General features: G+C 41.3%; 93 protein-coding genes, 1 tRNA gene and 3 pseudogenes (2 of these 97 cut by a window edge). 51 read left to right on the top strand and 46 right to left on the bottom strand.

Annotated elements, in window-relative coordinates; translation table 11 throughout:
- The 3 genes from lpdA to HG267_RS21505 all read left to right on the top strand — a co-directional run.
- Positions 1 to 1,274, top strand: the 3' portion of a protein-coding gene (gene lpdA, locus HG267_RS21515) for a dihydrolipoyl dehydrogenase (RefSeq protein ID WP_045867918.1). Its footprint begins 154 nt before the window's first position; the window shows 1,274 of its 1,428 coding nt (coding positions 155-1,428); the start codon falls outside the window, past its left edge; the stop codon is at positions 1,272 to 1,274.
- Between the two features lie 146 nt (positions 1,275 to 1,420).
- Positions 1,421 to 2,308, top strand: coding sequence for an indole-3-glycerol phosphate synthase TrpC (gene trpC / locus HG267_RS21510; RefSeq protein WP_045867917.1), 888 nt, complete (start codon positions 1,421 to 1,423; stop codon positions 2,306 to 2,308).
- Positions 2,309 to 2,529: 221 nt separating this feature from the next.
- A complete protein-coding gene (locus tag HG267_RS21505) occupies positions 2,530 to 2,778 on the top strand; it encodes a DUF5340 domain-containing protein (protein ID WP_045867916.1) in 249 nt (82 codons plus the stop codon).
- Positions 2,779 to 3,460: 682 nt separating this feature from the next.
- On the opposite strand, the gene HG267_RS21500 is transcribed toward HG267_RS21505, so the two are convergent.
- From HG267_RS21500 to HG267_RS21475, 6 genes are all read right to left on the bottom strand, one after another.
- Entirely contained in the window at positions 3,461 to 3,688 is a 228-nt protein-coding gene (locus tag HG267_RS21500) for a DUF2949 domain-containing protein (RefSeq protein ID WP_045867915.1), read from the bottom strand.
- A gap of 488 nt (positions 3,689 to 4,176) precedes the next feature.
- Positions 4,177 to 4,707 carry a DUF192 domain-containing protein gene (locus HG267_RS21495; protein ID WP_045867914.1) on the bottom strand — a complete coding sequence of 177 codons (531 nt, stop codon included), beginning with the start codon at positions 4,705 to 4,707 and terminating at the stop codon, positions 4,177 to 4,179.
- Between the two features lie 707 nt (positions 4,708 to 5,414).
- Positions 5,415 to 6,101 (bottom strand): response regulator transcription factor NblR, encoded by a 687-nt coding sequence (gene nblR, locus HG267_RS21490; RefSeq protein ID WP_045867913.1) that lies wholly within the window; start codon positions 6,099 to 6,101, stop codon positions 5,415 to 5,417.
- A 410-nt stretch (positions 6,102 to 6,511) separates the two neighbouring features.
- Positions 6,512 to 7,429 (bottom strand): NAD(+) kinase, encoded by a 918-nt coding sequence (locus tag HG267_RS21485; protein WP_045867912.1) that lies wholly within the window; start codon positions 7,427 to 7,429, stop codon positions 6,512 to 6,514.
- Positions 7,430 to 7,568: 139 nt separating this feature from the next.
- Positions 7,569 to 8,567, bottom strand: a complete 999-nt coding sequence (locus HG267_RS21480; protein ID WP_045867911.1) for an SDR family oxidoreductase — start codon at positions 8,565 to 8,567, stop codon at positions 7,569 to 7,571.
- Positions 8,568 to 8,765: 198 nt separating this feature from the next.
- Positions 8,766 to 8,870 carry a PetM family cytochrome b6-f complex subunit 7 gene (locus HG267_RS21475; RefSeq protein ID WP_045867910.1) on the bottom strand — a complete coding sequence of 35 codons (105 nt, stop codon included), beginning with the start codon at positions 8,868 to 8,870 and terminating at the stop codon, positions 8,766 to 8,768.
- A gap of 393 nt (positions 8,871 to 9,263) precedes the next feature.
- On the opposite strand from HG267_RS21475, the gene pdxA reads away from it, so the two are divergent.
- On the top strand, positions 9,264 to 10,364 hold the full coding sequence (gene pdxA, locus HG267_RS21470; RefSeq protein WP_045867909.1) for a 4-hydroxythreonine-4-phosphate dehydrogenase PdxA: 1,101 nt from the start codon (positions 9,264 to 9,266) through the stop codon (positions 10,362 to 10,364).
- A gap of 182 nt (positions 10,365 to 10,546) precedes the next feature.
- On the opposite strand, the gene HG267_RS21465 is transcribed toward pdxA, so the two are convergent.
- Positions 10,547 to 13,975 (bottom strand): ATP-binding protein, encoded by a 3,429-nt coding sequence (locus HG267_RS21465; protein ID WP_045867908.1) that lies wholly within the window; start codon positions 13,973 to 13,975, stop codon positions 10,547 to 10,549.
- 670 nt (positions 13,976 to 14,645) lie between these two features.
- On the opposite strand from HG267_RS21465, the gene HG267_RS21460 reads away from it, so the two are divergent.
- The 8 genes from HG267_RS21460 (at position 14,646) to HG267_RS21425 (ending at position 22,563) form a co-directional block, all read left to right on the top strand.
- A complete protein-coding gene (locus HG267_RS21460; RefSeq protein ID WP_071989335.1) occupies positions 14,646 to 15,230 on the top strand; it encodes a KaiA family protein in 585 nt (194 codons plus the stop codon).
- A gap of 107 nt (positions 15,231 to 15,337) precedes the next feature.
- Positions 15,338 to 15,652 carry a circadian clock protein KaiB gene (gene kaiB, locus HG267_RS21455; RefSeq protein WP_045867907.1) on the top strand — a complete coding sequence of 105 codons (315 nt, stop codon included), beginning with the start codon at positions 15,338 to 15,340 and terminating at the stop codon, positions 15,650 to 15,652.
- A 284-nt stretch (positions 15,653 to 15,936) separates the two neighbouring features.
- The gene (gene kaiC, locus HG267_RS21450) at positions 15,937 to 17,499 is read left to right on the top strand and encodes a circadian clock protein KaiC (RefSeq protein ID WP_045867906.1); all 1,563 of its coding nucleotides are present in this window, start codon (positions 15,937 to 15,939) and stop codon (positions 17,497 to 17,499) included.
- Positions 17,500 to 17,602: 103 nt separating this feature from the next.
- Complete coding sequence (locus tag HG267_RS21445) at positions 17,603 to 19,870, top strand: TolC family protein (protein ID WP_045867905.1); 2,268 nt, start codon at positions 17,603 to 17,605, stop codon at positions 19,868 to 19,870.
- A gap of 253 nt (positions 19,871 to 20,123) precedes the next feature.
- Positions 20,124 to 20,501 (top strand): hypothetical protein, encoded by a 378-nt coding sequence (locus tag HG267_RS21440; protein ID WP_045867904.1) that lies wholly within the window; start codon positions 20,124 to 20,126, stop codon positions 20,499 to 20,501.
- Between the two features lie 159 nt (positions 20,502 to 20,660).
- Positions 20,661 to 21,170: a hypothetical protein gene (locus tag HG267_RS21435; RefSeq protein WP_045867903.1), complete on the top strand. Its 510-nt coding sequence runs from the start codon at positions 20,661 to 20,663 to the stop codon at positions 21,168 to 21,170.
- Positions 21,171 to 21,728 carry a GNAT family N-acetyltransferase gene (locus tag HG267_RS21430; RefSeq protein WP_045867902.1) on the top strand — a complete coding sequence of 186 codons (558 nt, stop codon included), beginning with the start codon at positions 21,171 to 21,173 and terminating at the stop codon, positions 21,726 to 21,728. It begins immediately after the preceding gene.
- Positions 21,729 to 21,783: 55 nt separating this feature from the next.
- Positions 21,784 to 22,563, top strand: a complete 780-nt coding sequence (locus HG267_RS21425) for a photosystem II S4 domain protein (RefSeq protein WP_045867901.1) — start codon at positions 21,784 to 21,786, stop codon at positions 22,561 to 22,563.
- A gap of 310 nt (positions 22,564 to 22,873) precedes the next feature.
- Here the strand turns inward: HG267_RS21425 and HG267_RS21420 are convergent, their stop codons facing one another.
- On the bottom strand, positions 22,874 to 23,584 hold the full coding sequence (locus HG267_RS21420) for a DUF4336 domain-containing protein (RefSeq protein ID WP_045867900.1): 711 nt from the start codon (positions 23,582 to 23,584) through the stop codon (positions 22,874 to 22,876).
- A 33-nt stretch (positions 23,585 to 23,617) separates the two neighbouring features.
- Positions 23,618 to 24,121, bottom strand: coding sequence for an MAPEG family protein (locus tag HG267_RS21415; RefSeq protein WP_045867899.1), 504 nt, complete (start codon positions 24,119 to 24,121; stop codon positions 23,618 to 23,620).
- A gap of 140 nt (positions 24,122 to 24,261) precedes the next feature.
- Here HG267_RS21415 and HG267_RS21410 point away from each other — a divergent pair, with 140 nt between their 5' ends.
- A complete protein-coding gene (locus HG267_RS21410) occupies positions 24,262 to 25,164 on the top strand; it encodes a helix-turn-helix domain-containing protein (protein WP_052335044.1) in 903 nt (300 codons plus the stop codon).
- A 44-nt stretch (positions 25,165 to 25,208) separates the two neighbouring features.
- Here the strand turns inward: HG267_RS21410 and HG267_RS21405 are convergent, their stop codons facing one another.
- The 3 genes from HG267_RS21405 to mnmA form a co-directional block, all read right to left on the bottom strand.
- Positions 25,209 to 25,988: an SDR family NAD(P)-dependent oxidoreductase gene (locus HG267_RS21405; RefSeq protein WP_045867898.1), complete on the bottom strand. Its 780-nt coding sequence runs from the start codon at positions 25,986 to 25,988 to the stop codon at positions 25,209 to 25,211.
- A gap of 285 nt (positions 25,989 to 26,273) precedes the next feature.
- Complete coding sequence (locus tag HG267_RS21400; RefSeq protein WP_045867897.1) at positions 26,274 to 27,680, bottom strand: hypothetical protein; 1,407 nt, start codon at positions 27,678 to 27,680, stop codon at positions 26,274 to 26,276.
- A gap of 325 nt (positions 27,681 to 28,005) precedes the next feature.
- The gene (gene mnmA / locus HG267_RS21395; protein WP_045867896.1) at positions 28,006 to 29,061 is read right to left on the bottom strand and encodes a tRNA 2-thiouridine(34) synthase MnmA; all 1,056 of its coding nucleotides are present in this window, start codon (positions 29,059 to 29,061) and stop codon (positions 28,006 to 28,008) included.
- Between the two features lie 424 nt (positions 29,062 to 29,485).
- Between mnmA and HG267_RS21390 the strand changes: the two genes are divergently transcribed.
- Entirely contained in the window at positions 29,486 to 30,319 is an 834-nt protein-coding gene (locus HG267_RS21390; RefSeq protein ID WP_045867895.1) for a hypothetical protein, read from the top strand.
- A gap of 204 nt (positions 30,320 to 30,523) precedes the next feature.
- Here the strand turns inward: HG267_RS21390 and HG267_RS21385 are convergent, their stop codons facing one another.
- Positions 30,524 to 31,405 carry a hypothetical protein gene (locus tag HG267_RS21385; RefSeq protein WP_045867894.1) on the bottom strand — a complete coding sequence of 294 codons (882 nt, stop codon included), beginning with the start codon at positions 31,403 to 31,405 and terminating at the stop codon, positions 30,524 to 30,526.
- Positions 31,406 to 31,847: 442 nt separating this feature from the next.
- Here HG267_RS21385 and HG267_RS21380 point away from each other — a divergent pair, with 442 nt between their 5' ends.
- The 4 genes from HG267_RS21380 (at position 31,848) to HG267_RS21365 (ending at position 35,678) form a co-directional block, all read left to right on the top strand.
- The gene (locus tag HG267_RS21380; protein ID WP_045867893.1) at positions 31,848 to 33,410 is read left to right on the top strand and encodes a bifunctional ADP-dependent NAD(P)H-hydrate dehydratase/NAD(P)H-hydrate epimerase; all 1,563 of its coding nucleotides are present in this window, start codon (positions 31,848 to 31,850) and stop codon (positions 33,408 to 33,410) included.
- A gap of 94 nt (positions 33,411 to 33,504) precedes the next feature.
- A complete protein-coding gene (locus HG267_RS21375) occupies positions 33,505 to 33,657 on the top strand; it encodes a hypothetical protein (RefSeq protein ID WP_155538952.1) in 153 nt (50 codons plus the stop codon).
- A 147-nt stretch (positions 33,658 to 33,804) separates the two neighbouring features.
- Entirely contained in the window at positions 33,805 to 34,035 is a 231-nt protein-coding gene (locus tag HG267_RS21370) for a hypothetical protein (RefSeq protein ID WP_045867892.1), read from the top strand.
- A 17-nt stretch (positions 34,036 to 34,052) separates the two neighbouring features.
- On the top strand, positions 34,053 to 35,678 hold the full coding sequence (locus HG267_RS21365) for a tetratricopeptide repeat protein (RefSeq protein WP_052335043.1): 1,626 nt from the start codon (positions 34,053 to 34,055) through the stop codon (positions 35,676 to 35,678).
- Here the strand turns inward: HG267_RS21365 and HG267_RS21360 are convergent.
- The 3 genes from HG267_RS21360 to rpiA form a co-directional block, all read right to left on the bottom strand.
- Positions 35,658 to 35,798: an alpha/beta hydrolase gene (locus HG267_RS21360; RefSeq protein ID WP_155538950.1), complete on the bottom strand. Its 141-nt coding sequence runs from the start codon at positions 35,796 to 35,798 to the stop codon at positions 35,658 to 35,660. The two genes, HG267_RS21365 and HG267_RS21360, sit on opposite strands and share 21 nt — an antisense overlap.
- Before the next feature lie 3 nt (positions 35,799 to 35,801).
- Entirely contained in the window at positions 35,802 to 36,587 is a 786-nt protein-coding gene (locus HG267_RS21355) for a DUF4058 family protein (protein ID WP_045867891.1), read from the bottom strand.
- Positions 36,588 to 36,706: 119 nt separating this feature from the next.
- Entirely contained in the window at positions 36,707 to 37,417 is a 711-nt protein-coding gene (gene rpiA, locus HG267_RS21350; RefSeq protein WP_045868830.1) for a ribose-5-phosphate isomerase RpiA, read from the bottom strand.
- A gap of 291 nt (positions 37,418 to 37,708) precedes the next feature.
- Here rpiA and HG267_RS21345 point away from each other — a divergent pair, with 291 nt between their 5' ends.
- Positions 37,709 to 38,389 carry an S-layer homology domain-containing protein gene (locus HG267_RS21345; protein WP_045867890.1) on the top strand — a complete coding sequence of 227 codons (681 nt, stop codon included), beginning with the start codon at positions 37,709 to 37,711 and terminating at the stop codon, positions 38,387 to 38,389.
- 788 nt (positions 38,390 to 39,177) lie between these two features.
- Here the strand turns inward: HG267_RS21345 and HG267_RS21340 are convergent.
- The 3 genes from HG267_RS21340 to HG267_RS21330 form a co-directional block, all read right to left on the bottom strand.
- Complete coding sequence (locus tag HG267_RS21340; RefSeq protein WP_045867889.1) at positions 39,178 to 40,674, bottom strand: hypothetical protein; 1,497 nt, start codon at positions 40,672 to 40,674, stop codon at positions 39,178 to 39,180.
- Positions 40,675 to 41,255: 581 nt separating this feature from the next.
- Positions 41,256 to 43,733 carry a phosphoenolpyruvate--protein phosphotransferase gene (gene ptsP, locus HG267_RS21335; RefSeq protein WP_045867888.1) on the bottom strand — a complete coding sequence of 826 codons (2,478 nt, stop codon included), beginning with the start codon at positions 43,731 to 43,733 and terminating at the stop codon, positions 41,256 to 41,258.
- Between the two features lie 344 nt (positions 43,734 to 44,077).
- Positions 44,078 to 44,917 carry an FAD-binding domain-containing protein gene (locus HG267_RS21330; RefSeq protein ID WP_045868829.1) on the bottom strand — a complete coding sequence of 280 codons (840 nt, stop codon included), beginning with the start codon at positions 44,915 to 44,917 and terminating at the stop codon, positions 44,078 to 44,080.
- 148 nt (positions 44,918 to 45,065) lie between these two features.
- Between HG267_RS21330 and HG267_RS21325 the strand changes: the two genes are divergently transcribed.
- The 3 genes from HG267_RS21325 to HG267_RS21315 all read left to right on the top strand — a co-directional run bounded on the left by HG267_RS21325 (position 45,066) and on the right by HG267_RS21315 (position 48,158).
- Entirely contained in the window at positions 45,066 to 46,916 is a 1,851-nt protein-coding gene (locus HG267_RS21325) for a right-handed parallel beta-helix repeat-containing protein (RefSeq protein ID WP_045867887.1), read from the top strand.
- Between the two features lie 71 nt (positions 46,917 to 46,987).
- A complete protein-coding gene (bcp, locus tag HG267_RS21320; RefSeq protein ID WP_045867886.1) occupies positions 46,988 to 47,482 on the top strand; it encodes a thioredoxin-dependent thiol peroxidase in 495 nt (164 codons plus the stop codon).
- 19 nt (positions 47,483 to 47,501) lie between these two features.
- Positions 47,502 to 48,158: a type I restriction endonuclease gene (locus HG267_RS21315; protein ID WP_045867885.1), complete on the top strand. Its 657-nt coding sequence runs from the start codon at positions 47,502 to 47,504 to the stop codon at positions 48,156 to 48,158.
- On the opposite strand, the gene HG267_RS21310 is transcribed toward HG267_RS21315, so the two are convergent.
- Positions 48,159 to 48,773: a hypothetical protein gene (locus HG267_RS21310; protein ID WP_045867884.1), complete on the bottom strand. Its 615-nt coding sequence runs from the start codon at positions 48,771 to 48,773 to the stop codon at positions 48,159 to 48,161. It lies immediately after the preceding gene.
- Between the two features lie 106 nt (positions 48,774 to 48,879).
- Here HG267_RS21310 and HG267_RS41970 point away from each other — a divergent pair, with 106 nt between their 5' ends.
- From HG267_RS41970 to HG267_RS21290, 5 genes and pseudogenes are all read left to right on the top strand, one after another.
- Positions 48,880 to 49,008, top strand: coding sequence for a hypothetical protein (locus HG267_RS41970; protein ID WP_369792165.1), 129 nt, complete (start codon positions 48,880 to 48,882; stop codon positions 49,006 to 49,008).
- An 80-nt stretch (positions 49,009 to 49,088) separates the two neighbouring features.
- Complete coding sequence (locus HG267_RS41965) at positions 49,089 to 49,277, top strand: hypothetical protein (RefSeq protein WP_052335042.1); 189 nt, start codon at positions 49,089 to 49,091, stop codon at positions 49,275 to 49,277.
- An 82-nt stretch (positions 49,278 to 49,359) separates the two neighbouring features.
- Positions 49,360 to 49,662 (top strand): annotated as a pseudogene (locus HG267_RS21300) (restriction endonuclease subunit R); the annotation flags it as partial.
- A 107-nt stretch (positions 49,663 to 49,769) separates the two neighbouring features.
- Entirely contained in the window at positions 49,770 to 50,936 is a 1,167-nt protein-coding gene (locus tag HG267_RS21295; RefSeq protein WP_045867883.1) for a cysteine desulfurase family protein, read from the top strand.
- A gap of 18 nt (positions 50,937 to 50,954) precedes the next feature.
- Positions 50,955 to 51,107 (top strand): histidine kinase, encoded by a 153-nt coding sequence (locus HG267_RS21290; RefSeq protein WP_155538948.1) that lies wholly within the window; start codon positions 50,955 to 50,957, stop codon positions 51,105 to 51,107.
- Here HG267_RS21290 and HG267_RS21285 read toward each other — a convergent pair.
- From HG267_RS21285 to lepA, 3 genes are all read right to left on the bottom strand, one after another.
- Positions 51,093 to 52,157, bottom strand: a complete 1,065-nt coding sequence (locus HG267_RS21285) for a cyanophycinase (RefSeq protein ID WP_045867882.1) — start codon at positions 52,155 to 52,157, stop codon at positions 51,093 to 51,095. The genes HG267_RS21290 and HG267_RS21285 overlap by 15 nt on opposite strands.
- Positions 52,158 to 52,306: 149 nt before the next feature.
- Entirely contained in the window at positions 52,307 to 53,497 is a 1,191-nt protein-coding gene (locus tag HG267_RS21280; RefSeq protein ID WP_045867881.1) for a glycosyltransferase family 4 protein, read from the bottom strand.
- Between the two features lie 558 nt (positions 53,498 to 54,055).
- A complete protein-coding gene (gene lepA, locus HG267_RS21275) occupies positions 54,056 to 55,867 on the bottom strand; it encodes a translation elongation factor 4 (protein ID WP_045867880.1) in 1,812 nt (603 codons plus the stop codon).
- Positions 55,868 to 56,442: 575 nt separating this feature from the next.
- Here lepA and HG267_RS21270 point away from each other — a divergent pair.
- The 3 genes from HG267_RS21270 to HG267_RS21260 all read left to right on the top strand — a co-directional run bounded on the left by HG267_RS21270 (position 56,443) and on the right by HG267_RS21260 (position 61,135).
- On the top strand, positions 56,443 to 56,679 hold the full coding sequence (locus tag HG267_RS21270) for a hypothetical protein (protein WP_045867879.1): 237 nt from the start codon (positions 56,443 to 56,445) through the stop codon (positions 56,677 to 56,679).
- A 173-nt stretch (positions 56,680 to 56,852) separates the two neighbouring features.
- Positions 56,853 to 58,604: a sensor histidine kinase gene (locus HG267_RS21265; RefSeq protein WP_045867878.1), complete on the top strand. Its 1,752-nt coding sequence runs from the start codon at positions 56,853 to 56,855 to the stop codon at positions 58,602 to 58,604.
- A gap of 455 nt (positions 58,605 to 59,059) precedes the next feature.
- Entirely contained in the window at positions 59,060 to 61,135 is a 2,076-nt protein-coding gene (locus HG267_RS21260; RefSeq protein ID WP_045867876.1) for an FHA domain-containing protein, read from the top strand.
- A gap of 244 nt (positions 61,136 to 61,379) precedes the next feature.
- Here HG267_RS21260 and HG267_RS21255 read toward each other — a convergent pair whose 3' ends face one another.
- The 3 genes from HG267_RS21255 to priA all read right to left on the bottom strand — a co-directional run bounded on the left by HG267_RS21255 (position 61,380) and on the right by priA (position 67,034).
- On the bottom strand, positions 61,380 to 62,246 hold the full coding sequence (locus HG267_RS21255; RefSeq protein ID WP_045867875.1) for a hypothetical protein: 867 nt from the start codon (positions 62,244 to 62,246) through the stop codon (positions 61,380 to 61,382).
- 531 nt (positions 62,247 to 62,777) lie between these two features.
- Positions 62,778 to 64,067, bottom strand: coding sequence for an FAD-dependent oxidoreductase (locus HG267_RS21250; protein ID WP_045867874.1), 1,290 nt, complete (start codon positions 64,065 to 64,067; stop codon positions 62,778 to 62,780).
- A gap of 432 nt (positions 64,068 to 64,499) precedes the next feature.
- A complete protein-coding gene (priA, locus tag HG267_RS21245) occupies positions 64,500 to 67,034 on the bottom strand; it encodes a primosomal protein N' (RefSeq protein ID WP_045867873.1) in 2,535 nt (844 codons plus the stop codon).
- Between the two features lie 793 nt (positions 67,035 to 67,827).
- Between priA and HG267_RS21240 the strand changes: the two are divergent.
- The 6 genes and pseudogenes from HG267_RS21240 to HG267_RS21215 all read left to right on the top strand — a co-directional run bounded on the left by HG267_RS21240 (position 67,828) and on the right by HG267_RS21215 (position 72,129).
- Positions 67,828 to 68,998: pseudogene (locus tag HG267_RS21240) on the top strand (RpoD/SigA family RNA polymerase sigma factor).
- Positions 68,999 to 69,204: 206 nt separating this feature from the next.
- Positions 69,205 to 69,708: a GNAT family N-acetyltransferase gene (locus HG267_RS21235; protein ID WP_194007969.1), complete on the top strand. Its 504-nt coding sequence runs from the start codon at positions 69,205 to 69,207 to the stop codon at positions 69,706 to 69,708.
- Positions 69,709 to 69,918: 210 nt separating this feature from the next.
- The gene (gene petJ, locus HG267_RS21230; RefSeq protein WP_045867870.1) at positions 69,919 to 70,254 is read left to right on the top strand and encodes a cytochrome c6 PetJ; all 336 of its coding nucleotides are present in this window, start codon (positions 69,919 to 69,921) and stop codon (positions 70,252 to 70,254) included.
- A 642-nt stretch (positions 70,255 to 70,896) separates the two neighbouring features.
- Positions 70,897 to 71,055: a hypothetical protein gene (locus HG267_RS21225; protein ID WP_168160915.1), complete on the top strand. Its 159-nt coding sequence runs from the start codon at positions 70,897 to 70,899 to the stop codon at positions 71,053 to 71,055.
- 49 nt (positions 71,056 to 71,104) lie between these two features.
- Entirely contained in the window at positions 71,105 to 71,899 is a 795-nt protein-coding gene (locus tag HG267_RS21220; RefSeq protein ID WP_309227800.1) for a tetratricopeptide repeat protein, read from the top strand.
- 92 nt (positions 71,900 to 71,991) lie between these two features.
- Complete coding sequence (locus tag HG267_RS21215; RefSeq protein WP_168160914.1) at positions 71,992 to 72,129, top strand: hypothetical protein; 138 nt, start codon at positions 71,992 to 71,994, stop codon at positions 72,127 to 72,129.
- Here the strand turns inward: HG267_RS21215 and HG267_RS21210 are convergent.
- The 4 genes from HG267_RS21210 to HG267_RS21195 all read right to left on the bottom strand — a co-directional run bounded on the left by HG267_RS21210 (position 72,101) and on the right by HG267_RS21195 (position 78,803).
- Entirely contained in the window at positions 72,101 to 73,279 is a 1,179-nt protein-coding gene (locus tag HG267_RS21210; RefSeq protein WP_045867868.1) for a phosphoserine transaminase, read from the bottom strand. The genes HG267_RS21215 and HG267_RS21210 overlap by 29 nt on opposite strands.
- Before the next feature lie 398 nt (positions 73,280 to 73,677).
- Positions 73,678 to 76,068 carry a PAS domain S-box protein gene (locus HG267_RS21205; RefSeq protein WP_045867867.1) on the bottom strand — a complete coding sequence of 797 codons (2,391 nt, stop codon included), beginning with the start codon at positions 76,066 to 76,068 and terminating at the stop codon, positions 73,678 to 73,680.
- 13 nt (positions 76,069 to 76,081) lie between these two features.
- Positions 76,082 to 76,531, bottom strand: a complete 450-nt coding sequence (locus tag HG267_RS21200) for a response regulator (protein WP_045867866.1) — start codon at positions 76,529 to 76,531, stop codon at positions 76,082 to 76,084.
- 4 nt (positions 76,532 to 76,535) lie between these two features.
- Entirely contained in the window at positions 76,536 to 78,803 is a 2,268-nt protein-coding gene (locus HG267_RS21195) for an ATP-binding protein (RefSeq protein WP_235623002.1), read from the bottom strand.
- 585 nt (positions 78,804 to 79,388) lie between these two features.
- On the opposite strand from HG267_RS21195, the gene HG267_RS21190 reads away from it, so the two are divergent.
- Both HG267_RS21190 and HG267_RS21185 read left to right on the top strand, forming a co-directional pair.
- Positions 79,389 to 81,506, top strand: coding sequence for a TonB-dependent receptor plug domain-containing protein (locus tag HG267_RS21190; RefSeq protein ID WP_045867865.1), 2,118 nt, complete (start codon positions 79,389 to 79,391; stop codon positions 81,504 to 81,506).
- A gap of 567 nt (positions 81,507 to 82,073) precedes the next feature.
- Positions 82,074 to 82,370, top strand: coding sequence for a hypothetical protein (locus HG267_RS21185; protein WP_045867864.1), 297 nt, complete (start codon positions 82,074 to 82,076; stop codon positions 82,368 to 82,370).
- A gap of 98 nt (positions 82,371 to 82,468) precedes the next feature.
- On the opposite strand, the gene HG267_RS21180 is transcribed toward HG267_RS21185, so the two are convergent.
- The 6 genes from HG267_RS21180 to HG267_RS21155 form a co-directional block, all read right to left on the bottom strand.
- Positions 82,469 to 84,034: a sensor histidine kinase gene (locus tag HG267_RS21180; RefSeq protein ID WP_309227764.1), complete on the bottom strand. Its 1,566-nt coding sequence runs from the start codon at positions 84,032 to 84,034 to the stop codon at positions 82,469 to 82,471.
- Positions 84,035 to 84,410: 376 nt separating this feature from the next.
- Positions 84,411 to 85,283, bottom strand: coding sequence for a tRNA pseudouridine(55) synthase TruB (gene truB, locus HG267_RS21175; RefSeq protein WP_045867863.1), 873 nt, complete (start codon positions 85,281 to 85,283; stop codon positions 84,411 to 84,413).
- 159 nt (positions 85,284 to 85,442) lie between these two features.
- A complete protein-coding gene (locus tag HG267_RS21170) occupies positions 85,443 to 87,227 on the bottom strand; it encodes an alpha/beta hydrolase (protein ID WP_045867862.1) in 1,785 nt (594 codons plus the stop codon).
- A 332-nt stretch (positions 87,228 to 87,559) separates the two neighbouring features.
- On the bottom strand, positions 87,560 to 88,477 hold the full coding sequence (locus HG267_RS21165; protein WP_045867861.1) for a DMT family transporter: 918 nt from the start codon (positions 88,475 to 88,477) through the stop codon (positions 87,560 to 87,562).
- 293 nt (positions 88,478 to 88,770) lie between these two features.
- Entirely contained in the window at positions 88,771 to 88,908 is a 138-nt protein-coding gene (locus HG267_RS21160; RefSeq protein WP_168160913.1) for a hypothetical protein, read from the bottom strand.
- Positions 88,886 to 89,032 carry a ribbon-helix-helix protein, CopG family gene (locus HG267_RS21155; protein WP_045868487.1) on the bottom strand — a complete coding sequence of 49 codons (147 nt, stop codon included), beginning with the start codon at positions 89,030 to 89,032 and terminating at the stop codon, positions 88,886 to 88,888. The genes HG267_RS21160 and HG267_RS21155 overlap by 23 nt, the downstream gene beginning before the upstream one ends.
- Positions 89,033 to 89,070: 38 nt before the next feature.
- Between HG267_RS21155 and HG267_RS21150 the strand changes: the two are divergent.
- The 3 genes and pseudogenes from HG267_RS21150 (at position 89,071) to HG267_RS21140 (ending at position 96,037) form a co-directional block, all read left to right on the top strand.
- Positions 89,071 to 90,193, top strand: a pseudogene (locus HG267_RS21150) (RNA-guided endonuclease InsQ/TnpB family protein).
- Positions 90,190 to 93,717 (top strand): filamentous hemagglutinin N-terminal domain-containing protein, encoded by a 3,528-nt coding sequence (locus HG267_RS21145; RefSeq protein WP_081584111.1) that lies wholly within the window; start codon positions 90,190 to 90,192, stop codon positions 93,715 to 93,717. Before HG267_RS21150 ends, HG267_RS21145 begins: the two are co-directional and overlap by 4 nt.
- A gap of 127 nt (positions 93,718 to 93,844) precedes the next feature.
- Positions 93,845 to 96,037, top strand: a complete 2,193-nt coding sequence (locus HG267_RS21140; protein WP_045873272.1) for a CHASE2 domain-containing serine/threonine-protein kinase — start codon at positions 93,845 to 93,847, stop codon at positions 96,035 to 96,037.
- On the opposite strand, the gene HG267_RS21135 is transcribed toward HG267_RS21140, so the two are convergent.
- The 6 genes from HG267_RS21135 to HG267_RS21110 form a co-directional block, all read right to left on the bottom strand.
- Positions 96,034 to 96,201, bottom strand: coding sequence for a hypothetical protein (locus tag HG267_RS21135; protein WP_168161027.1), 168 nt, complete (start codon positions 96,199 to 96,201; stop codon positions 96,034 to 96,036). The genes HG267_RS21140 and HG267_RS21135 overlap by 4 nt on opposite strands.
- A 41-nt stretch (positions 96,202 to 96,242) precedes the next feature.
- Positions 96,243 to 97,445, bottom strand: coding sequence for an aminotransferase class V-fold PLP-dependent enzyme (locus HG267_RS21130; RefSeq protein WP_045873273.1), 1,203 nt, complete (start codon positions 97,443 to 97,445; stop codon positions 96,243 to 96,245).
- Positions 97,446 to 97,468: 23 nt separating this feature from the next.
- Positions 97,469 to 97,540: transfer RNA gene (locus tag HG267_RS21125), tRNA-Asn, on the bottom strand.
- Between the two features lie 148 nt (positions 97,541 to 97,688).
- Complete coding sequence (locus tag HG267_RS21120) at positions 97,689 to 98,240, bottom strand: NYN domain-containing protein (RefSeq protein WP_045873274.1); 552 nt, start codon at positions 98,238 to 98,240, stop codon at positions 97,689 to 97,691.
- Positions 98,241 to 98,457: 217 nt separating this feature from the next.
- Complete coding sequence (locus HG267_RS21115) at positions 98,458 to 99,135, bottom strand: ABC transporter ATP-binding protein (RefSeq protein WP_045873275.1); 678 nt, start codon at positions 99,133 to 99,135, stop codon at positions 98,458 to 98,460.
- Between the two features lie 13 nt (positions 99,136 to 99,148).
- Positions 99,149 to 99,421 (bottom strand): hypothetical protein, encoded by a 273-nt coding sequence (locus HG267_RS21110; protein ID WP_045873276.1) that lies wholly within the window; start codon positions 99,419 to 99,421, stop codon positions 99,149 to 99,151.
- Between the two features lie 47 nt (positions 99,422 to 99,468).
- On the opposite strand from HG267_RS21110, the gene HG267_RS21105 reads away from it, so the two are divergent.
- The 8 genes from HG267_RS21105 (at position 99,469) to HG267_RS21070 (ending at position 107,829) form a co-directional block, all read left to right on the top strand.
- Positions 99,469 to 99,807 (top strand): hypothetical protein, encoded by a 339-nt coding sequence (locus HG267_RS21105; protein ID WP_263419961.1) that lies wholly within the window; start codon positions 99,469 to 99,471, stop codon positions 99,805 to 99,807.
- Positions 99,808 to 100,103: 296 nt separating this feature from the next.
- Positions 100,104 to 101,159 (top strand): photosystem II D2 protein (photosystem q(a) protein), encoded by a 1,056-nt coding sequence (gene psbD / locus HG267_RS21100; protein ID WP_045869084.1) that lies wholly within the window; start codon positions 100,104 to 100,106, stop codon positions 101,157 to 101,159.
- 723 nt (positions 101,160 to 101,882) lie between these two features.
- Positions 101,883 to 102,164, top strand: coding sequence for a 4a-hydroxytetrahydrobiopterin dehydratase (locus HG267_RS21095; protein WP_045873277.1), 282 nt, complete (start codon positions 101,883 to 101,885; stop codon positions 102,162 to 102,164).
- A gap of 404 nt (positions 102,165 to 102,568) precedes the next feature.
- A complete protein-coding gene (locus tag HG267_RS21090; protein ID WP_045873278.1) occupies positions 102,569 to 104,353 on the top strand; it encodes an iron uptake porin in 1,785 nt (594 codons plus the stop codon).
- Positions 104,354 to 104,546: 193 nt separating this feature from the next.
- Entirely contained in the window at positions 104,547 to 104,984 is a 438-nt protein-coding gene (locus tag HG267_RS21085; protein WP_045873279.1) for an RrF2 family transcriptional regulator, read from the top strand.
- Positions 104,985 to 105,076: 92 nt separating this feature from the next.
- Positions 105,077 to 106,039 (top strand): cysteine synthase A, encoded by a 963-nt coding sequence (cysK, locus tag HG267_RS21080; RefSeq protein ID WP_045873280.1) that lies wholly within the window; start codon positions 105,077 to 105,079, stop codon positions 106,037 to 106,039.
- A gap of 15 nt (positions 106,040 to 106,054) precedes the next feature.
- The gene (locus HG267_RS21075) at positions 106,055 to 106,750 is read left to right on the top strand and encodes a J domain-containing protein (RefSeq protein WP_045873281.1); all 696 of its coding nucleotides are present in this window, start codon (positions 106,055 to 106,057) and stop codon (positions 106,748 to 106,750) included.
- A gap of 206 nt (positions 106,751 to 106,956) precedes the next feature.
- Positions 106,957 to 107,829, top strand: coding sequence for a 6-carboxytetrahydropterin synthase (locus HG267_RS21070; RefSeq protein WP_045873282.1), 873 nt, complete (start codon positions 106,957 to 106,959; stop codon positions 107,827 to 107,829).
- Between the two features lie 61 nt (positions 107,830 to 107,890).
- Here HG267_RS21070 and HG267_RS21065 read toward each other — a convergent pair whose 3' ends face one another.
- Both HG267_RS21065 and HG267_RS21060 read right to left on the bottom strand, forming a co-directional pair.
- A complete protein-coding gene (locus HG267_RS21065; protein ID WP_045873283.1) occupies positions 107,891 to 108,841 on the bottom strand; it encodes a PrsW family glutamic-type intramembrane protease in 951 nt (316 codons plus the stop codon).
- The gene (locus tag HG267_RS21060) at positions 108,834 to 109,754 is read right to left on the bottom strand and encodes a class I SAM-dependent methyltransferase (RefSeq protein ID WP_045873284.1); all 921 of its coding nucleotides are present in this window, start codon (positions 109,752 to 109,754) and stop codon (positions 108,834 to 108,836) included. Before HG267_RS21060 ends, HG267_RS21065 begins: the two co-directional genes overlap by 8 nt.
- A gap of 243 nt (positions 109,755 to 109,997) precedes the next feature.
- Here HG267_RS21060 and mscL point away from each other — a divergent pair, with 243 nt between their 5' ends.
- Positions 109,998 to 110,429, top strand: a complete 432-nt coding sequence (gene mscL / locus HG267_RS21055; protein WP_045873285.1) for a large conductance mechanosensitive channel protein MscL — start codon at positions 109,998 to 110,000, stop codon at positions 110,427 to 110,429.
- A 238-nt stretch (positions 110,430 to 110,667) separates the two neighbouring features.
- On the opposite strand, the gene HG267_RS21050 is transcribed toward mscL, so the two are convergent.
- The gene (locus HG267_RS21050) at positions 110,668 to 111,327 is read right to left on the bottom strand and encodes a Uma2 family endonuclease (protein WP_045873286.1); all 660 of its coding nucleotides are present in this window, start codon (positions 111,325 to 111,327) and stop codon (positions 110,668 to 110,670) included.
- 207 nt (positions 111,328 to 111,534) lie between these two features.
- Positions 111,535 to 113,226, bottom strand: coding sequence for a DUF3352 domain-containing protein (locus HG267_RS21045; RefSeq protein ID WP_045873287.1), 1,692 nt, complete (start codon positions 113,224 to 113,226; stop codon positions 111,535 to 111,537).
- A 625-nt stretch (positions 113,227 to 113,851) separates the two neighbouring features.
- Here HG267_RS21045 and HG267_RS21040 point away from each other — a divergent pair.
- Positions 113,852 to 115,343 carry the 5' portion of a M1 family metallopeptidase gene (locus HG267_RS21040; RefSeq protein ID WP_045873288.1) on the top strand. Its footprint extends 1,106 nt past the window's final position, so only the first 1,492 of its 2,598 coding nucleotides appear in the window; the start codon lies at positions 113,852 to 113,854; the stop codon falls past the right edge of the window.

Raw genomic sequence — 115,343 nt, 5'->3', positions numbered from 1 at the left:
CAAAAGCGCTGCTGGCTGCATCCGGACGTGTGCGGGAGTTACGTAATACCCACCACCTCAAGTCTTTGGGCATTCAAATTGCTAGTGTGGAGTTTGATCGCCAAGCGATCGCTGACCATGCTACCAATCTTGTAGCGAAAATCCAAGGCGATTTAACCAACAGCCTCAAGCGTTTGGGTGTTGATATTATCCGAGGCTGGGGAAAAGTTGCTGGTACTCAGAAAATCACCGTGACTGGTGATGGTGGTGAAAAAACTATCACAGCGAAAGACATTATTCTTTCTCCCGGTTCTGTGCCTTTCGTACCTCCAGGGATTGAAGTTGACGGTAAAACTGTCTTTACCAGTGATCAAGGTGTGAAGTTAGAATCGCTACCAAATTGGGTAGCAATTATTGGTAGTGGTTATATCGGTTTGGAATTTTCCGATATTTACTCAGCATTAGGTGCTGAAATTACCATGATTGAAGCCCTCGATCAACTCATGCCAGGATTTGATCGGGATATTGCCAAACTTGCTGAACGGGTGCTGATTACCCCCCGCGATATAGAAACAAAAGTGGGAATATATGCTAAACGAGTCATCCCCGGTTCTCCGGTGGTGATTGAATTAGCTGATTTTAAAACAAAAGAAGATTTAGACGTGATCGAGGTGGATGCTTGTTTAGTTGCTACCGGACGCATCCCAGCTACCAAAAATCTCGGTTTGGAGTCTGTGGGTGTAGAACTCGACCGGAGGAATTTTATCCCAGTGAATGACAGCATGGCAGTGTTGTCAGCAGGTGAAGTAGTACCTCACCTCTGGGCAATTGGCGACGCTAACGGCAAAATGATGCTAGCTCATGCTGCTTCTGCTCAAGGTATCGTTGCAGTGGAAAATATTGTAGGTCGTCCCAGGGAAGTTGATTATCGCAGCATCCCCGCCGCCGCTTTTACCCACCCAGAAGTTAGCTATGTCGGCTTAACCGAAACCGCAGCCAAGGAATTAGGCCAAGCTGAAGGTTTTGAAATAGCTAATAGCAAAGGTTACTTCAAAGGTAACTCCAAAGCCTTAGCGGAAAATGAAGCCGACGGTATGGCGAAGGTAATTTATCGCAAAGATACCGGAGAAGTCTTAGGCGTTCACATCTTTGGACTACACGCCTCAGACCTCATCCACGAAGCCTCAGCCGCCGTTGCTAACCGCCAATCTGTACATACCCTCGCGCACTTAGTACACGCCCACCCAACACTTTCAGAAGTGTTAGACGAAGCTTACAAAAGAGCGATCGCATAAGCAAGGGGGATGGGGTAATGGGTAATTGGTAATTGGTAATTGGTGTTTGGGGTTTAATTATTTCTCCCCTGCTAAGAGCTCCCTGCCCCCTTGCCTCATCCCCCTCATCTCCTTCATCCCCAGTCCCCTTGTCCCCAGTCCCTAAAATGCAAATCCGTCGCCGTTCCCCTAGTTCAACTGTTGCTGTTTCCGTCATCCGTTATGAGGTTGCAATGCCAGGTGCAGAACCAAACAACATTTTGGAGAAAATTGTTTGGCAAAAAGAAATTGAAGTTGACCAAATGCGGGAAAGAGTACCTTTGCGGGAATTGCAAAAGCAAGCGTTAACTGCACCACCCACCCGCGATTTTGTAGGCGCACTACGACAAGGTAAGACAAAACCAGCGTTAATTGCCGAAGTCAAAAAAGCTTCACCCAGTAAAGGCATATTACGGGAAAATTTTGATCCAGAAGCGATCGCCCTCTCTTACCAAGCAGGCGGTGCTAGTTGTCTGTCTGTCCTTACCGATGAGAAATTTTTTCAAGGCAGCTTTGACAATTTAGCCAAAGTTCGTGCTGTCGTAAATTTACCGTTGCTGTGTAAGGATTTTATCATCTATCCTTATCAAATGTACTTAGCACGTTTGCGGGGGGCAGATGCAGTTTTATTGATTGCGGCGATACTCAGCGACCAAGATTTGCAGTACTTCATCAAAATTGCCAAATCTCTCAACATGGCAGCTTTAATTGAAGTCCATAGTTTAGCAGAACTGGATCGTGTGTTAGCCTTAGATGGCGTTACTTTGATAGGAATTAACAATCGCAATCTCGAAGATTTTTCAGTTGACTTGCAGACCACTTGTCAACTACTGAAAGATAGAGGTCAGCAATTACAGGAACGTAACATCTTGATTGTTAGTGAGTCAGGATTACATACACCAGATGACCTAAGTTTAGTAGCAACAGCAGGCGCATCCGCTGTACTCATTGGTGAATCTTTAGTTAAACAACCAGATCCAGCAGTTGCGATCGCTAATCTATTCCCAAGGTCGTAATCTCAAAATACCTCTCCCGTTCCTGTGGATGAAGTCAACTGTACTAGGTATGGTTGGATAATCAGTAGTGCTGAACCATCACTTGCTCTCTTTGTCAAATCTTTATAGCCCAGCCAATCTCAGGTATCAGCAAATACTGGTTGCCTATGTAACAATTAAGTTAGTAGCAAAACAACCTTAGCTTATCCAAAATCCCTTATTTGAAAAACCCAATCAACTTCATGGAGCAAATTCCACTGCCCTCACCTATCCATTACGAACTTATACTGCAACTTTTAGAAAGACAAACAATGTCAGCAGTAAGTAAAAATCCGGATTTGCGGCATCAGGTGAATCAGCTAATTATTACTTTACGTAAAGCAGCTGTTCAACAAAAGCACCTGGAAGAAATTTGCCAGTTTTCTTCTGTAGTGGTTGACCATCGTTGGTCAATCAATCATCATACTGAAAAAGCTGTTACCCCCGAATAAAAATCTTCATATCCTGCCCCACTGTATTCGTTTATCGGAATATAACAGGGGGATTATAAACATCACTGCCGAGAGTTACTATTTCTCCAAGCAGAATTATCAAAATCAGGACACTTCACTCAATTTGACATTACTGAATTGAGCGAAGTGTCCTTTGGCAATTTGTCAAAATATACTCATACTATTAAGCCTGAGCGTTTATTTAAAAATAAAATTGCGATCTTTGTAGAGTGTGTTAGGTGCTGATTTTCATACCCATTTAAAAAAAGAATGCGACAGATGGTAGGGGCATGGCACTGCCATGCCCTCTAGAATATATTGAAGTGCGCCACTTGCTACAACGCAGAGGCAGTCGCGTGGTGTTCGCGTAGCGTCTCCGTCAGGAGAGGCAATGCGGTTTTGGGGGTTTCCCAACTTGAGCAGACTACCGTGGGAACCCGCGCAACGCAGTGGCTCCCCTGCTTAAGATTTGGTTTTTAAATAATTTATTGTTTGTTATTTTTCTATGGCTTTGAATACAGTACTAAAGCAAAGGAGCGAGTTAAATATTTAACTCGCTCCTTTGCTCGATAGGATAATAAATTTAAGTCAAGGCAAATTTTTGATTCCCAATCTATTCGCCTGGGAAATAGGCATAGTTGATATAACATACCTCAATTCTCCTCAATGAGCTATTCATAACCTATGCCGTCTCTAACCAATCATAAATTTTCTCTAATTGATCGAGAGTAACCAAACCATACTGCCAAAGAATCATCGGTAAAGGGCCTGGATCTTGCTCCCGATGTCGCAACGCTACAGCTAAAGATGCTGTAGAAATTGCTAAATCTTCTTGCAAAAAATGAATCAATCGAGAATACTTTGATGGTGACATTTGTATCTCACCTCCTAGTGCAGAGTGTATTGTCATATATCAGTTCACCATTTCTCAGTAGCTAGTAGCCAGTATCTTATCTGTCACTATCGCATTAATACTTAAAAGCAAGAGCAAACTTTGTCTAAATTTACCTTAAAGAATTGCTCCGAATCGCGAATGGGAAAAACTTTGAACTCTAGAACTAGTTGTCTGCTCAATTCTCTAGTAGCTCTTTCCCTAAATCGCATTTGTGTCTTTTTTATGAAAAGCAGGTTTTATTCAATTACACATCTGGTAACAAATATTCCTTAGTTTATAGTCTCTTATGAGCGACCATTTACACGTATGTCAAAAGGAAGATATTTTGGTAATAAAATTTCAAATTTAAATTCTATCATCGGGATAGATAGAGCTTCCAAAAGTTGGCAATGTGATAAATAGCAGGTTTGTGAGTGAATATTATACCATTGGCAGTGAGATTTTTTTACCTTACATTATTTATTAAGGTTTGGCATGAGTTGAAAAGCGTACTTACAAAATTTTTATTTACGCAATGTTGCGGATGATAAAAACTTTATTTTTATACTATCGCCCAGCTTCAAGCCTAATTCAGTAGCCCGACCAGCCCTAAGTTCAATTACTGTATCAACTAGTGTATTTGTCCCGTAAGTAGGACAAGGGTCACTAGTACAGGGAGGTGCAGAAGTTTTGATATATTTAACGACTCCATTCTGCATAAAAATCATATCTAGAGGTATGAGTGTATTTTTCATCCAGAACCGAACTGGTTGTGCTGAAGGGAATTTAAACAGCATTCCCCGGTTATCTGGCAAAGATTTTCTATACATCAACCCCATTTCTTGCTGTTCCGGAGTCTGGGCTACTTCCAATTGAATCTTAGTATTATTAGGAACAGTAGCCTCAGCTGTAATCGGTAGTTGTTGACCAGCAGATACTCGTGCTTGAGTTTGAGAGCCAGATGTGGTGGACGGAGGTTTAGCCGTCGTGGGTGGAGAACAGCCCATCAACAAAACACTCAGCAATATTGAAATGAAACTTAGCAATTTGAGCATGATGATGAGTGATTTTATAATTTAGATTCTGATTTTACAAAATTTAAGAAAAAAAACCCATAACTTGTAGAAGTTTTTACTGGGATGAAGTAAAGAAATTGTGACATAAGATATTAGGGGATATCCTGGGGTAATTAATCAGGGGGTAACACCCCTCATCCATAATTTACCCAGATTTTAGCCCGTGTCAATGCATTTTAGCGATTAACTGATAATTTATTTATTACTGAATATTTTTATGTAGTTAAAAATACTTCGTACTCAAGATGAGTTTGTCGAGTCAGTATTCCCCTAGTGAATGTTTTCCAACTCAAGCGAGCATTGTATTTGAATGGAAAAACTGGAAAGCATACCTTATACCAATTCTCTAAAATATCGCTACACATAAGCAGCAGGGGGAGAATTATCTGTAGCCTGAATTTAAAGAAATGGTAAGTAGTCTGACAGAATTAATTACACAAAGTCATTGCGAATGGAGCGTTCGCGTAGCGTCCCGAAGGGAAGCGGAATGAAGCAATCGCAAGGGCTGGGATTGCTTCGCTTCGCTCGCAATGACTGTAAATATTTTTGTCCAAGTACTTATAAGTGCTAGAATTCCAGCCTTTTCAGGCGAGATGATTTCAATTTTGAATAATAATCCCACCTAGAAATCAGGTGGGATTGGGAAAAGAATATACTGTAGTTTCTGCGGCTCTGAGCATGAGCTTCTAAGATTCCCTTAAAACGTAGCCTACACCTCTTACTGTTTGAATCAGACGCTTTTGCCCTTCATCTTCGATTTTCAGGCGTAAGTAGCGAATATACACTTCAATTACATTTGATTCGCCCATAAAGTCGTAACCCCAAACATTTTCCAGAATTTGTTCTCGGGTTAATACTTCACGAGGATGTTCCATTAAGAACTTTAATAGTTCAAATTCTTTCATAGTGAGGTCAATTACTCGACCGTTATGTATAGCACGGCGAGTAGCGATATCTAAAACCAGTTCCCCAAAGCGTAACTGTTCTGTGGTATCGACATCAGGTTTTAGATACAAACGAATCAACTTTAAAAAGTCTTCTGAACGGTAAGGTTTCAGAATGTAATCGTCAGCTCCAGCTTCTAAACAAGCTACCCGATCATCAACTGTATCCCTTGCCATCAGGACTAGCACAGGAGAGCGCAAACCAGAGGTTCTGAGATTTTTGCACAATGAAAGTCCTGATTCACCTGCCAACATTCTGTCTAAGACAATTAAAGCAGGTTGGCGATCGCGACTATATTGTAAACCGCTATTGGCATCATGGGCCAAAATCGATTCATAGCCTGCCTCTTGCAAATCGAAAGACAGCTGATTTGCTAGGCTTTCATCGGTTTCAATCACTAAAACACAAGGACTATGAGCAGAGGTCATATTAATATTGCAATGTTAGGTATGGAATTTTGGATAGTACAAAAGTACATAAGCTAGAGATATAATTTCTCAATTTTTGATGGGGAATCCTAATTTAGTGGGCAAAACCCTTATAGGAAATTTAGCGCTCAGAATAAAGACAAATTATACAAATTATCTATTATTGAATATAACTTGCCCTGAGATAACGCCTGCGGATGTTTTAACACTTTCAGTTATTAACCATCAAATTCTGCTATGCAATTTTAAACACTAGTTCCAAATACCATAACTACATCAGCAATTCTGGAAGGAAATTGGGGATTGGGGATTGGGTAATTGGTGATAGGGAAAGTTAAGAGCCATAATTATTCACTTTTGAGTACAGACGCGATTAATCGCGTCTCTCTAACTCTTGACCTTTAACCCCTTTAAGGCAACTCTACCGAAGTTGGTTTGGCAATATGGGGTAGACCCCAGCCCAATTTTTCGCGCAAAATGCGGAAAAATTCTGGGGGTTGTAGGCGAATGAATTTGACAGTATATTGCGATCGCTCTAAATACACTCTATCTTCTGGCAAGACATAACACCCACCATTACCATCTACCACCATTACCAGGCGAGGAATATTTACTGGATAAATGTTAACTGGTTCCGTGTCCGGAAATACTAATGCTCTAGAAGCTAGGGAATGGGGACAAATAGGCACTAGTTGCAGGGCGGGTACGCCAGGGGTGACTACTGGGCCACCAGCACTTAAAGAATAAGCAGTTGAACCAGTTGGTGTGGACACAATTACACCATCTGCGGCTATATCAACCGGCGCATGACGACCTATGGCTATTTCAAAATGGCACATAGAGGTCAATGGTTCTCGATGCAACACCATTTCATTCAAGCATAGTGCTTCCCAAAGCACTGCTTCGCCCCGCAAGACTTGGACGGTGAGCATTGCTCGTTCTTCAATTTCATAGCCACCAGCCATTACCTGTTCTAGGGCTTGGGGAAGCTGATTAACATAAGCTTCCGTCAAAAATCCCATATGTCCAGTATTGATTGTTAGTATTGGAACCCCACAGGGAGCAACTTGACGAGAAGCGGCCAAAACAGTGCCGTCTCCCCCCAATACCACTGCAAACTCCATATCTGAGTCAAACCCAGGTGGCGTTAGCCCAGTAACTGGGGTGTGACATACAGGACTTTCGGGACTTGAGTAGCCCAGTATGCCACCGATACTCGATGTGATGCATACGTTCCAACCGGCTGCGGTTAGCTTGTCTTTTAGTTCGATAGCGATGCGAGCCGCTATCGGTTTAACGTCGTTGTAAATAATGCCTGCTTTCGGCACACTCAAATATCCAAGTTTAGGCGATGCTCTATATTATGCTAATCGTTACACATTTTTGACCATGTAGTCATGAGTTTTAAGTCAAAAGTCAAAAGTCCACAGTCAAAAGTGTAATATCTATCTCAAAGTTGATCGTTAACTACTGACCATTAACTTTAGAAGACTGCTTAAACGGGGTCTTTTTAGATTTCTGCTTTTTACTTTGTTTCTTCTCGTAATCTAATTCTTTAAGTTTTTTCATGATCCGACTAAAGTACTCTTGCAAGTAGCTTTCGAGGGTGGTAGTCTGTTGTGCATCTATCCCAAAGACTTGGTATACCTGTTCCATTGAGGCATTTAGAGGTTTACCACTAGCCAAAACTTCTGTAAATGCCAATCTATCCGCCACATTCCATCCCCACTGAAAGAACCGCAGGAAGTGTCTGACAGTACGCAGTAAATTTATTGGCATTCTTGTAACTCTCGCTTCTTTGCCAGATAAGCGTTCGCACACACTAATAATTTCCTGTGCGCTCCAAGCACGAGTACCTACAACTGGGAAGGTTTGTTTTTCTGTTTCTGGTAGACTCAAAGCTCGAATCGCAAACTTAGCAATATCCAGAGTATCCATATAGGCGACAGGAGAAGATTCACCTGTTACCCAAACCGGTTGGTTTTCCAAAATGGGAATTCCATATTGACCGATTAAGCCTTGCATAAATCCAGCTAGGCGTAAAATTGTATATTTCAAGCCTGATTCAACTAGGAAAAGCTCTGTACAACGCTTAATTTCCATTAAAGGTACTTCTGGGTACTTCTCAGATTCCAGAATCGAAAAGAAAATAAAGCGTTCTACACCCGCAGCCTTAGCAGCTTGGATTAATGATACCTTACCGTCCCAGTCAACCTGTTTAATGCTCAGTGAATCTGTAGGACGTGATGTAGCTGCATCAATCACTGCGGTAACCCCTTCCAATGCTCTGGGAAGGGTTTCGGGATAACATAAATCTCCGCCTACGAGTTCTGCACCCCACTCTTTAAGAAAAGCAGCTTTTTTGGTACTCCGGACAAGACAGCGTACCTTATACCCCTCATCGATAGCACGACGAGCCACTTGTCTTCCTAAGGTGCCAGTAGCACCAACGATTAATATAGTCATGAGGGTTGTAACAATTTTTTAAATTTATATGAAAAGAATTTTAACAGAATCGTTAAAGAAACAAAAGTTTACAATTTTTTCAGAAACACATAATAATACAGACAGGCTGCTAGAAAAAGCTTTGTCCGAAAACCGGACAAGCTATTTTCCGCCAGAGACAACAGCCTCTAGCTGCTGAAAATTGGTTCTCCAGAAGAATTATTCGTCTGCACCCTGAATTTTCAGTAATAAAGCACCTAAGGCCCAACCTACGAAGATTAAACCGAAGGACAACAGCGCTGCATTCAACATTTCACCGCTCATTAGTGCGATTCTCCTTAGCGAATGGTTTACTTAATATGTCTCGCCGTTAAAACCTGCTGACATAAGATTGCTAACAAGTTTAAGTCAACTAGGTCTACCAGAAGCTTGATCCCAGCCACTGTTGCATTAGACCAGTGTAAATAATTTTAAACCAGTTTGGGGGTTAAACCCTACTATTGGAGAGGGGATGAGGGAGATGAGGCAATACAGTTCGGTTAAGGGGGAAAGGGAAAAGGGGTAAGTATTGAATTTACCCTTACCCCTTTTCCTATTACCCTTTTCCCAAATCACGAGGAGATACAAAATACTTATCTGAAGCGTGTTGGGAGATGAGGGAGGCAAGATTGTTATACGCTTGGTATTTATCGAAAGAACTATAAATTAATTAAATATATGTATCAAATTAATCAAAATCTGGTGGGGAATTCATCTTTAGAAAATCGCCCACGCTTGGCGTTGACATTGGGAGATCCGGCGGGAATTGGGCCAGAGGTGATTTTGAAGGCTTTGGCTGATCAAGATATTCGCCAAAACTTTAATGTCACGATTGTAGGTAGCTTAGATTTATTAGTAAAGACTCACACAAAATTGTTGCGTTTAACTGATAATCTTGTTCCTTTAGCAAATCCTGCCGAATTATCGGTTATTGATGTGCCATTACCACAGGAAATTCAGGCTGAAATTCTCATTGGAAGAGGTAACCAGGCCAGTGGTGCGGCTAGTTTTGCCTATATGGAATATGCGATCGCCCAAACCCTAGCTGGTAAATTTGATGGTATCGTCACTGCTCCGATCGCTAAATCAGCTTGGAAGGCTGCGGGTTACAATTATCCAGGGCAAACAGAACTCTTAGCCGAAAAATCTGGGGTTGAGCGCTTTGGGATGTTATTTGTGGCGCGATCGCCTTATACTGGTTGGACAATCCGCACTTTGCTTGCTACCACACATATACCTTTACGTCAAGTAGCAGATACATTAACACCCCAGTTACTCAGCAAGAAATTAGATTTGCTGGTGGAGTGTTTAGAGAAAGATTTTGGTATAGAGAACGGGAAAATTGCGATCGCGGGTTTAAATCCCCACAGTGGTGAACAAGGACAATTAGGAACTGAAGAAATAGATTGGCTAATTCCTTGGTTAGAACAAGAACGCCAAAATCGCCCAAATTTGCAGTTAGAAGGGCCAATACCACCAGATACGATGTGGGTTAAACCTGGTCAGGCTTGGTATGGCAATAGTCAAAACCAAAATCCGGCTGATGGCTACTTGGCACTTTACCACGACCAAGGCTTAATTCCTGTCAAGCTAATGGCGTTTGACCGCGCAGTTAATACAACAATAGGTCTACCTTTTGTCAGAACATCACCCGATCATGGAACAGCCTTTGATATTGCTGGTAAGGGAATTGCTGATGCTACAAGTATGAAAGCAGCGATTGAGTTAGCAGCAGAGTTAGTTAGTCAAAGACTTGCGAAACAGTTTACTCACCCGTAAAAGAATCATAAAACCTCAATCAGCAACAGCATATACTTTGGGCAAGCAGGGGAAATCAGAGATGATTTATCAAGCTATCGCTAACGTACAATCTTTCTCTAAATAATTATTATTCTGTTGTCATTTTCAACTACTATTAATTACGAATTACGAATTACGAATTACGAATTAGTAATTAATTATTATCCTTTCCCATGATTACGACCAATAGCTAAAGATTGATTGACTTCATTTAATAATTCTTCCATTGATATTGAACGCGGCAAAATTTGGGCAGAAATTGTATTTCCTACAGTTTCTATAGTTTCTAATGCATTCTTTCTCAATTTTTCGCTGCCTGCCTGGACTTTAGTTCTGGACGAATTTAATTGCCGATCGAGTATTAAAATGGGGGGCAAATTAATTGGTAAATCTCCTAGTGCTTTTAATGCTTTCAGCATTTCTTTAGGTATAGCAGATTCTCCTAGGCAAATTAATAGTAAATCAACGCTTTGATGACGAATTTGTTGCAGCACTTCTGCCCAAGCACTACTCATTGCGGCTTTTAAGCCAGCTGTTTGCAAGTATTGAATTAAAGCTTGGAACCACTCATATCCCCGTTCAGCGTTTTCATTACTCAATGAAGAGTTATTTTCGGCACGATACCCTCTCACAGACTTACGTCTTCCTTGAGGTAAATCACGCAGCATTGTGGTATCCACCACTAAAATACTTGGTGGACAACATATCCCAGAAGCAATTTGCAGCACTGACAATAAAGCATCATTTTTACTACTGCTATTGCTGTTGTCTTTGCCCAATGGGGTTAAGCAAGGAAACACAGATAATCCAGGGATTTGGGAAGCGGCTAGGGTAGTCACGACATCGCAAGTCACCAATGGTAACGCCGCTAATCGTGGATGCTGGCTGAGTTGTTGGAGGTAGGCTTGTGCTACAGGAGTTTCTACATCTAGTAACACAACATCAAACTGCCAAACTCTAGCTAAAAGTTCTGCCTGATCTAAGTCATCTACTTCGATAACTCGGTGTTCTCGCAATGAAGGGTAGGGATTAATTGTTTCCAATTCTGGATTGACTAATCGTAAAATTCGCAGGGGGGTTTTGATGACAGACACATCATTGTTGTCCAACCCTGATTGCGAATTTGCTGGTGTCGCACAGAGAGTTTCTAACAGTGGTACCAACGCTTGATGCTGCACTGGTAAGCTTAAAAAACCATCGGCTCTGTTAGCGAATGCTTGGTCTTTTTCGGCTCCTGTTGCTGTCACAATCAAAGGAATGTGGCGAGTTACTGTATCAGATTTGAGCAAGGTGAGTACATCCCAACCTGATAAAAGTGGTAGCAACGGATTTAAGAATATAGCCTTTGGTTGCAGGCGACGGGCTTTTTCTACTGCTTCTGTTCCCGATCGCGCAATCACTACGCGGTAACCTAAACCTTTGAGCTGGTCTGTTAAATCTTCAATATATCGGGCTACTGCCTCAACTACTAATACCAGCCTTTTCGAGGATGCTGCTTGTGGTGTAGCTGTGTTGACTAGCTGATGTGCTGATGTGGTGCGGCCAATTGTCCTGGTATTGGCTGTATCAGTGTAATCTATATTTTCCTCCTCTTGTTCAGAAAAGCCTGTTTTGGGTGGACTAGGTGGTAAAAGCAGTGTAAATTGGCTGCCTTTACCTTCCCGCGACAGGAAGCTCACATCCCCACCATGCAGTCTGGCTAAGGCTCTAGTTAAGACTAATCCTAAACCGGTGCCTTCAAATTGCCTTGTGAGGGGATTTTCCAGTTGTTGGAATTTTTGAAAGATTAAATGTTGCTGGTGTTCGGGAATACCGATGCCTGTATCCCAGATTGTAAAGGCGATCCACCCTTCCCAACGACTCACCCGCAAGCCAATTTCTCCAGATTCTTCAGTAAATTTAAAGGCATTGGAAAGCAAGTGTACCAACATTTGCCGTAGGCGTAATTCATCTGCCACCATCTGTTCTAAACCTGGTTCAATGACTATGCTCAATTGATGTTCCCGGGAACGGTTAGCTGGTGATGGGGTAGTAGTTTTCGGTTTACTGCTTTGATTTTGGATGGCTTTGGCTTCGGATAGGGCGCGATCGCAAACTGACTGAATGTTAACTGGAGCTAGGGTCAGATCCATCTGCCCTGTTTCCATCCGGGTTAAATCTAAAATATCATTGACGACACTCATCAAATGTCGTCCGCTTTGATGAATTAGTCCCGCATAACGGGCTTGACGTTCGTTTAATTCTCCTAATTGCTGATCTACTAACAACCGTGATAACCCTAAAACAGCCGTTAGGGGTGTTTTTAATTCATGACTAATACAAGCTAAAAACTCATCTTTTAAGCGATTTAATTGAATGAGATCGGCATTTTTAGCTGCTAATTCTTTACTTAGCTGCTGTTGCTCGGTTACGTCAGTAGCTAATACTAACCACAAATCATCAGTGTTAATATTTAAATCTTGATTACTCAGCGTAATTTCTGTATCAGAATTTAAAACTTTTAACTCTGGAGTATCTAAAGGAATTTTGGCAAATTGCCATACTCGCTCTTGACCATTTTGCACCTCAACAATGCAGGTGCAAGTACCCATTTGGCTGTCCCAGAAGCATTGGCTGGATGATGCATCTGGAGAATTCTGTTGCTCGTGCAGGTTGTTTGTCGATAATGAGTTAGATGGTAAGTTGCCAGGCAAGCCTTCTCTCAAAAAGTGAGGAGTAGCAGCTTCAGATCCTAGTTTGCGCTTTGGTGTGATGGTTTCTCTTCTCAGAGATAAGCTATTGTCATCCACCTGCAATTGGATCGGTATGGCTTGCTCTTCTTGACTATAAGCACGATCCCCTGCACAAGGATAACGCTGATTGACTTGGGGGATGACATACTCTGGCTGTTTAACTCTGCTGGGGGTGAGTATCCTCTCCACCTGTCGCCTGACTGCTTCTGGATCTTTCAATATCCCTAATTGTTGCCACCACGCTGGATTTTGGGTTACTACTTCTCCCGTACCAGTTTGCAACATCAAAGGCCAAGGCAATCGTTCCAATAATTGCACTAGTGGCTGATAAACTGCTGTTTGCTGTTGATTTGGTAGCTGTAGAGGTGATTGTGTGACAATGGCAACCTCTTCTCTGGTGTCATCTTCTACATACTCAGAAATTGCCACTTGCTGACGCGCTAATAATGCCAATAGCCGCGAGCTATCTAGCAAACCTACAAATTTGCCATCAGGATCGACGAGCGCCCAATTAAAATTATTGTGATTAATTTGAGTTTGTTGATAGCGCAAAAACAAGGCAAATTGCTCTACGCGCTCAACAGCTGGTATGGTTTGTATTGGTTCAATTAATGATAAAGCGAAATTTGTAATTGGTTGTTGGACATTGAGGCGATCGCCTCCCACTGCTGCCAACAGTTTTTGAATACATCTGGCAGAGTGCAGCAATCCCACTGGGCATTGCTGCTGATTTACCACTACCACGCGATCGCACTGCTCTTTTTCAAAAATCTCCAGCACCATTGCCAGAGTACTTGTTTCTATGCAGATGGGTACGGTTGCTAGAAAGTCATAAAGCGGGTACTGTAGCATTGACATACGGCTTCGGTGGTTGTTCTTCCTGAGGAAGCCTCTGGTCTTACCATTAGCTTTGGGGCAGATGACGCTCAGACCTGAAGCAATATCTCTGAAAGAAGACTCTAATAAAGAATTCTGGTTGAAAATTTCAATGCCATTGAACTCTGGGCTTTGCCCTGACTGACACTTGTTTACGTATACTCATGTTCATGTCTGTGGCATTTCCCTTTTTTGCATTTCTCTGCGGACAAATATTCTAACCAGTATTATGACTGGTGTTAAAAATCCTCCTAGATCGCAATTAGCTAAAACAATTATGGCTCTAAAGATTCGCTTTAGAACCTTGAGGAATTATAATGATTTAGAATGCGACAATCCGTTAAGTTCGTTTAAGTATCTTATCAAGGAGCGAAACAAAAGATCCTTATTTGGATAGATATACATCACGATCGTCATCGACTAAACAAGGCCCTCTTTGAGAAACACAACATCAACAAGTTACTCAGTCTTACGGCTCAATAACTGCATTAGTCCTTTTAGTGCCCCGCTCTTGGGCTGACACAAATTCTCCTCAGGATGGGTACTAATCAGTTAAATTCAGACCTAAATTGAGCCTAGAACTATTTTCGAGGATGAATAATCTCGCTAAAATTGCTCAAGGCGCTTGAGGATACGTATAGACCAAACACAAATGTTATTACCAATAATAATTCTCCCACTGCATATTAAAAAAACTTTATATTATCTATCAACCTTAGTTATTACTCCAAGGTCAGCTGGATGGATATGGAACTTGCCTGATACGATCACAAATAACAAGTTTTTGATCTCACCTTTTACTTTAATTGATACTTTTAATATAAATTTTTTAATAAAGGGCTTGCTACCCAACAATAATGAAAATTTGCTTGCAAAATATTCCTATGGATTTGCATCTTATAAGGAAAAACACCAGAACTTGTTTCAACAGATGGATGCACACGAGCGAGAACAGTTGTTGCGAGAGATAAAATCTGATTACCGAGAAATACTTATATACTACTTTACCACAGAACAAACTCTAAAAGAAAAGATTGATAAATTCATCAATGCAGTATTTTGTGCTAATATTCCTGTGCCCCAAATCATAGAAATGCATATGGAGTTAATTGACGAATTCTCCAAACAGTTAAGATTAGAAGGAAGGAGTGATGAAACATTACTTGATTATCGACTGGCATTAATAGATATTCTGGCTCACTTGTGTGAAACTTATAGATGTTCGATATATAAATAAAGTAAATGTATTGAAGTTATGCTGGTCAAAAGCAGCTGCTATGACTGCCTATCAATGCGCGAACACATCTTCATCTTTTTAGCCTCAAGTTTAGCCTGTACCTCATTATGAATAAAGCACGAAAGACCTATGTTCTCAAGCTTTATGTAGCTGGAAACACACCTAACTCAGTACGGGCATTAAAAACACTAAAAGATATTTTAGAGCAAGAATTTCAAGGTGTTTATGCTTTGAAAGTCATTGATGTTTTAAAAAGCCCCCAACTAGCAGAAGAGGATAAAATATTAGCCACACCCACATTATCTAAAATTTTACCTCCACCTGTGCGGAAAATAATTGGTGACCTTTCAGACAGAGAAAGAGTATTGATTGGATTGGATTTACTATATGAAGAACTGAGTGAAGAAGGCTGGGAAGAATAAAAGGTAATTATGAACTATCAAGTATGAAATTATCTGTTTCCCCCAAACATCAGAGATTAATGACTAAAGAATCTGAAAAAATCAGATTTTATCGTCTCCCAGTCGTGAAGTATTATAGTCAGTTTTGACTTTATCTTGAAACTTCAGACCCTCTGTATTATTTGTCCTTTACACTTTCAGCTTCTTTAGTAAAATATTTAAGCTTCTCAGCGTAAAATTTTGATGTCATCTTCCAAACATTAGTAACATAAAACCTGGGTAGAATACCCCTTTTTTAACAAGCAATGATTGAAAAAGACCAGCCAGAGCAAAGCGTAACACCGTTAATTGGGGGTGTAGAAAAAATCCGCACAATGATAGAGGGCTTTGACGATATTAGTCATGGTGGTTTACCTATTGGAAGAACTACCTTAGTCAGTGGCACCTCTGGCACCGGTAAAACTTTATTATCTCTACAATTTCTCTATAACGGTATCACATTCTTTGATGATCCTGGGGTATTTGTCACCTTTGAAGAATCCCCTAGTGACATTATTAAAAATGCCCATATTTTTGGGTGGAATTTGCAACGTTTAATAGACGAGGGGAAATTATTTATTCTTGATGCTTCCCCTGATCCTGAAGGGCAAGATATTGTAGGCAACTTTGACCTTTCAGCCTTGATTGAGCGGTTGCAATATGCAATTCGCAAATACAAAGCCAAACGCGTATCAATTGACTCCATCACAGCTGTGTTTCAGCAGTATGAAGCAATGGGAGTAGTACGACGCGAGATATTTCGTCTAGTCGCCCGTCTCAAACAGCTGAGTGTCACGACTGTGATTACCACTGAACGCAGCGAAGAATATGGGCCAGTCGCTTCTTTTGGAGTGGAAGAGTTTGTTTCTGATAACGTTGTCATAGTTCGCAACGTTTTAGAAGGAGAACGCCGCCGCCGCACCATAGAAATTTTGAAATTGCGCGGTACAACTCATATGAAAGGTGAATATCCTTTTACCATTACCAATGAAGGAGTGAATATTTTCCCATTGGGAGCAATGCGCTTGACACAAAGGTCTTCTAATGTAAGGGTATCCTCTGGGGTGAAAACCTTGGATGAAATGTGTGGTGGTGGCTTCTTTAAAGATTCGATTATTTTAGCCACAGGAGCCACGGGTACTGGTAAAACATTATTAGTCAGCAAATTTATTCAAGATGGCTGTCTTAATGGGGAACAGGCGATATTGTTTGCTTACGAGGAATCGCGTGCCCAGCTTTCTCGGAATGCTTCCTCTTGGGGAATTGATTTTGAGGAATTAGAAAAACAAGGTTTACTCAAAATCATCTGTACATATCCCGAATCAACTGGCTTAGAAGACCATCTGCAAATTATTAAATCAGAAATTGCAGTTTTCAAGCCAGCGAGAATTGCCATTGACTCTCTTTCGGCTTTAGCTAGAGGAGTCAGCAATAATGCCTTTAGACAGTTTGTCATTGGTGTTACTGGTTACGCAAAACAAGAAGAAATTACAGGGTTTTTTACCAATACAACTGACCAATTTATGGGATCGCATTCGATTACAGATTCCCATATTTCCACGATTACTGACACAATTTTGATGTTACAGTATGTAGAAATTCGTGGAGAAATGTCCCGGGCAATTAATGTATTCAAAATGCGGGGATCTTGGCATGACAAAGGTATCCGCGAGTACAATATAACTGCTGCCGGCCCAGATATTAAAGATTCTTTCCGGAATTATGAAAGAATTGTTAGTGGTGCTCCTACCCGCGTTAGTATCGATGAAAAGGCGGAACTTTCTCGCATAGTCAAAAGTTTTGAAGGTAAACAGAGTTCCGATTCCTAAATTTGGTATCGTACTATATTCTCTTCTCAATTTAGTGACGTGCTATATTCTGTGGTGAAGAAAAGGTTTCTGCCGCTAGATTGATTTTGTGTGAGGGGATGCGGTGAAAGGACAGCAATTATTCCATACTTTTTTGCCTGGTGTAACAGCAGCAGTATTGACAAGTCAGCCTGCTTGGGCTGGTACTGTGAAAGTTGATCGGGTACAGCTGACATCTTCTCCTAATGTTGTGACTTCTACCTATAGTCAAACTTTAGTTGCAGATGCTACGAATTTCCAATTAAATGACCCGGTGGGGAATAAGTTTACCACCTTAGTACCTACTAATAATTGGAATTTACGGAATGTGAAACGTTTAAGCGATCGCACTTTACCCGCGATCGCTATAGGCAATAATAGTTCGTTTAAAGCACAAATACTTAGAGAAAATCAAAGTAGATTTTTCCATCTGACATCTACCTCATATATTTCCCAACAACCAGATTTAAAAAAATCTCCTGAAAGCAACCAAATACAAAATAACTTAGCCACCACTGGAGAAAAATTAGAGCGTAAAGTCGTTTCTAGTTCTAGAAGAAAACTGTCGCTGATTGAGCAAAGAAACTTACTGTTGTCTGCTTCACAACCAGTAATTACCCCAAAGAAAAATCCTCAAGCTCAATTGCAGGCAGCTTTATCACCTACAACTACAAATCTCGGCTCGGCAAAGTTGTTGGCAATACCCAATTGCTCAGAGGGGGGGAACAACTCAACCTCTTCAGGCTATTTACTTTTAAAATCTGGAAGCTGTCAAACCGCTACAACTGCTAAGGATCTGCTGGCTCAAACACCAGCAACAGTGAATCCTACACCTGGTAGTGCTGTACAAATTCCCACCGCACCAGCAACAGTGAATCCTACACCTGGTAGTGCTGTACAAATTCCCACCGTGCCAGCAACAGGAACTCCCACACCAGGGGTTACGGTACCTGTAACTGCGCCAGCAACTGGGACTCAGACACCCAGTGGTACCGTGCAGGTTCCAGAAAACTTAACTCCTAACCCCAACCCGTTGCAATTTCCTACTAAACCCGAAGAAGTCACCATTCAAGGAAATCAGCCGATTACTTTGGCGCAAGCATTGGAGTTAGCAAAGCGTAGCAATCGGCAGTTACAGGTGTCGCAGTTAGAACTGGAGCGTAGTCGAGCCGCGCTACGTGAAGCGCAAGCTGCTCTTTTTCCCACTGTAGGTGTGAGTGCTGATGTGACTCGTCAGCGGACTGTTTCCGAGACCTACAATGTCAAAGTCCAACAGCAGGGACAAGAAGGACTACCACCTGCATTCCGCGAACAAATTGACCCAGCACCCAGTACAACAAATTTTAATGGTCAAGCACAACTCAGTTATGACATCTATACTTCTGGTAGCCGCCAAGCTAATATTCGCGCGGCTGAAGAACAGGTACGTTTTAATGAGTTGGCTGTAGAGAATCAGGCTGAAGAAATTCGCTTGACTGTCTCTACAGATTATTACAATCTGCAACAACGTGACGAACAAGTACGTATTGCTCAGTCGGCGGTAGCAAATGCCCAAGCAAGTTTGCGGGATGCGGAAGCATTAGAGCGAGCTGGGGTTGGTACGAGATTCGATGTCCTGCGTTCTCAGGTAAATTTAGCGAACTCACAACAGGATTTAACTAATGCTATTTCCTTGCAGCAAATTGCCCGTCGTCAGTTAGCGGCTCGGTTGAGTTTGCCACAGTTGGTAAATATTACAGCCGCAGATCCTGTAAGATTAGCTGGCCTTTGGAACCAGACATTAGAACAAAGTATTATCCTCGCTTTGCAAAACCGCCCAGATTTACAACAACAATTGGCACAACGAAACATCAACGAACAACAAAGACGGCAAGCATTAGCAGCTTTAGGGCCACAGGTAAGTTTAATTGCTAGCTATCAGTTGTTCGATCAGTTTAACGATAATATCAGCGTTGCCGATGGTTATTCAGTCGGGGTCAGAGCGACACTCAACTTATTTGATGGTGGAGCAGCTAGAGCTAGAGCAGCACAAGCTAGAGCGAATATTGCGATCGCGGAAACAAATTTTGCGGAACAGCGCAATCAAATCCGCTTCCAAGTAGAACAAGCCTTTTCTACTCAGCAATCTAGTTTAGAAAACGTTCAAACTGCCAATACGGCTCTAGAACAGGCTAGAGAAGCTTTGCGTCTAGCACGTTTGCGTTTTCAAGCAGGTGTAGGTACTCAAACTGATGTGATTAACTCAGAAAACGATTTAACCAGAGCCGAGGGTAATCGGATCACAGCAATTTTGGACTACAACCGTGCTTTAGCTCAGTTACAACGCGCTGTCACTTTAAGAGCATTTCGGTAGGGGTGAAGGGTCAAGGGTCAAAGGTTGTAGAGACGCGATTAATCGCGTCTCTACTCAAAGGTCACCCTTGCTCCCAAGCCCCAGTCCCCAATCCCCATTACCCCTTATCCCCAGAGGGGGCCCCGAGTTCCCCAATCCCCAATCCCTAATCCCCAGTCCCCAATCCCCAGTCCCTCTAAGCCGAACGATGAATAATCAATCAAAATTGGAATAACATAGCTGAGTATTTAATTACTCGGCTGACTATACGCATATGACTACAGTTACATCACAAGAAATTGCACAGTTTCGCTCTCAATTAACAGATGATCCTAGGGCGATGGAAGTACTGGACTTGATTGAGGACTGTGAGGGGGATTTGGAAGATGCTGCTATGACCCTAGCCATTAAAGCAGGACAGGAACCAGAAAGGGCTAATTCTGAATGGTTAGATGCTTTGGCAAGAAAGTGGCGGGCTGTAATTTGTGAGCAAGAATATCGGGGTGAATTGTTGACTGGTTCAATTAAAGAGATGATGGCATATCTTTATACAATGCCGACATTTCCTAAAGTTTTGGCAGTACCAGTTTTAATATATGTAATCAAACAAGGTGTAAATAATTTTTGCGAACCGTTAGATTTGCTCAAATGATTGGTAGGGTGGCGCAATTAAATTTAACTGGCTAGGGCTACCATTGTTTATTGTTCATTGGCCAATCGAAAATCTAAAATCTAAAATCCAAAATTGTCTGACCTGCACTGGTACGCTGTTAATTAAGGCAAATTTTCCAAAGACAACCTTTTTGAAACAATGTATTACCTTGTTGCCGTATTAGCAGACCGTATCCAAGCTGAAGCTGCTTACTTAGCTTTAGAAAAAGAAGCCATCAAAAGTACTATCCTTGGTAGAGGGTACAAAAGTGCAGATGAGTTCGGCTTAATTGACCCTCAAGAACAAGCCAAAAAGCAAGCAAAGCTAATGTCATACTGGCTAGTACCATTTGGCTTTTTTGCTGGCTTCACCTTCAGCTACATCACTGGTTTAGATACCTTTGCGTGGGCTGGTGAAATTGGCAATCACATCGTCGGGGGACTACTAGGTGCAGCTAGTGGTGCTATGGGTAGTGTGTTTGTTGGTGGTGGAGTCGGTTTAATGACAGGTGGCGGAGATGCTTTACCCTACCGCAATCGCTTGGATGCAGGTCAATATCTTGTAGTAGTCCAAGGTTCTGAAATGCTTACCAAGCAAGCAACCCGGATTTTACGCCAGTTTGAGCCAGAAAATATGCAGGGCTACGCAGATACAACTAGCGGATATTGAATGCATCAGAGATTACAAATTACCACACCGCGCCTTGAGTTACTGCCTTGTTCTTTGGAGGTAGCAGAAGGCGCGATCGCAAAAAATACATCCGTAGTTGAGAAGCTCTTACAGGTAAAGCTCCCCGATGATTGGTATGCTTCTCATGTACTGGATTTCTTACCTACCTATGCTCAAATGCTGAGAGATGATCCATCTGTGTTAGGTTGGGGTGTGTGGCTGATGATTCACACTAGTGACTCTACCTTGATAGGCGATTTGGGATTTGCTGGTAAACCTGATGCACAAGGAACTGTGGAATTAGGTTATGAGGTGCTAGAAAAGTATCGTCGTCAGGGATATACCTTTGAAGCAGTAAAAGCATTAGTCAATTTTACCTTTACACAACCCGGAGTGAAGCGAATTAATGCCCATGCTCCACAAGATATTGTGGCATCTTGTCGAATTTTAGAAAAGCTGGGAATGGAGCATTTGGAAACATTTGATTCGCCTGATTATCCAACTGCACCGCTCTTGAAATGGCAGATGACGCTAGAATCAAACAGTAGTCAGGAGTAATGAGTCAAGATTGTTTGATTTTTGACTTTTAGCTCAAAACTCTTAATTTTTAAGAATGTTGCCCAGAGAAGAACTTTTAAAAAGTGTTGAAAATCGAGATAGTGTAGCGCGTGTAATCGATCAGGCGGAACAAGCAATTAAAACTTGGGAAGTTGTGCTGACAGATTTTTTGTCTCCCCCAGAATTAGCAGAAATTCAACGCGTATTTAGTCGGTTAACAGAGGTGCAGTTGGTGGCGTGGGGTGGATATCCCCAAGCCGAACGCCAAAGAGTTGCGATCGCCCGTGCAGAATTACCTTTAGATCCATCTCAAGTAGCCTTAACAGCATTAGAAATTGCTGGGAATTTTTTGTTTGATACTGCCACACATCGCGACTTTTTAGGCGCAATGCTAGGGACAGGCATTGTCAGAGAAAAGACAGGAGATATTATTGTTTTGGGCGAACGCGGCGCACAAGCAATTGTTGCACCGGAGTTAGCAGAATTTTTAGAGATGAATCTCAAGCAGGTGCGATCGGTTCCGGTAAAAACCCAACCTATTGAGATTAGCGAATTAAAGGTTAGAGAACCTAAGAAAAAAGAAATGACTACTGTCGAGGCATCTTTAAGATTAGATGCGATCGCCTCTGCTGGTTTTGGGATGTCGCGCAGCAAAATGGTAGATTTAATCGATTCCGGTGATGTGCGCGTTAACTGGAAGGAAGTATCTCAAGCTAGTTCTCAAGTCAAAACAGGGGATTTAATCGCCATTCGCGGTAAGGGACGGTTAGAAGTTGGGGAAGTTGCTATTACTAAAAAAGACCGTTACCGAGTTCAATTAACCAGGTATATGTAAACAGTTGTAGCCATAGATTGTTGTAAAAGGCGGGGAAACCCACTAGAACACCGATTCATTAATAAAACACGAGACTAAAAAACCTTGTAATGTCTTCTACAACCAAACATTCCTTATTTCAGATCTAAGAAACCGGGTTTTTGGTTAGATTCTGAATACGGAATCGATGTTCTAATGTCAATTTAACGTGAGATTGATGGTTAGAAACCGCTTCTACTAGAATTAATCAATTGGGCTGATCGCTTTGATGTCTAAGAAGCGATCGCTTGATTTTAAGTTGAGTTGCTCAAACACAGTTTTGGGTTGAATATTACAAGGTTATTTCTAAAAACCACTCATAACCTGCTTTCAACTGAGGTTTAGCATTTTGTTCAATTATGCTGCCATGCGCCATGATAATTCGTTGAAAATCCCAAGTGAGCAGCTGTTGAATTGAACGCTTGACTTTGATTTTATCTTGAGTTGCCAATTTCTCCAATAATGATGGACGAAGTTGTTTGTAATTGCCAAACATTTTAGCTATTAACTTTGTCCTTAGTGGAAATTGCTCATCAAAATGAAAAACTATATCAGTGACAATCAAAGTCTGGCTTCTGGCATGAAAAAAGACGCATTCATTGAGTGGTGAATATCCATTGATATCAACTGTGTTGAATCCTTCTACTAAGACATACTCAACTTCATCAATCACAGAAATGCTTTGATTGCTAATAATTTTGTCAATCTGCAGATCTGGTCGTTTGCTCCCCAGTCCAGATACTGCCAATAGTTTTGCATGGGGGTAGTAAAGCTGAAAGTCGGCAACAAATAGATGATGATATAAGTTAGGAACAACAATGTAAATTACTTCTCCCAATTGATTGAGATCATTGATAGTTGAGTGATCAATCTTAATTGGTGATATCACCATTAATTTATTGCTGCTCAGACGAATCACAGTCATCCTCGTTCCTACTTCCAAGCCAAAATATTTTAGGGATTGTTCCGCAACCCAAATGTCAGTATCAATTGCTTTTAGCATGATAATTTTTGAGTGAGGATTGTCGCTGGACTATCAAAATTTCTGCACACTGTAGTAAAGACAAGCCACACTACCGACTACATAAACAACCCAAGTGCCAAAGAAACCGATTGCTCTACCTGGTGATGGGCCATAAGTCTGTATTAATCCCCAAGCATGAGCAATCCGCGCAACTATTAACAGAGTACCTAGCATCCACAACAGTACCCTCTCCGCCTGCATTAACTCTAGGGCAATCAGGAATATCAGACTCAGGGGTACGTATTCTGTAAAGTTACCATAGGCTCGCATAGTACGCTGCAAAGCCCCATCATCCATATTTTTGGCGACAATAAACTGTTGTGTGATTTTTTCCACAAACCTTGCCCAAGCATTAGGACGATCTAAGTAATTGGGTTGTGATGCGATCTCACCTGGAGATGCACCATGCCAAATCCGAGTACGAGTGCGTTCCATTGCCACTAGATATGACAAAAATAAGGCAAGTAGCCCATGACAGCCAATAAAGAAGGTGGAAATAGGAATAAGAACCATCATTGACAATTACTTGTTGCAAAATCTTAATTTTGAAAATACTCGGCTGCAATTGTCAGTGTCTTTTCAATTCTTGCGGAATCTTGAAATCTGCTTTTGAGACAATAAGGGTTAAAACATTTAATACTTGCTTGTCTGTGCTGATGAATCTGCTCAAAGAGTTTTTGTTCAATCCCCCAGAACGCAAAATCCCTCTGGATCAACCCCCGTTAGAAACTCTACCTCAGTGGGGACACTGGCTAGAAACACCAGAGATGATGGTAGCAATTATTCCCCCAGGACATTTAGAAGTCAATATTCGTTCACCACTTAACCTTGTAGTCACAAGTTTTGGGGAAACGCAGGGAATTGCTGCCTTCAATAGCGATCGCCTACAACCTTACCAAGCACTACCAGGAGGTTTTGATATTGTGCCGAATGGTACTACTTATAGTTCGGTAGAAGATGCTGCTTGTTTTGTGGTGTTTGGATATTCCCAATCTTTTCTTGAGCGCATAGTCCAAGTTGAAGCCGAAGGACAGACAATTGAATTACAGCCAGGGCAAATTCCTAAAACTCATTGGGGTTTGAGTGTTGCGATCGCTATACAAGAGTTTTTTGATAATGGACAAACTGGTGGTGCATTTTACTTAGAATCAGTCGCCACGGCAGTTTTGGCACAGATCATTTACCGCCGTTCCAACTTTTCTGGACGGTTTAAACGTCCTCCAGAATTTTTGGAGCCAAACTCGTTCAAGGTTGTCTTAGAATACATTAGAGCGCATTTATCCCAAGAACTGAGCCTGAACCAAATTGCTGCCACAATAGGATTTAGTCCCTATCATTTTGCACGCGCATTTCAAGTTACAACTGGACTGTCTCCTTATCAATATATCCTCCGGTGTCGGTTGGAATTTGCCGAACAATTATTACGCACCCAAAAGCTGCCCCTAGCACAGGTAGCAGTAGCAGCAGGATTTGGCAACCAGAGTCATATGACATCTGTGTTTAAACGAATGCTACATACAACTCCCAAGCGTTATCAGCAAGATATAAGTGGTGTTTAGACCATACACCAAAATTTTCTCTATCCGCCAATGTCTAACCTTTGCTATGAAGATTTAAAACTTCTTGCCAACATATTTAGCAGAATTTTTCTTGGTACTACTCTAGCTAATGTAGTTCTAACTTGAGTTTTGACATCACCAATTACAACGCTTGGTTGCCAATTTTCCAAAGCTTTTAAAGAAGCTTGTACCACTTCTTCACTAGTAAACATTTGATTTGTATTTCCTGCTAAAGTTGGCGGAAAATTAGCTTCAGCAAAAAAGTTAGTTTCTATTGGCCCCGGACAAGTCACAAGAACTCGAATACCATAAGGGCGATTTTCTGCCCATAATGCTTGACTAAAACTGAGAATAAAAGCTTTGCTAGCAGCATAAACCGAAAGATAGGGCATTGGTTGAAATGCCGTAATTGAAGATACATTGATAATGCTGCCTGATTGACGTTGGCGCATCAAAGGTAGAAATTTATGAGTTAAATCTACTAAAGATAGAATATTTAATTGCACTATTTTGACTTGCTTTTCCCCATCGGAACTAGCAAAATCTCCATAATCACCGAACCCAGCATTATTAATTAATAAGTCAATAGATAATCCCTTTGCTTGTGTGGCTTCAAAAACTGCTTGAGCTGCATGAGGTTCTGTTAAGTCTTTAACTATAACTTCAACTTTAATTTGATAATTTTTTTGGATTTCTTCAGTAAGCTGATGTAGTTTATCTGCTGAACGTGCCACTAAAACAAGATTTGTATTACGTGCAGCTAGTTCTTGGGCAAAGGCTCTACCAATACCACTAGAGGCACCTGTAATTAAAGCAGTTGACATTCTAGATATTTTGCGGAAAATTCTATCAACTAATAGATATTAACAATAGTTATTGCACTTTTTAACCATCTGGAGTGATATACCAAAATGCCAAAGGTCATAAGTAGTTACACAAAATTAATTACACAATGTCATTGCGAATGTAGCGAAGCGAAATGAAGCAATCGCAAGGGCTGGGATTGCTTCGCTTCGCTCGCAATGACTGTAAATATTTTTGTTTAGGTACTTACTCAAAGGTAATGAATGTTTTGTAGCGGCACAGAACTGCTGTGCCCTCGGTAACTATTATCTACTTCTGCGAATAGCACCTTGCCAATTAATAGTTTGCTTCGCCGAACGTCCACCCAGCGAACGAGTAGCGACAACCTCAATATCAACATTGACACCGGAAGTCAACTCTACAGGACGCGACATCGGTAGCTTACCTAATGCTAAGGTAAAACGGTTATAGTCGCGGCTGACAAGTTCCCCAGGGATATCACCTTCGTATACAGTCAGGTAGTCAGACAAGCCTGAAGAACTATCCTTTGCCCGGAATTTTACCCGGAACTGAGTCTGAATTGCTTGAGATTTTGCTGCCAAATCGACAATTTTCAGATTAAGATCCTGTTCTGCACCAGCAAATTCTGCCACTGCTAACCTTGTCACATCTTGCTTGGAAATTGCATTCTTGACTGTAAAAGTGGTCAAATTAGTCGTAGTCTGGCTGCTACCATCAACCCACAAATCTTCTGGAAAAGTAATTTCTACTTCCTTACTATCATTTAACTTCAAGGTGGCTACAGGATTGCCAAAGCTGCTAATGGGTTGCTTTTCTTGCCAAAGTAGCTGAAAAGCCCCTTCTAAACGGCGATCAAATTCCCGATATTCATCTGCAATTACTGAACCAGATGCAAGTAAAGAAGCAGCCCCGTTGCGAATATTCCATTTATTCTTGGAAAGGTTAAATTGTTTACCAGTTAATTCTGCAACAGCAGCTTGCAAAGTTGGTAAATCCCCCGCTAAGGATTCTTTACCTTGAATAATACTTAAAGTTCCTAAGCTACCTTGCCTACCATCGCCACCATCGCTACCATAGCGCCCATCTCTGCCATCGTGACAGCGGTAAACCTTATCGGTACATTTATAATCGGGGCTTCCAGGGTTTCCCGTACAAGTTTTGACTTCCCAACTGCGTACACGACAATTGCAACCTCTACCACCATTACCACCGCGTCCACCGCGTCCACCTTCGCCCCCACTAGCGCGAATTAAAACTTGCCGCAAGTCTGCCAAATTGGTGTAATAAGCTGTGACAGAACCACCATTTCCGCCATCTCCGCCTCTACCACCGTCACCACCATTCCCACCACTGGGTGCATTAATATCACGGTTGACGTTCTCATGTTTGTAACCGCAGTCAGCCTTACTCCCACGTTGTCCATCTTCTCCATCCTCACCATTTTCTCCGGCGAGATTGAGATTCACAGGAGTACCATCTACAAAAATAGTCTGGTTTTGACCATCGCGCCCATTTCTTCCTGTTCGCCCATCACTTCCTGTATTACCATCTGTGCCATAATTCTTACCACCTTTCCCATATTCTCCATGAGCAAATGCTGGGCATAAAACTGAGCCAGAGGCAGGTAAAAAGCTAGTAAATAAACAAAAGGTCAACAGCAGTGGCAGCTTACTCGAAAAACCCTTGTACATCGGTGAACACTTAAATAGTTGCAACTATTTATGACGCTATATTTCAGTATTTTGCTCCCCTATGTCAAGTGGTATTGAATACTGAAAAATGCAGTGCTGGATTAATTGGTGAACTAATACCAATTTAAATAATGTTTGCGATCAATAAATTCTTTGTGGGGGCACGGCAGCAGTAAAATAATTTGATGTACCACAAGATTGTGGATGTTCCCTACGATCTGTCGCATTCTTTTTGCAAATTGGTATAAGAGAAGCGGGCAAGATGCCCGCTCTACAAGAGTTATATGATTAATGTTTGGACATTATCTGGTTGCAATCTCAGGCTTTAGGTAAACTGCTCAATAATTCCGCCGCCTAAAACTTTCTCGCCTTCGTACCACACCGCAGCTTGTCCGGGGGTGATGCTGAACTGGGGTTCATCAAACACTAGACGGACGCGGGAGTTTTCTAAGGGAATTACGGTGACAGGGGTGGGTTGAGAACGATAGCGAATTTGCACTTCGGCGTGAATAGGGGCAGAAGGTTCGGCAATGGAAACCCAATTTACCCGATTAACGGTGCATTCTGGTTGGGTGGCTTTAGTGCGATCGCCTACTACCACTCTATTATTAACTGCATCTAATTCAATCACATACAGTGGTTCGGCGGCAGCAATACCTAAGCCTTTACGCTGCCCAATTGTGTAATGATGGACACCATCATGCTGCCCCAAAACTTTACCGGCTGTATCGACAATATCGCCTGTTTTGGGAGCCAAATATTTATCTAAAAATGCCCGCATGGAACCGTTGCTTTCTACTAAGCATAAATCTTGGCTTTCTGGTTTGTCGGCGGTTGCGAGACTGTATTCAGCAGCAATCCGGCGGGTGTCAGCTTTTTGCATTTCACCTAGGGGAAATACGGTAGCTGCTAGTAAATCTTGAGACAAATCATATAGGAAGTAAGATTGGTCTTTATTGCGGTCGATAGCTCTTAAAAGCTGATAGCGTCCAGTAGCTTGATCATAGTTAATCCGGGCATAATGACCCGTAGCGATGCGATCGCATCCCAGTTGTTCGCGAGCGTACTGCACCATTGGGCCAAATTTCACAGTTTTATTACACTGCGAGCAAGGCAGAGGTGTGATCCCAGCGCTGTAACCAGAAACTAAGTAATCGACAATATTGGTCTGAAAGACATCGCGAATATCAACAACTTGATGGGGAATACCCAATTGTTCGCAGATATTAGCCGCGTCGATCATTCCTTCAGAGCAACATTGACCTTTGCCTTTCATTAGCCAAAGTGTCAAACCAATAACTTCATAGCCCTGATTGTGTATAATTGCAGCAGCGACGGAACTGTCAACGCCACCGGAAAGACCAACGACGACTTTTTTCATATCCTTTAAATATTTATGCGGCCAGATTATGAGGCTAGTGCCTGCTTATCAAACTAATGCTAAACATCAAATGCAGGTTTTGCGGTATTAAAATCCATACCATGCAGCTTGATTCTGTTAAATTGTAGCATATGTAACTTAAAAGCCTTGCTAGATAAGCGCTTCAGGATATATAAGTAATAATAACCAAATTTGAGATTGAGAATTTTTGGCTTTCCCTGCAATCTCAAGGATAAAAATCCACTTACTCTAGCCTAAGCGCCCCTATTTATTATTCAGCGTTAATCATAAATATTCCAGATTTTGTGGAAACCTATGCAATGCCACTCAGCCGGAAAAAAACTTTCTAAGTTAACACTGATGTAGGTGCTACGACAGACGGCTCTATTTCCCAAGGAAATTATTGAGAACACCTGTTACTACTATGTCCAAACAAATACCAGATCAACTGATTGCATTTCCGATTGTGCCTTTTTTCCTGGGAGGATGCTTGGCGTTACTCCCCGACTCGACAACTCCGGTACAAGCACAAACTCCCCAAGGCAGCTTTTTAATAGCAGAACGAACAGTGGTTAACACCTTACCACCACCACCTGCTTTCCAAACTATTCCTTATAATCAACCACAAGTCACAACACAACCAACTCCCTGGAATACATATAATCCAAAATTTCAGCCCTCATCTAAAGTGAGGGTTAATAAATATAATCAAACCTATCGTTCTTACCAAACAGTGCAAGCTACTTCCTATAGTTGGAGTGCCGAGCGCTACATAGTATATGTTGAAGGCAATGATTCCCAACAATTGCAACGTATACGTCAGCTAGAACGCAGTGCTTATATCCGCCATTTCAATGGACGTGCTGTGATTCAATCGGGAGCCTTTAGCAGACAAACTAATGCCCAACAACGAGTTAGAGAGCTGGAATTAAGCGGAATCAATGGAGCAAAAATTGTCAAATCTAATGGACAACAAGTTGCTGGTTTTTCTTCTGGCACTGGTAGAAGAGGGCCTTCTAGGCAAGAGCAAACCAATTATTACTATGTAACTATTCCTGCGAGAGCGCAAGATTTATCATCTATTGCCAGTCGCATTCGCCAAAATTCTGGACGTTATGACATTGTAGTGGAAAGGCAAGAGCCACTAGGGCCTCATGTTGCAGTAGGGCCTTTTGCTGAACGTTCGGATGCGGAACGATGGAATGATTATCTGCGAGAGTTGGGATTTGGTAACGCCAGAGTTTATTACGGTAGGTAAGAAAGAGTCGATTATTGAGCATAACCAAAGCAAAAAATTCTCCGGTTATGCTCAATAATTATAAATTACGCCTGATGTGAATTAAAAACGCCTGTTTCCCCATAAGGTTTTCAGGCCTTGTCAAAAATCCTGGTTTTGGAACTATCTAGAAATTACAAGGTTTTCGGTACTCATTTCACATTAGACGTAAATTTAAATTTGTAATTAAAAATTTTGAGTAAGCAATACCTCTCTAGTTTGTAAATATGCTTCACTCTCATTTAAAATGTATTGATATTTTTCTTGAATCTCTTTTTTATGTTCATCAAACAATGTTTCATTATTCAACAATTCAGATACTATAGAATTAAGATAGGATTCAGTGTTAGATAAATTAGTACTAATTAGAATTTCGCGGATAGTATTATTGATTTCTTGAATTAAATTTTCTCCTTTATTAATTTCTTTTCTAAGCAGTAATTTTACTTGTTCATATTGTTCAAGATATTTAGAATATATGCTTGATGTAGCTGCTATTTGACCAGCTTGTTCAATTTCCTCAATCTTTTTATGATATTCAGATTTTTTATGCTCTATATGAATCTGTTTTTTAACCAATTTTCCTATTTCTTCCCATTTTTCCGAGATATTATTATCTTTTGAAGTCTTTTCTGGTATATTCACTTCATTTATACTATATTTAAAATCAGTCCATATAAGATTGTTATTCTCTAAAGTAGCAGACTTAGTATATACTACCCATCCAATACTTGATTCGTATATTGTATTAATTGGCAAAACAATATTTCCTTCTACATTTAGAATGTAATTACTTTTTTTAATTGAAATTATCTTAGTTTTATAAAAATAGTTTGAGATAGTTAATAATAAGAATATTATGGAGAAAGATACAATAGCAATTATAAATAAAATAGGTTTAAATATTTCAATAAAATGAGTAAATGTGAACCATGAATTTTTAATAAAGGCGATTAGATATATAGATACATCAACAGTTTTATAGTATAAATTTTTTATTAACCAAATTCCTATCCATCCTATAATAACAAATAATAGAGAGATAAAAGTAAAAATTGAAGATAACATAGTAACTACCTAGATTATTTTGAATAAAATAGCATTGTGCTTACTGAATTAAGTGTATCTAATAATTATGATCGATAACATAGGAGAAATACTACTATTTTCAGGTAATAGCATAGAGCAAAATATCGTAATACTTCTGTCAGTAGAATTTACACGCTCAGTAAATTTGGGGTAATTCACTATTACTAATATCTTTATAACTTGACTGAATGTTTAATAATATATTTATTCAAATTTTATAAAAATAGCTTCATGATCTTTCTTAGGTTACTCTGTGTCTATGTAGTTAGCCTCTAAAAGTTAAGCTTTTAGTATGTTTGTTTATTTAGCCCATAAAAAAATAGTCTCATTGAGTAAAGAGTAGATCCAATTTTCCGTGTGAAGAATCAAAATTGAGAAGTCACCTCAAAATTTGCAATTCATCACTCTGGATATAAGACTCATGACTCATCTTCAGCAGAGGGAACAAGAAATTTCCCAATACGTAGTTACCGCAGCGCAGATGCGGGATATTGAAGAGAGGATATTTGCGGCGGGAATGCCTGTAGTAGCTTTAATGGAAAAGGTAGCGGGACTAATTTCCCGTCGCCTACTGGCGATGATTCCTCCAGGTAAATCTCGGGTGGGGGTTTTAGTCGGCCCGGGACATAATGGCGGCGATGCTTTGGTAGTAGCCAGAGAATTGCACTTTCAGGGATATGAGGTTTGGATTTACAACCCTTTTCCTAAAGTTAAGGAATTAACTTCACAGCATTTGCAATACGCCCAGAGTTTAGGGATACCCTGTTATCAAGCAATTGAACAGTTGCCAAATTGTGATTTATTAGTTGATGGCTTATTCGGCTTTGGTTTAGAAAGAAAGCTAACTGATGCTGTAGCATCTGCTATCGATCAGTTGAATACCTGGAAGCAGCCGATTTTTAGCATTGATTTACCTTCCGGCTTACACACCGATACTGGTGAGGTGTTGGGAACAGCAATTCGCGCTACGCATACATTTTGCTTGGGTTTATGGAAGCAAGCTTTTCTACAGGATCAGGCTTTAGATTATCTTGGTAAAGCTGAGTTAATTGATTTTGATATTCCCTTAGCTGATGTGCAAGCTGTACTCCAAGATGCACCCAAAATTACCCGCATCACCACAGCCAAAGCCATCTCAAATTTACCTATACCTCGTCCCCCAGTCACCCACAAATACAAAGAAGGGCATTTACTGTTAATTTGTGGTTCTCATCGTTACGCTGGTGGGGCAATTTTAACCGCTTTGGGTGCGCGTGCTAGTGGTGTGGGAATGCTCTCTATTGCTGTACCAGAGTATATTAAACCGATTCTGGTATCCCATTTACCAGAAGCTTTAGTTGTAGGCTGTCCAGAGACAGAGACAGGAGCGATCGCTCATTTACAATTACCAGAAAAGACCGATTTAAATTCCTTCGATGCGATCGCCTGTGGGCCTGGTTTAACTACAGATAGTGCTCCCATTGTGCAGCAGGTAATCGCAAGCGATCGCCCCTTGTTGCTTGATGCTGATGGTTTGAATATCTTGGCGCAAATGGGAACTATCCCCACCTTACAAAAACGCCAAGCTACAACCATACTTACACCCCACGAAGGTGAATTTAAGCGATTATTTCCCGATATTCCGAATATTCATCAAGATAGAGTCAAAGCCGTGCGATCAGCAGCCATGCAAAGTGGTGCAATAGTTTTGTTAAAAGGCGCAAGAACTGCGATCGCAAATTCTCAGGGTTCAGTGTGGCTAAATCCCGAAAGTACCCCAGCATTAGCCCGTGGTGGTAGCGGTGATGTGTTAACTGGGATACTTGGCGGACTATTGGCGCAAGCCGTAAAAAAACAAATCCCCCTAGAAGATATGGTTGCAACTGCTTCCTGGTGGCATTCCCAAGCCGGAATTTTAGCAGCCCAAGAACGTACAGAATTAGGTGTCGATGCGTTTACTTTGACACAGTATTTGATGAAAGCGGTTAGGGGGATTGGGGATTAGGGATTGGGGATTAGGGATTGGGGATTAGGGATTAGGGATTGGGGACTGGGGATTGGGGACTGGGAAAAGCAAGGAGGCAGGGAGCAGGGGAGAAATGATTAATGAAAAACCCCTAACACCAATTACCCATTACCAATTACCAATTACCAATTACCAATTACCCATTACCAATTACCAATGCCCCATGCCCAATGCCCAATGCCCTAATAAAAATTCAGAAATTGAGCATATTCACGATGAAGTCTAAATTCCCGGGCAAAATTAGACGGGAATTTACATAAATTTTCTAATTATCGGTGAAGAGTAGTTATTGGCAATAACACACTTTCCTGAAACACATATCTGTCAAAAGTATTTTTTATACTAAATCCATGAATGCCAATAGGAGTAATTTATGTCCAACAATACTACTAGTCAAGTTGCCACAAACCCTGCTGTTATAGGCAATACCAGTCAAAATTATGGAGTATTTGACATTGCTGTAGGAGTGTCAGTGATTGTTTTCCCAATTATTTTAGTTCTCAGTATTAATGCTTATAGAAAATACCGTATTGCTGCTCGACGGGAAAAAATCACCTATTTAGAGAAGGTTTGGCGTTTGAATAGCGCCAAGAAAAACGTTTGAGAAAGGGAATCTGGAAGATGAAATATTTATTTTTAATATGGGTGCTGATATTATCTTTATTTGCTCCAAGTAGTGCGATTGCTCTCACTCAAGAGTCATATACTTTAATATCTGGGCTGGGAACACATCACCATCCGGTATCTACCGAAAATACCCAAGCGCAACAGTTTTTTGATCAAGGTTTAAATTTAATTTACGCCTTCAACCATGATGAGGCGGCGCGTTCTTTTAAATATGCTGCCGAACTAGATCCACATTTAGTAATGGCGTATTGGGGAATGGCGCTGGCTTTGGGGCCTAATATTAACCTGGATGTAGATAGCGATCGCGAATTAGCAGCTTATGAAGCTATACAAAAAGCTGTGGCTTTGTCTGAATATGCATCACAACAGGAACAGGGTTATATTAATGCCCTAGCTAAACGCTACTCTAATAATCCCCATGCATATTTATATAAGCTGGCGGTAGATTACAAAAACGCGATGTCAGATTTAGTCAAGCGTTATCCCCAAGATTTGGATGCTAAAACACTATACGCTGAAAGCTTGATGGATTTGCACCCTTGGCAACACTGGACTAAAGATGGCAAACCGTTAGAAGATACCGAAGAGATTGTAGCGGTTTTAGAATCGGTACTGCAAAGTGACCCCAACCATCCAGGGGCGAATCACTACTATATCCATGCAGTTGAAGCGTCACTAACTCCCGAACGCGCCTTAGCAAGTGCTAACCGTTTACAAACCCTAGTACCTGCAGCCGGACACTTGGTACATATGCCATCCCACATTTATTTCCGTGTGGGAGAATATACCAAAGCCATGCAGTCAAATGCCCTAGCGATCGCTCAAGATGAAGCTTACATAGTCAAAAATCACATTGAGGGTGTTTATCCGGCAATGTACTATAGCCACAACGTGCATTTTTTGGCAGTAGCCGCAGCAATGGCTGGTAGATATCAGGATGCGGTGCAAGCCGCAAGTAAATTAGTCACAATGGCTACACCGTTTGCCGAGAAAGAACCAATGGTTGAGGGCTACCTAGGAACTAAACTATTGATTCAAACGCGCTTTAGTGATTGGGATAATATTTTAAAAACACCTGCTCCCGATGATAAATTGGTGACAACTAAAGCACTGTGGCATTTTGCTCGCGGGATGGCGAATGCCAGTACTGGTAAACTAGAGGATGCAGAGAGCGATCGCGCTGCTTTGTTAACTGCTCAAAAAACAATGCCCGCCACTGCAACTATTGGTATGAGTCCCGCCAGTACTATTTTAGACATCGCCAGCAACCAATTAGACGCGAAAATTGCCAAAGCCAAACAAAACTATGAATCTGCGATTAAATACTTAGAAACAGCCGTAGCCCAGGAAGATGCCCTTAACTACATGGAACCACCCGATTGGTACATTTCCACCAGAGAAGCATTAGGGGGTGCTTTATTAGCAAAGGGTGATTATGCAGCCGCCGAAAAAGTATTTGGTGCAGATTTGCAAAAATATCCTTTAAACGGGCGTTCATTATTTGGCTTACAAGCAAGTTTGCAAGCTCAAGGCCAAGAAAACGCCGCCAAACTAGTGCAAGCTCAATTTACCAAAGCTTGGCAAGATACCGATACTCAGCTATTGGTGGAGAATTTTTAATGGGGTATTGAGAATGGGGCATGGGGCATTGGGCATGGGGCATTGGGTAATGAGTAATGAGTAATGAGTAATGAGTAATGAGTAATGAGTAATGGGTAATAGTTTTTCCCCAGTCCCCAATGCCTAACCCCTAAGCCCTTGTTGACGTAAAAGAGTATCCGCCCATGCAGCATCTTCTGGTTTTAAGGATGGGACTGGTTCTTGATGATAATCAATTGCTAAATGATATCTGGCACGATTGTATATACCATGTAATAAAGATTGCAAATCTAAAGTTGGTTCTGTATCTTCTGACTGTAAGGGTAATGAGAATACAGGAATTCTTTCTCTGATGCTAAAGCCGTATAATTTAGCTTGGGGACGAGTTTCACTTCTACTAACGAGAATTTGATAATCTGTTACCGGAACTTTCCCTAAAATTGACATGGCTTTGCCACTTCTAAGCAAATCAATTTCTACTAAGTGAGAAAGGCTAGCTAAAACTTGTTTGCGTTTGGTTTCATAAGCTTTTCTACCTTCCCCTGTCCGTTTATTTTTAGGGGATAAAACTTCGATAGAAGTGACAACAAAACCTGTAGAAACTTCGCGAACTTCTAAATAACTTTCTCTACTATATTCAGGTACAGGTATCATTACCGTAATACCTTCTGCGGTCGCAGTTTGAGTAACTGTTGATGAGTATTGCTGCTGTGATGTTTGTTGAGAAAAAACAGAAACATCAGGTATGCCCACTAATACAGAATCAGAGTCATCACTCAAATAAGTACGTTGTTCAATTGCCACTCGATATTGTGGGGGAATATTCTCCTCAATAGTATCTGCTAGGGCTGTAATCAATCGATGATGTACCTCTGCCCAAAACACAGGATTTTCTAAATAAGGATTCATTCCAGGAAATGGAGAATTCATAAGGCAATTAGTCAAGAGTCAAGGGTCAAAAATCAAAGGGAACAGGGAACGGGGAACAGGCATTATCTTTAATTGTGAATTGTTTTACCCCAAAGTCCCCAGTCCCTAATCCCTAATCCCTAAAACTGCCTTACTAATGGCTGACCATCTTTAACTTCGCCAACTAAGACTAAATCGACGCAATTGACGAAAATACCATTTTCGAGAACACCAGGAATATTATTCAGTGTTTTTTCTAGGTTTACTGGGTCGTCAATGGAGTCAAAGCGTACATCTAAAACAAAGTTTCCTTGGTCGGTGATGACTGGGCCAGCTTTTTTCACGCCCATGCGGAGTTCTGGTTTACCGCCTAGTTTCTTGATGGCATCAGTTACAGGAGTAATCGCCATAGGAATTACTTCCACTGGAACCGCAAAGCTAGAACCCAAACGGTCTACTAACTTTCCACTATCAACTACGACAATAAACTGATTTGCCAAGTAATCTACAACTTTTTCACGGGTGTGGGCTGCGCCACCACCTTTAATTAAATTCTTCTGGGGGTCAACTTCATCCGCCCCATCAATGGCAATATCAATGTGGTCAATAGCGTCCAAAGTAGTGAGAGGAACGCCGTATTGCTTTGCTAGCACTTCTGACTGAAACGAAGTAGGAACGCCCACAATATCTTTGAGTTCACCAGACTGAAGGCGTTCTCCCAAAAACTGAATGGTGTACGCCGTAGTTGAACCCGTACCCAACCCGACAATCGAACCTGATTTGACTAAAGCGGCTGCGGCTTTGCCAACTTCTTGCTTCATCAACTTCACGGGGTCTGCTGCTGCGGTCATTCCCAAAAATGCTCCATATAACTTATCTAAAATGAACATAACCTAAAGTTACATACATTTTGCGTTGGAGTTTTGGGGATTGGTGACTGGTGACTGGTGACTGGGGACTGGGAACTAGGGATTGGGGATTGGGGACAAAGGAGATTAGGGGAGAAATAATTCACAATTCAAAAGTTAAGAAATATACTTTACTTTTGAACTTTCACTCTTGTACAGACGCGATTCATTGCGTCTCTCCGACTTTAACCAACACCAAACCCCAAATCCCAAACAACTAATAAAAATATAATTATGCGTCAATTTCTCAGTGCGGTTTCTTTAGTTTTTTTGCTACAAAACTTACCAGCATTTCAACTATTACAAGTAGCACAAGCAACTTCTAGTGACTCATCTGAGGCTATTCAACAAGTAGTTGCTGCTAAATGGATGAGTAACTCTTCTGATGGCAAGTTTTATCCAGAAAGGTTCGTGAGTCGCGCAGAATTAGCTGCGATTATGGTTAAGGTTTTTCGCTTGGATAAACGCCAAGTTGCTAGCAAAGAAAATGTTCCAACTACCGATGTACCATCCTCTCATTGGGCATTTAATGATATTCAAACAGTTTTAAAAACCGATATTATGAAAGGCTATCGGGGTAATTTGTTTTTCCCTAATCAAAGGGTGACAAAGGCAGAAGCCTTAGCAATTTTTGCCCAAGCTTATGGTGTATTTCAGTTCCCTGAAGATACTGTCAAAGACATTCTCTCTTCTCATCCAGATGCAGGTTCAATTCCAACTTGGGCTAGACAAGCGATCGCCACTGTAATTAGCGAAGGTTTTCTCACTACAGATGCTCAAGGTAATATTTTCCCATTGCGTCCGATGACACGGGGGGATATGGCGGATGTCTTAAGTAAATATTTACAACGACAACAGAAACAACCAGATACTCCAGTAGTTCCCACAAGTCCAGATAGCCCACAATTACCTTAGTCACTGAGATTGAATCAGAATCAGGTTTTCAGGCTTAAAAGCCTTCAATGGCTCATGGATAATGTTTTGCGATCGCTTAAACTTTAACCCTTAATGCTCAAGGTTTAACCCTTAATGCTCAAGGTTTAACCCTTAATGCTCAAGGTTTAAGGCTTAATGCTCAAGGTTTAAGGCTTAATGCTCAAGGTTTAAGGCTTAATGCTCAAGGTTTAAGGCTTAATGCTCAAGGTTTAAGGCTTAATGTTCAAGGTTTAAGGCTTAATGCTCAAGGTTTAAGGCTTAATGCTCAAGGTTTAAGGCTTAATGTTGTAAGAAAACTAAAGTAGACTCAAAATGTTGGGCATCTTTAGTCATCTTGAGATGATTTTTTCTATGAGACTAGGAATTCATTCCTAGTCGGGCTATGGGTTTCGCGTTAAGTTGACACAGTTTGGCAATACCCATTGGTGTCAACTTAAGCTAAAAGCGATATAGGGCGGGCGTTGTACAAATCCCTCGCGCCCTCATCCCCTAACCCCTTCTCCTGGGGGAGAAGGGGAATTAAATCTCTTGCTCCCCTCTCCCGGCGGGAGAGGGGTTGGGGGTGAGGGCTAAAACCTAGCTACAAAGCGGGTTTCGCGTTAAGTTGACACAGTTGGGCAATACCGTACCCCTACAATCTGTTGGATTATTTTTCCAAATTGGTAAATTATGCCGATTTTGTAGCCAGAAATTTTTAACAAAAAACTTCTGTTCTGAACCAACAAACTTCTACTAATTCACAAAAAATATAATACAAATGCTAGCCCTTACTGTTGCAACCTTTTCTGAGCAGATACTAGCAATTTTTGCGCTTCTGTGTAGGCTGTTGTTCCGGCTTGGATAGTTTTCAGGCGATTGATAATGCCTTGAATTTTACCTTTTAACTGCTGAGGATTAGCAGGAGGCGAAGCTATCAAACCTTGAATTTGCTCATTGGCTGCTTGCAGAGAGGCTTGTGCTTCACTTTCGGCTTTGCGTCGAGTTTCAATAATGCCTAAGTTAGTTTGATATTCTGCTAGAAGTTTTTGCGCGGCTACATAGCCAGGTTCTTCAACACGAATGTTTTCTAGCTGGTCGATTGATTTTTGCCACAATTTGGCAATTTGTTCCCACTTTACTACAGAGTGGGGCGGATTTTGCGATGCTTTGGCAGCTGCTAGGGCAAATTCCTTTGCTGCTTCGATATATGTACCGCTACGAGGATCGGCTACTGTTTTGAGTTTGACTTGATAACCAGCGAGTAACCTTTGCGCTTCTAAATAACGAGGATTTTCTGTGGGAATTTGGTTAAGACGCTGAGTTGCTTGTTCCCACAATTCTGTTGCGGCTTTGGGTTGTTTGGGTTGAATTTTTTCGGCTTCTAAATCAAATTCTTGCGCCGCAGCAATAAATGTACCGATGCGGGCGTTATCAAAATCGCGTTTGTAGGCTTTGAGTTTACTTTGTGCTGTTTCTCCCGCGAATGTGGCTTTGGGGATTTGATCTAATTGATCTATAGCGGCTTGCCAAGAAGCGATCGCATTTTCTTTATCCTTAATACTGGTAGCTTTTTCGTATTGCTGGCGTGCTAGCTTGAGTGCCATTTCTCCTTGTTCTAGGGGTGTAAAAGCATTCCTATCTTGAAACGCTATAGCTTCTATCCGCGCTACTCTCCCACGGGCTGCTTCAAATTCATCTACGGTAAACTTCCAAGTGCAACCAAAAAAATTACAATAAGCTTTGGGATAATATCCTAAAAACCAAACTGGTAAGTTATTCAGATTTGTTTGGGCTGCTGCAGCTTTTTGGGAACCTTGCTCAATATCAGCTGGACTTGTAGCTTGATTGATTAACTGGTCTGCTTGCTCTAAATTTTTAATTGCCTCACGATAGTGATAATCCATATTGATGTAGCTAGGCAACAAGAGGATGGGAGCAATTTTAGCAACAGGCCAGCGAATCATGGGGTAGGGCAAATTTACCACCCATAATATTCCTGTGGAACTACCCAAAAGTATAGTTACCCATTTTAATTTGGTAAAAAAACCTTTTGATTGATTAGCTTTTGCGGCTTGTTTGAGTATTTTCTCGCTAAATTGTGGATAGATATCAATCACGCTATCCCGCAATTCATCCAATTTAGCGCGATCGCCTTTTTCTTTACAAAGTTGTTCTAGTCGCTTAATTACTATTTCCTGCTCAATTTTGCCTACCTGATCTTTACCACTACATCTTTGAATTTCTGCTTGCAAAATTTGTAGAGCTTTTTTATTGAGACGATACATAGGAATTATATGTAATTTATAATCCTAGTATTCCCATGCTGCGCCTACTTATAAATCAAGATGCTTGGGTTAAGCTCATTAGCGTACTTATTCAAGAAGCCAGAAGAATTGGGGGATTCTCCCCCAAACCCCCGATTGGGGGACGGTTGCGTCCCCCAAACCCCCTCCAAAATGATTGTTCTGTTTTGTTGTTGAGTAACTAGTTTTTTAGTTTTGTTATCAACAGGACTTATACCAATTCAAAATTCAAAATTCGTCTTGTAAAGTTTGCTCAACGGGGGGAACCCCCGCACGCAACTTTCCGCAAAATTCAAAATGAAGAAAGTGAGACTCAGCATACTTTTTAGCGTTTGCATCTGTATCAAATTTTTTGTGAATTGGTATTACGTAAGCAAAATTTGTCATTGCGACTGGAACGTAGTGTAATAATGCTCGGTTAAGGATTTTCAACTGGGAATTTGGTTTGGGGAAAAGGTGTACCCCTGCGCTTAAGCAAGCTATGCGTAGCGTCTTTGCAGGAGAAAGGGGCAGGGTTAAAGGTTTTTTCTTGCCCCTTTTCCCCTTCCCTTTTGCCCTTAACCTTATGAAGTGAGTTGTCTAACGTGGGTGGCGGAATCTAGTTGTAATGCGGAAGCTGCGATCGCCTGACATTCACTGATAGTTAATTGGGCGATCGCTTGTTTTAAGATGGGGATGGCTTGGGGATTAACGCTTAATTCATCTAATCCCAAACCTAATAAAATCTCTGTGGCGGCAGGATCGGCGGCGAGTTCACCACATAATCCTACCCAAATTCCCGCAGCATGACCGGCTTGGACTGTTTGTTGTACCATTCGCAACACTGCTGGGTGGAGTGCGTCTGTTAAATTGGCGACACGGGGATTGTTGCGATCGCCTGCCATGACATACTGACTTAGGTCGTTAGTACCGATACTAAAAAAGTCTACCTCGGCTGCTAGCTGATCGGCGATGGCTACGGCTGCGGGTACTTCGATCATAATGCCGACTTTGACTTTGGAATCAAAGGCAATACTAGCTTGACTAAGTTCCCGTTGCACTTCATTTAATATTGCTTTAGCTGCCCGAACTTCGGTGATTGTGGCAATCATCGGCAGCATAATTTTAATATTGTGTCCGTGGCTGGCGCGCAAAATTGCTCGTAACTGAGTTCTAAATAAATCGGGATGATCTAAACATAAGCGAATTCCCCGCCAACCCAGGAAGGGATTTGTCTCTAATGGAACCTTAATGTAAGGCAGTGGTTTATCGCCACCGACATCTAATGTCCGAATAATTAATGGTTGTTGATCTAAAACTTGTGCGATCGCTTGGTATACTGCTAATTGCTCCTCTTCCGTGGGAGCACTTGTCCTACCTAGATACAGAAATTCTGTACGCAGTAGTCCTACTCCTTCAGCGCCGCTAGCTAAAGCAACTTGAACGTCAGCTATACTACCGATGTTGGCAAATACATTTACTTGCTGACCATCGCGAGTCATGGCGGGTTGGTGTGCTTTGGCTAGCGCTTCTTGTTGCGCGGTTCGCCATGCTTCGCGTTTAGCTTCTAATATACTCAAAATATCTGGTTCTGGCTCTACCCAAGCTTTGCCGCTTTCACCATCAAGAGCCATGATTGTGCCGTCTTCCAGATACAATATGCCTGCGTCTACACCTAATACTGCGGGGATTCCTAATGTGCGGGCAATAATTGCACTGTGAGATGTGGCACTACCGGAAGTCGTACAAATACCTAAAACTTTGCTGGGGTCTAGACCAATGGTGTCTGAGGGAGTCAAATCACTGGCTACTAAAATCGCTGGTTCACTGAGTTCCAAAGTTTGTGCTGATGTCCCGGCTAATAACCGCAACACTCGCTGTCCCACATCCACCACATCTTCAACTCGTTCTTGTAAGTATGCATCTTCTAATTGGTGGTAACTAGCAGCCACTTCATCAACCACAGCTTGCCAAGCGGCTTCGGCGTTGAGATGATGGTCAAAAATCCGCACTCGTACTGCTTCTAACAATACAGGATCTTCTAAAAACAGCAGATGGGCGACAAAAATTCCCGCTTCTGTGTCGCCAATTTGCATGGAAGCGTGGGAAAATAAGGCTTGAATTTGCTGTTGTGCAGTAGCAATGGCTGCTTCTAACCTTTGCCACTCGGCTTCTACATCTTCTACGTTATATTCTGTAGGTATAACAGCAGCCGCTTGATAATGTACCACAGGTGCGATCGCTACCCCTGGTGAAGCTGCAATTCCCGAAAGTTCGCCATGAGTTTTTGGGGTATGGTGTTCTACGGTGGGTGGTAATTCTAAAGCAGAATCATCTTCTCCAAAATTATTGGCGATTAATTCTGCTAAGGCTGCTAACGCCTGTTCTGCATCAGCACCTCTGGCTGTAATTTCTAACTCGTGTCCTTGACGCACCCCTAAAGTTGCGACTTGATTAATACTGTCACCCCGGACTGTATTTGTCCCTCTAGTAATATTCTTTACCCAAATCTGCGATTGAAACTTAGAGGCAGTAGTAACAAATTGTGCCGCCGGACGAGCGTGTAAACCCAAGCGGTTGTTGACTGTGAGGCGAATTTCCTTCGTTGCGGATTCTGTGCTAGCTGTGGAGACAACTGATAGAGGACTATTCACAACTCCTAACAAAGTTGCTTTTGCTACTAAAGCAGACCGTGCTTCCGCCATGACTTGCTGGATATGATGACCAAGTGAAGCTGCAACCACAGCTGCGATCGCACCTTCAACTAGCGGTGCTTCACATAAATGCACCTTTTCCCGTTGTGCTGGTGAAAGGAACTCCAGCGCCATTTCTGCACTCATCAAGGCGCTACCCAAATCCATTAACACCAGCACACCATCATCACTAAATACAGATGCGATCGCCTCATAAACCTGCATCGGATCTGTACCCAGGGGATTTTCCGGATCGTCAATCCCCGCTGCGATCGCTAAGGGAACTCGACCTTGAACCATTTGCGCTGCTAGTTGCTGTACGCCAAGCGCGAGTTGTTGACTGTGAGAAACAATAACAATTCCGACCACGGCAACACCATCAACTCTTTTGAGAGACTTTTGCTGAGTCAGTGAACACTAATGGTTAACTGTTGACTGTTGACTGTTAACTGTGAACCGTCAACGACTTTAAATAAAATAATTTATTTTTTGCAGTTTCCTTACATTCTTCCATTTTCTCGCAAGAAAATCAGCGTTGATTTTCAAATCGCAACTTTATATGACAAAGTCGAATTCTGTTTGCTATGTAACAGTTTTGGGCATTGGGAATGGTAAAAAGTTATATCTTCTCTGGAGACGCGATTAATCGCGTCTCTACAATTGTTGACAATCTTGGCGCGAAATACATCCAATACAGCTTTAAGTCTAAAAACTTATCTTTTCTTCTTCCCACGTTGCCAACTTTGGCTATTAGGTTGTTTATTAAATTCACCGTGGGGAAATAGTCGCTGTTCCAATTGTTCATAACTACCTTCAAAATCACAATGACCGTAAAGCGGACATTTTTGGCAATAAACTCCGTTGGTGTAGCGTTCTAAATTTTCGCGGTTGAAAAAATAGGGTTTTTGACTAAAAGTACTCGCCACCCATTGCCATGACATATTATTGCTAGCAGGATCGCCATCTAATAAATGTTGTAGAAACCATTTCGCCCCAGCTTGCCAACGAATCCGCCGCCAATGGACAATATAAGCTGCTAACCACATCCGAGCATGGTTATGTAGATAGCCTGTCTCTCTTAAATTTTGGCTAAAAGTATCAATACATACTAATCCTGTACTACCTGTTTGAATATCCTTTGGTAAATCAGGCGCGTAATTTTTAGCTGTGTAACCAGTTTTATATGCTTCTTGGTCTTGCCAAATGCTATTTCCTAGCTTCTCATATAATCTCTGCCAGTAATCGCGCCAGCCTAATTCATTAATTAATTTAGTCGCATCTTCAGGGTTTTGTATCTGCTCTTGTATATAATCCCTAATTTCTCGCAGACTGAGAACTCCATAGCGAATATAAGGTGAAAGCTTTGTGACTGCACCAGTTAAAAAGTTCCGTGTTTTTGCATAGGTAACAGGCTCAACTTTTGCTAATGCTTGTTCTGCAGCTTTCCGTCCCCCCACTATTTCGCTGATAGAATCATCCCGTTCTGTGGCTTTCGGGAATTCTTGGCGGAGATAGGCTATTAATTGATCACGATGAGAAAATTCACGTCGCATTTTTTGATTACTTGATAAGTTTGGCATTTGTCTTCCTCATTCCCCTTTTCCTCGAGAGAGAGGAGAATTGCGATCGCTAAAAACTCTTTACAGGAAAATCAAGGTGATAAAGGTAAACTAGCAGATAAAACTGTTACCTGCTGACGCAATGAGCTTCTGCATCAATCCTCAATGCACAAACCCACAAAATAGTAATGATGAACTATTTTGTCTTAGTTGCGGCTCAGAACTACTACTACAAGGACGTTATCGTGTCGTGCGTCAGTTAGGCGGTGGTGGCTTTGCAGTCACTTTTGAGGTGATGGAAGTCCGCACTGACACGCCAAAAGTGGTTAAAGTTCTCACAAATAATCATCAAAAAGCTATAGAACTATTTCAGCAAGAAGCAGAAGTTTTAAGTAAACTTAATCACCCTGGTATTCCCAAAGTTGAGCGCGATGCTTACTTTGTTTATTTTCCCAGAAACAGCCAAAACCCCAGCCATTGTTTTGTCATGGAAAAAATTGTGGGGATGGATTTGCAGAAATATATGGAAAATCGGGGAATGCGTCCGATTGACCAAAATTTAGCGCTGCAATGGTTACGGGAATTAGTGACAATTCTCGATCGCGTACACAAACAAAACTTTTTCCATAGAGATATTAAGCCACCTAATATTATGCTAAGGGCGAGTTCTGGGGAATTAGCATTAATTGATTTTGGTACAGCTAGGGAACTTACACAAACTTACTATTTCGCACAGGCTCAAGGTCAAGTAACAGGAATTATTTCCGCAGGTTACACACCACTAGAACAAATGAATGGTCAGGCTGTACTTCAGTCAGATTTTTTTGCTTTGGGACGCACGTTTGTTTATTTACTCACAGGTAAACAACCTACTGACCCAGCAATTTATAATTCTTACACCAATGAGATGGGCTGGCGGAGTTGCGCGCCTCACATTTCGCCCTTGTTGGCAGATTTAATCGACCAAATGATGGCCCATTTACCCGGTCACCGACCAGCAAACACTCAAGAAATTTTACAACGATTAGACCAAATTGACCAAAGTTTACAACCGCTACCGCCGCCATTACCACCACCGCCCGAATGGCCGAGACGGCGTGTATTGCAAATGCTGGGTTTTGGTACCATTGGGTTAGCTATCCCAGTTGGTTTATATACATTTTTTACTAAAAACAAAACGACTCTAACAGTTTCTAGTAATGGATTGGGTGACTATAAAACTATTAGTGAAGCAATTAAAAATGCTCAACCTGGTAACCAGATTTTGGTAAATCCAGGTTTTTATCAAGAAAGTTTAATTATTGACAAGCCACTCAAAATTATTGGTGATGGGCCTGTATCTAACATTGTGATTGAGAGTGCAAACTCAAATTGCATTGTCATGCAAACAGACAAAGCGGAAGTCCGAGGTTTAACTTTACGTGGTGTAGCAGGAAAAAAGAATAACAATTTCTTTGCTGTAGACATTCCTCAAGGTCAATTAATCTTAGCTGAATGCGATATTACTTCCGATTCCCTTTCTTGCGTCAGTGTGATTGGTGCAACAGCTAACCCCATTATCCAACAGTGCAAAATCCACGATAGCGTACAAGCGGGCATCTTTTTTCAAAAAAACAGTCGCGGTACAGTACAAGACTGCGATATCTTCGGTAATGGTCTATCTGGCATAGCAATTAAGGATCATAGCAGCGCTATGATCCAGAGGTGCAAATTTCATGATGGCAAACAAGGCGGAGTTCTTGTTTATGAGGATGGACAAGCCACAGTGGAAGATTGCGAAATCTTAGGTCATGATTTATCTGGGATAGAAATTAGAACCAATGGTAACGCTGTAATTCAACGCTGTAAAATCAATCAAAATAAAGGACGCGGCGTTTATGTCCACGATGGTGGTTTAGGTACAGTGGAAAACTGCGATTTAAGCGGTAATAATCTCGGCGCGTTTTATATTGATACTAGTTCTAAGGTGCAGCGTAGCGGGAACATCGAATAGACTGTTTTCCTTCAAGGGGTGGCAAATATCGGTAAAATTTGAAAGCGATCGCAATTCTTGAATCTTCCAATATGAGCAATATTCCCCAAGTTACACAACCAGCCCCTAATTTCTCTATTCCTGACCAAAATGGTAATTCTGTCAGTCTCGCTGATTTTAGTGGTCAATGGGTAATTCTTTATTTCTACCCGAAAGACAACACTCCTGGTTGCACGACAGAAGCAAAAGATTTTACCGAGTTAAATCAAAACTTCAGCGCCCTGGGTGCAAAAATATTAGGTGTAAGTCCCGATTCTAGCCAGTCTCATTGTAAGTTTATCGCTAAACATAACTTAACAATCACCCTGTTAAGCGACCCACAACATGAGTTAGCCGAAGCTTATGGAATTTGGCAATTAAAGAAGTTTATGGGTAAGGAATATATGGGCGTTGTGCGCTCAACTTTTCTCATCGCTCCTGATGGCAAAATTGCTTATACTTGGACAAATGTGAAAGTTAAAGCTCATGCTCAACAGGTTTTAACTAAATTACAGGAATTGACAGCTATATCAAGTGCATCATCTTAGAATATTGGCTGAATAACCTATGGTGCAAATTATCCAGGGACAAAACGTCACTCTCGCTTACCTCAAGGAAAACTTTGCTCTGCATCAAGCTGAAGATGAGCAATTTTTTACAGAGTGGTTTGACGATTTACCTGCGATCACAGAATTAGAAAAGCAATATTTAGATAGAGTTAAAACTAACTATCTCAGTTTACTGGAAAATGCTCCTCTTATAGAGGAGGCAATCAAATTAGTTGTATTGTCGCCCTTACTAGACTTAGCAGGTTTTTATCGTCCGCCTTTTTCCATCGCTACAGAAGAAAGTATAGAAATTAGTGAAGATGTAATTATCGGTAATGCAAATAAAGCCGAAGCAGATAAAGAAATTATCAAAGGTAAAATTGATGTACTAGTTATTCAAAATAAGTTGTGGTTACTAATAATTGAATCAAAAAGGTCTACTTTTTCTTTAACTAAAGCAATTCCGCAGGCACTTACTTATATGCTAGCTGCGCCGCATAGTGATGAGCCTGTATATGCATTCGTGCTAAATGGCGAAGATTTTCAATTTATCAAACTAAGCAGACAAAATCATCCTGTATATGCTCTATCTGATAGATTTAGCTTATATAGAAGTGAAAATGAACTATATATTGTTTTAAATATATTAAAGAGAATTGGACAAATTTTAATTTAATTAAATAACAGTCAAATAAACCTGAAAAGGTGTCGATAAAATACCTAATATTTGATTGATTTCGACAATATAATAGTCTCTTCTATCGATAGATAAATCTTTATCAGTCAGCTTTAAAAATTTCCAATCTGTACCAGTGGTTATTGCTCCATAAATAGTCGTAATGCTATTTCCTTGACGCTGATTGAATATTTGAGCAGCAACCATTTCAGCAATACATTGCCCTAAACCAGCTTTGATGTTTTCATTCTTAGCCTCTACCAAGGTTACTACAGGAGTGCGAATTTCATATATTTCCGCAGATGCAGTAAGTATATAATCACAATAACCATTCAGACCCGATGCGTTATCAACGTTAAACTCTGTCCCGGAAAAGAACCCAACTTTAAAGTTAAAATTTCTTCTTACCTCTAATAAAATAGGAGTAATAATTAGCTCTGAACGAGCTTTTTCTGTATTAATTGCTGTTGCTAAATTCAAGTTCTCTTTCAGAAACGTTTGTAAAATTTGACTGGGATCTATACCAGCAACTTCAGCAAACAAATTATCTGGTTCCTCTATAATTAAGCCAAATTTTTCTCTAACTTGAGCCAGAGTAAATTCACTGTATGCCATCTCTACTACCCACGCTCCATGAATAAGGAAATTTCGCTGATTAATTAAAAGGTTGTAACATTTTGTAAAGCTTTAAAATAGTAATATCAGTTTTGTTGTATCCATCATGATTCAAGTAATCCAAGCTCAAAATGTCGGTCTTGCTTATTTAGAAGAAAGATTTGGTTTGCGACAGTCTGAAAGCGAAGATTTTTTCCAGAATGGTACGATTCTCTGCCAGAAATCACAGATTTAGAAAAGCAATATCTAGATAGAGTTAAAACTAACTTTCTGAGACTAGTTAAACGTCCACCAATTTTAGAGAATGCGGTCAAAATGGTGGTATTATCTCCTTTACTAGATTTAGCAGGATTTTATCGCGAACCATTTTTACTGGCTACAGAAGAGTCAATAGAAATTGCGATTGAGGATAAAGACGAAATTGTTAGAGAAAGGATTGACGTTTTAGTTATAGGACTTACGCAAAAGTCACGTAATTACGTCATTACGAGCGCAGCGACGTAATCGCCTGAGATTCTGGGATTGCTTCCCTACACTTCGTTCCGGTCGCAATGACAAATTTTGCTTGCGTAAGTCCTGAGTTATTCAAGAACAACTATGGTTGTTAGTAATTGAATCTAAAAGAGCTAGTTTTTCCCTTTTAGAAGCTATACCTCAAGCAATCGCTTATATGCTAGCTAATCCTGATCCAGAGAAACCTATCTTTGGCTGTGTAACTAGTGGAGAAGATTTCCAGTTTATCAAGCTCATCCAGCAAGATAAATCGGAGTATGCTTTGTCTGATAAATTTACGTTATCCAAGCGAGAAAATGAATTAAGTAAGTCAGTGGAAATAAACCAAACTATGTTAACAAACATAAATAGGCTTGAAATCCTTACTAATGACTAATGACCAAGGACAAATGACAGCCTCAGCTAGTTATCTTTAATTTCGCAGACCTACTTATATCAAGTTCTCAGGATATTCAAAAAATTAAGTCAAATTTTGAGTTGATTATGTCGAATCGTCCCATCTACCTAGATTGCCATGCTACGACCCCCGTTGATGAACGAGTATTAGCAGCAATGCTGCCTTATTTCACAGAAAAGTTTGGTAATCCAGCAAGTATCAGCCACGTTTACGGTTGGGAAGCAGAAGCAGCTGTTAAACAAACACGAGAAATTTTAGCAGCAGCTATTAACGCCTCACCAGAAGAAATTGTGATTACTAGTGGTGCTACAGAAGCCAATAATTTAGCCATTAAAGGTATAGCAGAAGCTTATTTTCAAAAGGGACAACATATTATTACTGTGGCGACAGAACATAAAGCTGTTCTCGACCCCTGTAACTATTTAAAAACACTGGGTTTTGACATTACAGTGCTACCTGTCCAAAAAGACGGGTTAATTGATTTAAATGAGTTAGAAAAAGCTATACGTCCAGAGACAATTTTAGTGTCGGTGATGGCTGCAAATAATGAAATTGGGGTATTGCAGCCACTATCAGACATTGGCGAAATCTGCCGCGATCGCAATATTCTTTTCCACACCGATGCCGCCCAAGCTATTGGTAAAATTCCCTTGGATGTGCAAGCACAGAAAATTGACTTGATATCACTGACTGCACATAAAGTATATGGCCCTAAAGGCATCGGTGCGCTATATGTCCGCAGACGCAACCCCAGAGTCCAAGTAGCCCCGCAACAACATGGCGGTGGACATGAACGAGGAATGCGATCGGGTACTTTATATACACCGCAAATCGTCGGCTTTGGTAAAGCTGTGGAAATCGCCTCAGCAGAACAAGCCACAGAAAACCAACGCATTACAGCACTCAGGCTCACACTTTGGGAACAGCTTTCCCAAATACCAGGAGTTCATCTCAACGGACACCCCACCCAACGCCTAGCCGGAAACCTCAGTATCAGCGTTGAGGGAGTAGATGGGGCTGCACTTAGCTTAGGATTACAACCAGTCATGGCAGTTTCTTCCGGTTCTGCTTGTAACTCAGCCAGTACAGCACCCTCCCACGTCCTCACCGCCTTGGGACATCCCTCACAGCTAGCCTATGCATCAGTACGCTTTGGCATTGGTCGCTTTAATACCCCAGAGGAGATTGATATCATAGCCAAACATGCGATCGCTACCATTCAAAGTTTACGCAAGCAGGCTAGTTTGGTGTGAGGGACTGGGGATTGGGGATTGGGAGATGAGGGAGATGAGGGAGATGAGGGAGATGAGGCAGCAGAGGAGAATAGCCATTACTCATTACTCATTACCAAACACCAAATACCCATGCTCAATGCCCAATGCCCCATGCCCAATGCCCCATGCCCCATTTCAATACGGATCTGAACTAAACCTTCCCCGCTTGACACTGCGGAGATAATAACCTTTGGTGGGCAGGTTTTTGAGGTCGAAGGTATCGCCACGGGGGATACGCCAAATTTTGTAGTCGTGGAATGTTAAAGGTGTACGGGGTTTGCAAATCTCTGGCGGATGATCGCCTAAAACAAGGTATGCTGCACCTCTTCCCATGACTTTGGCTATGCCGTATTTATCAATGACAACCGATGTCTCTTCGCTAATGGCGATACCTAAAGCACGTTTCGCTTTGCCATCCTGGATTTGACGGGCGATAAAAGCCATAATTCGCCCCATTCTTTTACGCCTATCAAAGTGAGTATCAACAATAGTGCCGCCCAGATACCGCCATTTAAAAAAGTTGTAAGTGAAGGTGATATCTTGATAGGGATCTTCCAGCGCGTCTTTGGTTTCAATGCCTTCTTCGGAAGAAGCGCAAGCATCATAAACAAATTCACTTTGGATCATTGCACCTGCGCTAGTACCGCCAACTCCGCCACCTCTGGCGTAAACTGAGTTGACAGCAGCCTCTAGCTTAGTGCCTTTCCAGTTACGAATATATTGACATTGGTCGCCGCCAGCAACGAAGATTACATCTGCTCTGCGGATTTTATCAACAATTTCCGTTCTGTTGGCATCGTTGCGATTGCTAATAATCAGCGTATCTACAGACTTTACGCCTTTCATGTCATAAATCACCCGATTGTAATCGTGATTACCATAGGTGCGGAGAACTACAACATTTACTTTGGTAGCGCAGTTAGTACCACCCCTCACCTGATGAATCATCCATTGAATTGCTGCTTCTACATCCGGGCCACCTCCACCCAAGTTAAGAACAGGCCCAGCTAGGTGAGGTAAGGCAGGTAAAGCAGGTAAGGTCGGTACAGGCGATAAAGAATCGACATCTTCGGGAACAATATCCTGAAAATAGCGTCTCAAGTTTGCTGTAATATGGGTTATGAAGGTGGTTCCCATCTTCAGCAACATGGTTCCTAGGTTCTTTAACCACTTTGCTATATTTGGAAAGGCCTTGGTCATGCTAACCTTCTGGTGCAAACTGCAAATATTGCTAACTCTCTCACCAGAAGGGGTGTAATTCCCAGCGTACAAGGCTTGTACTGTTTTTTAATGCCAAAAATGCAGAGTTATATTTTATTCTCTGTTTGGTTTTTTGCTGCTTGTGCAATTTAAAACCATTCTACTCGCGATCGCTCTTGCACTACTCGCTTGTATACAGCTTCGGTTTGCAGGGCTAATTTTGGCCAGCTAAAGCGTTTCTCTAAATCCTCAAAAGCATTATCAATCAGCCATTGGCGATACCCAGGATTTTTCAACACCTCTAAAATACCCCAGGCAATCGAATCGGGACTGTTCACCCAAGTGACAATGCCTGTTTTAGTATGTTGCACTACTTCCGGAAAACCACCAGTGTCAGATACAACTACGGGAACGCGAGAGGCAAAGCTTTCTAATGCAACTATCCCAAAGGGTTCATAAAGACTGGGGAAAACTGCACAGTCAGCTACAGTCTGAAATTTATCTAAGTATTCATCAGAAAGGAAACCAGTAAAATAGCATTTATGCCAAATTCCTAAATCCCAAGCTTGACGCTTGAGATGGTCAGTATTACCACCACCAACAATCACAAATTTGACATTACCACCCATTTCCCACAGAACCTTGGGTGCAGCATTGAGTAATAAAGGCACACCTTTTTCATAGGTCATGCGCCCAACATAATAAACAATTTTTTCATAATCTTCGGCAAATTGAAGGCGAAAAGCTGAAGCATGAAAATCTTCATGATGCTGTTTCTTTTCTGGCCGAATACCGTTAAAAATGACATCAATTTTGTCCCAAGGGCTGTGTAATGCTCTTTCTACTTCTCGCCGCATATATTCGCTACAAACGATAATTCGCCAAGCGTTAAAAGCTAACAGATTTTCTTTACCACTGATATAGCGTTGGGTGTCTGTATGCAGACCGTTGTAGCGTCCGTATTCAGTTGCATGAATTGTCGCAATTAAAGGTAATTTGAAGTTATTTTTCAGCGCGATCGCTGCATCACCAACTAACCAATCATGAGCATGGATTAAATCAAATGGCCCTTCTTCCAGCATCAGCTTACCACCATGATGCCCCATGCTTTCATTTAAGTTAACTATCCAGTGAAAAAAATCTCTACTAGCCGCTACCGGGACTCGATGTATATGCACTCCCTCGACTAATTCATACATCGAAGCCTGTCCATGCTCCACAGTAATCAAGTGGATTTCATGTCCTAATTTCACTAATTCCGGATATAACTCCCCTACATGGCGAGCGATTCCACCGACAATCCTGGGTGGAAACTCCCAACTTAACACTAATATCTTCATTAACTGGACTCCCCGAAGCTTTTCAAATTGATAAATAGCTAAAATCTATAATTTATCTAAAGGTACAAGTGTGACAATTAGAGTGAGTATATATACTAAAATTGTCAATATTCTTAACATTCTCTTTGGATTCATCTGTCTGTAAATATGAATATTAGTGAAGCTAACTTTTCATATTTACCTTCATATGCATTCAATAAATTGCCATGATACAGCAACTTCAGATTAATTGCTCAAAAATCTTCAACTCCTATAGATGTATAGCTGAAGGGTGAAAGCTGAAGGTAAAAATCTTGCTATTTCTATTAGGAATCCAGGCATAAAAAGGCTTTAGGTCTGTGTATCTGTCGTATTCTTTTTTTAATTGGTATTATTAGGCAAATTTTGCATAAAAAGTCCAAAAAATAACAGAAACACAGCCTTGATGGAGTGTTTCCGTTAATAATTTTTATTTAGTTAGGGATAAGAGGGACTTGGGACTGCTTCCATGCCCAATGACGGCAGTTGCTTTAAGCCGGGAAACCCGTCCAACGCACTGCCTCCCCAATGCCCAATTAATTAACTTTGATCCAGTCGCAATACTGCCATAAATGCTTCTTGAGGAACATCTACCGTACCTACAGATTTCATCCGCTTCTTACCCTTTGCTTGCTTTTGCAAAAGTTTCTTCTTCCGGCTGATGTCACCACCGTAGCATTTGGCTAGTACATCTTTCCGCAAAGCGGGGATGTGTTCACTGGCGATGACTTTACTACCAATACTCGCTTGAATTGGTACTTTAAATTGATGGCGGGGAATCAGTTCTTTGAGCTTCTCAGCCATTGAGCGACCGACGTTGTAAGCTTTATCGCGATGTACAATCATTGCCAACGAATCCACCGGATCGCCATTGATCATAATATCCAGCTTCACCAAAGGATTTTCGCGATAACCAATCAGGTGATATTCCATGCTGGCATAACCACGCGATCGCGATTTCATTTGGTCAAAAAAGTCAGTGACGACTTCCGCCAAAGGCAACTCATAAGTTAAGGTTGTGCGCCCTTGGGTAAGATATTTCATATCCTTGAAAATCCCCCGGCGGTTTTGCGATAACTCCATCAACGTACCCACGTAGGTTTCAGGAGTAATCATTTCTACCTTAACGTAAGGCTCCTCAATCTTTTCGCGCTCGTTGGGAGAGGGTAAATGGCTAGGATTATCTATATACAGTTCCTCGCCCTTCAAAGTAGTTACTTTATAAACTACTGAAGGCGCTGTAATAATTAAATCTAAGTTATATTCCCTTTCTAAGCGTTCTTGCACGATTTCCATGTGCAGCAAACCTAAGAACCCACAACGGAAACCAAAACCCATAGCGCTAGAAGTTTCCGGTTCGTAATGTAGGGCTGCATCATTAAGTCTGAGCTTTTCTAGGGCTTCCCGCAAGTCTTCAAATTGGTCAGCATCAATGGGGAACATCCCACAAAAGACCATTGGATTGGCTTCTGTATAACCTGGTAAAGGTTCTGCAGCTTTAGCGTTAGACAGAGTAATGGTATCACCCACCCGGGCATCAGCTACAGCTTTAATAGCGGCGGCTAAATAACCTACTTCCCCGGCGTGCAGTTCATTAACTTGCTTTTGAGTGGGAGAAAGCACCCCTAACTCGTCAATTTCATATTCTTTATCAGAAGCCATCAAATAAACGCGATCGCCTTTTTTGAGGCTACCATCCATCACCCGGAAGTAAACAATTACACCCCGGTAGCTGTCATAGTAGCTATCAAAAATTAACGCCCGCAAGCGCTGATCTACAGTATTGGGAGCTGGTGGTACCCGTTCTACAATTGTTTCTAAAATCTCATTAATGCCAATACCTTCTTTAGCCGAGGCTAAAATCGCACCGCTACAATCTAAACCGATAATTTCTTCAATTTCGCTGATGACTCGTTCTGGTTCTGCACCAGGTAAGTCAATTTTATTCAACACCGGAATAATTTCCAGGTTATGTTCCAGAGCTAAATACACATTCGCCAAAGTTTGAGCTTCTACGCCTTGGGAAGCATCAACCACTAACAACGCCCCTTCACAAGCAGCAAGAGAGCGTGACACCTCATAGGAAAAATCCACGTGTCCTGGCGTATCAATCAAATTCAGCACATACTGCTGACCATCTTTAGCAGTGTAATTCATCCGGGCAGCTTGCAGCTTAATGGTAATGCCGCGCTCCCGTTCCAAATCCATATTGTCGAGAAACTGCTCCTTCATCTGCCGATCTTCAACAGTACCAGTGGCTTGGAGTAAGCGATCGGCAAGGGTGGATTTCCCGTGGTCGATGTGAGCAATAATACAAAAATTGCGAATGCGAACTGCGGGAACGTCAGTCATATACTATTTTTGCTGAAAAAGCAACCAAGGTAGAGAGAGCAAATTACTGAATGTATTTTAATGCTTTCTTAGGCAACGACGCTGCATATCGGGCGAGACAACCATCATTAGCCAAAGAAATCTTTGTTTATTGTTATTTGTCATTGGTCATTGGTCATTTGTCAAGAGAGACGCGATGAATCGCGTCTGTACAATAATCAAGATAAATTCTTTCCTCCCATTCCCCATTTCCCATTCCCCATTCCCCATTCCCCATTCCCATTTTCCCTTCGGCCGATGGTATTGATCAACCAGAAGCGTACAATAAAGATGTATAAGTACATAGTGTGAAGAGCGTGGTAATTCCCGGCGTAATTGCCCGTAAATTATTGATTTACTGACACAAAAGCAATAGAGCTACTGTTTGGTATCTTCTATGAAAATTGCCACTTGCGAGGAGAAGCTGTTACTTTGGTACAATTTCGGGGAACTATGTAACTATAATTTTTTTCATTTGTCAGTAAACTGAATCCGAAATTTATAAGAGTACTGCTTTAAAAAGCTTTTGACACAACAATTTCCGAGTATATAAACCTATGAATATGAAAGAAAAAGCTACGGATGCGGACAACAGACAAGCCGATAAGGTAGAAATAGCTGTTCGCCTAGACTCCGAGTTAGTAGAGCAAATTCAGCATCTAACCAATGACCCCAGCAAAGTGATTGAAGTGGCCATTCGGCAATGGTTACGGGGTGATATTCCCAGAGATGATGAATTAACACGTACTCCACTACGCGCTCCTATTCCACCCCGAGGCGAATGGAATGACTAAATTCATAAATAAACTGTAAATAAAAAATCAAAAGAATGTAAAGTTTGCCACTTTGGCTGACAAAATATCCAAAACACTCAACCAAAGGCTCAAAAGCTGTAATAATTTATGCCAAACTTTAAGCAGCTTTAGTAATAATGTTGTCGGCTGCTAATCGTATATCCAACTCGATAATGACTATTACTGCCCATTCGCAATTGCCACACTTATTCTCCCAGAATCGAAACTCTATTAATCATCAGACCGACTATATGCCACCAACTCTAGGAGCTGAGTTGGTATTTACACAAGATGGGTCAGGACGTTACCTGACTTTTTATTGGCAGCATAGTGAAATTCTCGGGTTAAATCCTGAGCAAATAGTTGATGAGTTTAATGAGGAAGCCAACTTTGTCCCAGTGGATAATGTGGCTTATTTGGAACGGTTACACCGAATTTTGACAAATTTGGTGCCCGAAAGATTGCAATGCTGGTTTAGTTACGGGCAAGAATTATTTGAGTTGGAGTTGGTAATCTCTCCGATTATGCCGCAATTGGGTAAAGCGGCTACCACAGTTTTGGTGATGGGACGCTTACTGCAAGCGAAAGTCAATCTTAAGAAAGTAGATGTAATTGCCAAAAAACCTACACAGATAGAGTTGGCTGTTCGCTCACAGCAGCATCAAAAACTGGTAAACCGAATTACTAAAAATATTCGCCGCAACCTTGATATAGACATTATTTGGCAACAAACAGTTGATAGTTTAGGAAAAGTACTGCGGCTAGAGCGTTGTATTATTTGCCCTTACCAGCCTTCTAGCCAAAAAGTACGGGTAATAGCAGAGTATCATCAGCCCCAGTGCAAATCTCTGTTGGGTTCAGATATAAATTTAGCCGCTGAACCTGCTTTTGCTCAGGCTTTGGCTACCTTAGAACCCGTAGTAGTGCAAGCACCAGGGTCTAGTCTATGTCCTAACCAAAAAATTTTAGTGGTAGCGACATCCTATCAAGACCAAGCAAATAGCTTGGTGGCGTTGAATTTACGAGATGAATGCTACCCGCTAACAGATGCAGAAATTGAGCTCGCCAAAGAGGTAGCGGATCAGTTAGGGACTGCGATCGCTCATGCTACTTTGTACAAAGAATTGGAAGTGGCGCGACAAAAAGCCGAAGATGCTTCCCGCCTCAAGAGTGAGTTTCTAGCTAACGTCTCCCACGAAATCCGTACTCCCCTGAATGGGATGATTGGATTTTTAAAGCTGATTTTGGAAGGGATGGCAGATGATCCAGAAGAACAAAACCAGTTTTTACAAGAAGCGCATCAATTATCCATCCACCTGCTTAATATCATCAATGATATTTTGGATATAGCCAAAATTGAAGCAGGCAAAATGGAGCTTGATTGTACTCCTGTACAATTGGCTGAGTTATTTAGTGATGTAGAAAATTTCATGCGTCCCCAAGCCGAGATGAGAAACCTCAGCTTTCAGATGCAATTGCCTAATACTTCTGATGAAATAGTTGTTCAAGGTAACTATCAAAGATTGTTACAAGTAATGCTCAATTTGGTAGGTAATGCCATTAAATTTACTCAAGAAGGTGGTATTACTATCAGTGCTGATATTGTGATTAAAAAGGCTAAATTCCTAGAACAGCAATATCCTGGCATGGTGAAAGTTCGCGTAGCAGATACAGGTATTGGTGTTTCTTTAGACAAGCAAGATAAACTATTTCAATTATTTTCTCAAGTTGATGGTTCCCGTACTCGTCAGTATGGGGGAACTGGTTTAGGACTAGCTATATCCCAAAAGCTGGTAGAAGCGATGGGCGGAGAAGTGAATTTTTACAGCTTAGGTGAAGGCTTGGGTTCGACAGTCACATTCACTGTACCTTTGTATCAGCAACCAGTCATTGTTTCCTGTGGTGATGATTGTCTGGGGAAATAGGGACTGGGGACTGGGAAAAGGGGACTGGGAAAAGGGGACTGGGGACTGGGGACTGGGAAAAGGGGACTGGGAAAAGGGGAAGGGTGAAAGGAGCGACCTGAGCAAATCTCTTCAGCTTAGGAAGTATTTTTGGATTATCAAAATATTGCTCAAGTACTTACCAGAGGTAGTAGCCTGGTTGAATTTGCTGTTTTTTGACTCAGCACTGTTTAGGTGCGATCGCACTTTTGCGTTTACGCAATAATAGAATGAGAAACAAGGGAAATAAAGGGAACTAAGTAGCGCAACTAATCATCAATACCCTATATTCCATCACTCGTCAGCAATAATTCTCATGAGCAGATAGACTTTCTTGTTACCATGTTCATCGCTCACACAGATGCTATTTTAAATTTAGAAGATTCAAGCAGTCAGCGTTGGGTAGTAGAAATTAATAAAAATAACAAAAAATTAATATGAAAATAAAAGTTAACTATTCACCAACAGCAGATGAAGTTAACGAACTTGATCTAGCATTAGCAACTGCAGCAACAGGAGAATGTATGATTGGTCGTTCTCCTGATTCTTATTTGGTATTAAATAGCCCTGATGTGAGTAGGGTACATGGTAAGTTTTTTGCTCATAATGGTAATTACTACTTCTGTGATCTGGGAAGTAGAAATGGCTCAGTTGTTAACGGCAAACTAGCTCAAAAAAATGTGCCAGTACAGTTAAAGGATAAAGATATTATCCGCATTGGTGATTACGTGATGACTGTGGAAGATATTATTCCTAAGCCTCAACAATTGCCAGCAACTGTATTTAAAACTATCGATCCATCACTGTTGGCTGGCTGGCGAGTCAATGACAATATTAGCAATATTAATATTGCTAATCCAGCAAAAGTAAATAGCAAAGTTGCACATAACTTAAGTTCTGAATCGGCTGTAGAATTTAGTAACGATAAAAGCGAATTAGAAACTTCAGAACTAGAATCGGAAATCAATGCACTAGAAAACATCATTGAAAATTCACTAGCAGCAAATGAATTTTCTGCCTCTTTTAGTGATGTAAATACTGATGCTGCTCAATCAGTGAGCGAAGAAATCACCTTTGTGCAACTACAAGGTTTAATGTCTCCATTACCAGAGATAGGAAATGAAATTTCCGCAGAGGTAGATGATGTTGATGTAGCTGCACCATTTCTCGAAGAAATTACCTTTGTGCAGCCACAAGATTTAAATGACTCGGTTCCAGAGACAGCCAGCGAAATTTCTGCAGAGATCAAAGGAGATGCAGAGATTCCGCGAGAATTGACAATTGTACAACCACGCGCTCAAGTTGAGCCACCAGCAGCAACCTTGAATGAAGTTGTCGCGGATATTGATGACGACTTTTTCGATTTGGAAATACCAATTCTGCAAGACTTTACTGATGTACAGCAGCGCGCTCAAGTTGAGCCACCAGCAGCAACCTTGAATGAAGTTGTCGCTGATAATGATGATGATTTTTTCGATTTAGAAATGCCAATTCTGCAAGACTTTACCGATGTACAACCGCGCGATAAATTCCGACAACCAGCAGAAATGGTGAGTGAACTTCCTCCAGAAATTGCAGATTTAGATATAGATTGGGATGCAGAAATTCCGCGAGAGTTAACAATTGTGCAACCGCGTCATCTATCCCATCAACCACAAAATATCATCATTGAAGTTCCACCGCATATCAGTGATGAAGTTATTGAGGAAGATTTTAAAGTCAATATTGATGGTGTAGCAGCTCCAAAATTTGTGGATGGCTTTACCCCAGAGTTTAGCAATGAAGAAGCTATATTCTCAGACGAGATGCTGATTGAGTCCAAAGCTTTATTTTGCCAAGTACCGGAACCTATCAACAATCAAACTGAAGATATTAAAGCTGATGATGCAGGAGTAGTTAATGAAGAGGCTTTTCTGACAGAAGTATCGGAAGCAACTAGCGAATTGAGCGAATCAGATGCTCTATCTGCTCTATTAAATGAAGAACTTGAAGATGATTTTAGCCCAGAATTAACGCTGTTAACATCTGAGTCAATTAATCAACTTTTTGCTGAAATTTATGATTCCTCAGAGGCAGAATCTAGTGAAATTTATGAGGAAGTAACTGTCATTCAAACTCAGCTAGAAATTACTCAGAAAAATATAGTGCTTTTAGCTCATGAAAACAAAAAAGCTGAATTAGCTGAATTTGTGCAACAGCATCAAGAGTTTTTTTCACATCATCATACTATTGCTTGGCAATCGATTAGCGAAGTCTTGCATGAACAAGCAGGTATCACTATTAGTCACCAAATTCCAGCCACCACTTCTAATGGATATCAAGCAATTAATACATTAGTTAACTCTGGTGATATCTCAGCAGTTATTTTCTTGAGAGATTTCCTCATACCGCAGACTAGTCAAGCAAATGAAGAAGCACTATTGAGGAGCTGCAATATTAACAAAGTTTTACTAGCAACTAATATACCAACAGCAGAGGCCCTGGTTTTTTATCTGAAAAGCTTAAAGCAATAATAATATGTAAAATATCCAGTGATTATAGCGTAAGTACTCATTGATTGAGAATTGCTGCTTGATTTACGCTATGGCAGATTTGTCTGTTTTTATGCCTCAAATTTTGGCAAAATCAACAATGTAATTCTGATGGCTAAACTGCTGCGCGGAATTTGAAATTCAAGCAAGTATACAGCGTTAGCGTTTTGTTGATTTTAAACGGTTGGTTTATTGACGCGGTGCTGTACTAGAGTCTACTAATTATTTACTTTAGTACCACAGATTGAGGAACAAGATTTTGAGTTTCCGGTTGAGTAAACCAGAATTTTAGGTTAGAACCTTCCACTACCACTTCACCTTCTGGTGTTTGGATATAAAGTTTACCTTGATGCAGTTTGACAATATTATTAGTTGTGACGGTGGGTGATGATACCAGGGATGCAATAAATGGATTGCTCTCGCAAGCTACATAATCATTTTGCTGTTTATCTTGCGCTACACACATTGATTGATTGTCAGTAACTTTGGCAATTTGTGGAGAGTTATTTTCTTTGACTACTTTACTTGTTTGAATTACAGTTGCAAGTTCTGGTTCTTCTTGGATATACATGAGCCAGAGAACGCGATCGCAGTTATCAACTACAATCTCATCAGTAGGGGTTTTGATAAATATGCTTTCTCTGCTAAATGCTAAATCTACAATTTTCTGCCAATTATTATTATTCAATACTAATAAGTTTAATTGCTCACAATTGTTCACTTTGTGATGACTGTGAGAACGCCACAACTTCCATAAATCTACAGCTTCTGTATAATGCATTTTATAGCATTTGGGTAAGGGATAATATTCATATTGTAATAACCCACTACCACTTTTAATGGTGGGCATAAATCTATTATCAAGCAATATTTGATTGATAAATTCCCAATGATGAGATTCTTGTCTTACCTGAAAAACTCTAGTTTCATCTGCTAAGTTTGTGGTGGCGATAAAGAAGCCATTTTTAGTTAATAATTGAATGGTTTCTCCGATAGATTCGATGCGGAAGTTTTGGCTAAATCCCAGTTTAATTTTACCTTGGATATATTGCTCGATTAAAATTTGGTCATTGATTAAATTCATGGTTTTCATTATCTTTACACCCTTGGCGATGATTAGTGTTTTGATAGAAGTTTTGGTTAGGTACTGGGTTACTCAAAAATCCAAATACTGAGACTCGGTATTTTGAAGGTAGCTCCCAGTGTTCCTAAATACATCTTCAATAGCCAAGCTATAAATCCGGATACGAAAATGAGAACAAAACAAACAAGTTATACAGTAATTACACGTATAAAATAGTTAAAGCTTTGATATTGAAATCAAAAGTTTTTATCTGAATTGGATTTGCTCATCTCAAATTCACAATTAACAAATTTTACTAGTAGAATATGCTTAGTATACGTATATGCCAAATGTGTGAATAAGATGCGTTGTATACTAGTATTAATTGTGTTAAGAAAAATTAAGATTTAATTTTTTTAGATCTTTAATGAAAAAAATTAGAAACTGTGATTTTCTTCCCTCTGAGGTTCCAATACTTGTCGGTTAAAAAAAGAGGGAAAAGGGAAAGAAAAAACCTTTAACCTTTTCCCCTTAAGCAATTTTGGGTTCCCTGATTAATTGCTACAGGTTGCTGTAAAACTGGTTGTTAGCATTTTTGACTTTAGATACCCAACCTTCGTAAGACTGCAAAATTTTTCTGTAGGGAACTGTGGTGTCAGATACGACTTCAAATAAGGATGGTAAGAAGCGTTGGGGAAATAGTTGGTGCAGAATTTGTGACAGACGTTGTCTGAGGATAAATTCCAAAAATAGTCCCTTAGTAGCAGGGAAGGCGTTTTCGCTTAGTTCTGCTAATGCATGAGCATCTGGTTGGCGGCGAATACTGAAATTTTCGATTGCTGCTGCTAAATTGTCGGTATATTCGTCTAAAAGATTATCGAACACAACAACATCTTCCAGCGCCGAACTACAACCTTGACCAAGAGCGGGGCTAACAGCATGAGCTGCGTCTCCCATTAATACCACACTGTCATCATAGTGATAACGGTTACAGCGAATTGTGATTACTTGGGAAATGGGGCGATTGAGGAAAGCTTCTGCTTCTGATTGTGGTATCAACTGAGCAAATTCGGGGAAATTCTGGCGGAAGAATTGCTGTACTTCTTCTGTGGTAGTCAGACTTGTTATTTGATTTTTCTGTTGGGGAAAATAGATAACACCACTAATGCTGCCGTCAGGTTGATTGAGTAGTATGATGTTGCTGCCATCATCAATTCTCCATGTGTGAATTTTACCGGGTTGCAGGTTAATTGTGGGATTGGTGATATAGATGGATTTGTACTCGTTGCGGTAGGATTGCTTTTGGCATTCAAACAATTCTGTTGTACAAAGATGATCTCTAACTGCAGAATTTGCCCCATCAGCACCAACTAATAAGTCATAATCAGCAGTAAATTTTTCGGCGGTATCTCTTTCAAAAGTGACTTGTTTGGCGGCCAAATCTACCTGGGTACATTGGCTGTTGAAATGAATATTTAATCGGCTGTTATCATATTTTTCTACTAATTGATTTAATAACGCGATCGCTAAATTTGTGCGATCAAGAGTAAATAGAGGTTTCTTTCTGGTGATTGTTTGTGTCTTGCCATTGGGTTGATGTAGGATAGACCCCGTAGTGGGTAAACTCATGGCTTTGACTGTTTCCACAAGTCCGGGAATTTTCTGCAACGCGGCTATTCCCCGATTTCCTAAAGCGATGGGAAAAGTTCGGGATTTGGCAAATGGCACAGTTCGCGGATCGCTGCGGCGTTCGTAAATTTCGATTTTGTATTGTTCGCCACGACGCAGTAAATAATGTGCTAGGAGAAGTCCGCTAGGGCCAGCACCCACGATCGCTAATTTCTTAACCATAGATTAAATCAAAAAACTCTCAAAAGTTTATAGGACAATACAGGTCAAATAAGATCATTAATGATTGATTTGTTAGTTGTGGAAACAGCTAGCTCAATTGGGGGATTCTCCCCCAAACCCCCGATTGGGTGAAGTTTGTGGGGAAGGTTTCCTTCCACAAAACTTCGGACGGTTGCGTCCCCCAAACCCCCTCCAAAATGATTGTTCGGTTTTTTGTTGAGTAACTAGTACCGCAAGGCGGAATTCAAAATTCAAAATTCAAAATTCAAAATTAAGACAGAGTAAGCGGTTGGTTGATTTTGTAGACGCAAAGCGGCTTCCCGTAGGGTATGGTCTATTTATTTACGCCTTGCGGTACTAGGTTTTTAGTTTTGTGATCAATTAATTTTCTTAACTGAACTGTATTGGTTTATAGGAATTATTTTCCCACCATCACATAATATTTAGCGGGTCAACATCTATAGTCAAACTTACAGAAGCAGGGCAAAGCGATCGCACTTGTTCCCAGTCTGGTAAATTTGGTAAATCATCTGGCGCAAATTTAATCAGGATTTGCCAGCGATAACGATTAGCTACTCGTAAAATGCTGGCTGGTGCTGGCCCTAAAATTTCAAATCCGTCTTCTGTTCCTAATGCTGTGGCGATGATCTGAGCCGTATTTTGCACTTGAATGGGATCTAAACTGCTCAAGCGTAATAAAATTAACCTGCCGTAGGGAGGGTAATTTAGTGCTTGTCTTTGTTCCAGTTCGGCAGCCGAAAAAGAGTGATAATCGTGATGTTTAACGGACTCAATTACTTCATGTTCTGTGTTGTAAGTTTGGATAATTACTCTACCAGGATCGTCACCCCTCCCTGCACGTCCGGCGACTTGGGTTAAGGTTTGAAATGCTCGTTCGCTGGCACGATAATCTGAGAGATGTAATAATCCATCAGCCGCGACAACACCCACCAATGTCACCTGTGGTAAATCCAAACCTTTGGTAAGCATTTGTGTCCCAACTAATAGATGTGCTTCACCATTCGCAAACTGAGTGAGGAGGGTACGATGTGCGCCTTTGTTGCGGGTGGTGTCGCTATCAAAGCGAATATATTTCAGTTGGGGAAACTGGCGTGATAATTCTTGCGCCACGCGCTGAGTACCACTACCAAAAAATTTTAGGTAAGGGGAAGCGCAATCGGGGCAGAATTGGGGATGCGATCGCGCATAATTGCAATAATGACAGCGCAAAAGTTGCGGCGCGCCGTCTTCGGTGTGGTGATAGGCTAGGGATACGTCACAGTGGGGACATTCCAACACATAGCCACAACTGCGACAAGAGACAAAAGTACTGTGTCCCCGGCGATGGATAAATAATATTCCCTGTTGTTGTTTTTCTTGCAGTTCGTTTAAAGCTGCTTGTAGGGATCTACTAAATATAGAACGATTTCCCGCCTGTAATTCTTGCCGCATATCTACTATTTCTATGGGCGGTAAGGGGCGAGAGTTGATGCGTTCCGGGAGGCTTAAGTAGTGAGTGCTGAATTCATTGTTTGTGAAATTTACCCAGCTTTCTAGGGAAGGTGTTGCAGAACCTAAGACTAAGGGACAATTTTCGATTTCGGCGCGCCATTGAGCAACGGTGCGCGCATGGTAGGTGGGGATGGGAGTATCTTGTTTAAAGCTGCTGTCGTGTTCTTCATCTAGGATGATTAAACCCAAGTTGGGTAGGGGCGCAAAAATGGCGCTGCGTGTACCAATTACTACTTGTGGTTCGCCTGTGAGCATTTGCCGCCACGTATCGTAGCGTTCTCCATCCGAGAGGGCGCTGTGATAGACGCTAACTTTGTTACCAAAGCGGGCACGGAAGCGATCCGTTAGCTGGGGTGTGAGTCCAATTTCCGGGACTAAAACTAACGCTGATTTACCTTGTTGTAATAAAGGTGCGATCGCTTGCAGGTAAACTTCGGTTTTACCAGAACCTGTAACCCCATGCAACAACACTTGAGCATATCCATCGATTGCTTGAATTCTATCTAAAGCATGAGATTGATCTGCTGTTAAAGATTTAGCGCGATCGCCTGTGATTTCTGGGCCTGTTTCTGCGCGTAAAACTTCTCTTTCTTCTATAGTGATGTAGCCTTTATTTGCTAACGTCTTTAAGATAGAAGTAGTAGTATGACAAATTTGCAATAATTCACTTTGCCATAATTCACCGCCACGTTTTCGTAGTACTTCTACAATTTCTCGTTGGCGCGCGGTTAAATCTATATCTATGGTGGCAATAAGTGTAACAGCTTTCTGTAATTTTGGTCGCGTTAATCTAGGAGGTTCTAAATAACTTTCTACTAAACCAAATCGCCTTAACTCCCGCACGCCTCGATAAGCAGATTTCACTTTTTGTTGCAGATAAGCAAAGCTATAGTCTCCTGCTGGTTGAGCTTGTAAAAGTTGTAAAATTTGCTGGGCAGATGAACTGAGGAAGGTAGTATTGGGAGAAATATTAGGAGTTATTACATCATGACTCTGATCCGTTATTTTTTCACTCTGCTTGACTAAAGAAGTTAAGCGAATCCGACGCTGCGATCGCCCTAATAAACCTGGTGGTAAAGCTACCCTAATCGCTTGAATTAGAGGTGTATAATAATACGTTGCGACTCGATTTAATAATTCCCAATAACCACTAGGAAAAAAACCTGCACTCACAACATCTTCAACATCGCGGATTTTCTCTAGTGGTATATCAGTATTTGGTTGTGATAATAAACGGATGGCAATCCCTCCCATTTGTTGTGTGCCGAAGGGTACAGTTAAAATATCACCTGGTTTGATTTCTAACTGTTCGGGTAAACGATATGTAAATAACCCTAAGTTTCCTGGACAGTCTACCAGGACTTCAACCCAGCGATTTACATTTGTTTTTGACTGATAGGATAATCCCGGCTCATTAACTACCAAATGGGATAAATTTACGCCATCAATATACATATGTTGTGTGTTAATAGATAGATTTTTCTATGCCTTTAATCTAGTTTGGCAAAAGTTAACTTCTACCAAAAAAATTAACTTTTTGATTTTGTAGGCATAAACTGTAAATCGCAATACTTTTATCCCGCATAAGACTTGGTAAGTTTCCTCTTATGTAATTCACTTGCCTATTTCACCTCAACTATAGATGCCATAAATATTTGCTACTGCCTACAGCCAAAATAAGCGTTTCATCTGCAATTTTCTAAACAGTAGTTATATCTACTAAAGAGGGTATCGAATTTTCACCCTATTGATAGATATTAGCTCGTTTATATATATGAGATGCTTTTATACAAATCAAACACAAAATTTCTGCATTAAAAATTGCTAATTTTGTATCGCCCACAAAATTTGTCAACAAGTTAAAACTCAGCCGTAAAATTTACATTTTGGCAATGACTCCCAACCTTATAAAAATAACTGTAAAATTACATAAAAATTTAAGAATTGGGAATGCCAAGCTGCAAAATTTATATGAGTTCAGGTTGAGAAAGTTTGAGGGCATTTGACATATTTGGTGATCGAGAAAAGAATGAGGAATATATGGTTGGGGGAGCTGAGGAGAAAGTTGGTGGGTGCATAGGCCAGTATTTGTGATGATATCTATCTAGCAGGAACTAAAGAATGACAGCTAGACAATGATTCTAACTTCTAATGAGAAATTAGCATAAACTTGCGTTTTGCTACCGGACGTGTGCATTTGTCCCTTAGGGAAACTACCAAGCCTCAAGCAAGCAGCTGTCACTGAAATATGTACCAAACAAAGCAACAATCCCTAAAGGAAAGTTATGAATATTGCTCAATTGGGAACAATGGAACTACTGGAGAATGCTGCTGAAAATGAAGAACAATCATTTGAAATTTTAGAAGCAGTGGCAGAAGAAGATTCCCCAATTCCAGAACCACTGGAATCAGAGGAACGCGATGGCGATGAGATGGCGGCAGCCCGCCCTTCGGGATACAATAAAACCGAGCATGATGATGCTGTGGGCGCATTTTTTAAGGAAATGGCGCGCTATCCCTTGCTAAAAGCCGAAGAAGAGGTGGAATTAGCAAATAGGGTCAGATTTTTAGAAGAATTTCGCCAAAAACAAGAAGAATTATACTCCAATTTAGGACAACAACCGACCAAAGCACAAATAGCTGCCGAGTTCGATATGACAGAAAAGCAGCTAGAAAGTCGCTTATATCAAGGTAGAGTAGCGAAACGCAAAATGATTCGCTCAAACCTGCGGTTAGTCGTCTCCATTGCTAAACGATATCTTAATCGCGGAGTGCCTTTTCTAGATTTAATCCAAGAAGGCGCAATGGGTTTAAACCGCGCTACAGAAAAATTTGATCCAGATAAAGGATATAAATTTTCCACATACGCCTACTGGTGGATTAGACAAGCGATTACTAGAGCGATCGCTAATGATGCACGCACAATCCGCTTACCAATCCATATAGTTGAAAAACTTAATAAACTCAAAAAAGCACAACGCGAACTCAAACAAAAATTATCGCGCAATCCTTCCGAAGCAGAAATGGCAGAAGCTTTGGAAATGAATGTGCAGCAACTACGCCAATTACAACAGCTGCGGCGACAAGCACTTTCCCTCAACCACCGTGTAGGTAAAGAAGAAGACACGGAATTGATGGACTTGCTAGAAGATGAAGATAACCAATCTCCAGAAGCAAAAATGAACGAAAACATGATGCGTCAGGAGATTTGGGAAGTTTTGGGTGATGTTTTAACCCCCAGAGAAAAGGACGTAATTTCTCTGCGTTACGGCTTAACAACCAGCGAACCCTGCACTTTAGAAGAAGTTGGCAATATGTTCAACCTCTCCCGCGAACGAGTGCGCCAAATTCAAAGTAAAGCGATGCGAAAATTACGCCGTCCACATATAGCCAAGCGGTTGAAAGGCTGGTTAATCTAGGGGTTAAAGGTCAAGGGTCAAGGGTCAAGGGTTAAAGGTCAAGGGTTAAGGGTCAAGGGTCATTTGTACCATTACCCATTACCCATTACCCATTACCCATTCCCCAATCCCCATTACCCCTTATCCCCAGAGGGGGCCCCGAGTTCCCCAATCCCCAGCCCCCCATTAGCTATAGACTATGGACTATCTCTATAGACTATGGACTAATGACCTTGGGTAACAATTTAACTTTGCGTTTTGCCGAACCTGCTGATTGCGATGTTTTATTTGGCTTAATTCAGCAGCTAGCTGATTATGAAAAACTTTCTCATGCTGTAACTGGCAATGCGATCGCATTGCAAGAGCATTTATTTGGCTCTCCCAAATTTGTGGAGGCAATTTTAGCAGAATATGCAGGGCAAGCTGTAGGTTTTGCCCTATTTTTTTACAATTATTCAACATTCTTGACTAAACCAGGTATCTATTTAGAAGACTTGTTTGTTGTCCCTGAATATCGCCGTCAAGGAATAGGTAAAGCGCTGTTATCTAAATTAGCCCAAATAGCTATTGAACAAAATTGTGGCAGGTTAGAATGGAGCGTTTTGGATTGGAATGAACCTGCACAAAAATTTTATCGCAGTATGGGGGCTGATATTTTAGAAGATTGGCGAATTTGTCGCGTTACTGAACAATCAATGGCACAATTAGCGGCAAGATACAATATCTCATAAAGGTAAAATAATGGAGAAAAAATTAACAATTCTTCACTATTTTGACAATAATTTGTATCAGCAGTTAATTAACAAAAAAAACTGGAAACGTAAGCCAGCTAAGGCTTATAGCGAAGTATGACAGCCTGTCTATTGACGGAAGATCTTTGCTCATCTGAAAATATGAAGGAAATAGCGCCGAATACGCTTTGGTTGTAGAGGAAACACGAAATGAAGAAGTTTTTTTCAATAGTACTGTTAGGCATAGCAATCTTCACTTTTGCCTTCAGTAAGCCAGCTTTAGCAGCAGATAGTGCTAGTGGAGCCAAGGTATTTAGTGCTAATTGTGCTTCTTGTCATGCAGGTGGAAAAAATTTGGTTCAAGCCAATAAAAACTTGCAGAAAGATGCTTTAGAAAAATACGGTATGTACTCCGCTGATGCCATTATCGCCCAAGTGACAAATGGTAAAAATGCTATGCCTGCTTTCAAAGGACGTTTAAAGCCTAACCAAATTGAAGACGTAGCTGCTTACGTACTTGAAAGTGCAGATAAAGGCTGGAAATAAAGTTAAGTATTAACTCAACTCTAGAGGTAGACTGACAGCTAAAGTTGGAAGTGTAAAGTCTGATGTATGGAATTATTACACCTATAGGGGAATAGGATGATCATCACGGAAAAACTTGATTTTTTCGCCTAATATTCTATTCAGCTTGTAATAATTTTCACTTCATCTTGCATCTTTTAGTTGACTAAATTCGTTCATTAGCGGGGCTTTTTGTCCCGCTTAATTGTAGCAATACCAAAATTATTCAAATAATTAGTAATTTATACAGCAGAGAATAAAAGATTGAGGTACAGATTATTTCAGGAGGGCAAAAAAAATGTGCAAGACCCTTGTACTTCATTGACCTGGAAAATGCTGTAATTCGTAATTAATATATAGCAATCCTATTTCAATTGTAAAAAATATCGGTTTTGGCTGTTGACTGTTGACTGTCAACGCTTAACAGTTAACAACCCTTCAGATCAGATTTCACAAATCATTTAGGATTGCTATAAGGACTGATATTTGATTGTTGAAATCAGCATGACGCAGCTTTATCAAAGGTTGTGGTGTGTTACTGCTTACGCCTAAAACACGCTACAAAAAGGGTAATAGGGTTTGGTTAAGAATTTTTCGTCATGATTTTGGGGTTGTGGAGACGCGATGAATCGCGTCTCTACAAGATTTAAACGTCAATCGATTAATTACGAATTACGAATTAGTAATTATTTACTCAAATGTATTGCTTATGATTTATTTTTGGCGATTACTTTTCAGTACGATCGCAGTTTTGGCTTTCACTTTTTTGACTCATACGGCTAACGCTTCAGCTCTAAATCATACTCCAACTACTGCGCGGGAATTTTTGCAGATGGGTGTAGATAAAATTAGCCACAGTCATTACGAAGAAGCGATCGCGGATTTCAATCAAGCAATTCAACTGCAAAACAATTTGGGGGAAGCTTATAGCGATCGCTGTCTTGCTTATCTTCAGATCCAAGAATACCAGCAAGCGATCGCAGATTGTACCCAAGCCATAAATCTTTCACCAGAAAATCCTGAGGCTTATATTAATCGCGGGTTAGCAAACTACAGACAACAAAATTATCCCGCTGCGATTGCCGATTATCAAAGAGCGATCGCACTTAAACCGGCTGATTTTCGAGCTTACTATAATATTGCTCTCGCCTATGCAGCCACAGATAAGTATTTAGAAGCGATAGTTGATTATAATTTAGCCCTCAGCCAAATTCCCCCCTCCGCAAATTTACTCCTTGCAGATATATACAATGACAGAGGTTTGGCGCGGTTACAATTGCTTGATTATGAAGGCGCTATGGGCGATTTTAGTAAAGCAATTCAACTCGATGGTAACGATTACAGAGCCTACTTTAACCGAGGTTGTGCTTGCGGTAAAAAAGGAGATAACTTTGGCGCATTGCGTGATTTTTCCAAAGTCATCCGCCTTAATCCTAGTAATGGTATGGCTTATGTTAACCGTGGAGTAGCCCGCTATCAACTGGGATATTATCAAGGAGCGATCGCTGATTTACAAAAAGCATCAGAGTTCTTTGGTTACACAGGCGAAAAGCCAGCCTATGAAAAGGCTGTAAAAATACTCCAGACAATGCAAAAGCAAATACCCGCCGCCTCGGAGTTTGTTTAATGAGGGGATGGGGGAGATGAGGGGGATGAGGGAGATGAGGGGGATGAGGGAGATGAGGGGGATGAGGGAGATGAGGGAGATGAGGGGGACAAATGACAAATGACAAACACCCATTACCCATTACCCATTACCCATTACCCATTACCCATTCCCCATTACCCATTCCCCAGTCCCCAGTCCCCAATCCCCAGTCCCCAATCCCTAAACCACAGCCGCCAACTCAGCTTTAACTGAACTGTAAGCCCAGTCTAGCCAAGGAAGCAGTGCTTCAATATCTGCGGTTTCTACTGTTGCACCTCCCCAAATTCGCAATCCTGGAGGTGCTGCACGGTAAGCGCCGATATCATAAGCGACTTTCTCCTTTTCTAGGAGTTTGGCTAATTGAGTAGCACATTTTGCTTGTGCTTCTGGACTTTGGCTAGTGAACCAAGAATCAGTTATTTTCAAGCAAATGGAAGTACAAGAGCGAATTTCTGGGGTTTCTGCCAAAAAGCCTGCCCAATCGCTTTTCTCAACCCATTTGGCGATCGCGCTTAAGTTAGCTTGACTACGTTTAATTAAACCAGGTAGTCCGCCAATACTTTCTGCCCAAATTAAACCATCTAGAGCATCTTCTACACACAACATTGATGGGGTGTTGATGGTATCTCCTTGGAAAATACCTTCAATCAGCTTCCCTTTTTGGGACATCCGGAAGAGTTTAGGTAAAGGCCAAGCTGGGTTATAAGTTTCCAGGCGTTCTACAGCGCGGGGTGAAAGTACAATCACACCATGCTGTGCTTCACCACCTAATACTTTTTGCCAGGAATAAGTTACTACATCCAATTTATTCCAGGGTATATCCATCGCAAATACGGCAGATGTTGCATCACAAATAGTCAAACCTTCGCGGTTATCTGGAATCCAATCACCATTTGGCACTCTTACACCAGAGGTTGTGCCATTCCACAAAAACACGACATCATGGCTAAAATCAACAGAGCTTAAATCTGGCAAACTACCATAAGGTGCTTTAATCAAGCGGGTATCAGGTAACTGTAATTCATCGGTGACATCTTTTACCCATTCCTGACCAAAGCTTTCCCACGCCAGGATATCAAGAGGTTTGTGTCCTAAAAGTGACCACAAAGCCATCTCTACTGCACCTGTATCAGAAGCGGGAACGATACCCAAGCGGTAATCAGCCGGAACACCGAGGATTTGCTTAGAACGTTCAATGACTGCAGCTAATTTCGCTTTACCATCTTTAGAACGGTGAGAACGACCTACACAGGCGTTTTCTAGTTGCGAAACAGACCAACCGGGACGCTTAGAACAGGGGCCAGAGGAGAAGAAAGGATTGCTAGGCTTGGTTGTAGGAGGAGAAACAGCTTGGGACATAAGTGCACTCAAAGACAATTACTTATTGAGGGACATCGCAATACTACACGGTTAAGGGGAAAAGGTTAAAGGTTAAGGGTTAAAGGTTTTTTCTTTCCCATTCCCCATTCCCCACGGTTAAGGGGAAAAGGTTAAAGGTTAAGGGTTAAAGGTTTTCCCATTCCCCATTCCCCATTCCCCATTCCCCATTCCCCCTTCCCCATTCCCCCCTTCCCCATTACCCATTACCCATTACCCATTACCCATTCCCCATTCCCCATTCCCCATTCCCCCTTCCCCATTCCCCATTCCCCCTTCCCCATTCCCCCTTCCCCATTCCCCATTCCCCATTCCCCTTTTCCCAGTCCCCATTACCCCTTATCCCCAGAGGGGGCCCCGAGTTCCCCAATCCCCAATCCCTAAACCTGTTGAAACCTACGAAAAATAGGTAACTGAATAGTAAAAGTCGCACCCTGACCTTCACCGGGACTAGTAGCGCTGATTGTGCCTCCATGTAGTTCTACAATGTGGCGAGAGATTGCCAGTCCTAATCCCAAACCAACTGTGTTGTGACTGTTGGATTCTTGGCAATAACGCTCAAAGATATGAGGCAAAAATTCAGCACTAATACCGCGTCCAGTATCGCTGACAGTAATTTGAATTTCTGTTTTGGTTTGCTCAACCTTGATTTCTATTTGCCCGGCGTTGGGAGTAAATTTAATGGCGTTAGACAGCAAATTTCCCAACACTTGTTGGAATCTTTGAGGATCGCCACATATCTCAGTAATATATTGGGGTAGTACAGAATTGAGGCTGATATTTTTTGCTACAGCTGAGGGATGAGCAGTGGTGATAGCTGACTCTATAATGCTAATTAAATCAACTGTACCAATTTGAAGTTCCAGCGTCCCACGGATAACGCGGGAGATATCTAGCAAATCTTCAATTAATCTAGCTTGAGATGTCGCACCTCTTTCGATCGCATCTAAGGCGCGGCTAGTTGTAACTGCATCCAGATTGCCGCTTTGTAAAAGTTTTGTCCAGCCGAGAATGCTATTCACAGGAGAGCGCAAATCATGGGAAATGATAGCAATAAATTCATCTTTGGCTTGGCTAGCGGCTTCTGCTTCCATCCGCGCTGCTTGTTCTAGCTCTAGTAAGCGAGTTCGTTCTGCTTCAATCTGTTTTCGGTCTTCAATATCTGTACAAGTGCCAAACCATTTAATTACTTGTCCCTGCTCATTTTTCAGGGGAATTGCTCGCACTAAATGCCAGCGATAGCTACTATCAATCCCTCTGCGATAGCGATATTCTGCCTGATATAGTGAGCCTGTTTGTAAAGCACTCGTCCAAATGGCGTAAGCACGTTGTAAATCGTCAGGATGTAATGCTGCTTGCCAACCCAGCTGTTGTGTTTGTTCTGTGGTTAACCCTGTATATGCAAACCATTGCTGATTATTGTATTCTTGTTGACCGTCAGCATCAGTAGTCCAAACCATTTGGGGAATAGCATCGGCTAGCTGGCGGAAATGAGCTTCATTGTCTTTGAGGGTTTGTTCGAGGTGTTTGCGGTTACTAATATCTTCAATCATCGCTAGCCCACACAAGACTGTGCCATTCGGTTGCCAAAGTAAGGTAACTGTGAGTGCAGTCCAAATAATTTCCCCATTTTGCTGAAAATAGCGTTTCTCTAGGCTGTAGCTAGAAATTTTTCGCTGGAAGAGTTGCTCTGTTAAATTTACATCTTTGGTAATATCGTCTGGATGGGTAATGTCTAGAAAATTTAACTTTTGTAGTTCTTCTTGGGAATAGCCCAGCATTTGACATAGGGCTTGGTTAACTTCTACAAAACGATAGTTTAAATCGACAGTTGCCATACCAATTGGCGCTTCTTGGAAAACCCGGCGGAATCTCAGCTCACTTGCTTGTAATTTTGCAGCCAGCATTCGATATTGCTGTTCGGCTAACTCAGCTTGCTGTCGTGCTGCTTGTTCCTCTAGCAGTAATTTATGATGATGAATTTCTGCTTGTTTGCGTTCTGTAATATCTCGCCAAGAGGCGACAAAGCCATCTTGCCACTTGCTAATGTGAATATCAAAGGCTTTGGTTAACTCCTGCTGTCCATCAACATCGGTGTAAATTAAGGATTCCTTACGTAGCGGATTGCCTGTTTGTACTACTTGGCAATAATCTTCAAATAGTCCAGATGGGCGATTGGCTGGTAAAGTTTCACACAACTTCTGCCCAATTTGCTCTACTGCAGTCATCTGAATAGCTTCACAAGCTGCTGCATTAACATACTCAATGCGAAAATCCACAATTTTCCCAGATGCATCGCGAATGGCAGAGTAAATGCCAAAGCAATCGAGCATATTTTCGGTAGAAGTGCAGAATTGCTCTTGGCTGTAGTGGAGTTGCTGGCGGAGTTGGGTGTTCTCGATGACACACCGCATTGCTAATTGCAGACTGTCTGATGTTGTCTTTTCTTTGACTAAATAGTCTTGGGCACCATTTTTCAATGCCTGCACTGCTACTGTTTCATTGCCATGCCCTGTCACCATAATTACAGGTGGGGGATTGGTGAGAGACTGCTTTAATTCTGCTAAAAATTCCAATCCATCCAGGTCTGGTAACAAAAAGTCAAGTAAGATGGCATCTGGCTGAATCTTTTGGCATAAAGCTAGTGCTGGCTCACCTAACTCTTCTTCTAGGATGGTATAGCTGTGTAGGCGATCGCTCGCTAAATAGCGACGATATATTTCCCGGTCTTCAGGGCAGTCATCAACAATCAAAACAGTATGCTGGAGCATAGTTACGCCTTACTTAACCCATCTCAGGAAGTACAACAATATCCAACCAATATTTGATGAATGTCTGAACCGTCTCGGTGAGACGATCTATCTCTAGGGGCTTAACAATATAACTACTAATAGAGTAAGAGTAACAAATTTCTATATCTTTAGGATTAGAAGAGGTTGTCATTATGACAACAGGAATTTTCTTTAACACTTCATCCTGTTTAATTTCTTGCAAGACTTCCCGCCCATCAGTTCCTGGTAAATTCAAATCCAGCAAAATCACTGCAGGGCGAGGGGCGATATCCGGGTTGCAATAAGATCCGGTTTGATAGAGAAAATCTAAGGCTTGATCGCCCGTGATACAGCGATATATGGGATTGACTACACCTTCTCGCTGCAACAATCGCTGAAAAGTGCTAAAGTCTTCATCGCTGTCTTCAACTACTAGCAACGGTTGAGTAGCGTTTCCTACCATTTGCTTATTTGACCTCCTGCAATGTGAAATAGAACGTACTTCCTTCCCCATAAGTGGATTCAACCCAAATCTTACCACCATGCCTTTCGACAACTTTTTTCGCGATGGTTAGCCCTGCACCCGTACCACCGCCATATTGCGTAGGGCCATGTAGCCGTTTAAAGATGCGGAAAATTGATTCAAAGTGGCGATCGCGAATGCCAATGCCGTTGTCGCGCACGTAGAGGGTAATTGGCTCTAGATAGCCGATTTCTACCCAAATTTCTGGCTTGTCGTTATATTTAATACCGTTAGCAATGAGATTGGTAAAGATAGCGCTAACCTGGACGCGATCGCACATAATTGTTGGCAAAGGACGCGGAATCCGAATTGTTGCCCCTGTTTCTTGAATTCTGGCACTCAGCACATCTATAACTCGCTGCACTAAATCGTTTAAGTCTGTAGGCTGAATACCTAGTTCTACTCGCCCTAAGCGAGAGAAGTGCAACAGCGAATCGATTAAATTTTCCATGCGCTGTGTGAGTCTAATCAGCGTCCTCAGCCTTCCTATGCCTTCGTCATCTAATCTATTGCCGTAGTCTTCGATCAGAAAACTGGAGTAATGATGAATACCACGCAGTGGTTCCTTCAAATCATGGGAGGCAATATAAGCAAAGGCATCTAATTCATCGTTGCTGCGCTGCAGTTCTACATTCATCTTTGCCAGTTCATCGGCTTTCCGCAACACCACACCCACAATCGCACTCCGAAAATTCCATACAGCTTCTATTTCATAGCTTTCCCAGGGTAGAGATTGTCGCTGCACTATTTCTTTCCACAAATCAAAGGATTTGCGGGGTGACAGCCGTAAACTGCCATCATCTGCTAGTTCTACAGGCTTATGAGGATTTCCTGCCCAATCTACAGTTTGCAATGCCTCTGGGCGGAACCAAAGTAAATAACTTTTTTGGCTTTTAGAAATTGACAGCGCCATTAACCCACTAGCAACATCTTTCCACTCGCTAGCCTCTGGCAGCAACTCAGACAGGCAATTTGTATGAAAAACCTCTTCTTGGGTATGCTGACTCAGCCAGTTAATTAATTGCTCAATTTCTCGATGCTGTGGCGTTCTCCCCAAGGTTTGGTACTCGCCGTTAATACAAACAGCCGCGCCTGTAGCATTTACTAAATCTAGTAAATTGGGTTCTTGGCCGATCAACCCGTCAACAAAATTGTTCGCCGCCGCCATGTATTCCACTAGCTTGGACTGTACAGCTTTTAACTGCATCTTATATTCAGTGTTCTCGCTGTCTTCTTTTGCGGCTAGTTCTAGAGAAGTCATTTGCCCCAGAAATTCGCAAGCGCTACGGATTTCATAGGGTACATACTTGGGCGATTCGTGGTGACAAGCAATCAATCCCCAGAGTTTTTGATTTTTGAGGAGTGAAATTGACATTGATGCTTTCACTCCCATATTGTGCAAATATTCAATGTGTAACGGCGAAACGCTGCGGAGTACCGAGTGACTTAAATCTGTGGGTTGGTTAGTTACGGGGTTGTGGTGGGGGAGCAAAGCTACTGGTTGATAGTCCACATCCGGAATTAGCCGTAACCAGTTGTCTCTGTAGAGTTGTCTTGCTTGTTTGGGAATGTCGGAAGCCGGATAGCGCAAACTCAGGTAAGGGCTAAGATGTGCTGATTTGTCCTCGGCAATGACTGTACCATGCCAATTTTCATCAAAGCGGTAGATCATGACGCGATCAAAACCGTTCATTTGGCGCACGTGTTTGACGATGATCTGGCATAATTCATCTAAAGTACTGGCATTTTGAACTTTAGATAATGCGGCTTTCACTAAATGGTAAAAATTGAAGAATGTATAGTTCTTTTGATGTAGTACAGGTTCTAATTCCAGTATCAGCAGACGATCTGAGCGATGAATAATCCCATCAAAAGCCCGCGCATTTTCCCCCACAGCAATTGTCAGTTCGATGGGGTTAACGAGTGTTAAATCTTCTTGAGCTAAACAATTGCGGAAAAAATCTATTTGCTGTGCATCTAGCAAGCGGCTGAGGGGTTGATTGATGAACTCAGTCGCAGCAACACCTAATATTTCATCGGTATTTCGGCTCACCTGCACAATAGTGAGTTCCGGTTCCGTCAACGCCAATAGCATCCCATGCGGCTGAATTGAGCCAGGGATGTGAATTGGTTCGCGATCGCAATTCGTCAAGTCCACCTCAAAAGGTGCGATCGCAGCATTTTCTGGAGAATTTTCAGGACTTAAGCTCACAATAAAATTGTTATAAATTAACTGCAACAATTAAAACCTTAATATTTTTAAAAATTTTATTTTCTCTTCAACATCTACCTTCAGATATAAATTAAATTAATAAGTCAAAAAAGACATAAAATATAGTACCTTTCTCTCATTAAAATAACATTTTGTCTGAAAATATTGGAGCATAAAACCAAAATATTAAATTCTCAATATCTCAAATAAATAGAACATAAAAGTTTTTACATAGAACTCATATTTGATTTTTGAATTTCACGTAGGATGCGTTAGCGATAGCGTAACGCATCCGTATCAAAGCTTATCTTCGATATTTTTCAAAATTAAATATAAGTCCTATATAAATATTGATATAGCACTTTTGAAATAAGTGAGATACATCATGAGTAATGAGTAGGAAATTTACTTATTACTCACTACTTATTACTCATTACTTTTTTCAATTAGTTGCTGTACCTCATAAACATCGCATCTGCTGTAATTACTTGAATAACTAACTATGACAGCTTGTCTTTTGACATTTCTTTGCTATCACCCAAAAAATATATTTAGTGAGTATTTTTACGGGTGTGAGAGAATAACGTGAATAAATGTCTTTTGTTGCTGCCAGTTATTGTGCAAACTGTACTGTTAGATGCTGCTGGCTTTGCATCTGAGGCTGAAATCAAGCAGGAAAATGCTGAGAAATTGCCTGCAGTAATTACCCAAATTATCGATATTAGTGAAATTGAGTTACCCTCTACAAATGCTGAATTATTAACGCAAGCACCAGCAACCGGCGCAGAAAATTCAGAACCTCAACCAGCAGATAATCCCACAACAAACACCAATTCTAACGATGAAGCAGATATCAACATAGAAGTAATTGGAGCAGAAGATACTCTACCTCAATCAACTCCAACTTATGTAATTGAGCAAGCAGAAATTAAAAAGCAAGGTGCTAATAGCCTGGCTGATGTTTTAAAAAGAATGCCAGGATTTGCTATCAATGACGCTGGTCATGGTGCAGATATTCACACAGGTACATATTACCGTGGCGCTTCTATTAATCAATCTGTATTTTTGATTAACGGCAGAGCAATTAACACCAATATCAATACATATCATGGTGGTACTGATTTAAATAGTATTCCTGTAGAGGCGATTGAGCGAGTAGAACTCTACAGTGGTGCTGCATCGGCTTTATATGGTTCATCAGCCTTTGGTGGAGTAGTTAATATCATCACCAAAGAAGGTTATAGTCAACCCAAGTTGACCAGTAGTGTAGAATTTGGCTCTTTAAGCCAAAATAATCAACAATTTACCTATGCAGGTTCTACTGGTGCTGTAAAATATAACTTTAGCTTTGAGCGATACTTTACAGATAACCGTTACCGCGTTCCTGTGGGCGCAGCCAATCGCGATTCACAAGGATTTTTCTTCAATGCAGATACAGCTACAAGTACTTACTTTGGCAGTATTGGTGTAGATTTGAATCAAAGAAATTCTTTGAATCTCGATATTAGTAGATTAAGCAGTCGTCGCGGCTTAACTTATTTTGGTTTCCCTCTCCAAAGAGACCGCCTAGACCATGATGGATTTAATGCTGGCTTATCTTGGAAAACTCGTCTAGGAAATGGTGAAAATTCGATTTTAACTACCACATTTGGTTATAACCAAGATTATTTTAGTACCTACGGCCCTACAGTTTTTCAAGGCAGAGAATTTTATCGTACAGGTGTTTTAGACACACAACAATTTACAGCGAGACTGGATCATCAATGGAGAATGACCCCGAATAATCAATTGCGTTGGGGTTTAGATTTAAAAAATACTGACTTAACAGGTGATGTGTTAAGTAGTAGTCCTAATAGAATTGGGACGAATGAAACTGAAGATAGGAGTGTATTTACCACAGCCTTATTTGCAGTCAATACATTTAATATCAGCGATAATTTCCTGATAGATTTAGGGCTAAGACAAAACTTTGATAGCCAGTTTGGGGATTATTTAAATCCTAGCGTTGGGTTGCGTTACGCTGTTGCACCTAGCATCGCTGTACGCGGTAGCTGGACAGGAGGACAGCGTAACCCTGGTTTAGATCAGCTATATGTTTACGATACAGTTCATGGTTGGGAACCTAACCCTGATTTAAAACCAGAAACAGGTTCTTCTTGGACTGCGGGAGTTGATATCAACTTTTCGGAAAATTTGACTGGACAATTTACCTACTTTGGCAGTAGTTTAGACAACCGCCTAGGAGTGATAGCTGGAAAATGGCAAAACATTGGCTTAGTCGATACCAATGGTTTAGAGGCGGCTTTGCAATTAAAATTTGCCCGTGGTTGGTCAACTTTTGTCAACTATACCTATACAGATGCTCAAATTAAAACCGGAGATGAAAGAGGTTTACAGTTAGGTTTAATTCCCTATTCTGTACTGCAAACAGGTATAGGTTATCAAAATTCAGGTTGGCAAGCTAATTTGTATGTTACCTACAACAGTGGCGCGCGTCGCTCTCTTTTTAATAGAACTGGCGACAGACCTACAGATTTTGCTCCCTCTTTCCTCAACTTAGATTTGAGTGGACGCATTCCTTTAACGAGAAGTTTAGGCTTAATAGTTTACCTAGAAAACCTATTAGGTGAACAATACGAACGAGTGAATCGTATCTATAGTCCTGGCTTTACTTTCCGCCTAGGTTTATCTTCAGAATTGTAAAATTGGGCGTTGCATATTTGCGGGATGAATTCAGGCTTCTAGACAAAACTGAAGGTCGATTCTTTGCGCTTTTGCGCCTACTCTGCGAGAACGACTTCGTCGAATGCGTGAGACAAAAATCATCCCATCAATCAGCAACGCCTAAAATTGTAGTGGACTGACACAGCTAATTTAATGCAATAGCAAAAATTCATCGGCGTTTATCGGCGTTTATCTGCGGTTAATTTAATCAAACCTAATGCCTCATTTTAGGCGTGTCAGTCCAGTAGGATGTGTTAGGCTAACTCCTAACGCACCGCCAATATCATCAAATATGATGCGTTGAGCGAATATCTTTTTTTAATAATTGCCCAACATTAAATACGATGCGTTACACTGCGTTAACGCATCCTACTGGCGTGTCTAGACTAAAATAGTGCATTATTCAAACTCTTGTGGGATGGGCATCTTGCCCGTCCTGGGCGGACAAGATGTCCACCCCACAAGAAAATTATATTGCCACATTTTAGCCTTGTCGCGCCACTACAATATATGGGAGCATTTATTTTTTGATATTCCCTAATATCCATGAGAGCCAGAATTGAGAACCAGGTGCTAATTATCAACCGCGAGGACTTACCAGAATTTAAAAAAGGCGGTTCTGTGGTGAGAAATTCTTATTTCTGGGCACTACGTTCAATTGCTGGTAAATCTGGGCGTTATCGTGATTGGGAATATGAGCCGGAAGTGTGGATAGCACTCACCAGAATGCTATTATCTTTTGCTGAATCTGGATATTTAGGTTATCGAGAAACCTTGCTAGAGTTTCCCCAATCGCAAGAGCAAATTCCTGATTTACTACGCGATGTTTCAACTTGGGAGTGAAACAATTTTAGATTTTGGATTTTGGATTTTGGATTTCAAAATTGTAGGGTGTGTTGTCGCGTAGCGCAACGCACCACAGCCATAATTAAGCTTATTGGTTATTTTAAATTTCGTGAGAGACTGGTTTTCAACTCAATCATAAATTCTGTACCCTCTCCTACTTTTGATTGACAATATAGCTTACCACCATGCTTTTCTACAATGATTTGATGACTAATAGATAGTCCTATTCCTGTACCATGACCAACAGTTTTGGTAGTAAAAAATGGGTCAAAGAGTCGTGAAATAATATTCTCTGGTATACCTGCACCATTATCTTTGATGCGTATTAATATTTTATTTGGGTTTAATGCTTGAGTAGAGATATTAATATAATTAGGGTTAGCTTGAATTTCTGCCGATGTGCGCTTGTTATTTTGCTCTTCTAAAGCATCAATCGCATTGGCAAGGATATTCATAAATACTTGATTAAGTTGACTTGGATAACATTCAATTGCTGGTAGTATGCCATACTCTTTGACTATAAAAATTTCTGGTTGGACATCGTGAGATTTTAAACGGTGGCTTAAAATCATTAATGTACTATCAATACCTTCATGGATATCTACTTGCTGGACTGCTGTCTCATCTGTACGGGAAAAGTTACGCAGTGAATAGATTATTTCCTCAATTCTCTTTGTTCCAACTTTCATAGATTCGAGGAGTTTAGTAAAATCTTTAACCAAAAAATCCAAATCTATTGCTTTTATTTCTGTTTGGATTGCTTGGGGAGGATTGGGATAGTTGTCTTGATATAGCTGGACTAGTTTTAGTAAATTATAGAGATATTCTTGAGCATAAATAATATTACCAGATACAAAATTAACAGGATTCTTAATTTCATGAGCAATCCCGGCTAACATTTGACCCAAAGAAGACATTTTTTCAGTTTGAATCAGTTGCATTTGGGTTTGTTGCAGTTCTTGCAGAGTTTGTTGGAGTTGAATATTTTTATCTGTTAATTCCTCTGTCCGTTGTTCTACTCTAATTTCCAACTCTTGATTAGCTTGTTCTATAGCAACTTGAGTAATTTGCTTAATTTTTAAGTATTCTCTGAGGAGACTCAATACAAATAGCCATCCTGGAATCAGCATTGCTAAACTAAAAACCGAGGCGAATGTTGCCCAAAATAGATTTTGGCGATAATCAGCTATTTTATTGTCAAGCTGAATTGAAATAGAATGGTTTCTGCTAGCAACACCATCTGCATATTTTTGTTTCTCTAATTCATATTCTTTGCTAGATAAAAGTGCTTGCGCTGCGACTTTATGAGAGTTGTTTAATAACTCAAATGATTTATATTCCATCTCCACTAAACGCTGATTAGCAATATCTGTTTTTTTCGCATCTTCTCCTGTATAAGCTTGGGGTGCAAGTTTAATTGATTCCTTAATAGCTGCATCTAATTTAGGCTCAAATGAACGATAACGCTGCTCCCACATAGAATTACCTGTAGCAGCATTCATCCGTGCTGACATAGTTAAGACTTCATCTAGGTGGGTAATTGTATCGCTTAATTTTTGCAATCGTAATTCATTTTTAATAATGCTATTGAAGTTTTGATAAGCTTGCCAAGCAACCCAAGTTTGGGGAATAAATAAAAATAAAGTTAAAACTACTGTCACACTAATAACTTGCGATGGACGAAGCGCAAGTTTATGCGCTAAATACTTCCAGTAAAGTTTAATTGTACTTGCAGAAAATTTATATTTCCTCTTCATTTTTGCGTAAAATTCATGCATTAATCTGCAAAAATATATCAGCTACTCTAAATTTAAATTACATCATCATATAGAATTTCTGATAACACTAATCTGAACATCAGAAAAGTCATGTTATAGGTAAATAACCCCACAATAAATTGAGGAGTAAATTTTTCCGTGTAAATTAGATTTATTTTAGCTTTGCCTTAATTCCAGGTTAGTCAAAAAATGCCAGTAACCTAAAGGTTGAAAATACGGTAATTTGGGATTTTATGCTTATCTAGCGATAAATTAATTTTTAAATCTCCACAACTGTTGTTGGGATCAATACTTCATCATTAACTTGTCCAATCCCTAAAAAACGAGTTGGTTCTTCGTAAACTCGCACATTTCCAGATATATCTGTAGTTACGGAAATTCGCTGTCCTTGACACCATTTTTGAGCAGATGTTGCTGGTAAAACCACTGCAGGTAAATGCTGCAAAGGTGCATCAAGGGGAATTGGCTGAAATGTCCCGGCTTGCAGTTGAGTTTCTAAATCACTCAAAGTTAAACTTTCTGCTAAATCAAACCCACTACTTGCAGTACGCGTCAAAGCGGCTAGGGTTCCGCCAGTTTGTAAAACTGCACCTAAATCCCGCGCGATCGCTCTAATATATGTCCCAGATCCACAAGCGATCGCAATATCTAATTCCGGAAAATCTCCTTCTCGCCAAGCTAAAATCTCCATCTGCAAGACTTCTACTGTGCGTACAGGAACTTCCACCTTTTCCCCCCGCCTTGCTAAATCATATAAACGCTGTCCATCTACTTGAATGGCGCTATAACTAGGCGGAATCTGCTCAATTTTTCCTAAAAATTGCGGTAAGGCTGTTTCTACCTCAGTTAAACTCAACTGAGGACAAGGCGCAGAAGTAATGACTTCCCCTTGTAAATCATCGGTTGTTGTCTGCACACCAAACCTAATAGTGGCATTGTAAGCTTTATTACCTGGCAAATATTGTAATAATCTCGTCGCTCTACCAAAAGCAATGGGTAAAACCCCCGTAGCTGCGGGATCTAAAGTTCCCGCATGTCCCACACGTTTGAGGCGCAGGAGTTTCCGCACCCGCGCCACACAATCATGAGAAGTCCAGTCAAATGGTTTGTTTAAGTTAAGAAAACCTTGCACAGTTTAATTTTAGAAACCGAAGATGATATTCTCCCACAAAAATTATGTAGAGACACGAGCGATCGCACTCAACATAATTTTTGTATGAAACTCCACCTAATTCACCCACAAGAATTTTCCCAGTCCCCAGTCCCCAATCCCCAACCCCCAATCCCCAACTCACAGAAACATAATCACATGTAGCAGCGCCATACCCACATCCAACATCCAAAATCCAAAACTCACGATGGAGTTAGGCGACTTTTTGCTCAATCTTTTAGCGGCTTTACCTTGGGTGTCAATAATTTGTGCTAGTTCTGTGGGTTGTAGAGACTGCACAAAACTCACACTTAAAGGCTGACTAGAAATAGCTTTGGCGTAGGCGGCGTTCAGGTAGGCGAAGTATGTTGAGGTTTCCGCAACGTAAGTTTGGAAGAAGGGTAAACTCAAAGCATTCATGTAACGATGTGCTTGATCTGGATTATCGCCAATAACTTGAGCCAGCGACCCTACAGCCTCGCGATCGCTATTACCATTACCAATGGTCGAAAAGTGACTTGCACCGATTAGCATCACTAAATACTTTTGGGAATTCGCAAACCAGGAGAAGGGGACAATTTGCTCAAATAAAGCTGGTGCAACCGTATCATCACTACTACCAACCAGCATCACAGGAATTTTAACTTGGCTCAAGCCAGCTTTGCCAAAAATAGAGCTAGTAATGGGGTTAACTGCGATCGCAGCTTTAACTCTCTTATCCCGCAAGTTGATTTCTTCACCAGACTGCCGATTTTTTAACGCTAAGGCGCGACATTGGAGAAGTAAAGACATATTCCAAGTATCTTCGAGTAACTTTGGCTGACAATCTCGTTGCAGTTGCTCAAAGTTAATCTTAGCGCCCGCTAAAGCTAAGGCTGTGTAGCCGCCTAAAGATTGTCCAAACACTCCTACTTGTTGCAGATTTAACTTACCTCTAAACCGAGAATCAGACTGGTTCGCTGCTTCCAGTTGATTCAGGATATATTTCACATCTAAAGGTCGATTGGTAAATTCATCTGCTTGTGTAACTTCAATAGTCTTGTTATTAATTGGCGATCGCAATTGTTCAGCATCGCTATGATTAGGCACAACGACGGCAAATCCATAGGAAGCTAAATGAGTAGCTAAATAACGGAAATTGCTGCTATCTGTACCCAAACCGTGAGAAATCACAATTACTGGCGCTGGAGTTTGGACATTAGGTATATAAACATCCGTTAACAATTGCCTACGTCGTGACAAGTCGAAAAATTCTAGTGCGTATTTTTGCGCTGTAAATTTTCCTAATTGTCGTAAATCTGGCAATTGCGAGAAATTTATTGGTTCTTGGTTAGTAGCTTCTATATTGGACTTACGGTTAACTTCTGCGATCGCTAGGCTAGTTTCATTAATCAGCTGTTCTAGTTCCCCAGCTATCCCCATACTATGCGCTAAATCTATATTAATGCTGCTGTTGGGATACTTGCGTAACAGATTTAATAATGTTAGCCCTCCCGGTTCCGCAGCCGCAGAAATAAACGCCGCACGTAAAGTTTGATATTCCGGTTGTGTTTGTGGAGATGTGGTTTTAATTGCTTCTGCTAACCGTCGGAGAATAAATTCCCCTTGTGGTGTGTAGAGAAATTGTGCAACCACTACCGGACTTACTTTTACAGGAGTAAGTAAAATTCTCCGTAAGTCTTGGAGTTTTTGTGGTGGTAGGTACTGTTGGTAAACATTCAGCTTGTTATCAATTACACCAGTTTGGGCATAAGTTTCTAAAGAAGTTATCGGTATAGAAAGTCTGAAAGCTGAATAAGAACCATAAACTTGTTCTGCTGCTAACACGGAATTACTCATTCCAAATGTTGGCAGCAACACTGAAAGAACCAGCACTATTGAAATTCTTCTCAGGCTGCTGGCCCACTTACCATACAAACTAATCATCGCTCAACTGTTTCGGTGATGTGGTGTCACGAGGCGTTGGCTCTGGTAGTTATTCGGACACCCTGGTAAGGTTATTTAATATTAATCGCCTCATTAATTCGCAGATTTTTGAGTATTTATCTCGTTGTTACAATGCCAAAAATTAAATGTAACAAAGCCATCCTGATACTACAAATATCTACTTGGCAAGAGAGTTACTCAACTGGTTGATGCTTACTGTGAAATCATAACAAAGAAAAAAATACCCTGCCTCAGTATTTCTAATGTAGCTTTCCATTGATGATTAATTTACTACAATTAAGAGACAGTAAAAACTCTGAAAATTCTACGATTTATTCAGTTTTTACTATGGCAATTGCCACAGCGCCAGTAACAACTAAAGCAGCTCCCATCAGACCTAAAAATGTAAATTTTTCTGGGAGAAGTAATGAAGGTGCAATTACTGATACAATCCCAACTGCAACTAAAGTTACTACAGGAGCCAAAGCTAATACTGCACTTACTCGTGAGGCTTCCCAATGTGCCAATGATTCAGCAAAAGCACCATAGGCAATTACTGTATTTAATGCACAAAAAACCAATGTACCCAAATAGAAATTACTAAGTGTAAAAATTGTTTGACTTGTGGCTAAGGGAGCAAATAATATGGCGCATCCACCGTAAACAACAAGCATAATTTGTGCAGAAGACCAAGATTGTAATAATTGTTTTTGTGCTAAAGCATAAATAGCCCATGCTGCTGCGCCTAAAACAATTAAGCTACTGCCAAAAAGATAATTATGCTGGGCTGTAATTAAATTAGTCAACTGTTCGTGAAAAAATAAAATATAACCGAGAGTTAGTACACATACTCCCATCCATTGATGTAGTTGATAACGTTCTCGAAAAACAATTAACCCTCCCAAACCTAAGAAAACCACAGACAACTGAATAATGACTTCTGCAGTTGCAGGTGAAGTTAGTGACAAACCCTGCAAAAATAAAAAGTAATTCAGCGCCAAAAAAATAGTTGCGATCGCTAATAACTTCCAAGAAGCAGAACGCAATTGTGCGAATGTCGGTAATTTACCTTGTACCCCTAAATATACAGCTAACACACCAAAGGCTACCGAAAACCTAAACCATATCACTGTATAGACATCAAGCGCTTTAAGAGTCACCATCAGGGCAATAGGTAGAACACCCCACAATATCACCGTTAGTAGCGATAAAGCCAGCCCGAAACGCCAGCGACCAGAACTTTGATGCATAGTTAAAGGTCAAAGATAAAATTATAGATTTTATCTAGCCGCTAGTGTTTAAGCATTTCTGACAAAAATAGATTTGATTGCAGCAGTTGCACTAAAAAGGCGATCGCAAATTTATTGCTATGTGATTTTCAACAGAATATTTCACACAACTCCCCCTAATGACCCTTATTCACTATTTTTTGTGATTTGTTGCATAAGTTCAGCCATGCGAGAAATAGTGATATATGTAATTCAGCGATGGCGTATCTACCATCTGTTCAGGTAATCGTGATGCCTAAGATACAGAGTTTATTTCACAAATTTTTCATACCTACACTCTTGATATTTGCCAGCACACCAGCCAAGGCACAAATTACTCCTGATAATACCCTTGGTGCCGAAGCTTCTACCATTACCAAAAAATTGGGTCTAAAGCCCCGTGCTTCTAGCACGGCTTTTCTTCAACTTCCGGATCATCTCTCTAAGTACGTCATTTTGAGTGCGATCTGTTTCTTCGCAGTATTTCAAAAGCGTTTCATACTCTTCATTAGAGCATCGAACTGTTAATTTCTTCATGCCGTCATATTGCCGTCGTTTTATGGTATAATACTAGCATGAAAACACTGAAGTTTAAATTGTACGAACACAAAAGGAATAGACACCTCAAGCGCACAATCAACGCTGCTGGAGTGATTTATAACCATTGCATTGCTCTACATAAAAGGTATTACCGGATGTTTGGCAAGCATTTAAACTGTGCAAAACTTCAGGCTCATATCGCCAAATTAAGAAAGCGTAATTCTTTTTTGGCAATCAGTAGGTTCTCAAGCAGCACAAGATATTTGTCAACGCATTGAGAAAGCTTACCAATTGTTTTTCAAACACAATAACAAAGGAGTAAGACCACCAGGATTTAAGAAGGTCAAGAAATACAAATCGTTCACCCTTAAGCAGGCAGGTTATAAGTTTTTGGGTGGAAATAGGGTAAAAATTGGTAGTCGAGTTTACCAGTTTTGGAAGTCCAGAGAAATTGAGGGAACAGTCAAAACCCTAACTATTAAACGCACCCCGTTAGGTGAGTTATTTATGGTTTTGGTTGTTGATGAGGGTAGCTCAGAAGTTGAAGTTAAGACGGGTAAAATCGCTGGCTTTGATTTTGGGTTAAAGACATTCCTCACTTGCTCAGACGGCACTAAAATTGAATCGCCCCAATTTTTCAAGCAATCCCTAAGCGCCATTAAAAAAGCAAGTTCGCGGCATTCCAAAAAGCTAAAAGGCTCATCTAACAGAGAACGAGCCAGAAAGAATTTAGTACGCAAGCATGAAGATATTTCCAACCGTCGGCGTGATTGGTTCTGGAAATTAGCTCATGAGCTAACAGATAGGTTCGATATTCTCTGTTTTGAGACTTTAAATCTCAAAGGAATGCAACGTCTTTGGGGCAGGCAAATATCAGACTTAGCGTTTGGTGAGTTTCTGCAAATCCTAGAATGGGTTGCCAAGAAGAAGAATAAACTGGTTGTCTTTATCGACCAGTGGTATCCAAGTAGCAAGACATGCTCTAATTGTAAACATATTCTAGAAAGTCTTGATTTGTCAGTTAGAGAGTGGCGTTGTCCTTCCTGTCAGTCAGTTAATGGAAGAGACGAAAACGCTAGTCGCAATATTTGTGCAGTCGGGGCATCGACTGTTGGCTTAGGTGATGTCAGACTGGCTACGCCAGCAATCGCTGTCTGAAGCTAGAATCCCCATGCCTTCAGGCTGGGGAGTATGTCAAACCAAACACGCTAATTAATGGTTCTAACGCAGACTTAATTAATGGTGGTGCTCAACGTGGCAACAATCTTTTTCATAGTTTTATTGAGTTTAATATTAATGATGGGCAACGCGTGTATTTTGGCAATCCCTCTGGGGTACAAAATATTTTGACACGGGTGACGGGTGCAAATGCATCGAATATTTTGGGGACTTTGGGTGTCAATGGAATTGCAAATTTATTTTTAATTAATCCTAATGGCATTGTATTTGGAAATAATGCCAGTTTAGATATCCGGGGTTCGTTTGTGGGGACAACTGCGAATGCTGTGCAGTTTGAAAATCAGGGTATTTTTAGTGCCACAAATCCCCAAGCACCGCCATTGTTGGTAGTGAATCCTTCGGCGTTGTTGTTTAATCAGATTAATCAAAATTCCACAATTACTAACCAATCGCAAGCATTTGCTGGAAGCAATCCATCAGGCGGAGATTCCTTTGGTTTAAGAGTTCCGGATGGTAAAAGTTTGCTACTTGTAGGCGGTAATGTTCTGATGAATGGTGGTGCTTTAAGAGCCTACAGTGGAAGAGTTGAATTAGGTGGATTAGCTGCTCCCGGGACAGTTAATCTACTCTCAGATGGCAATAATTTGAGTTTAGTTTTTCCAGGAAATTCCGCGCTATCAGATGTTTTGCTAACGAACGAAGCTAGCATACGTGTAGAAGGCAGCGTTGGGGGTAGTATTACCATCAATTCACATAATTTAGATGTTTTGGAAGGAAGTATACTCAGTGCTGGTATTGGAATAGGTTTAGGTACAGTCGATAGTCAGGCTGGAGATATTACACTCAATGCTGCAGAGAAAATTCAAGTTGGGCAGTCAAGTCAAATTCAAAATGCCGTGGCTCCCTTTGCTACAGGAAAAAGTGGCAATATAAATATTACAACTGGTTCCTTATACTTTACAGATGGTGCAGGTCTGTTGACCAGCTCATTTGGACAGGGTGACGCAGGAGATGTAACAGTACGTGCTATAGATGTTGTTTCTCTTACAGGCGCTAACACTATTATTGCTAGTAACTTAGAATCAGGTAGCGTGGGTAAAGGTGGTAATGTCAATATCAACGCTGCTAATTTATTCATTAGTGACGGCGCTCAACTGCAAACCTTTATTCGTCAAGCCTTAGAAACCCAACCAGCTGCACAAGGAAATGCGGGTAATGTCAATATCACAGTTACTGGTACTGTTGATATTGTTGGGAAGCAAGGCATATTTCTTAGTGCGATTGTCAGTGAGGCGGACACAGGAACATTGGGTAACGGAGGTAACATTACCATAGATGCTGGTGATTTCTTATTACGAGATGGTGCTCAACTTTCAGCCTCAACTTTTGCACAGGGGAATGGGGGGAACATCACAGTACATGCAAAAAACAGTGTTTTCCTTGCCAACAGTGGCATTTTCAGCATAGTTCAACCAGCAGGTGTGGGTAAAGGAGGTAATATCAACATCAATACTGCTTCCTTGAAACTCACAGATGGCGCTCAACTTTCCACCTCAACCTTTGGACAAGGGAACGCAGGGATTATTGATGTTACAGCCGGACAAATAGCACTATTAAAAGCATCGGGAATACTTGCAAGCACTGATAGTCAAAATAATGGCGGTAACGTTATTGTTAACACCAATCAATTAAGCTTACAAGATGGTTCATTTATTTCGACAGCTGCACTATCTAATAGCACTGCTACAGGAGGAAATATAACTATTAATGCTACAAAATCAGTGGCAATAGCCGGAATTTCTGAAGATAACGATGCTAGCGGTTTATTTGCTCAAACACAAGGTGCAGGAAGAGCAGGAGATATACAAGTTACAACAAAACGTTTAACAGTCCGAGATGGAGGAACTATTTCAGGTGAAACAAATGGTAGTGGTAAAGCTGGGAATTTAACAATTGATGCATCCGAATTAGTTGAAGTCATCGGTGGCGCACCAAATAATCAATTTGTAAGTGGGATTAGTGTTCAAGTTGAAGAAAATGTCTCTGGAAATGCAGGAAATCTGACAATTAATACCAAGCGTTTAGTAGTCAAAGATGGAGCTTTTATTGCTGCTGACACGAGAGAAAATAGCAAAGGCAATGGAGGTCAATTATTAATTAATGCAAGTGATTCTGTAGAAGTAATTGGTACAACAGCAGATGGTGAAATTCCCACAGCTATTTCTGTTGACGGCGATGGTACAGGAAATGCCGGCAACCTCACAATTAATACTCAACGCTTAGTTATTAAAGATGAAGCGGAAGTAGCAGCAAAAAATTTTGGCAGTGGACAACCAGGACAAATTGCGATTAATGCTGGCGAATCTGTTGAAGTAATTGGTGGTAAAGATACATTAACGTTAATTAATGCTGTAGCTGGCCCCGATGCTACAGGGAACCCCGGAGATATTCGCATCAACACTAAACGCTTACTTCTTCAAGATGGTGGACAAATTGCGGCGTTAACTTTCGGAAAAGTAGATGCTGGTAGTATACAGATTAATGCTACTGGCTCTGTTGAAATCATCGGTCAAGTTTTGGATTCAGATAGCCTCGTATTTCCAGAAAGCGGAATCTTAGCTCTAAGTGCACCTTCTACTGATGGTTTCAGCAGTAGAGGAGGAGATATTAAAATTCAAACAGGTAATTTGAATATCAAAAATAATGGTCAAATAAGTGCAACCGCAATAGGTGTTGCTGGTGATATCGACATCACCGCTGATATAGTCACTCTCGACAACAGTGGAAGCATTAACGCTGAATCTTTATCAGGTAATGGTGGTAACATCAACCTCAACAGCGATTTACTCTTACTTCGTCGCGGCGCTGAAATTTCCACCACTGCGGGGAATGCTCAAGCTGGTGGTGATGGAGGTAACATTAATATTAAATCAACGTTTATCGTCGCTGCACCCAACGAAAACACAGACATCACAGCCAACGCCTTCACTGGCGCAGGTGGTAATATTAACATCTTCACTCAGAATATTTTTGGTATCGAAGCCCGTCCCAAACCATCAGATGCAACCAACGATATTACTGCAAGTTCCGAATTAGGCGTACAAGGACAAATTGCCATTACACAACCAGAAGTCCAACCTGGGCAAGGGCTAATCGAACTACCCACCGAAGTCATTGACGCTAGTACTAAATTTTCCCAAATCTGTCCCAGAGACCCCAACCCAAAACCGTTAGCCAAATTTGTGGTTACCGGACGTGGTAGTTTACCACCTAGCCCTCTAGAATTTTTGACGGGTACAAGCATTAGCATTCCCCTAGCGACTTTGGACAAGCAAACAGCTACGCCAATAAATGGGGCAATAATTCCAGTCAGTAATCCCAGTCCAGAAATTATCGAAGCGCAAGGCTGGATTCAAACAGCTAACGGAATTGTTCTTATTGCCAATGCACCAAACGCTACTCCATCATCGCGCCCGACTGCGACTGTCTGTCCGCATCGCTAGAGATAGTGATGGTGCTTTACCGCGTCTAACATACCCTTGTATATTGAATATTTTTTTAATTGGAAGTCCCCTAGGAAAAATTTAGGATAAAGAATATTTATTATTGGTAAAACCTAATTTAGTAATTATGTTTGCAGATTTAAAAACTTTATTCATACAGCCAGCTATTATTACCAGTGCCTGTATTACTGTTTTGATGCTAGGTATTCAAAAACTGGGAGTTATAGAACCACTAGAACTAAAAGTTTACGATCGCATGATGCAAATGCGCGCTGATCCAGGAGTAGATTCCAGGTTGTTAATTGTTGCAGTCACAGAACAAGACCTGAAAAAATGGAATTGGCCCCTTTCTGGTGAAGTCCTAGACCGGGCTTTAGGCAAACTAGAAGCATATGAACCTCGCGCCATTGGTCTAGATATTTTTCGCGATTTGCCAGTACAACCAGGACATGAAAAACTGCTAAAGCGCCTCCAAGATAGCGATATTATCACTCCTGTATGTAAACATTCAGAAAAAGCCAACCCAGGAAATTCCGGAACAGCACCGCCTCAAGGTATAGAAGCAGATAGAGTGGGATTTAGCGATGTTGTCGAAGACACTGATGGTGTAATTCGCCGCAATCTGATATCAGTAGGTACAAATGCCAACGAGCCATGCCAAGCTGTTTTTTCCTTCAGCTTCCAGTTAGCTCTCAAATATTTAGCAGTAGGAGGTATTCAACCACAATTGACCTCTAACAAACAACTGCAACTACGTAATATTATCTTAAAACCTCTACAACCTGATGATGGTGCTTATCAGCACGCCGATACCACAGGCTATCAAATCCTGCTCAATTATCGTTCTCCCCGGCAAATTGCCCAGCAGGTAACGATTACCGAACTACTTTCCGACCAAGTAAAACCAGAATTAGTCAAAGACCGCATTGTGTTAATTGGTTCTACAGCATCTAGTCTCAATGATTTTTTTAACACGCCCTATGGTACAGGGAAATCAGATCGTTCTGGTAAAATTCCTGGAATTGAGCTTCACGCCCACAGCATCAGCCAAATTCTAAGTGTAGTACTCAACAAGCAGCCGCTATTTTGGTTTTTACCAGAGTGGGGAGAAGTATTTTGGATTTGGGGATGGGCTTTAGTTGGGGGATTAATCGCTTGGCGCATTCAACATCCACTCGGCTTAGGAATCGCAGAAGCCACAAGCATATTGGTGTTATGTAGTAGTAGCTTTGTGATTTTTACCCAAGCTGGATGGTTTCCTGTAGTGTCTCCAGTCTTGGGATTATTACTTGCAAGCGGAGGCGTGCTAGCTTATACAGCCTACCAAAGCAAGCAAGAACAAGCAGTGATGATGCAAAAAGTCCAAGATCAAAAAGAATTAATTGCTCAACTGCAAAACTTTGTTAGCCGGAGTAACGAAGCTACAACAGTAGCCGCCATTACACATACCTTCTCTCCCATCACTCAAGAACTCCAAACAGACACCATACTCAACAAGCGTTATAGAATTACCAGTAATTTAGGTTCTGGTGGCTTTAGCTATACTTACTTAGCGGAAGATACCCAACGTCCTGGATATCCTCAATGTGTAGTTAAACAGTTGCGTCCTGCTAGCCAAGATACTGAATATTTAGATATTCTCAGACGCTTATTTAAAACAGAGGCAAAAATTTTAGAAATTGTGGGTAATCACCCGCAGATACCATCTTTACTAGCTTTTTTTGAAGAAAATAAGCAATTTTATTTAATACAAGAATATATATCTGGGCATCCTCTTTCTGAAGAAATCAATTCAGATAAACGCCTCAAACCAACTGAAGTTACGGCTATTCTCAAGGATGTTTTGCAAGTCTTAATTTTTATTCACAGCTACGGTGTGATTCATCGAGATCTCAAACCTAGTAATTTAATTAGGCGCAAAGCAGATGGACGCGTTGTTGTAATCGACTTTGGTGCGGTTAAGCAAGTGCAACCGCAAGAACAAGACAACCAAACAATCGCCATCGGTACACCTGGCTATGCAGCAACAGAGCAATTGAGTGGTCAACCCACCCTCAACAGCGATATTTTTGCCTTAGGAATGATTGCTATCCAAGCTTTAACAGGAGTATACCCCAAAGTCTTCCGTAGAGATATCAATACAGGTGCAGTTATTCTCCCAGTAAAATCCGACACAGACGATCAGACTTGGCAATATTGGTGGGAACTAGCAGAAACTACCGAAACCTTTGCCAGAGTCTTAGATAGAATGGTACACCTCGACTTTACCCAAAGATATCAGTCAGCCAGCGAAGTATTGAATACTTTGGAAAATTTTTAGGGCATTGGGCATTGGGCATTGGGCATTGGGTAATAGGTAATTGGTAATTGGATTTCCCCCTCATCTCCCTCATCTCCCTCATCTCCCTCATCTCCCTCATCTCCCTTATCCCCAGTCCCCAGTCCCCAGTCCCCAGTCCCCAATCCCCAGTCCCCAATCCCCATTACCCCTTATCCCCAGAGGGGGCCCCGAGTTCCCCAATCCCTTAACCACCCGCGAGCTGACTCAGCGCTTTTGCTAAATATGCATACTGCTCTAGCTTATTGTAAATTTGTGCGGATATCCGCAGCAGCAGGCGAGGCGATTCCTGCCAGGGTACTACCTGTACTTGAATGCCAAATTTATCAAATAAGTCATCATGTACAGACATAAAATGTCGATTTTCTAACGCATTTGGCATGGGTATAACTGCCATCGAACCAATCATTGACTCGGGACAAGGTGGTAAAACTCCCAGAGATTGGCAAAGTAGTTGTCTGGCTTCTAATACTAACTGATGATTTTGCTGCCTCAGCTCATCCCAACCTCCAGGAAGCAAGGAACCCATAAAGGCGATCGCTTCGGGAACGCACATATAAGCGGTAGGATCGTCTGTACCTGTCCAATCGAATTCTAGTTGAAATCTCGATTTATCGGTTCTAGGTGAATTAGCACCATGACTAATTGTCAGAGGACGAATTTCTGACTGTTTATCTGGTTGCACGTACAAAAATGCGGCTCCCTTGGGCGCACATAGCCATTTATGGCAATTACCTGTGTAATAAGCTGCCCCAATTTCTCGCAGATTCAGCGCTATCATTCCCGGAGCATGGGCACCATCTATGAGTGTATCTACGCCTTGCTGTTGCAATTCCTTGATTAACTGCTGAATCGGGAAAATCAGCCCTGTCTGGCTAGTTACATGATCTATCAGGGCTAACTTTGTTTTTGGGGAAACTCGCTCCATTACCGCCGCTATTACCTGCTGTGGCGACTCAATCGGAAACGGAATTTTAGCAATGACTATCCGTACGCCAGTGCGACTAGCAATAAAATCTAAGGCATTGCGGCAAGCGTTATATTCGTGGTTGGTTGTCAAAATTTCATCTTCAGCAGTAAAGGTAAGCGATCGCAATACTGCATTTACACCAGTCGTCGCATTATTGACAAATACCACATCCTCGCTATCCGCGCCTACAAAGTCGGCTAGTTTGCTTCTAGCGTTATCTATTAGGGGTTCCCACGCTCTACCAAAAAAGTTGATTGGCTCTTGTTCCAGCTGCGATCGCAATTTTTGCTGAACCTCTAGCACTGCTTTCGGACAAGCACCAAAAGACCCATGATTCAGAAATGTTATTTCTGGATCAAGAGTCCATAAGTTTGCATATTCTGAAGACTGAAGTTTGAAACTTAGCTTTTCATCCTTCATTCTTCACCTTTTATCCTTTTTAACTCCCCAGGCTGGATTCGAACCAGCGACCAATCGATTAACAGTCGATCGCTCTACCACTGAGCTACTGAGGATTGCTCACGATTTATAATCTTAAAGGTAAAAATAGGATTTGGCAAGTACCTGGGCCAATTTTTTTTTTAATGCCTAAAACTTGGTAATTTTTGCAGTCCAAATCGGCTCTGGATTTAAAGCAGAGATTTCACAGACTCAAATATCGATCTACTTCAATCCCATTCTTAGTTCCACCAAGCGCTGCCGAGACTTGGCATCGATGGCGTTAGCCAAAAATCTGCTTTTAGATTGTTTGCGTGATTGATACTTATGTCGCATCCGACAAACAGTAGTTTCGACTTCGCCACATAGTTGTTGTGCAGACAACCATTCAGCACCATACCCCTGTACCATCAGCTGCTGTGCCCGATCTGATGTGGCGACAATCACGCGAGAAATTCGCGACTGAATTATTTGGTAGCGTAAAGACGCACAGAGTTTTTCAATATAGGTATCTGCTGTTTGCCCAAAATCAGTATAGTGAACTGATAATAGCTCTGTAATAACTTCTTTGTTACTACAGGTATTTTGATATTGGGCATCAAAAACGATTTGAGTATCGTAACCTTGAAACGAACTATAACTAGTCATCGTTTCCACTAATTCAACTCGTGCAGCTTCAAGTCCTGAATTATCACGAGTTTTTTTCAAACAAGGCCAAGCGCCAATTATGTTGTAGCCGTCTACTAACAAAACGGCTTGGGTTAAGGAACGGGGCATGGTTTTTAATCACAATTATCTAGAGTTGACAAGATTCGTTCATAACTTTATATAGTAATTGAAGCACCGCTTGTCACACTATGTTACAGAACACAAAAGTTGTTTAAAAATACAGCTAAAAATTGAAAACGCGCCTGTGAAAGGCGCGTTGCAGTTGTTGAAGTTATTTTGTTGAATTGTGATCTGCAGACAAAGAACTAGCAAAGAAATTGTGATTTTATGACACTTCTTTGTGTACTTCCATCAAACGCTGTTTGAGGCGCAGGGGTTCACCTTGATCTACAAGCAAACCATTTTCTAATAGAAAAGCACCATCACAATAGTTCAACTCATCTAAGCGATGGGTTACCCATAGCGCTGTAATACCACGACTTTTGACAAGGTTACGGACACCAGCCACTAAATCTAGTTGGCTATCTGGATCTAATAGGGCAGTGGGTTCATCTAATAGTAAGATTTCACAGCGACGCGCGATCGCACCAGCAATTGCCACTCGCTGTTTCTGTCCGCCACTCAAAGCATAGATAGGGCGACGTTGTAGGGTGTGTAAATTTACAGCCCCTAAAGCCTCCTCTACTCTGGCTCTAACTGCTGCAGGGGGCAATTTTTCTTTTACTAGTCCAAAAGCCACATCCGCACCAACTGTGGGCATTACCAGTTGATGATCGGGATTTTGAAACACAAAGCCCACGGGATGCAACACCCCAATTTCTCCTGATGTGGGAGCTAATAATCCTGCTAACAATCTCAGTAGCGTTGATTTACCACTGCCATTTGTACCCAGAAGCATCCAAAATTCGCCTCTAGGGACTTCTAGAGAGCAAGATTTAATGGCTGTCTGCCCACTTGGCCAACTAAAGTGTAAATCCTTAACTTTGATTCCCGCTTCCGCCATTTAGATAACCTGCTTACTCAGCAGTCAGGGAAACAAATCCAGGTGGTCTACCACTGCTAGTGGTGACACCATCTTTTTGCATAATCTGTACCCCAGAAATTTCACTAGCACGAACAGCAATTTTTTTCTCTGTCTTGCCTTCACACTTGAGTTCCACAATGTCAGGGTTACCAGACCGCATCGCTGCCAAAATCAGTTGATAGACAGCCTCAGCATCTTCTGCTGACTTACGTTGTACCGATACTGGGAAAGCCGTATTTCTGACGGTTAAGTCGATGGTAAACATTTAGCATTAATCAAGTTAACTGTAGCACTCATTCTAGCGCTAGCTGCTTGATTACTGGTGTAGGGCGGGGGAGGGAAAAGGGGCAGGGAGCAGGGAGCAAGGGAGATGAGGGAGATGAGGGAGATGAGGGAGATGAGGGAGATGAGGGAGATGAGGGAGATGAGGGAGATGAGGGAGATGAGGGAGATGAGGGAGATGAGGGAGATGAGGGAGATGAGGGAGATGAGGGAGATGAGGGAGATGAGGGAGATGAGGAAGATGAGGGAGATGAGGAAGATGAGGAAGATGTAGACGCGATAGCGGCTACTCTGCGAGTTCTCCGCAGGAGTACCCGTGGGGTGGGGAAAAGAGGGAATCAGCAACACCAAACACCCAACACCTATTAACCAATTACCAATTACCAATTACCCATTACCTAACGCCCAATGCCCAATGCCTAACGCCCAATGCCCAATGCCCAATGCCCAATGCCCCATCCCCATAAATCTATACAAATCTTAAAAAAAATTTAAATATACCTGGAAATATTAGAGATTTGCACCTAACATAATTAGAGACAGTAAAAAATTGTAAACTGGATACAAAAGCCAGTTCACTTTCTGTTCATAGAGAGCTAAATCCTCGCGATCTATAATACAGAAGTAAAAACCCGTACTTATAAACTTTTTGGAGATTTATTCTCATGACCATCGCAGTTGGGCGCGCCCCCAGTAGAGGGTGGTTTGACGTTCTAGACGACTGGTTGAAGCGCGATCGCTTTGTATTCGTAGGTTGGTCAGGGATATTGTTATTCCCATGCGCTTTCCTCGCACTAGGCGGTTGGCTCACAGGAACAACCTTCGTCACGTCATGGTACACCCACGGTTTAGCATCTTCTTATTTAGAAGGCTGTAACTTTATCACAGTAGCTGTATCCACCCCAGCCGATAGTTTGGGACATTCCCTGTTACTGCTGTGGGGGCCAGAAGCACAAGGAGACTTCACCCGTTGGTGTCAACTCGGGGGGTTATGGACATTCGTGGCGCTACACGGAGCCTTTGGCTTAATTGGCTTCATGTTACGGCAGTTTGAAATTGCCCGTCTAGTAGGAATCCGCCCCTATAACGCCTTGGCATTCTCTGCACCGATTGCAGTGTTTGTCAGCGTGTTCTTGATGTACCCCTTGGGACAATCAAGCTGGTTCTTTGCACCCAGCTTTGGAGTAGCAGGAATTTTCCGCTTCATCCTGTTTGTACAAGGATTCCATAACTTCACCCTCAACCCCTTCCACATGATGGGAGTAGCAGGTGTGTTGGGTGGAGCATTGCTGTGTGCGATTCACGGAGCGACAGTCGAAAATACCCTGTTTGAAGATGGTGAAGCTGCGAACACCTTCCGCGCCTTCAACCCCACCCAATCAGAAGAAACCTACTCAATGGTGACTGCAAACCGTTTCTGGTCACAGATTTTCGGGATTGCCTTCTCCAACAAACGCTGGTTACACTTCTTCATGCTGTTTGTGCCAGTCACAGGTCTGTGGATGGCAGCAGTGGGCATCGTCGGTATCGCTCTCAACCTGCGGGCTTACGACTTCGTATCACAGGAATTGCGGGCGGCTGAAGACCCAGAGTTTGAAACATTCTATACCAAAAACATTTTGCTGAACGAGGGTATCCGCGCTTGGATGGCTCCTCAAGATCAGCCCCACGAACAATTTGTATTCCCTGAAGAAGTACTACCTCGTGGTAATGCTCTCTAATTAACTCATCACTATGAGTTGATTGACATTTAAGATTCATCATTCTCTAGGTTTTAAAATCCCTCTTCCAAAATGGACGAGGGATTTTTTTATCTAGTTGGGGACTTCCAAAAAATAAACTATCCAATTTACAGAGATAATATTGTCTCTCTCCTTTCTGCTTGTTGAGACACGATTAATTGCGTCTCAGCCCTACCCCCTTGGCAAAAAATCGATAGTATCTTTTTTTAGTTGGAAGTCCCCAGTTGGTGAATTAGAGAAAATTTATGTGCTATATTTATTGAAGGTTCTAAACCCAGAGTAAAGATACTCTGCCTTATTGAGACTAAGACCGCTTAGGCAACAAGGAGGTGATGCCCATGATAGAAAGTAGTAAACGCATGGGTCATCAGGTTGCAGTTAGCCGGCTGTGTGCCGGGGCTGTTCTCTAAAAGTTAGCCTTAGTTCTCTAAGAGATACTAAGTGTAGCTCAAGTAGCTAGGCTGATGCACGGAGTTCCTTCCGGCAGTCTGGTTGCAACCTGAAGACCCGACTAGACCGCTCTGACTTAGATTATCCGATCTAAATCAGAGCGGATAGTTTTTGTAAGTGGGTAATAACAAAAGTATTCATTCAAAGCATAAAATCAGCATCTATGCAATCTTCATAATAGATGTAGTACAAATACTAGTATCACCCTGAAAGCTAAAAAGTAACTAAGTATTACAACAAGAGGAGTTGAATATGGCGCAGCTACTCACTCAGACGGAAATTCAAGAAAAAGTAAGTGGGCTTTTAGGCTGGACTGTTGAAGGAGCTAAATTAAAGACTACGCGCACTTTTAAAGATTTTATTCAAGCAATTGAGTTTGTTAACAAATTAGTGGAACCTTCTGAGTCCGCAGGACATCATCCTGATATAGAGATTTCCTATAACAAGGTGAAAATCCAATTAACCACACATGACTCAGGTGGTTTAACACCGAAAGATTTTCATCTAGCAGAGGTAATTTCCCAAATTAACTGACCTGAAAAAATACTGGAGGCAGAAGCGGAAAAACTAATTTTTATGCATTCTGGTGTACGTAGTTCACACTTACTACTTAAGTAAATAGGAATTTAGTAAATTCTCTAAAGCTACTCCCAGAAGAAATATATTAGGTTAAGGGTGTGACAGTTGTTTAGGCGATCACTGTGATGTTGTCATCTGCCTGAGATGTTTTATAATGATATGCTATGAAGGTGTGTTTTTGCATAAGTTAATTCCATCAATATTTAACATCAAGTTAATCGGTGATTAGCTTCGCAAAAACTAAAATTGTAGTAGTGGCAACTATGCCTCATCGAAAGGCCCTAACGAGATGTCGCATGTTTGAGAATTAGGTGCAACGAAAACAATTATCTATACAAGGTGTGAGGAGAAAAGACAAAATGTCTCATATATTATGGAAATCCCTGGTCGTCAGTCCAGCAGTTTTAGGAGCAACGCTGCTAGTTTCAGCATCAGCAATGGCAGCTCCCAATACTACAACAGAAGTATCTGCAGCTGATAAACAAGCAGCAGTTGAAATCGCTCCCAAGGCAGCAGAAATCATCGCGCAAGCAGCGCCCACCAGCGACGATACCAAAGTTTTAGATCAAGTTAACCGCTACAGCAAAGAAGGTAGCAGTAACTCTCAAGCTCAAGTGACATCGGTTTCACAATTCTCCGATGTGCAACCAACCGACTGGGCTTTCCAAGCATTGCAATCATTGGTTGAGCGCTATGGTTGTATCGCAGGTTATCCAAATGGTACTTATCGCGGTAACCGTGCTTTAACCCGTTATGAATTTGCTGCTGGTTTGAATGCTTGTTTAGACCGCGTTAACGAATTGATTGCCACAGCAACAGCTGATTTGGTAACCAAGCAAGATTTAGCAACCTTACAAAGGTTACAAGAAGAATTTTCTGCAGAACTAGCAACCCTACGCGGTCGCGTTGATTCTTTAGAAGCACGTACTGCTGAATTGGAAGCCAATCAGTTCTCCACTACCACCAAGCTAGTCGGTGAAGCTATTTTTGCTGTGAGCGATGCTTTTGGTGGCAGAACTGGAGATGCTAACAATACTGTATTCCAAGACAGAGTTCGTTTATCATTGGAAACCAGCTTCACTGGTAGAGACAAGTTAACCACCCGTCTAGCTGCTGGTAACGCTTCCGCTTTCTCCTTGAGAGACCAAGCTAATACTATTCTGAATACCCCACTGAATGGTACCAGAGAAGGAACTCAAACCTATCAAGTTGGTAGCACCGGTAATAATGGTGTCAGAATTGATAGATTAACCTACGAAGCTCCCATAGGCCCAGCCCAAGTTTATCTTGCTGCTAGTGGCGGTCGTCATGACCACTATGCTGCTGTTAACAATCCTTATTTCCATGATGGAGATGACGGTGGTAATGGAGCTTTAACTACCTTTGCTTCTGAAAGCCCCATCTATCGGATTGGTGGTGGTGCTGGTATCGCTGTCAATCTGCCTTTTAGCAGTGGTGGTAGTATCTTTAAACCCAGCTCCTTGACCTTAGGTTACTTAGCTTCAGATGCCAATAACCCTGGTAACAATACAGGTTTATTCAATGGTAGTTATGCAGCCTTAGGACAGTTGAACTTTGCAGTTGGCGATCGCTTGGCATTGGCTGCTACCTATGTCCACGGTTATCATGCTGCTGGTACTGCACTGTTTGATTCTGGTGCTGGTCTGAATGGCAACAATGGTCTAACAGGTGGTGTTGTTGGTACTGGTCAAGCCAACTATCTCGGCAACACACTTGTACAAACCGCAGCTAACAGTAACTCTTATGGCGTTTCTGCAGCATTTAGACCCAGTAACAACTTGTCGGTGAGCGGCTTCGTTACTTACCACGATGTTAATGGCGTAGGTGCTGGAGATGACTTTGAGGCTTGGAGCTATGGTGGTGGTATAGCTCTACCTGACTTTGGTAAGAAAGGTAACGTGTTGGGTATTTTCGCAGGTGCTGAACCTTATGCACGTAATCGTGTAACACCTGGTGGATACAGTGGTGGTAATGCACCAATCCACGTTGAAGGTTTCTACAAATATCGCGTGTCTGATAATATCTCCGTTACACCTGGTGTTATCTGGTTGAGAGCTCCTGGACAAAACAATGCCGAAGAAAATGCATTCATCGGTACACTCAGAACCACCTTTACTTTCTAGAAGCTGGCTCCAGGGTAAATAATTAAACCTATAAAATCGAAACTCGATTATCCCCCGCCTTTTGGTGGGGTTTTTTATTTTCGGTAGCAGTGGCACACAAACACCAGTGGGTAACCGGAGTATACTAAGAAAAGTATGAAGTATGAAAAATCTTGATCCTTCATACTTTATTCTTCATTCTTAATTGCTGCTTGTGGAAATATCTTGTAAGTCTGAATACGCAATTCTTGCCTTATTAGAAATGGCAACTCATTATCAAAGTGCTGAACCGATGCAAATTCGACAGATTGCAGCACAACAAAACATACCCGATCGCTATCTGGAACAGTTGTTAGCAACCTTAAGACGTGGAGGTATAATTAAAAGCCAGCGAGGGTCTAAAGGTGGCTATCTCTTAGCAAGAGAACCAAGGAGAATTAGCATCTTTGAGGTTTTAGAATGTTTAGAAGGGTTAGATGTGCGAACCGATCAAGAAGACATCAAGCCTAGAACAGTAGACAGTTTTGTTGTGGAAGAAATCTGGCAAGAAGCTTGTCAGGCGGCAAACTCAGTGTTTCAAAACTACACGCTTCAGGATCTTTGTGAAAAAAGAGATTCTCGGCGGCAGTTGGACATCATGTACTACATTTAGTCAACAATTGAAACTCAGAAGTTAAAAGAAACATCGCTCTTGACTGTTGACCCTTGACCCTGGACTGATAAATTAAGGATTAAAAACTAATTATGCGAATTGCTACTAACATAACAGAACTCGTCGGCCGTACACCTTTAGTGCAGTTGAATCGTATTCCCCAAGCAGAAGGTTGCGTGGCAAGAATTATAGTGAAATTAGAAAGTATGAACCCATCGGCATCAGTAAAAGACCGGATTGGGGTAAGTATGATTATTGCTGCCGAAAAGGAAGGGCTGATTAATCCACAAAAAACAGTATTGGTAGAACCAACTTCTGGGAATACAGGTATCGCTTTAGCAATGGCTGCTGCGGCTAAGGGTTATCGGTTAATTCTGACAATGCCTGATACTATGAGTGGCGAAAGACGGGCAATGTTGCGGGCCTATGGGGCAGAATTAGAACTGACACCAGGAATTGAAGGCATGAGTGGGGCAATTCGCCGGGCGCAGGAAATAGTGAATAAAACACCCCATGCCTATATGTTGCAGCAATTCCGCAATCCTGCAAATGCGAAAATCCACCAAGAAACTACCGCAGCAGAAATCTGGGAAGATACTGACGGAAAGGTAGATATGATTGTCGCTGGAGTAGGCACAGGTGGTACGATCACAGGTGTAGCAGAAATCATCAAAGCACGCAAACCCAGTTTTCAAGCGATCGCAGTTGAACCAAGTAATAGCCCAGTATTATCCGGTGGCAAACCAGGGGCACATAAAATTCAAGGAATTGGTGCTGGTTTTATTCCCCAAGTACTGAAGCTAGAATTGATTGATGAAGTGATTACAGTCACCGATGAAGAAGCGATCGCCTATGGTCGGCGTTTAGCTAGAGAAGAAGGCTTACTCTCTGGCATTTCCAGTGGTGCAGCCTTATGTGCTGCAGTTCGCGTTGCCCAAAGACCAGAAAACGAAGGGCGTTTAATTGTAGTCATTCAGCCAAGTTTTGGAGAAAGGTACTTAACGACACCATTGTTTCAAGATTTGGAGGACAGAGTAGCAGCTAGCATCAGCTAGCTATAAATTGGATTGATGGCCGATTCTAACCACTACGAAATTCTCAAAGTTAGTCCCAATGCTAGCCAGGCGGAGATTAAGCAAGCTTATCGCCGCCTGGTAAAACTATTTCATCCTGATAGCAATCAGAAAACAGCAGATAATGAGCAAATTATCCGCATTAATGCGGCTTATGAAGTTTTAGGCGATCGCCAAACCCGCTTAAACTACGACGAACAACTCAAAAATAGTGCCCAGAAATTAAATAGCCGCCAACAGCGGACAGCATCAGCACAGAAGCATTACCAAGCCACAAGAAAAACCGGAAAAGATGCTGATGAGCAAGTTGAAGAATGGTTGCGCCTAGTTTATCAACCAGTTAAACGTATACTTGCTTACATACTCAATTCTCTAGAAGAGCAAATTGATGAATTAGCGGCAGATCCCTTTGATGACGAATTATTAGAAGAATTTCAAGAGTATTTAGACAGTTGTCGCCAGGATTTCAAGCAAGCACAAACTACCTTTCGTTCTCTACCCAATCCTCCCAGTTTAGCCAGAACTGCGGCCCATCTCTATTACAGTCTCAATCAAGTTGGTGATGGTTTAGAAGAGTTGGCATATTTTCCTATGAACTATGACGATCGCTACTTGCACACAGGACAAGAGATGTTTCGCATAGCGAGGAAATTATTTTACGAAGTGCAAGCTTCTGTGAAGCAATATACGTAAGATCTCTTCTGGAAATGCGATCGCTATATCTCCTAAACATGGCGTAGCGATCGCAATGGCAAAGTATCCATATCAAAAATTCCCAGTCTGGCATTCAGGAATTTAATAGATATAGATATTATTCCCGTCGCTACAGGTAAAGAATTTAGTTTATGCTGGATACAGAGAAAGATTAAGAAATTTTAAATTTTGCTCCCAGTGTACTCATGCAATGTATCGTAAATCGCCGCGCTCAGTTTTCGGCAAGTCATCGCTATTGGTTGCCCGAACTGAGTGAAGCTGAGAACACTCAGCAATTTGGTGCTTGCTCTAGATTTCCAGGACACGGGCATAACTATGTCTTATTTATTTCCCTGATTGGGGAATTAGATGAATATGGCATGGTATTGAACTTGTCTGATGTGAAACAAGTAATCAAGCGGGAAGTTACCAGCCAACTGGACTTTTCCTATCTCAATGATGTGTGGCCAGATTTTCAACAAACTCTACCCACAACTGAGAATATTGCACGGGTTATCTGGCAGAGGCTAGCACCCCACTTGCCTTTAGTCCGCGTACAGTTATTTGAACATCCTGAACTTTGGGCAGATTATATGGGAAACTCAATGGAAGCCTACCTCACTATTAGCACTCACTTTAGCGCCGCCCATCGGCTAGCTCACCCTAATTTAAGTAACGAAGAAAATGCAGAGATTTATGGTAAGTGTGCGCGTACCCACGGACATGGGCATAACTACCATTTAGAAGTCACCGTGAAAGGGGAAATCGATCAACGCACGGGTATGATTGTCGATTTAGGTGCGTTGAATCAGGTGATAGAAGATTATGTGGTAGAACCATTCGATCACACCTTTTTAAATAAAGATATTCCCTACTTTGGTGAAGTTGTACCAACTGCTGAGAACATCGCACTTTACATTAGTAATTTATTGCGATCGCCTGTGCAAAAATTAGGAGCCAAGCTGCACAAAGTGAAGCTGATTGAAAGCCCAAATAACTCTTGTGAAATTTACTGTACTGATGCGGAATCTACTTCTGTGAGTGCAAATGCAAATCAGCCTATGTTAGCGCGGGTTTAATTATCAAAAATTGGTAATTGGTAAGAAATTTTTTCTTTTACCAATTACCAACTCCTCATCTTTAAAAATAACGTCGCTGGGCTGAACGTCGCAAATAAATATAAATTAACCAGGCTATAGTTGCAAAGATTAAATTAATTGCAAACCTCGTCACTGTATACCACAAGATATCAGGGTAAAAAAGCTGTGACCAACTCAGGGGACTGAGCTTTTGAGCTAGGAGAAATAAGGCAAAAATTGCATTACCACCTAACATCAGCGCAAATATCACTAAACCTCTTTGCCAGTAACGATGTTGGCTTGTTCTACCAGAAATCAAATTTATGGGGCGTTTACCTTCCACTCTTCGCAGTAATTGTTCCATTCGCCAAAACATCCACAACAGAAATGGAAATAAGCCATAGTTGAGAATAAGTAATGGCCATGAATAACGCCCCGTATTAGATAAAACATTGACTATGGCATGACAGACCACAGAATTTAGCCAAGCCAAAAACAGCAAATTTCGGTTGTGGCTGAAATGCATCGCCAAAGCATAGCCCCAAGGGGCAGAAAACAAAGCATGAACTGGCGTACCAATAATCCGGTTAAGAATTGATGCTGTGTTATTGAATAGATAAACACAGTTTTCTTGAGCAGTAAATCCGAAAGCAACAGCTATGGTGAAAACAAACACTGTACTAGGGCGCAATCGATACCTGCGTTGCAGATAGTGGCTTGGGGCAATCACTGCTACCAACTTACAACCTTCTTCAATCGGCCCTATTTCCACAAGTTGCCGGAAAGCAATACCAGGAAGCGAGTAGTTCATTTGTCGCCAGTCAATAACCCAGTTGGCTACAGTTTCAAAAACTATTTCTAAGCCGAGGGCAACAAAACCAGAGATTCCCCCCAAGATAAATAACAGCAGCAACTTTAACAGTGGTGGGGGCGTGGAAATACGGCAATAGTAGTAAGAAAGTAGCAGTAATGGTGGAATGACTGCCCACAAGACAAGTAAAAAATCAGCCACGTACCTGAGCAATTACAGTGCGGTGACGAGGGCTATTGCTAGAGATTGTTGGAGCCTGGAAACCTGCTGCCACTAAAGCTTGTTCAATATCTAAGTTGAAATATTCATCTAGATAAGGTTCAGTACTTTTCAGCAGCGTCAAAATGTAAGGTGGCATTTTCACAAAAGCTTCTGCTTTGGGATTCATATCCATAATTGCCAAATGACCACCCGGACGTAGTAAACGCCGCGCCTCTGCAAAAATTTGCTTCGTAGGCGCTTGGGGTAATTCATGGCAAACCAGAAAAATCGAAACTAAATCAAAAGCAGCATCTGGTAATCCGGTGGCTTCGGCTGGTGCATGAACCCAGTTAATTTTTGCTTGACGTTGCTGTGAACGATATTCCGCTACTGCTAAGAAATAGGGAGATAAGTCTAAACCTGTAATCTTAGCTTGGGGATAAAGCGCTTGTAAGGCAAAGGTACTCATACCCACACTACACCCGATATCTAAGATGTCTTGTGGTGGGTTGGGAAGTTGGTTTTTGAGAATATCGTGGTAATTTTGGCGCAGTTGACAATCGCCTCGAGCTTCTGCACCTTGCCAAATTTTAGCGTGAACAGCATAGGCCGCAGGTTCTACCTCAAACGCCGCTTGCCAGCTCATATTTCCAGTTTCGTAGGCATGGAATGAGGTGAGGTAATAGTCAGGGTAAGAAATCTGGGGATTTTCTACTTTCGCTAAATCGGTTGTCCAATCACGTGCTTGAAGTTGCTGTACTTCTTTTGTCCAAGGTACACCCATTTTCTCAGCACGTTTAATCATCATCTGTCTGGCTTGATGCTTGGCTAAGTTGGCTAAAGGCTTGATAGCCAATACACCATTGACCAAGCGGGAAGCTAAACCAGGAGCATTATCTACAGCAGCAGTCATAGATCAATTTACGTTCAATTGCCTTTTTAACTTATGACATACTTGCTGACTGCCAGTCTAGCAACAGATGCAATTGTATAACTGCATTCTGTGACTTTGGAATGCAAAATATAACTTTATCAAATACATGAATCTGCGACTGGTAAGATACCAATATTTACAACAATCAGTTTTATCTACTCCGGCACGTGATGCCATTTTTACAAAACTATAACCAACGTTGAGATAGTATCAACAAAAAATATGGTAAGAGCAAGAAGACGAACCAGCGGTTTTTTAAAGGATTTTCAAGAGTTTGCGCTCAAAGGCAATGTAGTTGATTTAGCGATCGCAGTTATCATTGGTGGAGCTTTTGGTAAAATCGTCACCTCATTTGTTGAGGATGTGGTGATGCCATTAATTAATCCTCTAGTTGCTGTGGCTGGTAAAGATTGGAGAACAATTACTGTTGGCCCAGGAATTGCGATTGGCAAGTTTCTCGGTTCAATAGTTGATTTTGTGATTATTGCTTTGGTTTTGTTTGTAGTAATTCAAGCTTTACAAAAATTCAAGAAAAAAGAAGAAATTGCTGCTGAACCTCCACCAGCAGACCCCAATCTTGTAGCTCAAGAAAGATTAACTGGAGCATTAGATCGGTTGACGCAGACTTTGGAATCTCGTAACCCTCAGTTTTGATTTAACTGTTACCTAAAAACTGGTTAGCAAGAGATGCGTTACGCTGACGCTAACGCATCCTACTGGCGTGGCAAGGCTAAAATGTTGCAATAAAAATCAATTTTATCCGCGTTTATCTGCGTTTATCTGCGGTTAATTTTTTCCAATCTAATGCCTCATTTTAGTCTAGACACGCCACTACTTTAATTTTAAAAATCAAATAATCAAATAGAAGTTCTATTTTGTGTCAAATTATTAGTTAAATTGTTTCTGGATCGATATTTAATTCTCGCAGTTTAGCAGCTAATTTTTCTGCTGTTTCTTCTGGGGTTGGTACTAGCTTGCCTGCGGGGGTAAAAAGTCTTAATAGTCCTTGTTCAATCCCTAAATATAAACCAAGCTGCTGGCTCCATAAATGTCCTTGCTGATTTGGTTCTAGAGGTTGATATTGCCCATCTACTAAATGAAACCCTGCAAATTCTAGTGTGTATGGATCAAACCAAAAATAATCAGGGGTGCGAAAGGTATCTTGATAAATCTTTTTCTTTAATTCTTTGTCTGTATTCGCTGTTGATTCCGAAAGAATTTCGAGAATGAAGTTAGGATATTTACCATCTTCTTCCCACACTACCCAACTTTTGCGGGTTTTGCGTTCGGTATTGAGGACAACAAAAAAATCAGGGCCGCGGAAGCTCTCAGTTTTCAGTTTTTTCCAGCTGTAATAAATAGTAAGATTGCCAGCAGCGTAGAAATCTGTTCTGTCTCGCCACAACCATTCAAGACATTTAAGTAGGAGAATTATTTGCTCTAGATGCAGTTCTGTTTCCAAAGGAGGCTCATCGCTATATAAGTCACCTGGCGGAAAAATAACATCTTCTTGGGTGTCCTGAGTAGCATCTAATTCTTTGGCGAGGGACATGGTTGAGGCTATGGCATTTGCAATTTATGGGTTTATTTTAACGTTAGGGATTGGATCTGGGGACTGGGGACTGGGGATTGGGGACTAGGGATTGGGGATTGGGATGAGGGAGACAAGAGGACAAGAAGATCAGGGGAAATAACAAACACCAAACACCTAATTACCAATTACCAATTACCAATTACCCATTACCCTTTCCCCCTTCCCCTATTTTGCAGCTTTCGGTTTAAGTGCCAATAACATTTCTACTTGACTAGTGGATTGATCTGGACTGGTAGCAGTCACACCCAAACCACGAATAGAAGTGAGAATGGCGTTGGCTTCAGGTGGTAGGGGTTTAGCTGCAGCGAAGCGATTCACCACAGTCATGGTTTTATCCATATCTATGTAAAAGTAGCCGCCATTGGGTTTTTGTAAGGTACCAGTTACAGCTTTAAAGGTGTCGCTACTATCGAGAGATTGGTTTTTCTTAGTTGCGATCGCATCGCCAACTGGGCCACCTATAGCTATAAATACGGTATCTTGATCTAACCAGCCATGAGATAACAAAGCACCTTGTTGTGGTACTTGCCATTCAGTAACGTTTTTACCATCGATAGTTCTTTGAGCAACTGTGACTAGTTGCTTTTTGATCAAGTCATCGAGTTTGCTGAGAGTAGCTTCGGCTGTTTTGCGATCGCTAGTATCAAATAAGAATGCTCCACCAAAACCCACGCTAGCTAAAATACCTTGATTAGCAGGAATCGCACCCAAAGCAAATTCCCCATCCATCCAGCCGAGAACTTCTTTATCTAAGTCCAAGTTGGCGACTGATTTGAGTTGTTGGCGTACCTGTGCCACGGCTTGGTTAAATTCAGGGTAATCTTTGGATTGTTCTATTAAAGTTGTCCAAGTCTTGCTGATCCCTTGTCCACTAATTAAAGCAAAGGTTTCGGCGGGAAATTCTCCTACGATTTTGGCAGCAGTATTTTGATATTGGAATTTGTTGAGTTGGGAATCTAAATTAGCGATCGCTTTGACTCGCAAACCTCCATCATCAACACCCACACCCGCCACCATCGATTTTACTTGCTGCAACTGCTTGAGGGTTTGGGGAGGTAATTGTGTACCTTGGGGATTAGCGGCTGCTAACTGTTGGATCATCCCCGCATAGTCGGGTATATAAATTTGTGCCAGGGTATTTTTGACATCTACACCTTTGCTCAGAATATTGCTAGCACCTTCTTTAGTGGCAAAGGAAGGTTGTCCTTTATAGGTATCAATTGCCTGTTCAATTGTTGGTTTTTCGGGAGATAAAAGTAATTGGCTATTATTTAAAACTACGCTATAGGTTGGTTTGCCTTTATCTGTGGCTTCTGTAATTTTTTCGCCTTTATATTCAATTTCTTGAAATTTAATACCTTTTTGGGCTTTTAATTTATTACCAAAATTTAAAGCGCCGATTTTGTCTTTGATTCCCACTACCAGCAGCATCTTTGGTTCTGCTTGTAACTTGGTAGGTTTATTGGGTGCGCCAGCCGGAGGCGTAAATTGGGCGGGTTTGACTGGATCGGGTGGTAGCACAGCCATCATCACACCACCCACCCAAGGTTTTATGTCGTTTTCATAAGAAATGTTAGTATCTTTTAACAAATCTTGATTGAATGACTCTAAACCTTTGGCAACTAGTTGTTGTGCTTCGGGGGTACCAAACTGCTGTAACTTCGCCCAAGCTTGGGGATCGGTGGTAATGTAAGTTGCCATTAAGGCTGTAGAAGGTACTACCTTGGCGCTGCCTAAAGCACCTGCGCTATCGCCTGCAGGGCCTCCCTTAAAATACATATAGGCAGCTATACCCCCTGTAATCACTACAGCTGCACCAATAGTAGGAATTAAAAACTTTGATTTACTTTCAGGCATTGATTAGATCCTCGTTTCCCCAATTGTTATGGAGGCTAGTAAAAACGTCATTGTAGAGTTTTCGGAATTATTAATAAGTTGTACTAATTTAGCGGTATTTACTGACAAAATTAGTATTACTATACACTAAGGGTTTTAACTTACTCCAAGAATTACTACAACATAATGAGACGCAAATCCGTAAATAGTATGTTGTTTAACTCAAAAAAATAGCTTGGTCAACAGCAGCAAGTTATCCTAAGTTATAGAAATACTTGGGGGTATTTGTGCTTAAGAGGCATCTGTCAAGAAGAGACTCTTGACTGAATACCAAGAAGTACAAGAGATCAACTGACATCAGGGAAAGCATATAAGGGAGAAACAAGGGGAAGATGAAAAATTCGTAATTCTTAATTGATAATTCGTAATAGAGTTTCAGACAAGGATTTAGACTGCACCTGAAACTGTGCGGACTAAAGAGTTTTAGGCTTATGGCTATGTTCTGAATTACGAATTATAAATTAGTAATTAAACCCAGAAAAGCGTTCTTCCAGACTGCTGAGTTGATTGGGGAAGATACCCAATTTCACTATTTTTTTCACTACATCCAGCTAGACTTATCAGGATATAAGGTCAACAAGCATCAATGTCCAATTTTTATTTTGATACAGAAAATAACGGTCACAGATCTTTTGAGTTACCAGGGGCTAAACCTCATTACAATCCCGATCGCCCTGGACAAGTAGAGCATATTTTTTTAGATCTAAGTTTGGATATTTCTCACCAGAGTTACTCTGGTAATTGTAGTATTCGTCTTTTACCCGTCCGGACGGGAATTGAAAGTTTGACGTTGGATGCTGTCAACCTGAATATTAAATACGTACAGGTAGACGAAGTAGAGCAAGAGTTTGACTACGATGGTGAAAAGTTAGTCATTAAACTTTCTAGCCCCACTCAAGTAGGTAAGCGGATAATAATTGCGATCGCCTACTCAGTAGAAAAACCCCAACGTGGGATTTACTTTATTCAACCAGATAAACACTACCCCAAAAAGCCTACCCAAGTTTGGACACAAGGAGAAGACGAAGATTCTCGCTTTTGGTTTCCCTGTTTTGACTATCCCGGACAACTTTCTACATCGGAAATTCGGGTGCGTGTTCCTAAACCTCTGGTAGCAATTTCTAATGGTGAACTGATTCGCACAGAGGAAGATGGTAAAGAGAAAATTTACCATTGGTCACAGCAACAAATTCATCCTACTTACTTAATGACATTGGCAATTGGTGACTTTGCTGAAATTCGTGATGAATGGCAAGGTAAACCTGTTACCTACTATGTAGAAAAAAGTAGGGAAGAAGATGCGAAACGCAGCATGGGCAAAACCCCCCGCATGATTGAATTTTTAAGTGAAAAGTATGGTTATGTCTATCCTTTTCCGAAATATGCCCAAGTATGCGTTGATGACTTCATTTTCGGTGGGATGGAAAATACCTCAGCCACCCTATTAACCGATCGCTGCTTATTAGATGAACGCGCTGCTTTAGATAATCGCAATACCGAAAGTTTAGTTGTTCACGAACTAGCACACCAATGGTTTGGTGATTTACTAGTAATTAAACATTGGTCTCATGCTTGGATTAAAGAAGGCATGGCTTCTTATTCTGAAGTCATGTGGACAGAACATGAATATAGTAGCCAAGAAGCAGCATACTATCGATTATTAGAAGCGCGGAGTTACTTTAGCGAAGATAGCGGTAGATACCGCCGTCCGATGGTAACTCACGTTTACCGCGAAGCAATTGAACTTTATGATCGCCACATTTACGAAAAAGGGTCTTGTGTTTATCACATGATTCGGGCAGAATTAGGCGAAGAATTGTTTTGGCCAGCAATTCACACATTTGTTCAAGATAATGCCCACAAAACTGTCGAAACAATAGATTTATTACGGGCAATTGAAAAAGCTACAGGACGAAATCTTACCTTCCTGTTCGACCAGTATGTTTATCGTGGTGGTCATCCTGATTTTAAAGTAGCTTACTCTTGGGATGGAGATGCTAATTTAGCAAAAGTTACTGTTACTCAAACCCAAGCACAAAATAATAACAGTAAAGAGTTATTTGACCTAAGAATTCCTA

Source organism: Tolypothrix sp. PCC 7601 (assembly GCF_025677855.1).
In the GTDB taxonomy this organism is placed as follows: domain Bacteria; phylum Cyanobacteriota; class Cyanobacteriia; order Cyanobacteriales; family Nostocaceae; genus Aulosira; species Aulosira diplosiphon.
The sequence above is the reverse complement of the archived record's forward strand: the minus strand, read 5'-3'. Positions and strand labels throughout refer to the sequence as shown.

Coding starts and splice junctions, on each gene's coding strand:
- trpC (WP_045867917.1), top strand. CDS start 1,421: ATGCAAATCCGTCGCCGTTCCCCTAGTTCAACTGTTGCTGTTTCCGTC.
- HG267_RS21505 (WP_045867916.1), top strand. CDS start 2,530: ATGGAGCAAATTCCACTGCCCTCACCTATCCATTACGAACTTATACTG.
- HG267_RS21500 (WP_045867915.1), bottom strand. CDS start 3,688: ATGACAATACACTCTGCACTAGGAGGTGAGATACAAATGTCACCATCA.
- HG267_RS21495 (WP_045867914.1), bottom strand. CDS start 4,707: ATGCTCAAATTGCTAAGTTTCATTTCAATATTGCTGAGTGTTTTGTTG.
- nblR (WP_045867913.1), bottom strand. CDS start 6,101: ATGACCTCTGCTCATAGTCCTTGTGTTTTAGTGATTGAAACCGATGAA.
- HG267_RS21480 (WP_045867911.1), bottom strand. CDS start 8,567: ATGACTATATTAATCGTTGGTGCTACTGGCACCTTAGGAAGACAAGTG.
- HG267_RS21475 (WP_045867910.1), bottom strand. CDS start 8,870: ATGAGCGGTGAAATGTTGAATGCAGCGCTGTTGTCCTTCGGTTTAATC.
- pdxA (WP_045867909.1), top strand. CDS start 9,264: ATGTATCAAATTAATCAAAATCTGGTGGGGAATTCATCTTTAGAAAAT.
- HG267_RS21465 (WP_045867908.1), bottom strand. CDS start 13,975: ATGTCAATGCTACAGTACCCGCTTTATGACTTTCTAGCAACCGTACCC.
- HG267_RS21460 (WP_071989335.1), top strand. CDS start 14,646: ATGTTATTACCAATAATAATTCTCCCACTGCATATTAAAAAAACTTTA.
- kaiB (WP_045867907.1), top strand. CDS start 15,338: ATGAATAAAGCACGAAAGACCTATGTTCTCAAGCTTTATGTAGCTGGA.
- kaiC (WP_045867906.1), top strand. CDS start 15,937: ATGATTGAAAAAGACCAGCCAGAGCAAAGCGTAACACCGTTAATTGGG.
- HG267_RS21440 (WP_045867904.1), top strand. CDS start 20,124: ATGACTACAGTTACATCACAAGAAATTGCACAGTTTCGCTCTCAATTA.
- HG267_RS21435 (WP_045867903.1), top strand. CDS start 20,661: ATGTATTACCTTGTTGCCGTATTAGCAGACCGTATCCAAGCTGAAGCT.
- HG267_RS21430 (WP_045867902.1), top strand. CDS start 21,171: ATGCATCAGAGATTACAAATTACCACACCGCGCCTTGAGTTACTGCCT.
- HG267_RS21425 (WP_045867901.1), top strand. CDS start 21,784: ATGTTGCCCAGAGAAGAACTTTTAAAAAGTGTTGAAAATCGAGATAGT.
- HG267_RS21420 (WP_045867900.1), bottom strand. CDS start 23,584: ATGCTAAAAGCAATTGATACTGACATTTGGGTTGCGGAACAATCCCTA.
- HG267_RS21415 (WP_045867899.1), bottom strand. CDS start 24,121: ATGATGGTTCTTATTCCTATTTCCACCTTCTTTATTGGCTGTCATGGG.
- HG267_RS21410 (WP_052335044.1), top strand. CDS start 24,262: ATGAATCTGCTCAAAGAGTTTTTGTTCAATCCCCCAGAACGCAAAATC.
- HG267_RS21405 (WP_045867898.1), bottom strand. CDS start 25,988: ATGTCAACTGCTTTAATTACAGGTGCCTCTAGTGGTATTGGTAGAGCC.
- HG267_RS21400 (WP_045867897.1), bottom strand. CDS start 27,680: ATGTACAAGGGTTTTTCGAGTAAGCTGCCACTGCTGTTGACCTTTTGT.
- mnmA (WP_045867896.1), bottom strand. CDS start 29,061: ATGAAAAAAGTCGTCGTTGGTCTTTCCGGTGGCGTTGACAGTTCCGTC.
- HG267_RS21390 (WP_045867895.1), top strand. CDS start 29,486: ATGTCCAAACAAATACCAGATCAACTGATTGCATTTCCGATTGTGCCT.
- HG267_RS21385 (WP_045867894.1), bottom strand. CDS start 31,405: ATGTTATCTTCAATTTTTACTTTTATCTCTCTATTATTTGTTATTATA.
- HG267_RS21380 (WP_045867893.1), top strand. CDS start 31,848: ATGACTCATCTTCAGCAGAGGGAACAAGAAATTTCCCAATACGTAGTT.
- HG267_RS21375 (WP_155538952.1), top strand. CDS start 33,505: ATGATTAATGAAAAACCCCTAACACCAATTACCCATTACCAATTACCA.
- HG267_RS21370 (WP_045867892.1), top strand. CDS start 33,805: ATGTCCAACAATACTACTAGTCAAGTTGCCACAAACCCTGCTGTTATA.
- HG267_RS21365 (WP_052335043.1), top strand. CDS start 34,053: ATGAAATATTTATTTTTAATATGGGTGCTGATATTATCTTTATTTGCT.
- HG267_RS21355 (WP_045867891.1), bottom strand. CDS start 36,587: ATGAATTCTCCATTTCCTGGAATGAATCCTTATTTAGAAAATCCTGTG.
- rpiA (WP_045868830.1), bottom strand. CDS start 37,417: ATGACCGCAGCAGCAGACCCCGTGAAGTTGATGAAGCAAGAAGTTGGC.
- HG267_RS21345 (WP_045867890.1), top strand. CDS start 37,709: ATGCGTCAATTTCTCAGTGCGGTTTCTTTAGTTTTTTTGCTACAAAAC.
- HG267_RS21340 (WP_045867889.1), bottom strand. CDS start 40,674: ATGTATCGTCTCAATAAAAAAGCTCTACAAATTTTGCAAGCAGAAATT.
- HG267_RS21330 (WP_045868829.1), bottom strand. CDS start 44,917: ATGCGACGTGAATTTTCTCATCGTGATCAATTAATAGCCTATCTCCGC.
- HG267_RS21325 (WP_045867887.1), top strand. CDS start 45,066: ATGAGCTTCTGCATCAATCCTCAATGCACAAACCCACAAAATAGTAAT.
- bcp (WP_045867886.1), top strand. CDS start 46,988: ATGAGCAATATTCCCCAAGTTACACAACCAGCCCCTAATTTCTCTATT.
- HG267_RS21315 (WP_045867885.1), top strand. CDS start 47,502: ATGGTGCAAATTATCCAGGGACAAAACGTCACTCTCGCTTACCTCAAG.
- HG267_RS21310 (WP_045867884.1), bottom strand. CDS start 48,773: ATGGCATACAGTGAATTTACTCTGGCTCAAGTTAGAGAAAAATTTGGC.
- HG267_RS41970 (WP_369792165.1), top strand. CDS start 48,880: ATGATTCAAGTAATCCAAGCTCAAAATGTCGGTCTTGCTTATTTAGAA.
- HG267_RS41965 (WP_052335042.1), top strand. CDS start 49,089: ATGGTGGTATTATCTCCTTTACTAGATTTAGCAGGATTTTATCGCGAA.
- HG267_RS21295 (WP_045867883.1), top strand. CDS start 49,770: ATGTCGAATCGTCCCATCTACCTAGATTGCCATGCTACGACCCCCGTT.
- HG267_RS21285 (WP_045867882.1), bottom strand. CDS start 52,157: ATGACCAAGGCCTTTCCAAATATAGCAAAGTGGTTAAAGAACCTAGGA.
- HG267_RS21280 (WP_045867881.1), bottom strand. CDS start 53,497: ATGAAGATATTAGTGTTAAGTTGGGAGTTTCCACCCAGGATTGTCGGT.
- lepA (WP_045867880.1), bottom strand. CDS start 55,867: ATGACTGACGTTCCCGCAGTTCGCATTCGCAATTTTTGTATTATTGCT.
- HG267_RS21270 (WP_045867879.1), top strand. CDS start 56,443: ATGAATATGAAAGAAAAAGCTACGGATGCGGACAACAGACAAGCCGAT.
- HG267_RS21265 (WP_045867878.1), top strand. CDS start 56,853: ATGACTATTACTGCCCATTCGCAATTGCCACACTTATTCTCCCAGAAT.
- HG267_RS21260 (WP_045867876.1), top strand. CDS start 59,060: ATGAAAATAAAAGTTAACTATTCACCAACAGCAGATGAAGTTAACGAA.
- HG267_RS21255 (WP_045867875.1), bottom strand. CDS start 62,246: ATGAAAACCATGAATTTAATCAATGACCAAATTTTAATCGAGCAATAT.
- HG267_RS21250 (WP_045867874.1), bottom strand. CDS start 64,067: ATGGTTAAGAAATTAGCGATCGTGGGTGCTGGCCCTAGCGGACTTCTC.
- priA (WP_045867873.1), bottom strand. CDS start 67,034: ATGTATATTGATGGCGTAAATTTATCCCATTTGGTAGTTAATGAGCCG.
- HG267_RS21235 (WP_194007969.1), top strand. CDS start 69,205: ATGACCTTGGGTAACAATTTAACTTTGCGTTTTGCCGAACCTGCTGAT.
- petJ (WP_045867870.1), top strand. CDS start 69,919: ATGAAGAAGTTTTTTTCAATAGTACTGTTAGGCATAGCAATCTTCACT.
- HG267_RS21225 (WP_168160915.1), top strand. CDS start 70,897: ATGAATCGCGTCTCTACAAGATTTAAACGTCAATCGATTAATTACGAA.
- HG267_RS21220 (WP_309227800.1), top strand. CDS start 71,105: ATGGGTGTAGATAAAATTAGCCACAGTCATTACGAAGAAGCGATCGCG.
- HG267_RS21215 (WP_168160914.1), top strand. CDS start 71,992: ATGACAAATGACAAACACCCATTACCCATTACCCATTACCCATTACCC.
- HG267_RS21210 (WP_045867868.1), bottom strand. CDS start 73,279: ATGTCCCAAGCTGTTTCTCCTCCTACAACCAAGCCTAGCAATCCTTTC.
- HG267_RS21205 (WP_045867867.1), bottom strand. CDS start 76,068: ATGCTCCAGCATACTGTTTTGATTGTTGATGACTGCCCTGAAGACCGG.
- HG267_RS21200 (WP_045867866.1), bottom strand. CDS start 76,531: ATGGTAGGAAACGCTACTCAACCGTTGCTAGTAGTTGAAGACAGCGAT.
- HG267_RS21185 (WP_045867864.1), top strand. CDS start 82,074: ATGAGAGCCAGAATTGAGAACCAGGTGCTAATTATCAACCGCGAGGAC.
- HG267_RS21170 (WP_045867862.1), bottom strand. CDS start 87,227: ATGATTAGTTTGTATGGTAAGTGGGCCAGCAGCCTGAGAAGAATTTCA.
- HG267_RS21165 (WP_045867861.1), bottom strand. CDS start 88,477: ATGCATCAAAGTTCTGGTCGCTGGCGTTTCGGGCTGGCTTTATCGCTA.
- HG267_RS21155 (WP_045868487.1), bottom strand. CDS start 89,032: ATGAAGAAATTAACAGTTCGATGCTCTAATGAAGAGTATGAAACGCTT.
- HG267_RS21140 (WP_045873272.1), top strand. CDS start 93,845: ATGTTTGCAGATTTAAAAACTTTATTCATACAGCCAGCTATTATTACC.
- HG267_RS21135 (WP_168161027.1), bottom strand. CDS start 96,201: ATGGGGATTGGGGACTGGGGATTGGGGACTGGGGACTGGGGACTGGGG.
- HG267_RS21130 (WP_045873273.1), bottom strand. CDS start 97,445: ATGAAGGATGAAAAGCTAAGTTTCAAACTTCAGTCTTCAGAATATGCA.
- HG267_RS21120 (WP_045873274.1), bottom strand. CDS start 98,240: ATGCCCCGTTCCTTAACCCAAGCCGTTTTGTTAGTAGACGGCTACAAC.
- HG267_RS21115 (WP_045873275.1), bottom strand. CDS start 99,135: ATGGCGGAAGCGGGAATCAAAGTTAAGGATTTACACTTTAGTTGGCCA.
- HG267_RS21110 (WP_045873276.1), bottom strand. CDS start 99,421: ATGTTTACCATCGACTTAACCGTCAGAAATACGGCTTTCCCAGTATCG.
- psbD (WP_045869084.1), top strand. CDS start 100,104: ATGACCATCGCAGTTGGGCGCGCCCCCAGTAGAGGGTGGTTTGACGTT.
- HG267_RS21095 (WP_045873277.1), top strand. CDS start 101,883: ATGGCGCAGCTACTCACTCAGACGGAAATTCAAGAAAAAGTAAGTGGG.
- HG267_RS21090 (WP_045873278.1), top strand. CDS start 102,569: ATGTCTCATATATTATGGAAATCCCTGGTCGTCAGTCCAGCAGTTTTA.
- cysK (WP_045873280.1), top strand. CDS start 105,077: ATGCGAATTGCTACTAACATAACAGAACTCGTCGGCCGTACACCTTTA.
- HG267_RS21075 (WP_045873281.1), top strand. CDS start 106,055: ATGGCCGATTCTAACCACTACGAAATTCTCAAAGTTAGTCCCAATGCT.
- HG267_RS21070 (WP_045873282.1), top strand. CDS start 106,957: ATGCAATGTATCGTAAATCGCCGCGCTCAGTTTTCGGCAAGTCATCGC.
- HG267_RS21060 (WP_045873284.1), bottom strand. CDS start 109,754: ATGACTGCTGCTGTAGATAATGCTCCTGGTTTAGCTTCCCGCTTGGTC.
- mscL (WP_045873285.1), top strand. CDS start 109,998: ATGGTAAGAGCAAGAAGACGAACCAGCGGTTTTTTAAAGGATTTTCAA.
- HG267_RS21050 (WP_045873286.1), bottom strand. CDS start 111,327: ATGTCCCTCGCCAAAGAATTAGATGCTACTCAGGACACCCAAGAAGAT.
- HG267_RS21045 (WP_045873287.1), bottom strand. CDS start 113,226: ATGCCTGAAAGTAAATCAAAGTTTTTAATTCCTACTATTGGTGCAGCT.